At 71.7% G+C, this 113,339-nt stretch carries 106 protein-coding genes and 1 tRNA gene (2 of these 107 only partly in view); 42 read left to right on the plus strand and 65 right to left on the minus strand.

What is annotated here, in order from left to right; genetic code table 11:
• The 5 genes from BX283_RS11220 to BX283_RS11240 all read right to left on the minus strand — a co-directional run.
• A protein-coding gene (locus BX283_RS11220) for a DUF2510 domain-containing protein (RefSeq protein WP_101387478.1) crosses the window boundary here: on the minus strand, positions 1-257 show its start. The gene continues 685 nt to the left of window position 1, outside the view; the window shows 257 of its 942 coding nt (coding positions 1-257); the start codon lies at positions 255-257; the stop codon falls past the left edge of the window.
• Between the two features lie 22 nt (positions 258-279).
• Complete coding sequence (locus BX283_RS11225) at positions 280-1,548, minus strand: haloacid dehalogenase-like hydrolase (protein ID WP_101387479.1); 1,269 nt, start codon at positions 1,546-1,548, stop codon at positions 280-282.
• A 102-nt stretch (positions 1,549-1,650) separates the two neighbouring features.
• Entirely contained in the window at positions 1,651-2,433 is a 783-nt protein-coding gene (locus tag BX283_RS11230) for a 3-oxoacyl-ACP reductase (protein ID WP_101387480.1), read from the minus strand.
• Positions 2,434-2,438: 5 nt separating this feature from the next.
• Entirely contained in the window at positions 2,439-3,818 is a 1,380-nt protein-coding gene (locus BX283_RS11235) for an aldehyde dehydrogenase (RefSeq protein ID WP_101387481.1), read from the minus strand.
• Between the two features lie 8 nt (positions 3,819-3,826).
• Entirely contained in the window at positions 3,827-5,191 is a 1,365-nt protein-coding gene (locus BX283_RS11240; RefSeq protein WP_101387482.1) for a glutamine synthetase family protein, read from the minus strand.
• A 78-nt stretch (positions 5,192-5,269) separates the two neighbouring features.
• Here BX283_RS11240 and BX283_RS11245 point away from each other — a divergent pair, with 78 nt between their 5' ends.
• From BX283_RS11245 to BX283_RS11255, 3 genes are all read left to right on the plus strand, one after another.
• Positions 5,270-5,995 (plus strand): FadR/GntR family transcriptional regulator, encoded by a 726-nt coding sequence (locus BX283_RS11245; RefSeq protein WP_101387483.1) that lies wholly within the window; start codon positions 5,270-5,272, stop codon positions 5,993-5,995.
• Positions 5,996-6,251: 256 nt separating this feature from the next.
• Positions 6,252-7,706, plus strand: a complete 1,455-nt coding sequence (gene eat / locus BX283_RS11250; protein ID WP_101387484.1) for an ethanolamine permease — start codon at positions 6,252-6,254, stop codon at positions 7,704-7,706.
• 43 nt (positions 7,707-7,749) lie between these two features.
• Positions 7,750-8,454 (plus strand): gamma-glutamyl-gamma-aminobutyrate hydrolase family protein, encoded by a 705-nt coding sequence (locus BX283_RS11255; protein WP_101387485.1) that lies wholly within the window; start codon positions 7,750-7,752, stop codon positions 8,452-8,454.
• A 49-nt stretch (positions 8,455-8,503) separates the two neighbouring features.
• On the opposite strand, the gene BX283_RS11260 is transcribed toward BX283_RS11255, so the two are convergent.
• The gene (locus tag BX283_RS11260) at positions 8,504-9,463 is read right to left on the minus strand and encodes a LysR family transcriptional regulator (protein WP_257582550.1); all 960 of its coding nucleotides are present in this window, start codon (positions 9,461-9,463) and stop codon (positions 8,504-8,506) included.
• A 70-nt stretch (positions 9,464-9,533) separates the two neighbouring features.
• On the opposite strand from BX283_RS11260, the gene BX283_RS11265 reads away from it, so the two are divergent.
• Entirely contained in the window at positions 9,534-10,631 is a 1,098-nt protein-coding gene (locus tag BX283_RS11265) for a TDT family transporter (protein ID WP_101387486.1), read from the plus strand.
• On the opposite strand, the gene BX283_RS11270 is transcribed toward BX283_RS11265, so the two are convergent.
• The 4 genes from BX283_RS11270 to BX283_RS11285 all read right to left on the minus strand — a co-directional run bounded on the left by BX283_RS11270 (position 10,600) and on the right by BX283_RS11285 (position 14,954).
• Complete coding sequence (locus tag BX283_RS11270; RefSeq protein ID WP_101387487.1) at positions 10,600-11,337, minus strand: helical backbone metal receptor; 738 nt, start codon at positions 11,335-11,337, stop codon at positions 10,600-10,602. The two genes, BX283_RS11265 and BX283_RS11270, sit on opposite strands and share 32 nt — an antisense overlap.
• Entirely contained in the window at positions 11,337-11,888 is a 552-nt protein-coding gene (locus tag BX283_RS11275) for a helix-turn-helix domain-containing protein (protein ID WP_101387488.1), read from the minus strand. Before BX283_RS11275 ends, BX283_RS11270 begins: the two co-directional genes overlap by 1 nt.
• Positions 11,889-12,100: 212 nt before the next feature.
• The gene (locus BX283_RS11280) at positions 12,101-13,897 is read right to left on the minus strand and encodes an ABC transporter permease/substrate binding protein (protein WP_101387489.1); all 1,797 of its coding nucleotides are present in this window, start codon (positions 13,895-13,897) and stop codon (positions 12,101-12,103) included.
• Entirely contained in the window at positions 13,890-14,954 is a 1,065-nt protein-coding gene (locus BX283_RS11285; protein ID WP_257582552.1) for a glycine betaine/L-proline ABC transporter ATP-binding protein, read from the minus strand. The genes BX283_RS11280 and BX283_RS11285 overlap by 8 nt, the downstream gene beginning before the upstream one ends.
• 288 nt (positions 14,955-15,242) lie before the next feature.
• Here BX283_RS11285 and BX283_RS11290 point away from each other — a divergent pair, with 288 nt between their 5' ends.
• Positions 15,243-16,151: a 5'-3' exonuclease gene (locus BX283_RS11290; RefSeq protein WP_101387491.1), complete on the plus strand. Its 909-nt coding sequence runs from the start codon at positions 15,243-15,245 to the stop codon at positions 16,149-16,151.
• Positions 16,152-16,274: 123 nt separating this feature from the next.
• The gene (locus BX283_RS11295) at positions 16,275-17,117 is read left to right on the plus strand and encodes a siderophore-interacting protein (RefSeq protein ID WP_180357130.1); all 843 of its coding nucleotides are present in this window, start codon (positions 16,275-16,277) and stop codon (positions 17,115-17,117) included.
• A 165-nt stretch (positions 17,118-17,282) separates the two neighbouring features.
• Here BX283_RS11295 and BX283_RS11300 read toward each other — a convergent pair whose 3' ends face one another.
• From BX283_RS11300 to BX283_RS11350, 11 genes are all read right to left on the minus strand, one after another.
• A complete protein-coding gene (locus BX283_RS11300) occupies positions 17,283-20,114 on the minus strand; it encodes an RNA helicase (protein WP_101387493.1) in 2,832 nt (943 codons plus the stop codon).
• 139 nt (positions 20,115-20,253) lie between these two features.
• Complete coding sequence (gene tatC / locus BX283_RS11305) at positions 20,254-21,210, minus strand: twin-arginine translocase subunit TatC (protein ID WP_101387494.1); 957 nt, start codon at positions 21,208-21,210, stop codon at positions 20,254-20,256.
• Positions 21,211-21,272: 62 nt separating this feature from the next.
• The gene (tatA, locus tag BX283_RS11310) at positions 21,273-21,554 is read right to left on the minus strand and encodes a Sec-independent protein translocase subunit TatA (RefSeq protein WP_101387495.1); all 282 of its coding nucleotides are present in this window, start codon (positions 21,552-21,554) and stop codon (positions 21,273-21,275) included.
• A gap of 210 nt (positions 21,555-21,764) precedes the next feature.
• Positions 21,765-21,962, minus strand: a complete 198-nt coding sequence (locus BX283_RS11315) for a hypothetical protein (RefSeq protein WP_101387496.1) — start codon at positions 21,960-21,962, stop codon at positions 21,765-21,767.
• Between the two features lie 9 nt (positions 21,963-21,971).
• On the minus strand, positions 21,972-22,244 hold the full coding sequence (locus tag BX283_RS11320; protein ID WP_067154877.1) for a hypothetical protein: 273 nt from the start codon (positions 22,242-22,244) through the stop codon (positions 21,972-21,974).
• Between the two features lie 6 nt (positions 22,245-22,250).
• The gene (locus BX283_RS11325; RefSeq protein WP_101387497.1) at positions 22,251-23,237 is read right to left on the minus strand and encodes a YafY family protein; all 987 of its coding nucleotides are present in this window, start codon (positions 23,235-23,237) and stop codon (positions 22,251-22,253) included.
• A gap of 17 nt (positions 23,238-23,254) precedes the next feature.
• Entirely contained in the window at positions 23,255-24,205 is a 951-nt protein-coding gene (locus tag BX283_RS11330) for a YafY family protein (RefSeq protein ID WP_101387498.1), read from the minus strand.
• Positions 24,206-24,342: 137 nt separating this feature from the next.
• Positions 24,343-24,714, minus strand: a complete 372-nt coding sequence (locus BX283_RS11335) for an FKBP-type peptidyl-prolyl cis-trans isomerase (RefSeq protein WP_101387499.1) — start codon at positions 24,712-24,714, stop codon at positions 24,343-24,345.
• A gap of 57 nt (positions 24,715-24,771) precedes the next feature.
• Positions 24,772-25,725 carry an FKBP-type peptidyl-prolyl cis-trans isomerase gene (locus tag BX283_RS11340; RefSeq protein ID WP_101387500.1) on the minus strand — a complete coding sequence of 318 codons (954 nt, stop codon included), beginning with the start codon at positions 25,723-25,725 and terminating at the stop codon, positions 24,772-24,774.
• 115 nt (positions 25,726-25,840) lie between these two features.
• Positions 25,841-27,202, minus strand: a complete 1,362-nt coding sequence (gene pafA / locus BX283_RS11345) for a Pup--protein ligase (protein WP_101387501.1) — start codon at positions 27,200-27,202, stop codon at positions 25,841-25,843.
• A 24-nt stretch (positions 27,203-27,226) separates the two neighbouring features.
• Positions 27,227-28,471: an MFS transporter gene (locus BX283_RS11350; protein ID WP_101387502.1), complete on the minus strand. Its 1,245-nt coding sequence runs from the start codon at positions 28,469-28,471 to the stop codon at positions 27,227-27,229.
• 53 nt (positions 28,472-28,524) lie between these two features.
• Between BX283_RS11350 and BX283_RS11355 the strand changes: the two genes are divergently transcribed.
• Complete coding sequence (locus BX283_RS11355; RefSeq protein ID WP_101387503.1) at positions 28,525-29,598, plus strand: LacI family DNA-binding transcriptional regulator; 1,074 nt, start codon at positions 28,525-28,527, stop codon at positions 29,596-29,598.
• Between the two features lie 71 nt (positions 29,599-29,669).
• On the opposite strand, the gene prcA is transcribed toward BX283_RS11355, so the two are convergent.
• The 6 genes from prcA to arc all read right to left on the minus strand — a co-directional run bounded on the left by prcA (position 29,670) and on the right by arc (position 35,428).
• Positions 29,670-30,419 (minus strand): proteasome subunit alpha, encoded by a 750-nt coding sequence (prcA, locus tag BX283_RS11360; RefSeq protein ID WP_067156020.1) that lies wholly within the window; start codon positions 30,417-30,419, stop codon positions 29,670-29,672.
• Positions 30,420-30,476: 57 nt separating this feature from the next.
• Complete coding sequence (gene prcB, locus BX283_RS11365; protein WP_101387504.1) at positions 30,477-31,322, minus strand: proteasome subunit beta; 846 nt, start codon at positions 31,320-31,322, stop codon at positions 30,477-30,479.
• Positions 31,274-31,525: an endonuclease domain-containing protein gene (locus BX283_RS11370; RefSeq protein ID WP_373979159.1), complete on the minus strand. Its 252-nt coding sequence runs from the start codon at positions 31,523-31,525 to the stop codon at positions 31,274-31,276. The genes prcB and BX283_RS11370 overlap by 49 nt, the downstream gene beginning before the upstream one ends.
• Before the next feature lie 29 nt (positions 31,526-31,554).
• Positions 31,555-31,773: a ubiquitin-like protein Pup gene (locus BX283_RS11375; RefSeq protein ID WP_030608326.1), complete on the minus strand. Its 219-nt coding sequence runs from the start codon at positions 31,771-31,773 to the stop codon at positions 31,555-31,557.
• A 130-nt stretch (positions 31,774-31,903) separates the two neighbouring features.
• The gene (gene dop, locus BX283_RS11380) at positions 31,904-33,415 is read right to left on the minus strand and encodes a depupylase/deamidase Dop (RefSeq protein WP_373979160.1); all 1,512 of its coding nucleotides are present in this window, start codon (positions 33,413-33,415) and stop codon (positions 31,904-31,906) included.
• A gap of 246 nt (positions 33,416-33,661) precedes the next feature.
• Positions 33,662-35,428, minus strand: coding sequence for a proteasome ATPase (gene arc / locus BX283_RS11385; RefSeq protein WP_101387506.1), 1,767 nt, complete (start codon positions 35,426-35,428; stop codon positions 33,662-33,664).
• Between the two features lie 277 nt (positions 35,429-35,705).
• On the opposite strand from arc, the gene BX283_RS11395 reads away from it, so the two are divergent.
• Positions 35,706-35,984, plus strand: coding sequence for a ferredoxin (locus BX283_RS11395; protein ID WP_101387507.1), 279 nt, complete (start codon positions 35,706-35,708; stop codon positions 35,982-35,984).
• A gap of 37 nt (positions 35,985-36,021) precedes the next feature.
• On the opposite strand, the gene BX283_RS11400 is transcribed toward BX283_RS11395, so the two are convergent.
• The 3 genes from BX283_RS11400 to BX283_RS11410 all read right to left on the minus strand — a co-directional run bounded on the left by BX283_RS11400 (position 36,022) and on the right by BX283_RS11410 (position 39,026).
• Positions 36,022-36,594, minus strand: a complete 573-nt coding sequence (locus tag BX283_RS11400) for a hypothetical protein (RefSeq protein WP_101387508.1) — start codon at positions 36,592-36,594, stop codon at positions 36,022-36,024.
• A gap of 225 nt (positions 36,595-36,819) precedes the next feature.
• A complete protein-coding gene (locus BX283_RS11405) occupies positions 36,820-37,707 on the minus strand; it encodes a tRNA (adenine-N1)-methyltransferase (RefSeq protein ID WP_067156039.1) in 888 nt (295 codons plus the stop codon).
• A 68-nt stretch (positions 37,708-37,775) separates the two neighbouring features.
• Positions 37,776-39,026 carry a site-2 protease family protein gene (locus BX283_RS11410; protein WP_101387509.1) on the minus strand — a complete coding sequence of 417 codons (1,251 nt, stop codon included), beginning with the start codon at positions 39,024-39,026 and terminating at the stop codon, positions 37,776-37,778.
• Between the two features lie 103 nt (positions 39,027-39,129).
• Here BX283_RS11410 and BX283_RS11415 point away from each other — a divergent pair, with 103 nt between their 5' ends.
• On the plus strand, positions 39,130-39,987 hold the full coding sequence (locus BX283_RS11415) for a RecB family exonuclease (RefSeq protein WP_257582564.1): 858 nt from the start codon (positions 39,130-39,132) through the stop codon (positions 39,985-39,987).
• A 135-nt stretch (positions 39,988-40,122) separates the two neighbouring features.
• Positions 40,123-40,794 carry a response regulator transcription factor gene (locus tag BX283_RS11420; RefSeq protein ID WP_053723497.1) on the plus strand — a complete coding sequence of 224 codons (672 nt, stop codon included), beginning with the start codon at positions 40,123-40,125 and terminating at the stop codon, positions 40,792-40,794.
• Positions 40,795-40,874: 80 nt separating this feature from the next.
• On the opposite strand, the gene BX283_RS11425 is transcribed toward BX283_RS11420, so the two are convergent.
• The 4 genes from BX283_RS11425 to metH all read right to left on the minus strand — a co-directional run bounded on the left by BX283_RS11425 (position 40,875) and on the right by metH (position 49,030).
• Positions 40,875-42,461 (minus strand): ABC transporter substrate-binding protein, encoded by a 1,587-nt coding sequence (locus tag BX283_RS11425; protein ID WP_101392277.1) that lies wholly within the window; start codon positions 42,459-42,461, stop codon positions 40,875-40,877.
• Positions 42,462-42,572: 111 nt separating this feature from the next.
• Positions 42,573-44,174: an ABC transporter substrate-binding protein gene (locus tag BX283_RS11430; RefSeq protein ID WP_101387511.1), complete on the minus strand. Its 1,602-nt coding sequence runs from the start codon at positions 44,172-44,174 to the stop codon at positions 42,573-42,575.
• 516 nt (positions 44,175-44,690) lie between these two features.
• A complete protein-coding gene (locus BX283_RS11435; protein ID WP_101387512.1) occupies positions 44,691-45,392 on the minus strand; it encodes an HAD family phosphatase in 702 nt (233 codons plus the stop codon).
• Positions 45,393-45,517: 125 nt separating this feature from the next.
• Positions 45,518-49,030, minus strand: a complete 3,513-nt coding sequence (metH, locus tag BX283_RS11440; protein ID WP_101387513.1) for a methionine synthase — start codon at positions 49,028-49,030, stop codon at positions 45,518-45,520.
• A 280-nt stretch (positions 49,031-49,310) separates the two neighbouring features.
• Here metH and BX283_RS11445 point away from each other — a divergent pair, with 280 nt between their 5' ends.
• The 6 genes from BX283_RS11445 (at position 49,311) to BX283_RS11470 (ending at position 56,353) form a co-directional block, all read left to right on the plus strand.
• Positions 49,311-50,075: an IclR family transcriptional regulator gene (locus BX283_RS11445; RefSeq protein WP_101387514.1), complete on the plus strand. Its 765-nt coding sequence runs from the start codon at positions 49,311-49,313 to the stop codon at positions 50,073-50,075.
• A 358-nt stretch (positions 50,076-50,433) separates the two neighbouring features.
• Complete coding sequence (locus BX283_RS11450; protein WP_101387515.1) at positions 50,434-51,234, plus strand: MIP/aquaporin family protein; 801 nt, start codon at positions 50,434-50,436, stop codon at positions 51,232-51,234.
• A gap of 42 nt (positions 51,235-51,276) precedes the next feature.
• The gene (glpK, locus tag BX283_RS11455; RefSeq protein ID WP_101387516.1) at positions 51,277-52,818 is read left to right on the plus strand and encodes a glycerol kinase GlpK; all 1,542 of its coding nucleotides are present in this window, start codon (positions 51,277-51,279) and stop codon (positions 52,816-52,818) included.
• A gap of 5 nt (positions 52,819-52,823) precedes the next feature.
• A complete protein-coding gene (locus BX283_RS11460; RefSeq protein WP_101387517.1) occupies positions 52,824-54,434 on the plus strand; it encodes a glycerol-3-phosphate dehydrogenase/oxidase in 1,611 nt (536 codons plus the stop codon).
• A 139-nt stretch (positions 54,435-54,573) separates the two neighbouring features.
• The gene (locus BX283_RS11465; protein WP_101387518.1) at positions 54,574-55,635 is read left to right on the plus strand and encodes an LLM class flavin-dependent oxidoreductase; all 1,062 of its coding nucleotides are present in this window, start codon (positions 54,574-54,576) and stop codon (positions 55,633-55,635) included.
• Positions 55,636-55,681: 46 nt separating this feature from the next.
• Positions 55,682-56,353, plus strand: coding sequence for a FadR/GntR family transcriptional regulator (locus BX283_RS11470; protein WP_101387519.1), 672 nt, complete (start codon positions 55,682-55,684; stop codon positions 56,351-56,353).
• Between the two features lie 162 nt (positions 56,354-56,515).
• Here the strand turns inward: BX283_RS11470 and BX283_RS11475 are convergent, their stop codons facing one another.
• The 5 genes from BX283_RS11475 to BX283_RS11495 are packed head-to-tail and all read right to left on the minus strand — an operon-like array spanning position 56,516 to position 62,231.
• Positions 56,516-57,541, minus strand: coding sequence for an ABC transporter permease (locus tag BX283_RS11475; RefSeq protein WP_101387520.1), 1,026 nt, complete (start codon positions 57,539-57,541; stop codon positions 56,516-56,518).
• Positions 57,538-59,040 carry a sugar ABC transporter ATP-binding protein gene (locus BX283_RS11480; protein ID WP_373979161.1) on the minus strand — a complete coding sequence of 501 codons (1,503 nt, stop codon included), beginning with the start codon at positions 59,038-59,040 and terminating at the stop codon, positions 57,538-57,540. The genes BX283_RS11475 and BX283_RS11480 overlap by 4 nt, the downstream gene beginning before the upstream one ends.
• Before the next feature lie 2 nt (positions 59,041-59,042).
• Complete coding sequence (locus BX283_RS11485; RefSeq protein WP_101387521.1) at positions 59,043-60,080, minus strand: sugar ABC transporter substrate-binding protein; 1,038 nt, start codon at positions 60,078-60,080, stop codon at positions 59,043-59,045.
• A gap of 25 nt (positions 60,081-60,105) precedes the next feature.
• Positions 60,106-60,909, minus strand: coding sequence for an SDR family NAD(P)-dependent oxidoreductase (locus tag BX283_RS11490; protein WP_101387522.1), 804 nt, complete (start codon positions 60,907-60,909; stop codon positions 60,106-60,108).
• Positions 60,906-62,231: an enolase C-terminal domain-like protein gene (locus tag BX283_RS11495; protein WP_101387523.1), complete on the minus strand. Its 1,326-nt coding sequence runs from the start codon at positions 62,229-62,231 to the stop codon at positions 60,906-60,908. Before BX283_RS11495 ends, BX283_RS11490 begins: the two co-directional genes overlap by 4 nt.
• A 326-nt stretch (positions 62,232-62,557) precedes the next feature.
• Between BX283_RS11495 and BX283_RS11500 the strand changes: the two genes are divergently transcribed.
• The 3 genes from BX283_RS11500 to BX283_RS11510 all read left to right on the plus strand — a co-directional run bounded on the left by BX283_RS11500 (position 62,558) and on the right by BX283_RS11510 (position 66,020).
• Positions 62,558-63,547, plus strand: coding sequence for a PAC2 family protein (locus BX283_RS11500; protein ID WP_101387524.1), 990 nt, complete (start codon positions 62,558-62,560; stop codon positions 63,545-63,547).
• Positions 63,548-63,717: 170 nt separating this feature from the next.
• Complete coding sequence (locus tag BX283_RS11505; protein WP_101387525.1) at positions 63,718-65,376, plus strand: S8 family peptidase; 1,659 nt, start codon at positions 63,718-63,720, stop codon at positions 65,374-65,376.
• Between the two features lie 116 nt (positions 65,377-65,492).
• Complete coding sequence (locus BX283_RS11510) at positions 65,493-66,020, plus strand: hypothetical protein (RefSeq protein ID WP_101387526.1); 528 nt, start codon at positions 65,493-65,495, stop codon at positions 66,018-66,020.
• Between the two features lie 81 nt (positions 66,021-66,101).
• Here BX283_RS11510 and mshC read toward each other — a convergent pair whose 3' ends face one another.
• The 4 genes from mshC to BX283_RS11530 form a co-directional block, all read right to left on the minus strand.
• Positions 66,102-67,331, minus strand: a complete 1,230-nt coding sequence (gene mshC, locus BX283_RS11515; protein ID WP_101387527.1) for a cysteine--1-D-myo-inosityl 2-amino-2-deoxy-alpha-D-glucopyranoside ligase — start codon at positions 67,329-67,331, stop codon at positions 66,102-66,104.
• A gap of 132 nt (positions 67,332-67,463) precedes the next feature.
• Entirely contained in the window at positions 67,464-68,312 is an 849-nt protein-coding gene (locus BX283_RS11520; RefSeq protein WP_101387528.1) for an SCO1664 family protein, read from the minus strand.
• Positions 68,276-68,866: a DUF3090 domain-containing protein gene (locus BX283_RS11525; RefSeq protein ID WP_101387529.1), complete on the minus strand. Its 591-nt coding sequence runs from the start codon at positions 68,864-68,866 to the stop codon at positions 68,276-68,278. Before BX283_RS11525 ends, BX283_RS11520 begins: the two co-directional genes overlap by 37 nt.
• Before the next feature lie 95 nt (positions 68,867-68,961).
• Positions 68,962-69,666, minus strand: a complete 705-nt coding sequence (locus BX283_RS11530) for a histidine phosphatase family protein (protein ID WP_101387530.1) — start codon at positions 69,664-69,666, stop codon at positions 68,962-68,964.
• A 59-nt stretch (positions 69,667-69,725) separates the two neighbouring features.
• Between BX283_RS11530 and BX283_RS11535 the strand changes: the two genes are divergently transcribed.
• Positions 69,726-70,742, plus strand: a complete 1,017-nt coding sequence (locus BX283_RS11535; protein ID WP_101387531.1) for a magnesium and cobalt transport protein CorA — start codon at positions 69,726-69,728, stop codon at positions 70,740-70,742.
• A 10-nt stretch (positions 70,743-70,752) separates the two neighbouring features.
• Here the strand turns inward: BX283_RS11535 and BX283_RS11540 are convergent, their stop codons facing one another.
• Positions 70,753-71,541, minus strand: a complete 789-nt coding sequence (locus BX283_RS11540; RefSeq protein WP_101387532.1) for a ferritin-like domain-containing protein — start codon at positions 71,539-71,541, stop codon at positions 70,753-70,755.
• Positions 71,542-71,766: 225 nt separating this feature from the next.
• A complete protein-coding gene (locus BX283_RS11545) occupies positions 71,767-72,822 on the minus strand; it encodes an LLM class F420-dependent oxidoreductase (protein ID WP_101387533.1) in 1,056 nt (351 codons plus the stop codon).
• 138 nt (positions 72,823-72,960) lie between these two features.
• On the opposite strand from BX283_RS11545, the gene BX283_RS11550 reads away from it, so the two are divergent.
• Positions 72,961-73,944, plus strand: a complete 984-nt coding sequence (locus BX283_RS11550) for an aldo/keto reductase (protein WP_101387534.1) — start codon at positions 72,961-72,963, stop codon at positions 73,942-73,944.
• Entirely contained in the window at positions 73,941-76,301 is a 2,361-nt protein-coding gene (locus BX283_RS11555) for a helix-hairpin-helix domain-containing protein (protein WP_101387535.1), read from the plus strand. Before BX283_RS11550 ends, BX283_RS11555 begins: the two co-directional genes overlap by 4 nt.
• 202 nt (positions 76,302-76,503) lie before the next feature.
• Here BX283_RS11555 and BX283_RS11560 read toward each other — a convergent pair whose 3' ends face one another.
• On the minus strand, positions 76,504-77,169 hold the full coding sequence (locus BX283_RS11560) for a hypothetical protein (RefSeq protein ID WP_101387536.1): 666 nt from the start codon (positions 77,167-77,169) through the stop codon (positions 76,504-76,506).
• A 47-nt stretch (positions 77,170-77,216) separates the two neighbouring features.
• Between BX283_RS11560 and BX283_RS11565 the strand changes: the two genes are divergently transcribed.
• A complete protein-coding gene (locus tag BX283_RS11565; protein ID WP_101387537.1) occupies positions 77,217-77,405 on the plus strand; it encodes a DUF5703 family protein in 189 nt (62 codons plus the stop codon).
• A 122-nt stretch (positions 77,406-77,527) separates the two neighbouring features.
• On the opposite strand, the gene BX283_RS42140 is transcribed toward BX283_RS11565, so the two are convergent.
• The 3 genes from BX283_RS42140 to BX283_RS11580 form a co-directional block, all read right to left on the minus strand.
• Positions 77,528-78,373, minus strand: a complete 846-nt coding sequence (locus BX283_RS42140; RefSeq protein WP_101387538.1) for a chaplin — start codon at positions 78,371-78,373, stop codon at positions 77,528-77,530.
• Between the two features lie 137 nt (positions 78,374-78,510).
• Positions 78,511-78,744 (minus strand): chaplin ChpH, encoded by a 234-nt coding sequence (gene chpH, locus BX283_RS11575; RefSeq protein ID WP_101387539.1) that lies wholly within the window; start codon positions 78,742-78,744, stop codon positions 78,511-78,513.
• 212 nt (positions 78,745-78,956) lie between these two features.
• On the minus strand, positions 78,957-80,282 hold the full coding sequence (locus BX283_RS11580; protein WP_101387540.1) for a M20/M25/M40 family metallo-hydrolase: 1,326 nt from the start codon (positions 80,280-80,282) through the stop codon (positions 78,957-78,959).
• 192 nt (positions 80,283-80,474) lie between these two features.
• Here BX283_RS11580 and BX283_RS11585 point away from each other — a divergent pair.
• The 5 genes from BX283_RS11585 (at position 80,475) to BX283_RS11605 (ending at position 83,760) form a co-directional block, all read left to right on the plus strand.
• Positions 80,475-80,559: transfer RNA gene (locus BX283_RS11585), tRNA-Leu, on the plus strand.
• A gap of 40 nt (positions 80,560-80,599) precedes the next feature.
• The gene (locus tag BX283_RS11590) at positions 80,600-81,574 is read left to right on the plus strand and encodes an RluA family pseudouridine synthase (RefSeq protein WP_101387541.1); all 975 of its coding nucleotides are present in this window, start codon (positions 80,600-80,602) and stop codon (positions 81,572-81,574) included.
• A gap of 70 nt (positions 81,575-81,644) precedes the next feature.
• Entirely contained in the window at positions 81,645-82,592 is a 948-nt protein-coding gene (locus tag BX283_RS11595) for an aldo/keto reductase (protein ID WP_101387542.1), read from the plus strand.
• Positions 82,589-82,900 carry an L-rhamnose mutarotase gene (locus tag BX283_RS11600; RefSeq protein ID WP_101387543.1) on the plus strand — a complete coding sequence of 104 codons (312 nt, stop codon included), beginning with the start codon at positions 82,589-82,591 and terminating at the stop codon, positions 82,898-82,900. The genes BX283_RS11595 and BX283_RS11600 overlap by 4 nt, the downstream gene beginning before the upstream one ends.
• Positions 82,897-83,760: an amidohydrolase gene (locus BX283_RS11605; RefSeq protein ID WP_257582579.1), complete on the plus strand. Its 864-nt coding sequence runs from the start codon at positions 82,897-82,899 to the stop codon at positions 83,758-83,760. Before BX283_RS11600 ends, BX283_RS11605 begins: the two co-directional genes overlap by 4 nt.
• Here BX283_RS11605 and BX283_RS11610 read toward each other — a convergent pair.
• From BX283_RS11610 to BX283_RS11625, 4 genes are all read right to left on the minus strand, one after another.
• Positions 83,744-84,373 (minus strand): MBL fold metallo-hydrolase, encoded by a 630-nt coding sequence (locus BX283_RS11610; protein WP_101387544.1) that lies wholly within the window; start codon positions 84,371-84,373, stop codon positions 83,744-83,746. The two genes, BX283_RS11605 and BX283_RS11610, sit on opposite strands and share 17 nt — an antisense overlap.
• Positions 84,373-85,458 carry an S-(hydroxymethyl)mycothiol dehydrogenase gene (locus BX283_RS11615; RefSeq protein WP_101387545.1) on the minus strand — a complete coding sequence of 362 codons (1,086 nt, stop codon included), beginning with the start codon at positions 85,456-85,458 and terminating at the stop codon, positions 84,373-84,375. Before BX283_RS11615 ends, BX283_RS11610 begins: the two co-directional genes overlap by 1 nt.
• A gap of 147 nt (positions 85,459-85,605) precedes the next feature.
• Complete coding sequence (locus BX283_RS11620; protein ID WP_101387546.1) at positions 85,606-87,054, minus strand: amino acid permease; 1,449 nt, start codon at positions 87,052-87,054, stop codon at positions 85,606-85,608.
• Between the two features lie 213 nt (positions 87,055-87,267).
• Positions 87,268-87,969: a FadR/GntR family transcriptional regulator gene (locus BX283_RS11625; protein ID WP_101387547.1), complete on the minus strand. Its 702-nt coding sequence runs from the start codon at positions 87,967-87,969 to the stop codon at positions 87,268-87,270.
• A 193-nt stretch (positions 87,970-88,162) separates the two neighbouring features.
• Between BX283_RS11625 and BX283_RS11630 the strand changes: the two genes are divergently transcribed.
• The gene (locus BX283_RS11630) at positions 88,163-88,672 is read left to right on the plus strand and encodes a gluconokinase (RefSeq protein ID WP_101387548.1); all 510 of its coding nucleotides are present in this window, start codon (positions 88,163-88,165) and stop codon (positions 88,670-88,672) included.
• A 23-nt stretch (positions 88,673-88,695) separates the two neighbouring features.
• Complete coding sequence (locus BX283_RS11635; RefSeq protein WP_101387549.1) at positions 88,696-90,102, plus strand: gluconate:H+ symporter; 1,407 nt, start codon at positions 88,696-88,698, stop codon at positions 90,100-90,102.
• On the opposite strand, the gene BX283_RS11640 is transcribed toward BX283_RS11635, so the two are convergent.
• The 4 genes from BX283_RS11640 to BX283_RS11655 form a co-directional block, all read right to left on the minus strand.
• Positions 90,088-90,774, minus strand: a complete 687-nt coding sequence (locus BX283_RS11640) for a cytochrome b/b6 domain-containing protein (protein WP_101387550.1) — start codon at positions 90,772-90,774, stop codon at positions 90,088-90,090. The two genes, BX283_RS11635 and BX283_RS11640, sit on opposite strands and share 15 nt — an antisense overlap.
• Entirely contained in the window at positions 90,716-91,381 is a 666-nt protein-coding gene (locus BX283_RS11645; RefSeq protein ID WP_101392280.1) for a molybdopterin-dependent oxidoreductase, read from the minus strand. The genes BX283_RS11640 and BX283_RS11645 overlap by 59 nt, the downstream gene beginning before the upstream one ends.
• A 192-nt stretch (positions 91,382-91,573) precedes the next feature.
• The gene (locus tag BX283_RS11650; protein ID WP_101387551.1) at positions 91,574-93,103 is read right to left on the minus strand and encodes an APC family permease; all 1,530 of its coding nucleotides are present in this window, start codon (positions 93,101-93,103) and stop codon (positions 91,574-91,576) included.
• 70 nt (positions 93,104-93,173) lie between these two features.
• Positions 93,174-94,118, minus strand: coding sequence for a hypothetical protein (locus BX283_RS11655; protein ID WP_101387552.1), 945 nt, complete (start codon positions 94,116-94,118; stop codon positions 93,174-93,176).
• Positions 94,119-94,629: 511 nt separating this feature from the next.
• Between BX283_RS11655 and BX283_RS11660 the strand changes: the two genes are divergently transcribed.
• The 7 genes from BX283_RS11660 to BX283_RS11690 all read left to right on the plus strand — a co-directional run bounded on the left by BX283_RS11660 (position 94,630) and on the right by BX283_RS11690 (position 99,599).
• On the plus strand, positions 94,630-95,523 hold the full coding sequence (locus BX283_RS11660; protein ID WP_101387553.1) for a DMT family transporter: 894 nt from the start codon (positions 94,630-94,632) through the stop codon (positions 95,521-95,523).
• 23 nt (positions 95,524-95,546) lie between these two features.
• Positions 95,547-96,080: an NUDIX hydrolase gene (locus BX283_RS11665; RefSeq protein ID WP_101387554.1), complete on the plus strand. Its 534-nt coding sequence runs from the start codon at positions 95,547-95,549 to the stop codon at positions 96,078-96,080.
• 23 nt (positions 96,081-96,103) lie between these two features.
• A complete protein-coding gene (locus BX283_RS11670) occupies positions 96,104-96,496 on the plus strand; it encodes a YidH family protein (protein ID WP_101387555.1) in 393 nt (130 codons plus the stop codon).
• Positions 96,493-96,810: a DUF202 domain-containing protein gene (locus BX283_RS11675; protein WP_101387556.1), complete on the plus strand. Its 318-nt coding sequence runs from the start codon at positions 96,493-96,495 to the stop codon at positions 96,808-96,810. Before BX283_RS11670 ends, BX283_RS11675 begins: the two co-directional genes overlap by 4 nt.
• A 115-nt stretch (positions 96,811-96,925) precedes the next feature.
• Positions 96,926-97,225, plus strand: coding sequence for a hypothetical protein (locus BX283_RS11680; RefSeq protein ID WP_101392281.1), 300 nt, complete (start codon positions 96,926-96,928; stop codon positions 97,223-97,225).
• 112 nt (positions 97,226-97,337) lie between these two features.
• The gene (locus BX283_RS11685) at positions 97,338-98,375 is read left to right on the plus strand and encodes a phosphotransferase family protein (protein ID WP_101387557.1); all 1,038 of its coding nucleotides are present in this window, start codon (positions 97,338-97,340) and stop codon (positions 98,373-98,375) included.
• 9 nt (positions 98,376-98,384) lie between these two features.
• Positions 98,385-99,599: an acyl-CoA dehydrogenase family protein gene (locus BX283_RS11690; protein ID WP_101387558.1), complete on the plus strand. Its 1,215-nt coding sequence runs from the start codon at positions 98,385-98,387 to the stop codon at positions 99,597-99,599.
• 3 nt (positions 99,600-99,602) lie between these two features.
• Here the strand turns inward: BX283_RS11690 and BX283_RS11695 are convergent, their stop codons facing one another.
• Genes BX283_RS11695 through BX283_RS11705 form a run of 3 tightly spaced genes read right to left on the minus strand, consistent with a single transcriptional unit; the run spans position 99,603 to position 102,665 of the window.
• Positions 99,603-100,196, minus strand: a complete 594-nt coding sequence (locus BX283_RS11695) for a TetR/AcrR family transcriptional regulator (RefSeq protein WP_101387559.1) — start codon at positions 100,194-100,196, stop codon at positions 99,603-99,605.
• A gap of 46 nt (positions 100,197-100,242) precedes the next feature.
• Complete coding sequence (locus tag BX283_RS11700; protein WP_101392282.1) at positions 100,243-101,895, minus strand: AMP-binding protein; 1,653 nt, start codon at positions 101,893-101,895, stop codon at positions 100,243-100,245.
• A complete protein-coding gene (locus BX283_RS11705; RefSeq protein WP_101387560.1) occupies positions 101,892-102,665 on the minus strand; it encodes an SDR family oxidoreductase in 774 nt (257 codons plus the stop codon). Before BX283_RS11705 ends, BX283_RS11700 begins: the two co-directional genes overlap by 4 nt.
• 165 nt (positions 102,666-102,830) lie before the next feature.
• Here BX283_RS11705 and BX283_RS11710 point away from each other — a divergent pair, with 165 nt between their 5' ends.
• The 3 genes from BX283_RS11710 to BX283_RS11720 all read left to right on the plus strand — a co-directional run bounded on the left by BX283_RS11710 (position 102,831) and on the right by BX283_RS11720 (position 106,918).
• Positions 102,831-104,078, plus strand: a complete 1,248-nt coding sequence (locus BX283_RS11710) for an exo-beta-N-acetylmuramidase NamZ domain-containing protein (RefSeq protein ID WP_101387561.1) — start codon at positions 102,831-102,833, stop codon at positions 104,076-104,078.
• Positions 104,079-104,157: 79 nt separating this feature from the next.
• Positions 104,158-105,483 (plus strand): erythromycin esterase family protein, encoded by a 1,326-nt coding sequence (locus BX283_RS11715; protein WP_101387562.1) that lies wholly within the window; start codon positions 104,158-104,160, stop codon positions 105,481-105,483.
• A 118-nt stretch (positions 105,484-105,601) separates the two neighbouring features.
• Positions 105,602-106,918 carry a serine-threonine protein kinase gene (locus BX283_RS11720; protein WP_101387563.1) on the plus strand — a complete coding sequence of 439 codons (1,317 nt, stop codon included), beginning with the start codon at positions 105,602-105,604 and terminating at the stop codon, positions 106,916-106,918.
• A 108-nt stretch (positions 106,919-107,026) separates the two neighbouring features.
• Here the strand turns inward: BX283_RS11720 and BX283_RS11725 are convergent, their stop codons facing one another.
• On the minus strand, positions 107,027-109,804 hold the full coding sequence (locus tag BX283_RS11725; protein WP_101387564.1) for a penicillin acylase family protein: 2,778 nt from the start codon (positions 109,802-109,804) through the stop codon (positions 107,027-107,029).
• 283 nt (positions 109,805-110,087) lie between these two features.
• Between BX283_RS11725 and BX283_RS11730 the strand changes: the two genes are divergently transcribed.
• Positions 110,088-110,699 carry a hypothetical protein gene (locus BX283_RS11730; protein WP_101387565.1) on the plus strand — a complete coding sequence of 204 codons (612 nt, stop codon included), beginning with the start codon at positions 110,088-110,090 and terminating at the stop codon, positions 110,697-110,699.
• Between the two features lie 75 nt (positions 110,700-110,774).
• On the opposite strand, the gene soxR is transcribed toward BX283_RS11730, so the two are convergent.
• Positions 110,775-111,275 carry a redox-sensitive transcriptional activator SoxR gene (gene soxR / locus BX283_RS11735; RefSeq protein WP_101387566.1) on the minus strand — a complete coding sequence of 167 codons (501 nt, stop codon included), beginning with the start codon at positions 111,273-111,275 and terminating at the stop codon, positions 110,775-110,777.
• 128 nt (positions 111,276-111,403) lie between these two features.
• Between soxR and BX283_RS11740 the strand changes: the two genes are divergently transcribed.
• Positions 111,404-111,865 (plus strand): MaoC family dehydratase, encoded by a 462-nt coding sequence (locus BX283_RS11740; RefSeq protein ID WP_101387567.1) that lies wholly within the window; start codon positions 111,404-111,406, stop codon positions 111,863-111,865.
• Positions 111,866-111,923: 58 nt separating this feature from the next.
• Here BX283_RS11740 and BX283_RS11745 read toward each other — a convergent pair whose 3' ends face one another.
• The 3 genes from BX283_RS11745 to BX283_RS11755 form a co-directional block, all read right to left on the minus strand.
• Positions 111,924-112,553, minus strand: coding sequence for a TetR/AcrR family transcriptional regulator (locus BX283_RS11745; protein ID WP_101387568.1), 630 nt, complete (start codon positions 112,551-112,553; stop codon positions 111,924-111,926).
• 62 nt (positions 112,554-112,615) lie between these two features.
• On the minus strand, positions 112,616-112,903 hold the full coding sequence (locus BX283_RS11750) for a YiaA/YiaB family inner membrane protein (protein WP_101387569.1): 288 nt from the start codon (positions 112,901-112,903) through the stop codon (positions 112,616-112,618).
• An 89-nt stretch (positions 112,904-112,992) separates the two neighbouring features.
• Positions 112,993-113,339, minus strand: partial view of an acyl-CoA dehydrogenase family protein gene (locus BX283_RS11755; protein WP_101387570.1) — the end only. It continues 805 nt past the right edge of the window; 347 of the gene's 1,152 nt are visible here — the last part of the coding sequence; its start codon lies off the right edge, out of view; its stop codon occupies positions 112,993-112,995.

Here is a 113,339-nt window from a genome sequence, read left to right on the forward strand (position 1 = left end):
CCGTTCAGGACGATGACCCCGGCCACCAGTGCCGTGACGAGCACCGCGGCGGCAGCGGCCACGGCGACCACCGGGCCCCGGCCGCGCGGCCGGGGCCGCGGCGCGACGGGCCCCAGGGGAACGGTCGGCGGCGACGGCGGCACCGCCGGCTGACCGGCGGCCCTGGTGTGCCCGGTCCAGGCGGTGCCGTCCCACCAGCGCTCCAGCACGGGCGTGCCCGGATCCGGGTACCAGCCGGGCGGTGTCGTCATGCTCATCGGGCCACCCTAGAGCGACGGTTCAGCCGCCGTACACCGTGTCCTGCTGGTCGGGCACGACCGTGCCGTCGGACCGGCGGACCGGGGCGGCACCGCCGTCGTGGTCGGTGTACGCGGTGGTGGCGCACGGGTAGGCGCCGCTCTTGCGCCCCTTGGGCTGGATGAACATGGGGTTGACGATCCAGCGGCCGTCGCCGTTGTCGTACGCCCGGCACATCAGCTCGTTCTTGTTGCGGTTCAGGACGAGCCGCAGGCCGGTCGCGTCGCGCAGGAACGAGACGTCCGTGTCGGAGTCGCCGGCCGCGAAGACCTGGCGCCGCGCGGCGGGCTGCACCCGCTCGGCGGCGGCCCCGCGCACCCCGAACACCTCCTGGTTGATCCAGCACCGCTTGCCGTCGATGTACGTGATCATCGCGTCCTCGCCGTCCGCCACCGAGCCGCAGCCCTTGAGGTGCGGGGTGATCCGCCCGTGCGCGGTGACCGGGCGGATGCCGATGGTGTGGTCCGGCGCGATGCCGACGCCGCCAGCCCACACGTCGACGACCGGCTCGGGCGACGCCGAGGTGATCCAGACGTCGAACCCGGCCTTGCGGAGGGTACGGATCAGATCGCGCTGCTGGTCGTAGTAGCGCACCCAGCCCGTCACCTTCGCCGTGCCGACCTGCTGCTCGGCGCCGATCGGCGCGGCCAGGTTCTCGGCCCGGGCGGCCCGGGCGAAGGAGCGGACATCGGCGGTGCGCCAGCCGCTCATCAGCTGGGCGAGCCAGGCGTACTGCGGCTCGATCGTGCGCCGGTCCCAGCCCGCGAAAGCGGTGGCCCCGCCCGTCGTCTTCCCGTCCCCGTAGACCGTACGTATCTCGTCGGCGCAGCGTGTGTCGGTGGCGGTGGGCAGGGTGGTGGCGCCGGACGGGCAGGCGACGGCGAGTGCGGCGGCGGCCAGGTCGGTCAGATAGCGGCTGGTGGTGTGCCAGTCGCCGTGCGACGGGCGGCGGATCTTGGAGTGGCGCAGCATCCAGTACATCGTGGCGTCGCCGACGTCGTTCTTGACGACGGTGTTGTCCCAGTCGAAGACCGCGACGGGCTTGTGGCTCTTGGCCGCGCCCCGGCCGCAGCTCCCGTAGGTGTCGACGAGCTCCTGGAGGCGGGCCTTGTTCTGGCCGTACCAGCCCTGTGTCACGGTGAGTTGGGGGCACGCGCCGGTCCTCGCCTGGGCGGTGGGGGCGGCGGCGAAGGCGCTGCCCGCGATCGCCAGGGCGGCGGCCGCGGCCTGCCAACGACGTGCACTGCGCATGAACACTCCTGTCACGAACAAAAGATCACCGGGGACGGTAGACAGCACAGCCGGGCGTCGTGCGACGCCCGGCTGTCGGGTGGGTGGAGTACAGGTGAACGCCTAGAGCGGCGTCACGTACGCGCCCGAGATACCGCCGTCCACCAGGAAGTCGGTGGCGTTGACGAACGAGGAGTCGTCGCTGGCCAGGAAGGCCACGGCGGCGGCGATCTCGTCGGCCTCGGCGAACCGGCCGAGCGGGATGTGCACCAGGCGCCGCGCCGCCCGCTCCGGGTCCTTGGCGAACAGCTCCTGCAGCAGCGGGGTGTTGACCGGCCCCGGGCAGAGCGCGTTGACGCGGATTCCCTCGCGGGCGAACTGCACGCCCAGCTCGCGCGACATGGCGAGGACGCCGCCCTTGGACGCGGTGTAGGAGATCTGCGAGGTCGCCGCGCCCATCCGGGCCACGAAGGACGCGGTGTTGATGATCGAGCCCCGGCGCTGCTCGCGCATGTACGGGATGGCCGCCTTGCAGCACAGGTAGACCGAGGTCAGATTGACCTCCTGGACCCGCTTCCACGCCTCCAGGCCGGTCTCCAGGATGGAGTCGTCGTCGGGGGGCGAGATCCCGGCGTTGTTGAAGGCGATGTCGACGCTGCCGTAGGTGTCGTACGCGGCCTTGAAGAGCGCGTCGACCTGCTCGGCGTCGGTGACGTCGACGCGCACGGCGAGCCCGCCGACCTCGTCCGCGGCCTTCTTGGCGGCCGCCTCGTCGATGTCGCCGCAGACCACATGGGCGCCCTCGGAGGCGAGCCGGCGCGCGGCCGCCAGACCGATGCCGCTGCCGGCTCCGGTGATGACGGCGGTACGGCCGACCAGGCGGCGGCAAGTGATGTCGTCGGTCATGTTGCTCAGGCCTCCGTGCTGATGAAGACGTTCTTGGTTTCGGTGAAGGCGGCCAGCGCGTCCGGGCCGAGTTCACGGCCGAGGCCGGACTGCTTGTAGCCGCCGAAGGGGGTCCAGTAGCGCACGCTGGAGTGCGAGTTGACGGAGAGGTTGCCCGCCGCGACGGCGCCGGAGACGCGCAGCGCGCGCCCCACGTCACGGGTCCAGATCGAGCCGGACAGGCCGTACTCGGTCGCGTTGGCCAGCCGTACGGCGTCGGCCTCGTCGTCGAAGGGGAGGACGACCGCGACCGGCCCGAAGACCTCGTCGACCGCCACCGGGGCGTCGGGCGAGACGCCGGTGACGACGGTGGGCGCGAACCAGAAGCCGGGGCCCTCGGGGGCGGTGCCCCGGATGCCCGGCAGGTCGCCGGGGACGTAGCCGCGTACCCGCTCCAGCTGGGTCCGCGAGATCAGCGGGCCCATCTGGGTCTTCTCGTCGGCCGGGTCGCCGACGACCACGGACTCGATGCCGGGGGCGAGGAGCTCCAGGAAGCGGTCGTAGACCGGGCGCTGGACGAGGATGCGGGTGCGGGCGCAGCAGTCCTGGCCGCTGTTGTCGAGGAAGGACATGGGGGCGGCGGCCGCGGCGGCCTCGACGTCGGCGTCCGCGAAGACGATGTTGGCGCTCTTGCCGCCGAGTTCGAGGGTGACCCGCTTCACCCGCTGCGCGCACTTGGCCATGATCTGCTTGCCGACCCGGGTGGAGCCGGTGAACACGATCTTGGCGACGCCGGGGTGCTCGACCAGCGCGTCGCCCGCGACGGCGCCCGCGCCCGGCAGGACCTGGAAGAGGTGCTCGGGCAGGCCCGCCGCCAGAGCGAGTTCGGCCAGGCGCAGGGCGGTGAGCGGGGTGGTCTCGGCGGGCTTGAGGATCACCGCGTTGCCGGCCGCGAGCGCGGGGGCGGTGCCCCAGGCGGCGATCGGCATCGGGAAGTTCCAGGGCGCGATGACGCCGACGACGCCGAGCGGCTCCAGGATGGTGATGTCCAGGCCGCCCGCGACCGGGATCTGACGCCCGGTCAGGCGTTCCACTCCGCCGGCCGCGTAGTCGAGCAGATCACGGACGTTGCCCGCCTCCCAGCGGGCGTTGCCGACGGTGTGCCCGGCCTCGCGCACCTCCAGCTGGGCGAGTTCTTCGAGGTGTCCGTCGACGGCTGCGGCGAAGCGGCGCAGCAGCCGGGCGCGGTCGGCGGGGGCGAGCGCCGCCCACGTCACCTGCGCCCGGGCGGCCCGCACAACGGCGGCGTCCACATCGGCGGCGGTGGCGGCGGGGACGGTCGCGATGACCTCCTCCGTCGCCGGGTTGAGCACCTGGTGCTCGGTCGGGTCGTACGGATCGGACACAGCGGGCCTCACAGGCGTTCGAAGGAGCGGCGGAGCTCCCAGTCGGTCACCGCGGCGTCGAAGGCGTCCAGCTCGACGCGCGCCATGTTGCGGTAGTGCGCGACCACCTCGTCCCCGAAGGCGGCCTTGGCGATGGGGCTGTTCTCCCACAGCTCGGCGGCCTCGCGCAGGGTGGTCGGGACGTGCTCGTAGTCGCCGGTGTAGGCGTTGCCGGTACAGGCGTCCGGCAGCTCCAGCTCGTGCTCGACCCCGTACAGGCCCGCCGCGACCAGTCCGGCGACCGCGAGGTGCGGGTTGACGTCGCCGCCGGGCAGCCGGTTCTCGAACCGCGTCGAGCGGCCGTGGCCGACGACCCGCAGGGCGCAGGTGCGGTTGTCGTGGCCCCAGGCGACGGCGGTGGGCGCGAAGGAGCCGGGCTGGAAGCGCTTGTAGGAGTTGATGTTCGGCGCGTAAAGCAGCGAGAAGTCCCGCAGGGCGGCCAGCTGGCCCGCGAGGAAGTGCCGCATCAGGTCCGACATGCCCTCGGGCCCGTCGCCCTGCATGACGTTGCGGCCCTCCTCGTCGGTGAGCGAGAGGTGGATGTGGCAGGAGTTGCCCTCGCGCTCGTTGTACTTCGCCATGAAGGTGAGCGAGACGCCCTCCTGGGAGGCGATCTCCTTGGCGCCGGTCTTGTAGACGGCGTGCTGGTCGCAGGTGACCAGGGCCTCGTCGTAGCGGAAGACGATCTCGTGCTGGCCCGGGTTGCACTCGCCCTTGGCGGACTCGACGGTCAGGCCCGCGGCCGCCATCTCGTTGCGGATGCGGCGCAGCAGCGGCTCGATCCGGCCGGTGCCGAGCACCGAGTAGTCGATGTTGTACTGGTTGGCCGGGGTCAGGCCCCGGTAGTCCGCGTCCCAGGCCTCTTCGTAGCTGTCGCGGAAGACGATGAACTCCAGCTCGGTGCCGACCTGGGCGGTCAGACCGAGCTCGGCGAGCCGGTCGAGCTGGCGGCGCAGGATCTGGCGCGGGGCGGCCACGACGGGCGAGCCGTCGTTCCAGGCGAGGTCCGCGATCAGCAGTGCGGTGCCCTCGTTCCAGGGGACGCGGCGCAGGGTCGCGAGGTCGGGGTGCATGGCGAAGTCGCCGTATCCCCGCTCCCAGGACGACATCGCGTAGCCCTCGACGGTGTTCATCTCGGTGTCCACGGCGAGGAGGTAGTTGCAGCCCTCGGTGCCGTGGGCCGCGACCTCGTCGAGGAAGAATCGTGCGGCGAACCGCTTGCCCTGGAGCCGCCCTTGCATATCGGGGAACGCCAGGACCACAGTGTCGATCTCGCCGCTCTCTACGAGGGCGCGCAACGCCTCGATGTCGAGCGGGGGTGTGCGGTCTGCCACGGGAAAAGCCTCCTTCGGTCAGCCGAGAGCCCATAAGGTATTGCCGAGAACCATTGCTTGGGAAGGGGGTGCGGCCAGATGTCGCAACCGGATTCCTCGGACCGGCTCGCGCCGGTGCTGCGGACCGTACGGGCCGGCAACGGCTTCGAGGAGGCGCTGGAGCAGATCCTCCAGGTCGTACGCCTGGGTCTGGTGCCCGGCGGCGAACGGCTGCCGTCGGAGCGGGAGTTGGCCGAGCGGCTCGGCATCAGCCGGGTGACGCTGCGCGAGGTCCTGAAGGTGCTGACCGACCAGGGCCTGGTGGAGGCGCGGCGCGGGCGCTACGGCGGGACGTTCGTGCTGCCCAGGGCCCAGTCGCCCGGCGAGGACGAGCTGCGGCGCCGGGTGGCCGGGGTCGACGTGGAGGACGCGCTGCGCTTCCGGGAGGTCCTGGAGGTGGGCGCGGCCGGGCTGTGCGCGGCGCACGGGCTCACCGACGAGCAGGCCGACCGGCTGCGGGACGCGCTGGCCCGCACGCACGACGCGCCGCTGAGCGACTACCGCCGGCTGGACACCCTGCTGCATCTGACCCTCGCCGAGCTCTCCGGCTCACCGACGCTGACCGCGCAGTACGCCGCCGTGCGCGCGACCGTCAACGATCTGCTGGACTGCATCCCGCTGCTGGTCAGGAACTTGGAGCACTCCCAGCGCCAGCACACCGCGCTGGTCGAGGCGGTGCTCGACGGGGACGCGGACGGGGCGCGGGAGATGATGCGGGAGCACTGCGCGGGGACCGCTGCGCTGCTTCGGGGGTTCTTGACGTAGGCGGCCTTTCGTCCGCGGACCGTGGTGGGTTGCTCGCGCCCGCGCGGCGGAGCCGCACATGTCACAGCCCCGCGCCCCTGATCGGCGCCCGGTACCGCGAGGCACCTCCACCCCGTTTACCCCGACGTAACGCAAGGGGCTTGATTTCCGGCCGTCAACACCGCAAAGGTATGGCCCCAGTCCATTGAGCCCGCCGCTCTGCCCGGCGCCGCATCGCCGTGCCCTGCGTGCCACCGTCCAGTTCGGGAGCCGCGTCATGACCATCGAGTCCACGGAATCCGCCAAGCCCCCCGCCGCCGGACCGGCGGACGACTACCTGGAGCGCCGTACGCTCCGCCGCGGCAGCGCCGGCTGGCTGCTGCTGACCGGGCTCGGCGTGGCGTACGTCGTCTCCGGCGACTACTCCGGCTGGAACTTCGGCCTCGCCGAGGGCGGCTTCGGCGGCCTCGCGATCGCCATGGCCCTGATGGGCCTGATGTACGTCTGCATGGTCTTCTCGCTCGCCGAGCTCTCCTCCGTCCTGCCCACGGCGGGCGGCGGCTACGGCTTCGCCCGCCGCGCGCTCGGCCCCTGGGGCGGCTTCCTGACCGGCACGGCCATCCTCATCGAGTACGTGCTCGCCCCCGCCGCGATCTCCCTCTTCATCGGCGACTACGTGGAGTCCCTCGGGCTGTTCGGCCTCACCTCCGGCTGGCCGGTCTACCTCGCCTGCTTCGTCGTCTTCATCGGCATCCACCTGTGGGGCGTCGGCGAGGCGCTGCGGTTCAGCTTCGTCGTCACGGGCGTCGCGGTGGCGGCCCTGCTCGTCTTCGCGGTCGGCGCGTTCCTCGACTTCGACGCCTCCAAGCTGGACGACATCGCCGTCCACGAGGACGCGTTCGGCGCGAGCTCCTGGCTGCCGATGGGCGTGATGGGCATCTGGGCGGCGTTCCCGTTCGGCATGTGGTTCTTCCTCGGCGTGGAGGGCGTGCCGCTGGCCGCCGAGGAGACCCGCGACCCCGCCCGTACGCTCCCCAAGGCGATCCGCTGGTCCATGGGCATCCTGGTGGTGCTCGCCCTGCTGACCTTCTTCGCCTCGGCGGGCGCGCGCGGCTCGGCCGCCATCCAGGACGCGGGCAACCCGCTGGTGGAGGCGCTCCAGCCGGACGGCAAGGCCACGGCCCTCAGCCGGATCGTCAACTACGCGGGCCTGGCGGGCCTGGTGGCGTCGTTCTTCTCGCTGATCTACGCGGGCTCGCGCCAGCTCTTCGCCCTGTCCCGGGCGGGCTATCTGCCGCGCTTCCTGTCCCTGACCAGCCGCCGCAAGGCGCCCTATCTGGGCCTGCTCGTGCCCGGCGCGATCGCCTTCTCGCTGGCGGCCGCGACCGGCGACGGGGCACGGATGCTGAACGCCGCGGTCTTCGGCGCGACCGTGTCGTACGCACTGATGTCGCTCTCGCACATCGTGCTGCGCCGCCGCGAGCCGGACCTGGAGCGGCCGTACCGTACGCCGGGAGGAGCGCTGACCTCCTCGGTCGCGTTGGTCCTCGCGTGCGCGGCGCTGGTGGCCACGTTCCTGGTGGACGTGGTGGCGGCGCTGATCGCACTCGGGGTGTACGCGGTCGCCGTCGGGTACTTCGGCCTCTACAGCCGCAAGCACCTGGTCGCGCGGGCCCCCGAGGAGGAGTTCGCGGCGCTCGCGGCGGCGGAGGCCGAGCTGGAGCGCGAGTGAGGATCCGACCGAGGGTCCGACTGCCGAAGGAGAAGGAGCACACGTGGGACGGCCACTGATCGGTGTCAGTACGTATTGGGAGAGCTCGGTGCGCTGGGGGGTGTGGGACTGGCCCGCCGCCCTGCTGCCCGCGTACTACCCACGCCTGGTCAAGGCCGCGGGCGGGCTCACCGCGATGCTCCCGCCGGACGACCCGGAGACGGCCGCCCAGGTGGTGGCCCGGCTCGACGGCGTGGTGATCGCGGGCGGCCCGGACGTGGAGCCGGTACGGTACGGGGCCGCCCGCGACGCCAGGACCGGGCCGCCCGCGCCGGAGCGGGACGCCTGGGAAACCGCCCTGATCGAGGCCGCGTTGGCGTCCGGGACGCCGCTGCTCGGCATCTGCCGGGGGATGCAGCTCCTGAACGTGGCGCTCGGCGGCACGCTCGTCCAGCACCTGGACGGGCACACCGGCGGCCACGGCGTCGTCGGCCGCCACACCGTGCGCCCCGTGCCCGGTACGCGCTACGCGGGCATCGAGCCGGACGAGGCGTCCGTGCCGACCTACCACCACCAGGCGGTGGACCGTCTCGCCCAGGGCCTGGTGGTGTCGGCCCGCGCCGGGGACGGCACCGTCGAGGCGGTCGAACTGCCGGGCGAGGCCTGGGCGCTGGGCGTCCAGTGGCACCCCGAGCTGGGCGAGGACACCAAGGTGATGCGGGCGCTGGTGGCGGCCGCGGAGGCCCGGGCGGGGGTGCCGGTGTCCTGAGCCGCGCGGCCGCCACCGGCCTCGGGAGTCCTCAGCCCGCCGGGGCCCCTCAGCCCGACCCCGTCACCGCCCCCGCCCCCGGCCCCGACCGCGTCAGCGACAGCAGGTCGCGGGCCGGGCCGGTGGGGCGGTGGGCCGTGCGCCAGACCGCGCGCAGGTCGCGGCGCAGCCGCAGGCCCTCCAGGGGGACGCGGACCAGACGGCGGCCCGCCAGCTCCTCCCCCAGGGCGAGTTCGCTCAGGACCGAAGGGCCCGCGCCGCTCACCACCGCCGCCTTCACGGCCGTGGTGGAGGCGAGCTCCAGGAGCGGCCGGGCCACCCCGCCCTCGGCCGCGAGCGCCGCGTCCAGGACCTGCCGGGTGCCCGAGCCCTCCTCGCGCAGGATCAGCGGGGTCGCGGCCAGTTCGGCCGCGCCGAGCGGGGCGCGGCGCCGGGCCCACGGGTGGGAGGGCGCGGTGACCACCACCAGGCGGTCGTGGCCGATCACGGCCCCGTCGAGCCCGGCGGGTACGGCCAGGCCCTCCACGAACCCGAGGTCCGCCTCGTCGGAGAGCAGCCGCTCGGCCACGAACGCCGAGTTCCCGGCGAGCAACGAGACGGCGGTGCCCGGGCGTTCGCCGCGCAGCGCGATCAGCCAGCCGGGCAGCAGGTACTCGGCGATGGTCATGCTCGCGGCCACCCGCAGCCGGGAGTCGCGCCGCCCGCGCAGCGCCTGCGCGCCCGCGTCGAACGCCTCGGCCGCCTCCACCACCCGCCGCGCCCAGTCCGTCACCAGCGCGCCCTCGGCGGTGAGCTTGGACCCGCGCGGCGAGCGGTCGACGAGGGCGACGCCGAGGTGCCGCTCCATCGAGCGGATGCGGCTGCTCGCGGCGGGCTGGGTGATGCCCATGTCGCGCGCGGCGCGCCCCAGGCTGCCGTGCCGGGCGACCGCGATCAGCAGCTCCATCGCGCTCAGATCGGGCACCCGCCGCGACAGCGGACCGGTCTCCTCCGCACTGCTCATGCTCATAAGCCCAGGTTATGTCCTCATAGGAAGATCCGGTCTGGTGACCCCCTCGTACCGGCGCGAAGGTGGATACATGGTCACCGTCACCCACCCCCGCCCCCAGGCGCTCGCCGCGCCCTTCGCACCCCTGCGGCATCTCGGTCCCAACTGGTACGCCGCGGTCATGGGCACCGCGATCGTCGCCAACGCGGGCGCCGGGCTGCCGTTCCGCGTGCCGGGGCTGAGCGCGGTGTGGGTCCTGTCGCTGACCATGCTCACCGTCCTCGTCGCCGCCCGCGCCGCCCACTGGCGCCACCACCGCGACCAGGCCCGCGCCCACCTCATGGACCCCGGCGTGGCCCCCTTCTACGGCTGTATGTCGATGGCGTTCCTGGCCGTCGGCATCGGCACCCTCACCGTCGGCAAGGACGTCATCGGCGAGGGCGCGGCGGTCCCGCTGGCCTGGGTGCTGTACGGCGTGGGCACCGCGACCGGCCTCGTCGTCGCCGTGGGCATCCCGTATCTGATGGTGGTGCGCCACCAGGTCGCCCCCGGCACCGCCTCCCCGGTCTGGCTGCTGCCCGTGGTGGCCCCCATGGTCTCCGCCACCCTCGGCGCGCTCCTGGTCCCCCACCTGCCCGCCGGCCAGCCCCGTGAGGCGATGCTGCTCGCCTCGTACGCGATGTTCGGCATGAGCCTGCTCGCCGTCCTGGTGCTGCTGCCCCTGGTCTTCGCCCGGCTCGTCCACCTGGGCCCCCTGCCGCTGGTCCTGACCCCCGCCCTGTTCCTGGTGCTCGGCCCCCTCGGCCAGTCCACCACCGCCGTCAACAAGCTCGCCGACGTGGCCCCCGGCGCGATCGACACCACCTACGCGGGCGGTCTGAGCGCCTTCGCCGTCGTCTACGGCGTCCCCGTGATGGGCTTCGCCCTGATGTGGCTGGCGCTGGCCACCGCCATGGTGGTGCGCGCGGCCCGTTCCGGGATGCCCTTCGCGATGACCTGGTGGGCGTTCACCTTCCCCGTCGGCACCTGTGTCACCGGCGCCGAGGGCCTGGCCCACCACACCGGCCTGGACGCCTTCACCTGGCTCGCCTGCGGCCTGTACGCGCTGCTCGCCGCCGCCTGGCTGGTGGCGGGCGCCCACACCGTACGCGGCCTGGTCAGCGGCAGGCTGCTCGCAGCGCCCCGCTGAGTGCGGCGGGGGCCGCCGCGAGCGACGGCCCGTACCAGGTGAGCATGCGGCCGTCGACCAGCGCGGCCGGGAGGTGCGGGAAGGCCTCCGGGCCGTCGTCGGCGGTGAAGCGGTAGGGCTCGTCGGGGAGGACCACCAGGTCCGCCCCGGCGGCCCTCAACTCGTCCAGGGGGACGCGCGGATAGCGCTCGGCGTGCTCCGCGTACACATTGCGCACCCCGAGCCGGGCCAGCAGGTCGCCCGCGAAGGTGTCGCGGCCGAGCACCATCCAGGGGCGGCGCCACACCGGCACCACGGCGGCGACCGGCTCGGCCGGCGCCGCCACGTCGTCCCAGGCCTCGCGCGCCTCGTCGAGCCAGCGGGGCCGGGCCAGCCCGCAGGCGTCCACCAGGACCCGGGACAGCTCCGCGAACGCCTGGTCCAGGTCGCGGACCTCGGTGACCAGGACCTCCAGACCCGCCGCGCGCAGGGCGGCCAAGTCCGGCTCCCGGTTCTCCTCCTCGTTGGCGATCACCAGATCGGGGCGCAGCGCCGCGATCGCGGCCGTGTCGGGGTTCTTGGTGCCGCCGATCCGGGCCGCCGCGAGGTCCGGCGGGTGGGTGCACCAGTCGGTGGCGCCGACGAGGAGGCCGGGGGCCGTGGCCGCCACCGCCTCGGTGAGCGAGGGCACCAGCGAGACCACCCGTGGACCGGTGGGCGACACCATCAGTGGCGGGTCTCCTCGATCGCCTCGATGTGGTCGGCGACCGCCACGAGCAGGATCCGGGTGCCGGGCACGGCCGCGCGCCAGCGGTGGCGCACCCCACCGGACAGGCACAGCGTGTCGCCGCGTTCCAGGCGGTAGGCCCGGCCCTCCGCCTCGACCTCGGCGGCGCCGTCGGCCACGTACATCAACTCGTCGTTGCGGTGCTGGAACTCGCGCGCGGTGTCGTGCTCGCCGGTGAACTCCATGGCGTGCAGCTGGTGGTGGCCGCGCAGCAGCTGGCGCACCCCGCCGCCGTCGCTGTCGTCGGCGCGGGCGACCTCGACCGTACGCGCGGTGTCGGCGGCGTCGTACAGCTCGGGGACGGTGGTGCCCAGGGCGTCGGCCACGCGCGCGAGGGAGCGGGGGCTGGGGCGGGCCCGCTCGTTCTCGATCTGGCTCAGGAAGGGCACCGAGAGGCCGCTGCGCTGCGCGACCGCGGCGAGCGTCAGCCCCAGCTCGCGGCGGAGCCGCCGCACCGCCACTCCCACCCGAAGAGTTTCCTTGTCGTCCATCTCTCCGGCTCCCTCCCCGTCACCTGGACCACTGCGGCCGCCGCACTGCCTGCACCCTACGCAGCTTCGGGGCCCCGGGGCAGCATCGCGTGGAAGAAGAGTGCCCGCACGCCGCGCTGGGCATACCTGCACGGATGGGGCCCCGCCGGTGTCCGGCGGGGCCCCATCCGTGTGCGGGCGGCTGAAATCATTCGCCCGTTGTGCCTACGCGGCTAGCCGCCGACGGGCGTCCACTTGTCCGCGAGGCCCGGGTTGTCGTCCAGCCAGGCGCGGACCGCCTCCTGCTCCTTGCCCTTGCCGGTCGACTGGATCTTCGCTTCGAGACCGGTGAGCTGCTGCTCGCTCATCTTGAAGTTCTTCAGCCAGTCGCCCACCTTCGGGTTGTCGCCGGAGAAGCCCTTGCGGGCCAGGGTGTGCACCCCGTCGCCCTTGCCCCAGGTGCCCTTGGGGTCCTTGAGCTTCTTCAGGTCGTACGTGCTGTACGCCCAGTGCGGCGACCAGAGCGTGACCGCGATCGGCTCCTTCTTGGCGTACGCGCGCTTGAGCTCGGCGAGCATGGACGGCGTGGAGCCGTCGACGACCTTGTACTCGCCGTCCAGGCCGTACTCCTTCAGGACCTTGTCCTTGAGCAGGCCCATCATTCCGGCGCTCGGCTCGATGCCGATGATCCTGCCCTTGAACTGGCCGGACTTGCCCTTGAGGTCCTCCAGCGAGTCGATGCCCTTCATGTACGAGGGCACGCTCAGCTCCAGCGAGGTGGGGCCGTACCAGGAGCCGAGGTCCTCCAGCTTGTCGTGGTACTTCTGCCAGTAGGTGGCGTGGGTGACCGGGAGCCAGGAGTCCGTCTCGAAGTCGATCTGGCCGCCGGCCATACCGGTGTAGAGCGCGCCCGCCTCGTACTGCTTGGTGTCGACCTTGTAGCCGCGCCGCTCAAGGAGTTCCTTCCAGAGGAAGGTGGAGGCGATGCCCTCGTCCCAGGGGATGTAGCCCAGGGAGACCTTCTTGCCCTTGCCGACGTTCTCGGCGCCGGAGGCGGTGGCCGTGGACGAGGAGCCGAACATGCCCATGCCGCCGGCCACCAGCGCGAGGACGACCACGCCGACGACCGCGACGGCGGGCTGCGGGCGGTGGTTCCAGATCTTGGCGCCGGAGGTGCGGGCCTTGGCGAGCGCCCGGCGGCCGACCGGCGAGACCTGGCGGCCGAGGGCGCCGGTCATCCGGTCGAGGTACATGGCGAGGATGACGATGGAGACGCCCGCCTCGAAGCCCAGGCCGATGTCGACGTTGCCGATGGCCCGGTAGACGGCGCCGCCGAGGCCGCCGCCGCCGACCATGCCCGCGATGACGACCATGGACAGGCCCAGCATGATGACCTGGTTGACGCCCGCCATGATGGTGGGCAGCGCCAGCGGGAGCTGGACCCGCAGCAGCGTGTTGCGCGGGGTGGTGCCGAACGCCTCGGCCGCCTCGACCAGTTCGGGGTCGACCTGGCGGATGCCGAGCTCCGTCATCCGCACGCCCGGGGGCAGCGAGAAGACGATGGTGGCGATGATGCCGGGGACCACGCCGACGCCGAAGAAGATGATGCCGGGGATCAGATAGACCATGGCGGGCATGGTCTGCATGAAGTCCAGGATGGGGCGGCTGATCGCGCTCACGGTCTTGGACCGGGACGACCAGATGCCCAGCGGCACCGCGAGGACCAGCGTGACGACGGTCGCCACGAGGACCAGCGACAGCGTCGACATGGCCTCGTCCCACAGCTCGATCGAGTCGATCAGCGCGAACCCGCCGAAGGCGAGCACCCCGGCGACCAGGCCGCGCAGCCACCAGGCGACGACGGCGAGGATGCCCGCGAAGAGCAGCGGGTGGGGCGCGGACAGGACGGCGTCGATGCCGTCGTACATGCCGTTGACGACCTTGGTGATGGCGTCGAACAGCCAGGAGAGGTGGTTCTGGAGGAAGGTGACGGCGCTGTCCACCCACTCGCCGAGAGGGAGCCTAGGCACGGGCCACCTCCTGCATCGAGCAGGCGACCGGCCCGCGCTGGTCGTCCCCGAGGAAGGCGATCAGCCGCTCCTGCGGTACGACGCCGAGCAGCGAGCCGTCGGTGTCCTTGACGGCCACGGGGTGCGGCACGCGCGCGGCGACGGCGCACAGGTCCGCGACGCTGGTGTCGGCGCTCACGGTCTCGCAGTCGCACTGCCCGGCGTCGGGGCGGTGCGGCTCGGTCATCACCGACAGGGCGGTGAGCACCCGGGAGCGGTCGACGTCCTGGATGAACGAGGCCACGTAGTCGTTGGCGGGCGTCAGGAGGATGTCCTCGGCGCTGCCGAGCTGGACGATCCGCCCGTCGCGCATCACGGCGATGTTGTCGCCGAGCCGCATGGCCTCGTTGAGGTCGTGGGTGATGAACACGATGGTCTTCTTCAGGCGCTTCTGGAGTTCGAGGAGCTGGTCCTGCATGTCGCGCCGGATCAGCGGGTCGAGCGCGCTGAACGACTCGTCCATGAGGAGCAGGTCGGCGTCGGTGGCGAGGGCGCGGGCCAGGCCCACGCGCTGCTGCATGCCGCCGGAGAGCTCGTCCGGCCAGGAGTCGCCCCAGCCCGCGAGCCCGGTGAGCTCCAGGGCCTCGGCGGCGCGCTTCTCGCGCTCGGCGCGCGGCACGCCCTGGACCTCCAGGCCGTACGCGGCGTTCTCCAGGACACTGCGGTGCGGGAAGAGCGCGAAGTGCTGGAACACCATGCTGATCTTGGTGGAGCGGACGGCGCGCAGCTCGCGCGGGCTCAGGCCGGTCAGGTCCTGGCCGTCGTAGAGCACCCGTCCGGAGGTGGGTTCGAGGAGCCCGTTGAGCATCCGCAGCAGCGTGGACTTTCCGGACCCGGACAGACCCATGACGACGAAGATCTCGCCGGGCTCGACCGTGAACGACGCGTCGATCACCGCCGCGGTCGTCCCGTCGGCCCGCAGCTCGTCGCGGTCGGCGCCGCCCTCGAGCTTGCGCACCGCGTCGTCGGGTCGTCTGCCGAACACCTTGTAGAGCTGCTCGGCTTGCAGCGTGGACACATAAACCTCACGGATAGCACTGAGAACGGCCCGCATCCCCCGCGGGCGGGCCGTGGAGCGGCGCGGATTCGGTCCGTCGCCCTGCGTATGCGGTGCCGTAGTCGTTGAAACCGATACGAGGGTCCGCTCCGGCGCCGCGCCTGCCCGCCTTCACGCGGAGCAAACGCGAAGGTGATCCAGTTCACTGCCACGCACAGTGACCGGGCGGCGTTCGGCGGGGGCGGCGGCCGCCGCCGCGCGGTGACTGTCAGTGGGGTGCGGCATCATCGGGGTGTGACGCGACGCCTGATGCTCCTCGACACCGCTTCCCTGTACTTCCGGGCCTATTTCGGGGTCCCCGACACGGTCCGGGCCCCGGACGGCACCCCGGTCAACGCCGTGCGCGGCCTGCTGGACTTCATCACCCGCCTGGTCCAGGACCACCACCCGGACGACCTGGTCGCCTGCATGGACGCCGACTGGCGCCCGCACTGGCGCGTCGAGCTGATCCCGTCGTACAAGGCGCACCGGGTGGCGGTCGAGACGGCCGACGGCGTCCCGGACGAGGAGGAGGTCCCGGACACGCTGGCCCCGCAGGTCCCGGTGATCGAGGCGGTCCTGGACGCGCTGGGCATCGCCCGGGTCGGAGTCGCGGGGTACGAGGCGGACGACGTGATCGGCACCCTGGCCGCCGCGGCCCTGGGCCCGGTGGACATCGTCACGGGCGACCGCGACCTGTTCCAGCTGGTCGACGACAAGCGCGGTGTGCGGGTCCTCTACCCGCGCAAGGGCGTCGGCGACTGCGACGCGATCGACGAGGACCTGATCCGTACGAAGTACGGGGTCCGGGCCGATCAGTACGCGGACTTCGCGGCCCTGCGCGGCGACGCCAGCGACGGCCTGCCGGGCGTGAAGGGCATCGGCGAGAAGACGGCCGCGCAGCTGATCACCGAGTACGGCGATCTGGCCGGGGTGCGCACGGCGGCCGGGGACCGCACCTCCCGCCTCACCCCTGCCAAGCGCCGGGGCATCGTCGAGGCCGCCGCGTATCTCGACGTGGCTCCGAAGGTGGTCCGGGTGGCGCTCGACGTGCCGCTGCCCGCGTTCGACCCGGCGCTCCCGGCCGAGGCGCTGCACCCGGAGACGGTGGACGAACTGGCGCGGCGCTGGGGGCTCGGAAGCTCACTGACCCGCCTGCTCGCGACGCTGGGGCGCTAGCGTCTCGGGCCCGGTAAAGGGGTGATCCAGCAGGGCCGGGATGCTAACTTAGGTAAACCTAAGAAGAGCAGACGGTTCAGCGCGCCGGGCAGTCGGTCCGGCACACATCAGGGGAGAAACGCTGTGGCAGAACGACCGGCCCGCAAGGGGCCGCGGGCCCATGAGACGCGCGTGGTGCGTACGGAGTGGATCACCCCGCACATGGTCCGGCTGGTCCTGGGGGGCGCGGCGGCGAGCGGCTTCGCCGTCGGCGAGTACACCGACCACTATGTGAAGCTCCTCTTCCCGGCCCCCGGGGTGACCTACCCCGAGCCCTTCGACCTGGAGCGCGTCCGCACCGAGTTCCCGCGCGACCAGTGGCCGAGCAACCGGACGTACACGGTCCGGGCCTGGGACGCCGAGCGGGACGAGCTGACCATCGACTTCGTGGTCCACGGCGACGAGGGCCTGGCCGGGCCGTGGGCCGCCCGCGCCCAGGTCGGCGACGTCATCCGGCTCTCCGGCCCCGGCGGCGGCTACGCCCCGGACCCGGCCGCCGACTGGCACCTCCTGGTGGGCGACGAGAGCGCCCTCCCGGCGATCGCGGCCGCCCTGGAGCAGCTGCCCGAGGGCGCGGTGGTCCACGCGTTCGTGGAGGTCCCCGGCCCGGAGGAGGAGCAGAAGATCCTCGCTCCCGACGGGGTCGCGGTGACCTGGCTGCACCGCGGCGACGCCCCGGTGGGCGACGCGCTGATCACTGCGGTGCGGGAGCTGGCCTTCCCCGAGGGCGACGTCCACGCCTTCGTCCACGGCGAGGCGGCCTTCGTCAAGGAGCTCCGCCGCCATCTGCGCCTGGACCGGGAGATCCCCCGCGACCGCCTCTCCATCTCCGGCTACTGGCGTCTCGGCCAGAGCGACGAGGCCTGGCGCGCGGTCAAGCGCGAGTGGAACGAGCAGGTGGAGCGGGAGCAGGAGGCGGCGGCGTAAAGCCGAGGGGGCCTCGCCGGCCCCCTCCCCGGCTCCCCCCTTTTTTTTGTCTGCGGACCCTGGGTGGCTGGTCGCGCAGTTCCCCGCGCCCCTGGGTAGTTAGGGGCGCGGGGAACTGCGCGAGCAACCCAGCACGGTCCGCAGACGAAGACCCCCGAGGGCCCGTCAGCCGACCGAGCTGTACGCCACCACGCCCCTCAGCAGCGCGTCGACCGCCTTGCGGGCGTTCTTGGCAACCGTGCTCCCCCCGGCGGAGCCGGGCGCCGCCGCGATCTGGCCGAGTACGTCGATGACCTGCTTGCACCAGCGGACGAAGTCGCCCGCGGGCATCTCCGCCTCGCGCAGCACCTCGTCGAGGCCCTGGCCCGAGGCCCACTGGAAGGCCGCCCAGGCGAAGCCGAGGTCGGGCTCGCGCTGGCCGACGCCCTCCGCCTGGTTGATCTTGTGGTCCTCCTCCAGCGCGTCGAGCCGGCCCCAGATGCGGACCATCTCGCCGAGCGCCGCCTTGGCCGCGCCCGAGGGCAGCTTGGGCGCGACCGCGTCATCGGCCTGGCGCGCCTCGTACACCAGCGCCGAGACGCACGCGGCCAGTTCGGCCGGGCTCAGGCCCTCCCAGACGCCCGCGCGCAGGCACTCGCTGGCCAGCAGGTCCAGCTCGCCGTAGAGCCGGGCCAGGCGGCGGCCGTGCTCGGTGACCTCGTCGTCGCGCAGATAGTCCAGCTCGGTCAGGAGCGCCACAATCCGGTCGAAGGTGCGGGCGATCGTGTTGGTCCGCCCCTCGATACGGCGCTCCAGCTGCTGGGTGTCCCGCTTGAGCCGGTAGTACCGCTCGGCCCAGCGCGCGTGGTCCTCGCGCTCGTCGCAGCCGTGGCACGGGTGGGCGCGCAGCTCGGCGCGGAGCCGGGCGATCTCACGGTCGTCGGCGGCCTCGGCGCGGCCCCTGCGGTGCCGCTCGGGCACGATGTGGCCCGCCTTGGTGCGCAGCGCCGAGGCGAGGTCGCGACGGGACTGCGGCGAGCGCGCGTTGAAGGACTTGGGGATCCTCATCCGCTCGATCGCCTCCACCGGCACCGGGAAGTCGATCGAGGCGAGCCGCTTGACCTGCCGCTCGGCGGTGAGCACCAGCGGGCGCGGACCGTCGTGCTGGTCGAAGCCGCGGTGGCCGTTGGAGCGCCCGGCCGGGATGCCCGGGTCGAGCACGAGGGCGAGTCCGGCGAACTTCCCGGTCGGCACGTGGATCACGTCGCCCGGCTTGAGCTTCTCCAGGGACGCGGCCGCGGCGGCCCGCCGCTGGCTGGCGCCCTGCTTGGCGAGCTCCGTCTCGCGGTCCTTGAGGTCGCGGCGCAGTCGCGCGTACTCCTCGAAGTCCCCCAAGTGGCAGCTCATGCCCTCCTGGTAGCCCTCCAGGCCCTCCTCGTTGCGCTGCACCTGGCGGGAGATGCCCACGACGGACTTGTCCGCCTGGAACTGCGCGAAGGACGTCTCAAGCAGCTCGCGCGAGCGGTGCCGGCCGAACTGCTCGACCAGGTTCACGGCCATGTTGTACGAGGGCTTGAAGCTGGAGCGCAGCGGATACGTACGCGTGCCCGCCAGGCCCGCCAGCGCGCCCGGGTCCATGCCGCGCTGCCAGAGCACCACGGCGTGGCCCTCGACGTCGATGCCGCGGCGCCCGGCGCGGCCGGTCAGCTGGGTGTACTCACCGGGGGTGATGTCGGCGTGCTGTTCGCCGTTCCACTTCACCAGCTTCTCCAGGATCACCGTCCTGGCGGGCATGTTGATGCCCAGGGCGAGCGTCTCGGTGGCGAAGACCGCCTTCACCAGGCCGCGGACGAACAGCTCCTCCACGACCTCCTTGAAGGTCGGCAGCATGCCCGCGTGGTGGGCCGCGATGCCCCGCTCCAGGCCCTCCAGCCACTCGTAGTACCCCAGGACGTGCAGGTCCTCGCCGGGGATGGAGGCGGTGCGCTCCTCGACGATCTCGCGCACCTTCTGGCGCGCGTCCTCGTCGTTGAGGCGCAGCCCCGCGTACATGCACTGCTGGACGGCGGCCTCGCAGGCGGCCCGGCTGAAGATGAACGTGATGGCGGGCAACAGGCCCTCGGCGTCGAGCCGTTCGATGACCTCGGGGCGGCCCGGCGTCCAGATCCGGGAGCGCTGGCGGCGCTCGCGCTCGCGGTCGGCCTCGCGGACCATCTTGCCGCGCCTGCGCTCGCGCGGGTTGTACGTCTTCTGGTTCTCCATCCGGGCCATGCGCAGCAGGTCCGGATTGACCTCGCGGCGGGCGCCGCCGCGGCCGCCGTGGTCGGTGGACTCCTCGAAGAGGTCGTACATCCGCCGTCCGGCCAGCACGTGCTGCCAGAGCGGGACCGGGCGGTCCTCGGAGACGATCACTTCGGTGTCGCCGCGCACGGTGTCCAGCCAGTCGCCGAACTCCTCCGCGTTGGAGACGGTCGCCGACAGTGACACCAGCGTCACCGACTCGGGCAGGTGGATGATCACCTCTTCCCAGACGGCGCCCCGGAAGCGGTCGGAGAGGTAGTGCACCTCGTCCATGACCACGTAACCGAGGCCGAGGAGCGACTGGGAGCCCGCGTAGAGCATGTTGCGGAGCACCTCGGTGGTCATCACGACCACCGGCGCCTCGGAGTTGACGCTGTTGTCCCCGGTGAGCAGGCCGACCTTGTCCGCGCCGTAGCGTCTGACCAGGTCGGCGTACTTCTGGTTGGAGAGCGCCTTGATCGGCGTGGTGTAGAAGCACTTGCGGCCCTGCTGGAGGGCCAGGTGCACGGCGAACTCGCCGACGATCGTCTTGCCGGAGCCGGTCGGGGCGGCCACGAGCACACCCTTGCCGGCTTCGAGTGCCTGGCACGCCTCGATCTGGAAGGGGTCCAGAGCGAAGTCGTACAGGTCGCGGAAGGGTGCGAGCGCGGTGGCCTGCTCGGCGGCGCGGAGCCGGGCAGCTGCGTACGCTTCGGCTGGTGAGAGGTCCTCTGTCATCTTGTCTTCGAGCCTACCCGCCGCCTCTGACAGAGGTCGCGATCTTTATCGGGACGGGGGCCGGGGACGGAGTGCGGCGGGGTACGCAGAAGCGGCCGGGTGCGCGCCGTGCGCGCCCCGGCCGCTTCGCGGCGTGCGATCAGGTGACGTCGTCGTAGCCGTTGACCCGGCTGCCGGAGCGGCCGCCGTCGGCCTGCTCGGGCAGGGACGGCGTGGTGACCGGCTCGATCTCGCCGATGTCCGCGGGCGTGAGGTCCAGGTCGGAGGCCTCGTCGTCGGCGGGCTTGGCTTCCTCGCGCTGGCGGCGGCGCTTGTCGTTGAGCATGGCGATGCTGACGGCGATGAAGTAGAGCAGCACGATCGGGGCCGCGAGCGACAGCATCGACACCGGGTCGACGGTCGGCGTCGCGAAGGCCGCGAAGACCGTGACGCCCATGATCATGCCGCGCCACCAGCCGAGCATCCGGCGACCGGTGACCACTCCGCCGAAGTTGAGCATGATCAGGAAGAGCGGAAGCTCGAAGGAGAGACCGAAGACGACGATCATCCGCAGCACGAGGTCGATGAGCTCGCTCAGCGGGAGCAGGTTGAGCGCGCCCTCGGGGGTGAACTCCAGGAGGACCTTCGCCGCGGCGGGCAGCACATGGTACGAGAACCAGCCGCCGGCGACGAAGAGCGGGAAGCCCGCCGCGACGAAGCCCAGCGAGTACTTCTTCTCGTTCTTGTGCAGGCCCGGGGCCACGAACGCCCAGAGCTGGTAGAGCCAGACGGGGCTGGCCCCCACGACCCCCGCCACCAGGGACGTCTTGATCATCAAGGTGAACGGCGACATGAGGCCGGACATCGTGACTTGGCCGCAGTGGTCGTTGCCGTCCTTCTGGGCCAGCGTGTCGAAGGCTTCCTTGCAGCCGACCGACTCCTTGATCGGCTTGATGATCAGGTCGACGATGTCCTTGTAGTAGAACGCCGCCACCACGGCGCAGACAAGGATCGCGAGGACCGACTTCGCGAGCCGGTTGCGCAGCTCACGGAGATGGTCCGAGAGGGGCATCCGCCCCTCCGGGTCCTTCTGCTGATTGCGGGCAGACTTCAGCAACCCACGTCCTCATCTCGTGCGGCAGGGCGCCTTGGTGATCAGCGCCTGCTTCGGCCCAGGTGTCAGCGGGTGGAGTCGGTCGGCTCGGTGACGGGACGCGAGCTGCTGACGTCGCCGGGGGCCGACTGGATGGTGCGCTGCGCCGGCGGCTGCTCGCCCGGGTGCGGCGGGTCGGCGGGGGCGGTCTGCTGGCCCTCGGCCTTCATCGCCTTCGCCTCGCTCTTGAGGATGCGCGCGGACTTGCCGAGCGAGCGCGCCATGTCCGGAAGCTTCTTCGCGCCGAACAGCAGGACGATGACGACGAGGATGAGAATGATCTCGGGGGCGCCGAGCCTTCCGAACATAAGCTTTTACCTTCTCACCGAGGCGACGTGGGTGGGGCTGCGTGGTCCCGGCCGGACTGGTGTCCGACCGGTTGCGTGCAGCGATCGTAACGCGCAGGGGTGAACACCGGGCAATCCCCGTGCGTACTCCCCGGCACGGCCCACCGCCTCGCTTCGTGGTCCGCGCATTGAAGCGTACCTAAAGGGACGGACACACAGGAGTCCCCGCCGTCACCGCAAGGTCTCACCGGTGGCCGAGAGTTCGACGGCGGCCCGTTCGAGCTCCTCGGCGGCGTTGTTGATCTTCCTTGTGGTGTCGGCCACTTGGCGGCCGAGCCGCTGGGCCTCGACGAACACCTTGATCGCGAGGACACCGAGGACGGCGATTCCGAGGAACCCGAGGGCGATGGCGGTCATCGGCCAGAACATGAGCGGACCCTAGACGCTGGAGTGGAGGCGGAGGGTGCGGACCCCTCCGCCGGTGAGGAGTTCGACGATGCGCTCACCGGCCGGCTTGCGCACGGCGGAGCCGCACTCGGGGCAGGTGAAGGAGTAGAAGGTGGTACGGCGGCTGGCGCCGATGGCGAGGCGCAGCGCCCCCGCGGCCAGTTCGAAGCGGGCGCGGCAGTCGGGGCAGGCGGCCTTGAAGAGCACCGACTGGACCGCGGCCACCTGACGGGAAATACCGGGCATCACCGACATGTTCCGCATATCTCCTCAGCTCTGTCCGTCGTGCGCGCTCTGCTCTTCGTACGCCGCCAGCGCCGCCAGGGCCGCGCCGCGGGCACTTTCGGCCAGTTCGTCGGGGGCCACGATCCGGCCGTCACGGCCGAGACGCAGCGCGAGGCGGCGCAGCGAGGCGGGCTCCGGGGTGCGCAGGGTGATCCGCAGACCGCCGTCCGCCAGCTCCTCGGCGCTGTCATGCGGGTAGTACTCGGCGACCCAGCGCCCGCCGGGCCCCACCTCGACGATCACTTCCGGGTCCTCGGCGGCGGGCTGCACCAGGCCCTCGGACAGGTCCCGCAGCTCCAGCTCCGGCGGCGCGGCCGGCTCGTCGAGCAGCCGGATTTCGGCCACCCGGTCGAGGCGGAAGGTGCGCCGCGCCTCCGAGAGCCGGCACCACGCCTCCATATAGGTGTGGCCGACGGCGAAGAGCCGGATCGGGTCGACCTCGCGCTCGGTGAGCTCGTCGCGCGCGGGCGAGTAGTAGCGCACCCACAGCCGCCGCCGCTCCGAGATCGCCCGGTCGACGTCCGCGAAGACCCCGCCCTCCGACTCGAAGGTCACCGAGAGCCGGGAGCTGGCCCCGGCCGCCTCCCCGGCCGCCGCCTCCAGCTTGGCGGTGGCGCGCAGCAGCGCCTGGCGGTCGCCCTCGCGCAGGCCCGGCAGCGTCGCCACCGCGCGGGCCGCGACAAGGAGCGCGGTCGCCTCGTCGGCGGCGATCCGCAGCGGCTCGGCCGCCTCGGCGCCCAGCGCGTTCGGATTGCGCCACCAGATGCGGTCGCCGTCGGTGTCGATGTCGAGCAGGTCGCCGCCGCGGAAGCTGGTCCCGCACATGGGCAGCACGTCGAGGTCCGAGATCAGCTCGTCCTCGGTGATCCCGAAGGCGCGGGCGACGTCGGCGACGTGCGCCCCGGGCCGCTCGCGCAGATAGGTGACGAGGGAGAGCATCCGCCGCGTCTGGTCGATGGCGTTGGCAGCCATATGGTCGTCCGGTCCCCTCAGCCCTTGGCCACGGCGCGCAGCCGGTCCACCACGTCGGCCCGCAGGTCCGCGGGCTCCAGCACGACCACGTCGGGGCCGAACTCCACGAGCCAGGCGTCGAGCCCGTGCCCGTACGGAATCTCCAACTCGTCCCACCCGTCGCCGAGTTCCCGCGTCGAGGTGGCGCGCGAGCGCAGCGGATAGCCGGACCCGGCGCGCAGCCTGATCCGCGCGGAGCGGGTGGCGGTCTCCCCCGCCCAGCTCTCCACGGTCTCGCGCACGGTGACCACGTCGGGCACCGGCGCGGTGAAGGCCCCGGCCCGCGAGCGCACCTTGCCGGTGATCCGGGAGAGCCGGAAGACCCGCTCGGCGCCCCGGTCGCGGTCCCAGCCCGCGAGGTACCAGTGGCCGCGCCAGCACTCCAGGGTCCACGGCTCGACATGGCGGGTGCCGGGGCGGGCGGCGGTGGCCTTGCGGTACTCGAAGACGACCGGGCGGCGGTCGCGGCACGCCAGCATCAATGGCTCGAAAGCGGCCTCGTGCACCGGGATGCGTGGCTCGATCGCGCTGTGCTCGTACGGGTTGTCGGCTTCCGGCATTCCGGCGGCGCGCAGCTTCTGCAGTGCGCCGCTGGCCGCGCCCGCGAGCCGGGCCTGCTGCCAGACCCGGGCGGCGAGCCCGAGGGCCGCGGCCTCCTCGGCGTCCAGCTGGACCGGCGGCAGCCGGTTGGAGTCGCGGCGGGCCAGATAGCCCGTCTCGCCGTCCAGGTTCTCCACCGTCTCGATGACCAGGCCGAGTTCGCGCAGATCGTCCTTGTCGCGCTCGAACATCCGGTTGAAGGCGTCGTCGGATCCCGCCTCCAGATAGGCCTCGATGGAACCCCGCAGCTCGCGCTTGCTGAGCGGACGGCGCGTCCCCAGCAGACACAGCGCCAGGTTCATCAGCCGCTCGGCCTTGGCAATCGCCATCGACGCCCTTCGCCTCTCCTCGTCATGGGGGAGCGGCTCCGCTGCTCCCGACCGTTGACCGTACCGTCCCCGGGTCGCGCGGCAAAAGCCGAGGGCCCGTGCCGGACGGCACGGGCCCTCGGTGTGATCGGGTGTGATCAGACAGCGACCAGGTCGCAGACGAAGATAAGCGTCTCACCCGGCGCGATCCGGCCACCGGCGCCGCGGTCGCCGTAGGCGAGGTGCGCGGGGATGACCAGCTGGCGGCGGCCGCCGACCTTCATGCCCTGGATGCCCTTGTCCCAGCCCTGGATGACCTGACCGGCACCGAGCTGGAACTCCAGCGGGTTGCCGCGGTTCCACGACGCGTCGAACTCCTCGCCGGTGGAGAAGGCCACGCCCACGTAGTGGACCTTGACGTAGTCGCCGGCCTGGGCGACGGCGCCGTCGCCCTCCCAGATCTCCTTGATCTCAAGGTCCGCCGGCGGCTCGCCACCGGGGAAGTCGATCTCGGGCTTGTCGATGCTCACTGAACTGCTCCTCTTGAATACGTGCAGGGCAACCCGGACAGTCTTACATCTCCACCGTCACATCTTGGCCAGGATGTCGATCGAGAAGACCATGGTCGAGTTGGCCGGGATGCCCGACTGCTCCTTGTCGCCCAGGCCCTGGTCCGGCGGGATGACGACCAGGATGCGGCTGCCGACCTTCTTGCCGATCAGACCGGCCTTGAGGCCCTTGAGGGTCAGGTTCGGCAGCGCGAAGGTCTGCGTCTTGCCCTGGTCGTAGGTGCTGTCGAACTTCTTGCTGTCCTTCCACAGGAAGCCCTCGTACGCCAGGACCACGCTGTCGGTGTCCTTCACCACGTCGCCGTCGCCCTCGAGGACGTAGTCGGAGACGAGCTTCTTGGGGGCGTCGGTCTTGGGGATCGTCAGCGTCGGCGCCTTGCCGTCGGTGTTGGTGCCCACCTTCGGCAGGTCCTTGTCGTCCTGCGCGACCTCCTTGCCCTTGGCGGAGGCCGGGATGGTGGTCGCCTTCACGATGTCCACGACGAAGACCAGCGTGGCGTTGGGCTTGATGCTGTCGCCCTGGCCCTGCGCCCCGTAACCCAGCTCCGGCGGGATGCCCAGCTCGACGCGGCTGCCGACCTTCTGGCCCTCCAGGCCCTGGTCCCAGCCCTTGATGACCTGGCCGGCGCCGAGGGTCAGCGTGAACGGCTCCTTGCGGTCGAAGCTGTTGTCGAACGGCTTGTCCGAGTCCCAGGCCTGGCCGAGGTAGTTCACGGACACGGCGTCGTTCTTCTTGAGCGCCTCGCCCTTGCCCTCGCTGATGACGTTCACCTTGAGGGCCTTGGGCGGATTGCCCTCGCCCTTGGCGAGGGTCGGCTTCTCCCCGAACTTGGCGCCCGCGGTGATGGCGGGCAGGCCGTTCTTCATCGAGGCGGAGTCGGAGGTGGAGTCGGAGCCCTTGTCGTCGCTTCCGCAGGCGGCTGTGGCAACCAGCAGCAGCGGGACGGCGAGCAGGCCGGCAAGTCGGCGCACGTGTTCCTCAGATCTCAGACGGCACAGTAGTTTGCCCGCCACTCTAAGGCGTACTACGGGCCCCGTACGAGGAACGTACGGGGCCCGTGTTCAGGTCGCCGGTCTCGTCGTCCGGTCACATACCGGCGATCAGTTTCTCCACCCGGTCGTCCACGGAACGGAACGGGTCCTTGCACAGCACGGTGCGCTGCGCCTGGTCGTTGAGCTTGAGGTGCACCCAGTCGACGGTGAAGTCCCGCCGCTGCTCCTGCGCGCGGCGGATGAAGTCGCCGCGCAGCCGCGCCCGAGTGGTCTGCGGGGGCACCGACTTGCCCTCGAAGATCTTCAGGTCGTTGCAGATCCGGGCCGCCTGGCCCTTGCGCTCCAGCAGGTAGTACAGCCCCCGCTGGCGGTGGATGTCGTGGTACGCCAGGTCTATCTGGGCGACCCGCGGGTGCGACATGGTCATGTTGTTCTTCGCCCGGTACCGCTCGATCAGCTGGTACTTCATGACCCAGTCGATCTCGGTGCCGATCCGGTCCAGGTCCTCGGCCTCGATCGCGTCGAGCGTGCGGCCCCACAGCTCCAGGACCTGGTCGACGGTGCCGGTGCGGATGCCCCGGCGCTCCACGAAGTCGACGGCCTTCTCGTAGTACTCGCGCTGGACCTCCAGGGCGGAGGCCTCGCGCCCGCTGGCCAGGCGCACCTTGCGCTGGCCCGTGATGTCGTGCGAGACCTCGCGGATGGCCCGGATCGGGTTCTCCAGGGTCAGGTCGCGCATCACCGTGCCCGCCTCGATCATGCGCAGCACCAGGTCGGTGGCGCCGACCTTGAGCAGCATGGTCGTCTCGGACATGTTGGAGTCGCCCACGATCACATGCAGGCGCCGGTAGCGCTCGGCGTCCGCGTGCGGCTCGTCCCTGGTGTTGATGATCGGGCGCGAGCGGGTCGTCGCGGAGCTGACGCCCTCCCAGATGTGCTCGGCGCGCTGGCTGACGCAGTAGACCGCGCCGCGCGGGGTCTGGAGGACCTTGCCCGCCCCGCACAGGAGCTGACGGGTGACCAGGAACGGGATGAGGATGTCCGCGAGGCGGGAGAACTCGCCGTGCCGGGCGACGAGATAGTTCTCGTGGCACCCGTAGGAGTTTCCCGCGGAATCGGTGTTGTTCTTGAAGAGATAGACGTCGCCCGCGATTCCCTCCTCGTGCAGGCGGCGCTCGGCGTCGACGAGCAGACCCTCGAGAATGCGCTCGCCCGCCTTGTCGTGGGTGACGAGTTCGGTCACGTTGTCGCATTCGGGAGTTGCGTATTCCGGATGCGAACCCACGTCGAGGTAGAGGCGGGCGCCGTTCCGCAGGAAGACGTTGCTGCTGCGGCCCCATGACACAACACGGCGGAAGAGGTAGCGCGCCACTTCGTCAGGTGACAGTCGGCGCTGTCCCCTGAACGTGCACGTGACGCCGTACTCGTTCTCCAGCCCGAAAATGCGGCGGTCCATGACTGAACATTACGCCCGATGCCCTCAGCTGAAACCGGGTTCGGCAGCACGGGTTGGATCATTTTGGTCAACTCCCATGACACTTTCCGTACGCCCGGGAGCTGCGAGGACCCCTCGGGTGGCGAGCAGCACCACGAGCGCGGCCGCCCCGCCGCCGCCCGCGACGGCGAAGCTCGCCGCGCTGCCGCCGAGTTCGACGGCGGGCCCGGCGACGGCCGTGCCGAGCGCGGTGCCGACCCCGAACGCGGTCACCAGCCAGGAGAACGCCTCGGTCACGGTGCCGCGCGGGGCGTGCCGGTCGACCACGATGAACGCGCAGGCGATGCACGGCGCGAGGAAGAGCCCGGAGACCACGGCCAGTCCCGCCATGGGGACGACACCGGGCACGAGCATCAGCGGCAGATAGCCGACCGCGAGCAGCGCGACGAGCGAAATCAGCCGTTTCTCGGGAGTTCCGGCCCACTGGCGCGCCCCGTACACCAGACCGCCGAGGAGCGCCCCGAGGCCGTTGGCGGCCATCAGCCAGCCGTAGATCGCGTCCCGCCCGTGGTCGTCGGCGTAGGCCGACGCGGCCACAATGATCGCGCCCAGCGCGAGGCCGACGAAGAAGAACGCACCGAGGAGCGCGAGCAGGCCCGTGGAGCGCAGTGCGCCCAGCCAGTGCGCCTCGCGCGGGGCGGAGCGCCAGGCGCGCGAGGGCGCCGAGAGGACCACCGAGAGCGCGCCGAGCACCCCGAGCACGTTGATCACGACCAGGGCGGTGGCGGGCGACCACAGGGCGATGCCGAGGGTGACCAGGAGCGGGCCGACCGTGAACATCACCTCCTGGGCTATCGCGTCCATCGCGTACGCGGTGTGCACCTGGTCCTGGCGGGTCAGGACACTGGGCCACAGCGCCCGCAGCCCGCCCTCCAGCGGCGGTGTGCAGAACCCGGCGACGACCATGGCCGCGTACGCCACCGCGACCGGCTCGATGCCGGTATACGCGAGGACCGCCATTCCCAGCGCGCTGGCCACCGACGCCGGGAGCATCACCCGGGGCTGCCCGTACAGGTCGACGGCCCGGCCGAGCAGCGGCTGACCGGCCGCGGTGGCCAGGCCGTACACCGCGGTGAGCGCGCCCGCCAGCGAGTAGCTGCCGCCCTCCGCGCGGACGAACAGGACCACCGCGATGGCCGCGGTGGCGTTGGGCAGCCGCCCGGTCAGCGTGCCCGCCAGCAGTCGCGCGGCGTGCCGCGTCCGGAGGATCTCCAGATATCCCGCCGCCATGTCGCCCCTCGGTCGCATCAGTTTTACGTATAACGTTCGACGTCATACGTACCATGTCGACAACCCCCGGGTCCACTCCCGGAGCAGGGACAGCCAGCCCCCACACCCCGCCGGAGGACCCCGTGAAGACCCAGCCGACCAGCCGGGACGTCGCCCGCGCGGCCGGGGTCTCCCAGGCCACCGTCTCGCTCGTCCTCGGAGACAAGTGGCGCGGCCGCGTCTCCGAGCGGACCGCCGCCCTGGTCCGCGACGCCGCCCGCGAGCTCGGCTACCGGCCCAACCTCGCCGCCCGCAGCCTGCGCCTGGGCCGTACCCGCACGGCGCTGCTCGTCGTCCCCGCCCTCACCAACGAGTTCTTCGCCCGCGTCTACACCGGCGCCGCCCGCGTCGCCGCCGAGCACGGCTTCGGCGTCGTGCTCTACCCCTCCCCCGAGGGCGTCGGCCCGGCCCGCGACCCCTTCGACTCGGCCAGCGCCGCCCTCGACGGCGTCATCGCCTCCTCCATGGCCGCCGACGCCCTCGCCGGGATCCGGGGCACCGACCTGCCCCTCGTCATGCTCGACAGCGACCCCGCCGGGGCCGGCCCCGCCGCCCGCGTCAACCTCGACATCGCCGACGGCATACGGCAGGTGACGGAGCATCTGCTCGGCCTCGGCCACCGCAGATTCGCCCACCTCGCCTCGGCCGTGGACTCCTGGACCTTCCAGGTACGCGGCCGCGCCCTGGAGGAGGCACTGCGCCGGGTGCCCGACGCCGAGGTCCTGACCGTGCCCTCGGCGCTCACCGTGGACGCCGCCCGGCAGGCGGCCGAGCACGCCCTCACCCGCCCCGGCCCCCGGCCCACCGCGCTCATCTGCGACGACGACATCCTGGCGGCGGGAGCCTGCAAGGCCGCCCGGCGGCTCGGCCTGCGCATCCCCGACGACGTCTCGGTGGCCGGGTTCGACGACCTCGCCCTCGCCACCGCCCTCGAACCCGAACTCACCACCGTCCAACTGCCCGCCGAGCAGGTGGGCGAGCGCGGGATGGCCGCCCTGCTCGCCGTCCTGGACGGCCGCGAGCCCGAGACGGGCGACCTGCCCGTCGCCCTGGTCGTACGCGGCTCCACGGCCCCGCCCGCGGCCTGACGCGGTCCGGATACGGAAAGGCCCGTGCCCCGCCGTGAGGAACGGCGGGGCACGGGCCTTTGCGGCGACTTCTACTCGTCGTCGTTGTCCGACGGCACCTCGGTCGGCTCGGCGCTCGCCTCTTCCGTCTGCAGGAGACGGGAGAGCTGACGGCCGACGATCCGCTTGAACTTGCGCTGCTGCGGCCGCGTCCGGTCGAGCACCGCGACCTCCAGCCGCTCCGCGGGGATCTCCCGCTCGGCGCCGTTGGTCTGGTTCGACAGGGCCTGCACGGCCAGCTTCAGCGCCTCCGCCAGGGACATGCCGTCCTGGTGGCGCTGGTCGAGGAAGGTGCTGATCTGCTCCGCGTTGCCGCCGACCGCGACCGAGCCGTGCTCGTCCACGATCGAGCCGTCGTGCGGCAGCCGGTAGATCTGGTCCTCCTCCGGCGTCGCCCCGACCTCGGCGACCACCAGCTCCACCTCGTACGGCTTCTCGCCGACGCTGGAGAAGATGGTGCCCAGCGTCTGCGCGTACACGTTCGCCAGGCCACGGGCCGTCACATCGTCACGGTCGTAGGTGTATCCCCGCAGATCCGCGTAGCGCACTCCGCCGATGCGGAGGTTCTCGTACTCGTTGTACTTGCCGGCGGCCGCGAAGCCGATCCGGTCGTAGATCTCGCTGAACTTGTGCAGCGCACGGGACGGGTTCTCGCCGACGAAGACGATGCCGTCGGCGTACTGCAGCACGACCAGGCTGCGGCCGCGCGCGATGCCCTTGCGGGCGTACTCGGCGCGGTCGGCCATGGCCTGCTGGGGTGAGACATAGAACGGCGTCGACACCGGCTATCCGTCCCTTTCTGTCAGTGGCGGGGTCATCTCTGCGGCCTCTCCCCGGCCTCAGAGCAGCGCGGCACGCGGGCCGTCGGGCTGTTCCAGACGCCGCTCCAGGATCGAGCGCGCGATCTCGGAGGACTCCGCCTCGGTCAGCCGCCGGAAGCCCTCGTCGCTGATGACGGTGACGATCGGATAGATGCGGCGGGCGACATCGGGACCGCCGGTCGCCGAGTCGTCGTCCGCCGCGTCGTAGAGCGCCTGGACGACCAGGGTGGTGGTCTGCTGCTCGGTCAGGTCCTCGCGGTACAGCTTCTTCATCGAGCCGCGGGCGAAGATCGAACCCGAGCCGGTGGCCGCGTAGCCGTGCTCCTCGGAGCGGCCGCCGGTGACGTCGTACGAGAAGATGCGGCCCTTCTCGCGGTCCACGTCGTACCCCGCGAAGAGCGGGACCACGGCCAGGCCCTGCATGGCCATGCCGAGGTTGCCGCGGATCATGGTGGAGAGCCGGTTGGCCTTGCCCTCCAGCGAGAGGGTGGCGCCCTCGACCTTCTCGAAGTGCTCCAGCTCCAGTTGGAAGAGCTTGACCATCTCCACGGCGAGGCCCGCGGTACCGGCGATGCCCACCGCCGAGTACTCGTCCGCCGGGAAGACCTTCTCGATGTCGCGCTGGGCGATCATGTTGCCCATCGTCGCCCGCCGGTCACCGGCGAGCACCACGCCGCCGGGGAACGTCGCCGCCACGATGGTCGTGCCGTGCGGCGCCTCCACGTGCCCCTGCACGGGCGGCAGGACCCGCTTGCCCGGCAGCATTTCGGGCGAGTGCTCGGACAGGAAGTCCATGAACGAGGACGAGCCCGGCGTCAGGAAGGCAGCTGGTAGACGCCCTGTGCCACGAGTGTTGGCTTCCACGAGGTTCCCTCCAGGTAGGCGGCAGCCCGACGAACTGTGTCGGGATCGTCTCCCAACTTGCCGATGGCCGAATCGCAGTTGAAGCACCGTACGCCACGGACCTTACCCGTCTCGTGGCGGTGATCCACATGAACGGCGAGGGCGGAAGGGCGGGTTGGGCACACCGGGCGCCGCCCCGCCGCGGGGAGCCGTCGCTCCCTCACACACGCCCCCCGCCGTTCACATCCGTGGACTACTGTCCACCCTTCTGAACGAAGGAGCGCACGAAGTCCTCCGCGTTCTCTTCGAGGACATCGTCGATCTCGTCCAGCACCGAGTCGACGTCGTCCGAGAGCTTCTCGTGGCGCTCCTTGAGGTCCTCCGAAGCCTGCGCGTCCTGGGCCTGCTCCTCGACCTCCTCGGTGGAACGCGTGGCCTTCTGCTGTCCGCCGCCGGTGTCCTTGGTCGCCATCTACCTCACCCCGCTCGGTTCGATGTCCTTGATCAGACCCTACAAGCAGGGCCTGACATCGGCCCCGCACTTGATGGAACGTGCGGGGCCTACCTCTGTGTTTCCCACGCCGCCGACTTTTCAGCCCCGGTCAGCCGCCCGAGAGCACCCGGACCAGATCCTCGGCCGTACGGCAGCGGTCGAGCAGCTCCTTCACGTGATTACGCGTTCCGCGAAGCGGTTCCAGGGTTGGCACGCGCTGGAGCGAATCGCGGCCCGGCAGATCGAAGATCACCGAGTCCCAGGAGGCCGCCGCGACGTCGTCCGCGTACTGCTCCAGACAGCGGCCGCGGAAGTACGCCCTGGTGTCCTCCGGGGGCTTCGTCCGGGCCTCGGCGACCGCCGGCTCGTCGTGGAGCCGCTTCATCTTGCCCCGGGCCGCCAGCCGGTTGTAGAGGCCCTTCTCGGCCCGTACGTCGGCGTACTGGAGGTCCACCAGGTGCAGCCGGGCCGCGTCCCAGCCGAGGCCGTCACGGCGCCGGTAGCCCTCCATGAGCTCCCGCTTGGCGATCCAGTCGAGCTCGCCGGACAGGCTCATCGGGTCGTTCTCCAGCCGGTTGAGCACGTCCTCCCAGCGCCCGAGGACGTCCTTGGTCTGGTCGTCCGCGTCGACGCCGAACCGCTCCTCCACGTACTTGCGCGCGAGCTCGAAGTACTCCATCTGGAGTTGTACGGCGGTGAGGGTGCGGCCGCTGCGCAGGGTGACCAGGTGGCGCAGGTCAGGGTCGTGGGAGACCTGGTGGAGGGTGCGGACCGGCTGGTCGACGGCGAGGTCGACGTTGATGAACCCGTCCTCGATCATGGAGAGGACGAGGGCCGTGGTACCGAGCTTGAGGTAGGTGGAGATCTCGGAGAGGTTGGCGTCGCCGATGATGACGTGCAGCCGGCGGTACTTCTCCGCGTCCGCGTGCGGCTCGTCGCGCGTGTTGATGATGGGGCGCTTGAGGGTGGTCTCCAGACCGACCTCGACCTCGAAGTAGTCGGCGCGCTGGCTGATCTGGAAGCCGTGCTCGTGGCCGTCCTGGCCGATGCCGACGCGGCCCGCTCCCGTGATGACCTGGCGGGAGACGAAGAACGGGGTGAGGTGGCGCACGATGTCGCTGAACGGGGTCTCCCGCTTCATCAGGTAGTTCTCGTGCGTGCCGTAGGAGGCGCCCTTGTTGTCGGTGTTGTTCTTGTAGAGGTGGATGGGCTGGGCGCCGGGGAGCTGCGCCGCGCGCTCGGCCGCCTCGGCCATGATGCGCTCGCCCGCCTTGTCCCAGAGCACCGCGTCACGCGGGTTGGTGACTTCGGGCGAGCTGTACTCGGGGTGGGCGTGGTCGACGTAGAGCCGTGCCCCGTTGGTGAGGATGACGTTGGCGAGGCCGATGTCCTCGTCGGTGAGCTGGCTGGAGTCGGCGGCCTCGCGGGCGAGGTCGAAGCCGCGGGCGTCCCGCAGCGGGTTCTCCTCCTCGAAGTCCCAGCGGGCGCGGCGCGCCCGGTGCATCGCCGCGGCGTACGCGTTGACGATCTGGGACGAGGTGAGCATGGCATTGGCATTGGGGTGGCCGGGGACGGAGATGCCGTACTCCGTCTCGATGCCCATTACTCGCCGTACGGTCATGCGGCCCTCCTTGCCCGGCGGCGCTCCCCTCCGGGAGCGGCGCTCAAGTACCGCTGTTTCTCCGGTGCGTGTGCGGTGCCCGTCCCCGCACTGCGCGACTCGGCGGTACGGAAGAGCCTAGAACGCCTTTGCGCTGGTGGGGAGATCAATTCCGTCATTGCTCTTGGTCTGTCTGTGGCCTGTTTTTGGCCGGAAAAGCAGTCGGCTGCGGATGCCCCGGTCGGGCACCCGCAGCCGACCTGTGTGCTACAGGTACTGACCTGTGTTGGCCACGGTGTCGATGGAGCGTCCGGTGTCCGCGCCCTGCTTTCCGGTGACGAGGGTACGGATGAACACGATCCGCTCGCCCTTCTTTCCGGAGATACGGGCCCAGTCGTCGGGGTTGGTGGTGTTGGGCAGGTCCTCGTTCTCCTTGAACTCGTCCACGCAGGCCTGGAGGAGGTGGGAGACGCGGATGCCCTTCTGGTTGTGGTCGAGGAAGGCCTTGATGGCCATCTTCTTGGCCCGGTCCACGATGTTCTGGATCATGGCGCCGGAGTTGAAGTCCTTGAAGTACAGGACTTCCTTGTCGCCGTTGGCGTACGTGACCTCCAGGAAGCGGTTCTCCTCGGATTCCGCGTACATCTGCTCGACCACGGACTGGATCATCGCGTGTGCCGCGGCGTCCTTGGAACCGCTGTGTTCGGACAGGTCGTCCGAGTGCAGCGGCAGGGACGCCGTGAGGTACTTGGCGAAGATGTCCTTGGCCGCCTCCGCGTCCGGACGCTCGATCTTGATCTTGACGTCGAGCCGGCCGGGCCGCAGGATCGCGGGGTCGATCATGTCCTCGCGGTTGGAGGCGCCGATGACGATGACGTTCTCCAGGCCTTCCACCCCGTCGATCTCGGCGAGCAGCTGGGGGACGATGGTGTTCTCCACGTCCGAGCTGACGCCGGATCCGCGGGTGCGGAAGAGGGACTCCATCTCGTCGAAGAAGACGATGACGGGGGTGCCCTCGCTGGCCTTCTCCCGGGCTCGCTGGAAGACGAGGCGGATGTGCCGCTCGGTCTCTCCCACGTACTTGTTGAGGAGTTCGGGGCCCTTGATGTTGAGGAAGTAGCTCTTCCCCGCGGGCTGACCGGTGACCTCCGCCACCTTCTTGGCGAGCGAGTTGGCGACGGCCTTGGCGATGAGCGTCTTGCCGCAGCCGGGCGGGCCGTAGAGCAGGATGCCCTTGGGCGGCCGCAGTTCGTGTTCCTTGAAGAGGTCCGGGTAGAGGTACGGGAGCTCGACCGCGTCGCGGATCATCTCGATCTGGCCGCCGAGTCCGCCGATCTTGTCGTAGTCGACGTCCGGGACCTCTTCGAGGACCAGTTCCTCGACCTCGCTCTTGGGGACCACTTCGTACACGTAGCCGGAGCGGGGTTCGAGCAGCAGGGCGTCGCCGGGGCGGATGGTGATGTCCAGGAGCGGCTCGGCGAGCCTCACCACCCTTTCCTCGTCGGTGTGCCCGACCACCAGGGCGCGCTCGCCGTCCTCCAGGATCTCCTTGAGGGTGACGATGTCCCCGGCGCGCTCGAACTCCATGGCCTCGACCACGTTGAGCGCTTCGTTGAGCATGACTTCCTGGCCGCGCCGGAGCTCGTCGAGCTCGACGCTGGGGCTGACGTTCACCCGGAGCTTGCGGCCCCCGGTGAAGATGTCGGCCGTGCCGTCCTCGTTGGACTGCAGGAAGACACCGAAGCCGGCCGGCGGCTGTGCGAGCCGGTCGACCTCCTCCTTGAGGGCCACGATCTGGTCCCGGGCCTCGCGGAGCGTATTGGCGAGCCGCTCGTTCTGCGCGGACACGCCCGCCAGGTTGGTCTGCAGCTCGACGATCCGCTCTTCGAGAATCCTCGTATGACGCGGAGAGTCGGCGAGCTTGCGTCGCAGGACGGCGATTTCCTGCTCTAGATAGGCAACCTGGCCGGCTGGGTCCTCAGACCCCCGCCCGGGCCGGATGCCGCGGTTGATGTCGTCGTCGTGGGCTGCCACGGTCCTCACCTCCTCCAAGGGGAGCTGGACGCTTCCTGACCCTACCTGGGCGGGTGGTGATTGAAACCCCTAGATCACAAAGACTGCGGGGTGTGTCCGATCTTCACCCTTGCGCTCTCCCTCACGCCAGGGGAATACCCACCCATCAACATCGGAAAGCGGGCGGTTGTATCGTCGAGTCGGTCAACACCCGTCAGGACTGGTACCGATTGCTCGGCCACCCTGGCCGGTGGAGCACCCCGTACGAACACAGCACCGCGCACGAACGGCAGGCCATATGAACGACGCTCTTGAAGTCTGGATCGACCAGGAGCTCTGCACCGGCGACGGCATCTGTGTCCAGTACGCGCCCGAGGTCTTCGAGCTGGACATCGACGGTCTGGCGTACGTGAAGAGCGCCGAGGACGAGCTGCTGCAGTCGCCCGGCGCGGTGACGCCGGTCCCGCTGCCGCTGCTCCAGGACGTCGTCGACTCGGTGAAGGACTGCCCGGGCGACTGCATTCACGTACGACGGGTTTCGGACAGCGTCGAGGTCTACGGGCCGGACGCCGACTGAGACGGTACGTGACGAAGTCCGTACGCTGGGTGACGGATCAGGTACCCAGCGCCTGGGACCGGGTGCTCCGGACGAACTTCCCGCCCTGCCACCGCCACTTGGTGTCGCGCTCCTCGTCGGGGCAGCAGCGCGGCACGTCCGGTGAGGAGTAGCCGAGCAGGGTGGCCGTGACGGCTCCCTCGCGGACCGCGAGGTGGGAGACGCCGAGCCTCTCCCCCGGGTCGGCCAGGGTCGCCACCAGGCGCGGCGGGGCGCCCTTCACGGCGGGCCGGGTCAGCACGTAGATCCCGCTCGGCGGGGTGCCCGAGCCGGCCCGGCAGTGCACGACGGCCACGGTCTCGGGGCTGCCGTCGCCGTCGAGGTCCCCCTCGGCGCGGGCCGCGACCTGGGTGCCCACCGTGCCGCACTGGAGCGGGTAGGCGACGGCCGCCGCGTCGGGGGCCGGAGCGGCCGCCACCACGGCCCCCGGGGCCCCTTGGGAGGCCTTGGCGGTGTCGGGCTGCAGCCAGCCGGCCAGCGCCACGACACCGGCCATCGCGGCGGCCGTGGCCAGCCAGTGCACCGGGCGGGCGTGGGTGTGCGCGAGCTCGGGGACGGCGGCGGTCTGCACGCGGGAGGTCTCCTGTGAGGGATGGTGCGGGTGGTGGGAGTGGCCAGCATCGTGCCACACGTCACAGTCGGGCGGAACAGCGGGGTCCGGACGTTGTGCGCCCCCTTGGCGCCCCCGTGCCCCGAGGCGTCCGCCCGTACCTCCAACGGAAAAGCGCCGCCGCCGAGTTCCCGGACACTCCCGGGAACTCGGCGGCGGCGCCGGTGCGTTGAGCTGACGGGCTCGTCAGTCCTTGTTGGGGCCCTCGTAGTCGTCTCCGTACGCGCCCTTGGCGGGGCGGCGGCGGCGCAGCGGGGGCTCGACGCCGTCCGCGAGGCGGCGGGCGGTGACGAGGAAGCCGGTGTGGCCGATCATCCGGTGGTCCGGGCGGACGGCGAGGCCCTCCACGTGCCAGTTGCGGATCATCGACTCCCACGGCTGCGGCTCGGCGAAGCAGCCGATCTCGCGGATCGCCTCGACGGTGCGCGAGAGCTGGGTGGTGGTGGCCACGTAGCAGCAGAGGATGCCGCCGGGCACCAGCGCCTTGGAGACGGCGTCCAGGCACTCCCAGGGGGCGAGCATGTCGAGGATGACGCGGTCGACGTCGGTGTCCGACAGGTTGTCCTGGAGGTCGCCGACGGTGAGCTGCCAGGCGGGGTGCGGCTCGCCGAAGTAGCGCTCCACGTTCTGCTGGGCGATCTCGGCGAAGTCCGCGCGGCGCTCGTAGGAGTGGAGCATGCCGTGGTCGCCGATGGCGCGCAGCAGGAAGGCGCTGAGCGAGCCGGAGCCCACGCCCGCCTCGACGACGCGCGCGCCGGCGAAGATGTCGGCGAAGGCCAGGATCTGCCCCGCGTCCTTGGGGTAGACCACGGCGGCGCCGCGGGGCATGGACAGGACGTAGTCGGGGAGCAGCGGGCGCAGCGCGAGGTACGCGACGTTCCCGGTGGTACGGACAACACTGCCCTCGGGAGCGCCGATCAGCTCGTCGTGCGGGAAGGAACCCTTGTGGGTGTGGAAGTTCTTCCCGGCTTCGAGCGTGAACGTGTAGTGGCGTCCCTTGGGGTCGGTGAGCTGGACCTGGTCCCCGACCTTGAAGGGCCCGCGACGGCGGGCGGCACCGGTCGGTTCGGACATACGAACAGGGTACCGGCCCTGTTGACCCCGCAACGCCACGGCCTGCGCCGCTGGGGCCGGGGGCGGGGTTACGGGGTGGGCCGGGCCATCGCCGCCACGAAGGCCTTCTCGACGTCGGCCGCCGAGAGCACTCCGTAGATCTCGCCGGTCTCCTCGACCACCAGGTACTCGGTGGCGGGGGTGGCCCGGAGCTTGTCCAGGAGCGGTTCGCCGGCCAGCTCGGCCGGGACGCGCATGCCGTCGGTGAGGTCCTGGGCGAGCCCGCTGACCGCGACCCAGGGGCGGCGGTGCTCCGGCACGCCGACGATGGCGGCCTCCCGGACCAGGCCGGTGGGGTCGCCCTGCCCGTCGACGACGACCAGGGCGCGCGCGCCGGCCTCGTTGGCCCGGCGCAGCGCCTCGGAGAGCGGGGTGGCCGACTCGACGGGGACGGCCCGGCGGGTGAGGTTGCGGGCGCGCAGCTCCGGCAGGTGCTCGCGCAGCCGGGCCATGCGCAGGCTGTTGCCCGCGCCGGTCCAGATGATCGCGGCGAGGATCGCGGCGAGCAGCGCGTCGGTGACGGTGTCCATGCCGTCGACCTCTTCCGGCGCGTTGCCGAGCGCCCCGGTCTGGGTGAGCAGCGGGAGGCCGATGAGGACGGTGACGGCGAGGGCGCGGCCGACCCAGGCGGCGGCGACGGTGCCGCTCATGGGCCTGCCGGTGATCTTCCACACCACGGCGCGGAGCATCCGGCCGCCGTCCAGCGGCAGCCCGGGCAGCAGGTTGAAGCCCGCCACGATCAGGTTGGAGATCATCAGCCCGGCGAGCAGGACGCCGGGCACGGTGCCGGGCTCGACGGCCTGCATCCCGACGTAGAACAGCCCGGACAGGACGAGCGAGAGCAGCGGGCCGACGAAGGCGAGCACGAACTCGCGGCCCGGCGTCTCGGTCTCCTTCTCGATCTCGGAGACCCCGCCGAAGAACTGGAGCTGGATGCGGCGCACCGGGAGCTTGAAGCGCAGCGCGGCGACCGTGTGGGCCAGCTCGTGGACCAGCACCGAGGCGTAGAAGGCGACCGCGAAGAAGAGCGAGACGAGGTAGCGGGCGGCGCCGAGCTCGGGCAGCACGCGGTCGAGCTGGCCGCCGAAGACCCAGGTGATCAGGGCGGCGACCAGGAACCAGCTGGGTGCGACGTAGACCGGTACGCCGAAGGGGCGCCCCATGAGGATTCCGCCGCCCGGCTCACGTCCGCGGGGCGACTTGCCGTTGTCGGGCGCGGCGCCGGGACCGTCGTCCCCCGCGCCGGACTGCGGCCTTTTGCTGTCGCCGCTCTCGTCCACGGTGTCCCTTCGTCGGTGGTTCTGTCTCGATCATGCAGTGTGAGGGGGCTCGTCGTCGATGGTATTCCGCTCGCTGTCAGTGGCGGGTCGTAGGGTCTGTGTCATGGATACGAGCACCGGAGGGGCCGCGGCGGCCCAGCGCCCCGTGTCGTTGTCGCCGTCGCGGGCGAACGACTTCATGCAGTGCCCCTTGCTGTACCGGTTCCGGGTGATCGACAAGCTCCCCGAGAAGCCGAGCGAGGCGGCGACGCGCGGCACGCTGGTGCACGCGGTGCTGGAGCGCCTCTTCGACGACCCGGCGGCGGAGCGGACCGCGCCGCGCGCGAAGGCGATGATTCCCGGCCAGTGGGACCGGCTGCTCGAATCGAAGCCGGAGCTCACCGAGCTGTTCGCCGAGGACGCCGACGGCGAGCGGCTGGCCAAGTGGCTGGGCGAGGCCGAGCGGCTGGTGGAGCGGTGGTTCTCGCTGGAGGATCCGACGCGCCTGGAGCCGGTGGAGCGGGAGTTCTTCGTCGAGACGGAGCTGGAGTCGGGGCTGCGGCTGCGCGGAGTGATCGACCGGGTCGACGTGGCGCCGACCGGCGAGGTCCGGATCGTCGACTACAAGACGGGCAAGGCCCCGCGTCCGGAGTACGCGGAGGGCGCGCTGTTCCAGATGAAGTTCTACGCGCTGGTGGTCTGGCGGCTGAAGAACGTGCTGCCGCGCCGCCTCCAGCTGGTGTACCTGGGCAGCGGCGACGTGCTGACGTACGACCCGGTGGAGGCGGATCTGCAGCAGGTGGAGCGGAAGCTGCACGCCCTGTGGGAGGCGATCCGGCTGGCCACCGAGACCGGCGACTGGCGCCCGCGGCCGACCAAGCTGTGCGGCTGGTGCGACCACCAGGCGGTCTGTCCGGAATTCGGGGGGACTCCCCCGGTCTATCCGCTTCCTTTGATCCCGGCCGGGGATTCTCCAGGCTGAGGTGCGACGGCCCGCCCCGGGTCCGGGGGCCGCAACCCGGGCAGGCCCAGCCCGCTCCAGGCGCTCCCAGCCGGGGTGACGCAGGATGAGCAGGGCAGAATGGACCCGGTCCAGCAATCCTGATGAGGAGTTCCCGTGGCTATCCGCGTCCTACTGGTCGACGACCAGCCGCTGCTGCGCACCGGTTTCCGGATGATCCTGGAGGCCGAGCAGGACATCGCGGTGGTGGGCGAGGCCGGCGACGGTCTCCAGGCCCTCGACCAGGTGCGGGCGCTCCAGCCCGATGTGGTGCTGATGGACATCCGGATGCCCCGGATGGACGGGGTGGAGGCGACCCGGCAGATCAGCGGGCCGGGCAAGGACGGCCCGGCGAAGGTGCTGGTGCTGACCACGTTCGACCTCGACGAGTACGTGGTGGAGGCGCTCAAGGCGGGGGCCAGCGGCTTCCTGCTGAAGGACGCGCCCGCCAATGAGCTGGTCCAGGCGATCCGGGTGGTCGCGGCGGGCGAGGCGATGCTCGCCCCGTCGATCACCCGTCGGCTGCTCGACAAGTACGCGGACCATCTGCCCTCGGGCGAGGAGCCGGTCCCGGACACCCTGCACACGCTCACCGACCGCGAGGTCGAGGTCCTGAAGCTGGTGGCGCGCGGACTCTCCAACGCGGAGATCGCCGCGGACCTGTTCGTCAGCGAGACGACGGTGAAGACCCACGTCGGCCATGTGCTGACGAAGCTGGGGCTGCGCGACCGCGTCCAGGCGGCGGTGTACGCGTACGAGAGCGGGCTGGTCCGGCCGGGAGCGCAGTAAGCGCGGATAAAGCGGATAAAAAAAGGGGGGGTGCGGGGGCCGAGCCCCCGCACCCCCCTTTTTCAAGGGCCGCGCTCCCGCTAGTTCTTGCTGATCTCCCAGAACCGGAACACGGTCGACGGGTCCAGGGTCCACTCGAGGCCCGCCACGCCCTCGCGGGCCACCGCGTACTGCTTGCCCTGCCACAGCGGCAGGATCGGCAGGTCGTTGGCGACGATGTCCTGGAGGCGGGAGAACTCGGCCTCGGTGGCCGCGCGGTCCTCCGTGGCGGCCGTCGACGGGATGATCTCGCCCGTGATCGCCTTGTTGTCGTAGTGGTTGGACAGCACGTTGTCCTTGCCGAAGAACGGCGAGGTGAAGTTGTCGGGATCCGGGTAGTCGGGGATCCAGCCCTTCACGTACACACCGTACTTGCCGGCCTCGACGTCCTTCTCGTACTGCTTGAACTCGACGGACTTCACCTCGGCGTCGAACAGCCCGCTCGCGTTGAGCTGCTTGGCGATGGCGCGCATCTCGTCGTCGGTGCCCGGCCCGTAGCGGATCGGCGTGGACCACAGGGTGAGCTTCACCTTGCCGGTGAGGCCGGCCTTGTGCAGGACCTGCTTGGCCTTCGCGGGCTGCGGGCTGCCGCCGTACATGTCGAACAGCGAGGTGCTGTGCGCGGTGATGCCGGACGGGACGATCGAGTACAGCGGCGTCGCGGTCGACTTGTAGACATCGCGCACCAGCGCCTCGCGGTCGACGAGGTAGGCGATTGCCTTGCGGACGGCGGGCTTGCCGGCGACCGGGTCGTTCATGTTGAAGGCCAGGTGCTGGACCTCCGCGCCGGTGCCCTCGACGACCTTGATGCCCTTCTTGTCCGCCACACTGGCGGCCTGGAGGTCGGCGATGTCCTTGGCGGTGAGACCGCGGTAGGCGAGGTCGACGTCGCCGTTCTTCAGCGCGTCCGCCAGGTCCTTCTGGCGGCCGTGGAACAGCTTCATGGTCATGCCGGAGTTCTTGACCTTGGCCGTGCCCTTGTAGCTGGAGTTGACCGAGAAGCTCGCCTGCTTGTCGCCGAAGGCGTCGAGCTTGTAGACGCCCGAGCCGACCGCCTTGTCGTCGGTGCGCAGCTTGTCGGCCGGGTACACCTCGTGGTCGACGATCGAGCCGGCACCGGAGGCGATCTTGTTGGGGAAGGTGGCGTCCGGCACCTTGAGGTGGAAGACGACGGTCTGCGCGTCCGGGGTGTCGATCTTGCCCAGGGTGGACAGCAGCGGCGCGGGTCCGTTGGCGTCGTTGATCTTCAGCACCCGCTGGAACGAGAACTTGACGTCCTCGGAGGTCAGCGCGTGGCCGTTGCTGAACTTCAGGCCGGAGCGCAGGGTGCAGCGGAAGACCTGGGAGCCGCCCTTGTCGAACGAGCAGCGCTCGGCTGCCTCGGGCTGCGGGGTGGTGCTGCCCTTGGGGAAGCTGAGCAGCGACTGGAAGACGTTGTTGAACAGCAGCCAGGAGCCCGGGTCGTAGCCGGAGGCAGGGTCGGTCGCCAGGATGTCGTCCGACATCCCCATGACCACCGACTCGCCGTTCCCGGACGAGGATCCGTCCTCCGAGCCGCAGCCGCTGAGGAGACCGGCCGCCAGTCCCGCGGCGAGCGGGGCCGTCAGCCATCGGTTCCGTATCTTCACGTGCACGTGCCTCACAGTCGTTGCTCGGCCGGCGGCCCGGGGCTGTCCCCGGGCCGTGCGGCCTCACTGAAATTGCTTGCCGGCACGTGATGAACGCGGCCGGGTCCTGCGTTACTTCACGCCGCGGCCCAGCTCCCAGAGCTGGAGGTCGGCCGAGGAGTTGAGCGCCCACTCGGTGCCCGTGATCTCGCTGCGGGCGGCGACGTACTGCTTGCCCTGCCACAGCGGGAGTACGGGGACGTCGTTGGCGACGATGTCCTGGATCTTCTCGAACGGCTTGGAGGCCTGGTTGCGGTCGGCCGCCACGCGCGATTCGGGGATCAGGGTGTTGCGCACCTCGACGTTGGAGTACGGCGAGTTGAGGAAGTTGTCGCGGCCGAGGAAGGGCGCGACGTAGTTGTCCGGGTCCGGGAAGTCGGGGAACCAGCCGAGGCCGTAGACGGCGTACTCGCCGGCCTTCTGGGCCGGGCGGTACTTGGGCCAGTCGGTCGCCTTGAGCGTGGTGGCGAACAGGCCGGTGGCGTTCAGCTGGTCCCGCAGGATCGAGAACTCCTTGGCGGTACCCGGGCCGTAGTGGTCGCCCGTGTAGTTCAGCGTCAGCTTGACCGGGGTGGAGACACCGGCGGCCCGCAGGATGCCCGCGGCCTTCTGCTTGCTCGGCTCGCCGTACTTGTTGAAGAACGAGTTGGTGTGCCCGGCGATCGAGGTCGGGATGAGCGAGTAGAGCGGCTCGGCGGTCGCCCCGTACACCTTGGAGGCCAGTGCGCCGCGGTCGACGACGGCGGCCATCGCCTGGCGGACGGCCTTGTTCTTCACGGACGGGTCGTTGGTGTTGAAGCCCAGGTAGCGGATTTCCAGGCCGGGCATCTCGACCAGGTTGACGTTCTTGGGCGGGGTGACCGAGTACTTCTGGATCTGCTCCGGCGACATGGAGCGGGTCATCATGTCGATCTTGCCGGACTCCAGCTCGGCGCCCATCGCGTCGGCGTCGGCGAACGAGCGCAGCTCGACCTTGCTGTTGTTGACCTTCAAGTCCCCCTTGTAGTTGGGGTTCTTGCTGAAGACGGCCTTGACGACCTTGTCGCCGCTGTACTCGGCCTTGAGGGTGTACGGGCCGGAGCCGTCCACCTCGAAGCCGCCGCGCAGCTTCTTCGCCGGGTACTTGTCCTTCTGCACGATCGCGGCGGCGGGCGTCGCGAGCTTGTACGGGAAGGTGGCGTCCGGGGTCTTCAGATGGAAGACGATCTCGTCGTCGCCCTTGGTCTCCATCGTGTCGATGTTCTCCAGGAGGGCGATCGGGCCGTTGCCGTCCTTGATGTTCAGGACGCGCTGGATCGAGTAGTGGACGTCGGCGGCGGTCAGCTTGGAGCCGTCGGCGAACTTGAGGCCGCTGCGCAGCTTGCAGCGGTAGCTCTCGTTCTCCTTGTCGGTGAACGAGCAGCTGGAGGCCGCGTCCGGGACGGGCACGCCGCCGCCGCGCGGGACGTGGACCAGCATCTGCACGGTCTGTCGCAGCACGTTCCAGGCACCGGTGTCGTACGCGTAGGCCGGGTCGAAGGGAGCGGGTGCGTCCTTGGTGACCACGAACTGGTCCGTGGTGCCCACGACGATGGCCTTGCCGCCGTCGCCCCCACTTCCTGCCCCGCCACACGCGGCGAGTACGGGGGCGAGCAGGCCCACTACGGCCGGCAGCACCAAAGTCTTGCGGTTCATCCTGGACGTTCTCCCTATGTGTCCGGCACTGGGGTACAGCGAAGTACGCATCACTCCGCCGCGGCCGCCCGGTCGGGGCGGGGAGGCGATCGGGCCGGTACGTACGATCGGACCTGCGCGCCCGGCGGCTGGGTGGGTGCCGGGGCAGTTGAGGGTGCGGCGAAGTTCTCGCGACGAGATTAGTGGGCGGGCCGGGAAAGCCCGTACTGGGCCTGCTCCATTCACACGCCACGCAGTGGCCGGAAATAGCAGCCCGCCGATATCGCGGCGGCGGAATCTTTCGTACAGGAGATCACCAAACAGGACACAAGGGCACCTCCGGAGCGCCCGGAGAGGCCCTTGACACGGGTCACTGACGGCAGATCAGGTGACGAACGTCACCCACTTGACACGCATTGACCCGTCGTGAATTCAACCTTTGTGATGTTGTCGTGACGCCCTTGCAAGGTCACGGAAAATGTACGGCCGGATGCGATGAGTTTGCGCCGCATTCCGGCGGCACGCTGCGTGAACGGATCAGTTCATCCGGGTGATCAGGGTGCGCAGAAAAGCCAGGTCGACTTGTTCGAGGGAATCGACGACGACCCGGCCCGAGGCGGGCTCGATCGGCGCCACGGACGGCACCGCCACCACCCGGCAGCCGGCCGCCTCGGCGGCCGCCACACCGGTCGCGGTGTCCTCGACGACCGCGCATCTGGTCGGGTCCGCGCCCAGCCCGGCGGCGGCGAACAGATACGGCTCGGGGTGCGGCTTGGTGCGCCCGACCTCGTCCCCGGCGACGGTGAGCGCGAAGTGGCGCGAGCCCAGCGAATGCAGGACCCGGTCGATGATCCGCCGGTGCGAGGCCGAGACCAGGGCGGTCGGCACGGAGTGCTCGGCGAGCTCGCCGAGCAGCCGGGCGGCTCCCGGCATCAGCGGCACCCCGCGGCTGATGCGCGCCTCGAAACGGTCGTTGAGCAGCACGGTGAGCTCGGGGACGGTGATGTCGGCGCCGGTGGCCTCGATGAGGAACCCGGCGCTGCGGGTCATGGGCCCGCCCACCACGACGTCGCGCCAGCTCTCCTGGAGCGGATGGCCGAGCGCGGCGAAGACCTCCACCTCGGCGTCCCACCAGAAGCCCTCGGTGTCGACGAGCGTGCCGTCCATGTCCAGGAAGACGGCCTGGAGCGCCGAGCTGTCGGCCGTACGTGCTTCGGGCGCGGGAACCGTGGTGGTCATCCGGGCACACCTCCTGGAGGGACGAGAAGGCCGGTTCCCAGGGTGGGAACCGGCCTGCGCTGGACCGACAAGTGTACGTCCCGGCGGTCGGAAACGCTCGTGATAAACCTCGCGGCGACCAGCGCCTACCGTGCGTTGAAGTACTTCGCCTCGGGGTGGTGGATGACGATCGCGTCCGTGGACTGCTCGGGGTGGAGCTGGAACTCCTCCGAGAGGTGCACGCCGATCCGCTCGGGCCGGAGCAGCTCCGCGATCTTGGCGCGGTCCTCCAGGTCGGGGCAGGCCCCGTAACCCAGCGAGAAGCGCGCGCCGCGGTACTTGAGCGCGAACATGTCCTCCACCTCGGACGGGTCCTCGCCCGCGAAGCCGAGCTCGCTGCGCACGCGCGCGTGCCAGTACTCGGCCAGCGCCTCCGCCAACTGCACGGACAGGCCGTGCAGTTCGAGGTAGTCGCGGTAGGAGTTCGCCTCGAACAGCTCGGCCGTGGCCTCGCCGATCTTCGAGCCGACCGTGACCACCTGGAGCCCGACCACGTCCGTCTCGCCGGACTCCTCCGGGCGGAAGAAGTCCGCCAGGCACAGCCGGCGGCCGCGGCGCTGGCGCGGGAAGGTGAAGCGGGTGCGCTCCGAGCCGTCCTCGTTCAGGATGATCAGGTCGTCGCCCTTGGAGACGCACGGGAAGTAGCCGTGGACGACGGCCGCCTCCAGCAGGTTCCTGGTGTGCAGCTGCTCCAGCCAGCCGCGCAGCCGCGGGCGGCCCTCGGTCTCCACCAGCTCCTCGTAGCTCGGCCCGTCGCCGGCCCGGTTCTGCTTGAGGCCCCACTGGCCCTTGAAGAGCGCGCCCTCGTCGAGCCAGGACGCGTACTCCTTGAGGCCGATGCCCTTGATCACCCGGGTGCCCCAGAACGGCGGCTCGGGGATGCGGTTGTCGACGGCCACGTCCGAGCGGACCGAGCCCTCGGGCTCCTCCGCCTCATGCACGGCCGCCGCGCGCTTGGGCACCCGGCGCTGCTTGAGCTCGGGCAGGGTCGCGCCGGGCACCCCGCGCTTCACCGCGACCAGGGCGTCCATCAGGCGCAGGCCCTCGAACGCGTCGCGCGCGTAGCGGACTTCGCCCTCGTAGATCTCGTGCAGGTCCTGCTCGACGTACGCGCGCGTGAGGGCCGCGCCGCCGAGGATCACCGGGTAGTCGGCGGCCATCTTGCGCTGGTTGAGCTCCTCCAGGTTCTCCTTCATGATCACGGTCGACTTCACCAGGAGGCCGGACATGCCGATGACGTCCGCGCGGTGCTCCTCGGCGGCCTCCAGGATCGCGGAGACGGGCTGCTTGATGCCGAGGTTGACGACGTTGTAGCCGTTGTTGGAGAGGATGATGTCGACGAGGTTCTTGCCGATGTCGTGGACGTCGCCGCGCACGGTGGCCAGCACGATGGTGCCCTTGCCCTCCGCGTCGGACTTCTCCATGTGCGGCTCCAGATGGGCCACGGCCGTCTTCATGACCTCGGCGGACTGGAGGACGAACGGCAGCTGCATCTGGCCGGAGCCGAACAGCTCGCCGACGACCTTCATGCCCTCCAGGAGGGTGTCGTTGACGATGTCGAGGGCGGGGCGGGTCAGCAGCGCCTCGTCGAGGTCCGCGTCCAGGCCGTTCTTCTCGCCGTCGATGATCCGGCGCTTCAGGCGCTCGTCCAGCGGCAGCGCGAGGAGCTCCTCGGCCTTGCCCGCCTTCATCGACTTGGTGCTGACGCCCTCGAAGAGCTCCATCAGCCGCTGGAGCGGGTCGTACCCCTCGGCACGGCGGTCGTAGATGAGGTCGAGCGCGACCTTGACCTGCTCCTCCTCAAGCCGCGCGATCGGCAGGATCTTGGAGGCGTGCACGATGGCGGAGTCGAGGCCCGCCTTGACGCACTCGTCCAGGAACACCGAGTTGAGGACGACCCGGGCGGCCGGGTTGAGGCCGAAGGAGATGTTGGACAGGCCGAGCGTGGTCTGGACGTCCGGGCGCCGGCGCTTGAGCTCGCGGATCGCCTCGATGGTGGCGATGCCGTCCTTGCGCGACTCCTCCTGGCCGGTGCAGATGGTGAAGGTCAGCGCGTCGATGAGGATGTCGGACTCGCGCACGCCCCAGTTGCCGGTGAGGTCGTCGATGAGCCGCTCGGCGATGGCGACCTTGTTCTCGACGGTACGGGCCTGGCCCTCCTCGTCGATGGTCAGCGCGATCAGCGCCGCGCCGTGCTCCACGGCCAGCTGGGTGACCTTGGCGAACCGCGACTCGGGCCCGTCGCCGTCCTCGTAGTTGACGGAGTTGATGACCGCGCGCCCGCCGAGCTTCTCCAGACCGGCCTGGAGCACGTCGACCTCGGTGGAGTCGAGGACGATCGGCAGGGTGGAGGCGGTGGCGAAGCGGCCGGCCAGCTCCTCCATGTCGGCGACGCCGTCGCGGCCCACGTAGTCGACGCAGAGGTCGAGCATGTGGGCGCCCTCGCGGATCTGGTCGCGGGCCATCTCCACGCAGTCGTCCCAGCGGCCCTCCAGCATGGCCTCGCGGAACTTCTTGGAGCCGTTGGCGTTGGTGCGCTCGCCGATCGCCATGTACGAGGTGTCCTGGCGGAACGGCACGCTCTGGTAGAGCGAGGCGGCGCCGGGCTCGGGGCTCGGGTGGCGCTCGGTGGGCGCCAGGCCCCGGACCCGCTCGACGACCTGGCGCAGGTGCTCGGGCGTGGTGCCGCAGCAGCCGCCGACCAGGGAGAGGCCGTACTCGCGGACGAACGTCTCCTGGGCGTCGGCGAGCTCCGGCGCGGAGAGCGGGTAGTGCGCGCCGTCCTTGCCGAGGACGGGCAGTCCGGCGTTGGGCATGCAGGACAGCGGCACCCGGGAGTTGCGGGCCAGGTAGCGCAGGTGCTCGCTCATCTCGGCGGGGCCGGTGGCGCAGTTGAGGCCGATCATGTCGATGCCGAGCGGCTCAAGCGCGGTGAGCGCGGCGCCGATCTCGGAGCCGAGCAGCATGGTGCCGGTGGTCTCGACGGTGACCGAGCAGATGATCGGGACCCGGTGGCCCGCCGCGTCGAGGGCGCGCTGGGCGCCGAGGATGGCGGCCTTGGTCTGGAGCAGGTCCTGGGTGGTCTCCACCAGGAGCGCGTCGGCGCCGCCCGCGAGCATGCCCTCGGCGTTCTGCTGGTAGGCGTCGCGCAGCGTGGTGTACGGGGCGTGGCCGAGGGTGGGCAGCTTGGTGCCGGGACCCATGGAGCCGAGCACCCAGCGCTGCTGTCCGGTCGAGGCGGTGAACTCGTCGGCCACCTCGCGGGCGATCCGGGCGCCCGCCTCGGACAGCTCGTACACGCGCTCGGGGATGTCGTACTCACCGAGGGCGGAGAAGTTCGCGCCGAAGGTGTTGGTCTCGACGCAGTCGACGCCGACCGCGAAGTACTCCTGGTGCACCGAGCGCACGATGTCGGGCCGGGTGACGTTGAGGATCTCGTTGCAGCCCTCGAGGTCCTGGAAGTCCTCCAGGGTGGGGTCCTGGGCCTGGAGCATGGTGCCCATGGCTCCGTCGGCCACCACCACACGGGTGGCGAGCGCTTCGCGGAGCGCGTCGGCGCGGGTCCGGCTGTCAGCGGAAGGGGTAGGCAACGAGGCCATGGATGTGCTCCCTGGAGTGCGACGGCTGTCGGCTTTGCGGCGTCCTCGGGGAGGCCGCACCCGGTCAGGGTAACCGGGTGAGGGCCGGGTGGGCACAGGTGTCCCACGGGGCGGACTGCGCGGGGGGCCGCCCGGGCGACCGCCGGATGGCCGCGGTGCGTCTGTCATCTGAACTGGCCGGATGGCGGCGGGGGCCGTCCATCACGGTGACACGAGGTCGACAACGGCCGATACTGTTCAGCATTGTCGAACTCAACGTTCCGAAGTGGGAGGAAGCGCGATGGCGCGGAACATCCAGTCGCTCGAACGGGCGGCCGCCATGCTGCGGCTGCTCGCGGGCGGCGAGCGGCGGCTCGGCCTGTCCGAGGTGGCCTCCGCGCTCGGCCTGGCCAAGGGCACCGCGCACGGCATCCTGCGCACCCTCCAGGCGGAGGGGTTCGTCGAGCAGGACCCGGCCTCCGGCCGCTACCAGCTCGGCGCGGAGCTGCTGCGCCTGGGCAACAGCTATCTGGACGTCCACGAGCTGCGGGCCCGCGCCCTCGTATGGACGGACGACCTCGCGCGCTCCAGCGGCGAGAGCGTGTACGTGGGTGTGCTGCACCAGCAGGGCGTGCTGATCATGCACCACGTCTTCCGGCCCGACGACAGCCGTCAGGTCCTGGAGGTCGGGGCGATGCAGCCGCTGCACTCCACCGCGCTCGGCAAGGTCCTGTCCGCCTTCGACCCGGTGGCGCACACCGAGGCGGTGGACGGCGAGCGGACCGCGTTCACGCCTCGCACGGTGACCACCGCCGCGGGCTTCGAGGAGCTGCTCGACCTCGCGCGGGCGCGCGGCTGGGCCAGCGACATGGAGGAGACCTGGGACGGGGTGGCCTCGGTGGCCGCGCCCATCTTCGACCGGCGCCGTATGCCGGTGGGCGCGGTGGGGGTGACCGGGGCCGTGGAGCGCGTGTGCAAGGACGGCGAGGTCCGCTCCGAGCTGGTGGCGGCGGTGCGCGACTGCGCCCGCTCGGTCTCGCGCGATCTGGGCGCCGGCCGCTTCTGACCCGGCCGCGGGCCGTTCGCGGCCCGCCCGCCGACCCGTCGTACAGACCCTTGCGCAGGCCTGACCAGCCACTTCCGGGCCCGTTCTGATCGTTTCTGATCCTGGCCGGAAGTTTTCGATCAATGTGGCCGGAAGATACCTACTGGTAACGATCGGGATACCGGCCACAGAACCCTTGACGTCGACTTAACCCCGGAGCAACACTGCCGTTCATCGGTCGGCATTGTCGAACACCTAACGGCAATACGAGTTAGAGTGTGACAACGCCAAGGGCCGCCAAGCCCTCGACGTGAGGGCGCGGACCACCGGAGGGACCCGGGGTTCGCCTTCCCCTGGACGAAGGACAAAGGAGTCGCGGGTGTCCAGCTCCGACATCTTCACCGGCGAGATCATCGGTACCGCCGTTCTCATCCTGCTCGGCGGTGGCGTGTGCGCCGCCGTCACGCTGAAGAGCTCCAAGGCACGCAACGCGGGCTGGCTCGCCATCACCTTCGGGTGGGGCTTCGCGGTGCTCACCGGCGCTTACATCTCCGCCCCGCTCTCGGGTGCGCACCTCAATCCGGCGGTGACGCTCGGCCTCGCCATCGAGGGCGGCACCGAGTGGAGCGACGTGCCCACCTACCTCGCGGGACAGCTGCTCGGCGCGATGATCGGCGCCACGCTGGTCTGGCTGGCCTACTACGGGCAGTTCCAGGCGCATCTCACCGATCCGGAGATCGTCGGCAAGCCCGACGAAAACGCCGCCAAGGCGATCGAGGGCCCGCACAACGGCGCCTCCCACGCGGGCCCGGTGCTCGGCATCTTCTCGACCGGCCCCGAGATCCGCAACGCGATACAGAACCTCACCACCGAGATCATCGGTACGGCCGTGCTGGTCCTCGCGATCCTGACGCAGGGCCTGAACGGCGACGGCAAGGGCCTCGGCGTCATCGGCGTGCTGATCACCTCCCTGGTCGTGGTCGGCCTCGGCCTCTCGCTCGGCGGCCCCACGGGCTACGCCATCAACCCGTTCCGCGACCTGGGTCCGCGCATCGTGCACTCGCTGCTGCCGCTGCCCAACAAGGGCGGTTCGGACTGGGGCTACGCCTGGGTGCCGGTCGTCGGCCCGCTGGCCGGTGCCGCCCTCGCGGGCGGCCTGTACAACCTCGCCTTCGCCTGAGCCGTTGAGCCGTAGAGACCTTCCGACCTCCAGGAGAAACCCGTGAGCGACACCCACACCACCGCCTCGCACGGCCACGGCCCGTTCATCGCGGCCATCGACCAGGGCACCACCTCGTCCCGCTGCATCGTCTTCGACAAGGACGGCCGGATCGTCTCGGTCGACCAGAAAGAGCACGAGCAGATCTTCCCGAAGCCGGGCTGGGTCGAGCACGACGCCGCCGAGATCTGGACCAACGTCCAGGAAGTCGTGGCGGGCGCCATCGACAAGGCGGGCATCACCGCCGCCGACGTCAAGGCGATCGGCATCACCAACCAGCGCGAGACCACGCTGCTGTGGGACAAGAACACCGGCGAGCCCGTGCACAACGCGCTCGTCTGGCAGGACACCCGCACCGACGCGCTCTGCAAGGAGCTCGGCCGCAACGTGGGCCAGGACCGCTTCCGCCGCGAGACGGGCCTGCCCCTCGCGTCGTACTTCGCCGGCCCCAAGGTCCGCTGGCTGCTCGACAACGTCGAGGGGCTGCGCGAGCGCGCCGAGCGCGGCGACATCCTCTTCGGCACCATGGACTCCTGGGTCATCTGGAACCTGACCGGCGGTGTCGACGGCGGTGTGCACGTCACGGACGTCACCAACGCCTCGCGCACGCTGCTCATGAACCTCCACGAGATGGCGTGGGACGAGAAGATCCTCGCCTCCATGGAGATCCCGGCGGCCGTGCTGCCCGAGATCCGCTCCTCCGCCGAGGTCTACGGCCACGCCAAGGGCGGCGTCCTGGACGGCATCCCGGTCGCCTCCGCGCTCGGCGACCAGCAGGCGGCCCTGTTCGGCCAGACCTGCTTCTCCGAGGGCGAGGCCAAGTCCACGTACGGCACCGGCACCTTCATGCTGATGAACACCGGTGACAAGCCCGTCAACTCGTACAACGGCCTGCTGACCACCGTCGGCTACCAGATCGGCGACCAGAAGCCGGTCTACGCCCTTGAGGGCTCGATCGCCGTCACCGGCTCGCTCGTCCAGTGGATGCGCGACCAGATGGGCATGATCAAGACCGCGGCCGAGATCGAGACCCTGGCCTCCTCCGTCGAGGACAACGGCGGCGCCTACTTCGTGCCGGCCTTCTCCGGTCTGTTCGCCCCGTACTGGCGCTCCGACGCCCGCGGTGTGATCGCCGGTCTGACCCGGTACGTCACCAAGGCGCACATCGCGCGCGCCGTGCTGGAGGCCACCGCCTGGCAGACCCGCGAGATCACCGACGCCATGACGAAGGACTCGGGCGTCGAGCTGACCGCGCTCAAGGTCGACGGCGGCATGACCTCCAACAACCTGCTGATGCAGACCCTCTCGGACTTCCTGGACGCGCCGGTGGTGCGTCCGATGGTCGCCGAGACCACCTGCCTCGGCGCCGCCTACGCCGCCGGTCTGGCCGTCGGCTTCTGGCCGGACACCGACGCGCTGCGCGCCAACTGGCGCCGGGCGGCGGAATGGACCCCTCGCATGGACGCCGACCAGCGTGACAGCGAGTACAAGAACTGGCTCAAGGCCGTCGAGCGGACCATGGGCTGGATCGAGGACGAGGAGTAATCGAAATGACCACCCTGCAGAGCGTCCCTGCCCTTGGGACGCACCCGGCCTCCGGCTCCACCCAGAGCCGCGCCGAAACTCGGGAGCAGCTTTCCAAGGCGACGTACGACCTCCTGGTGATCGGCGGCGGCATCCTGGGCATCTCCACCGCCTGGCATGCCGCGCAGTCCGGGCTGCGGGTGGCCCTGGTGGACGCCGGCGACTTCGCCGGCGCCACCTCCTCGGCCTCCTCCAAGCTCCTCCACGGCGGTCTGCGCTACCTGCAGACCGGCGCGGTCAAGCTGGTGGCCGAGAACCACTTCGAGCGGCGTGCGGTGTCGCGTCAGGTGGCACCGCACCTCGCCAACCCGCTCACCTTCTACCTGCCCGTCTACAAGGGCGGTCCGCACGGCGCGGCCAAGCTCGGCGCGGGTGTCTTCGCCTACTCGGCGCTCTCCGCGTTCGGTGACGGCGTCGGCCACCTGCTGTCGCCCTCCAAGGCCGCGCAGGACGTGCCGGAGCTGCGGACGGACAACCTGAAGGCCGTGGCCGTGTACGGCGACGACCAGATGAACGACGCGCGCATGGCCCTGATGACGGTCCGCGCCGCCGTGGACGCGGGCGCGGCCGTGCTCAACCACGCCGAGGTCACCGGCCTGCGCTTCACCAAGGGCCGGGTCACCGGTGCCGATCTGCGCGACCGCCTCTCCGGCGACGAGTTCGGCGTCAACGCCCGTCTGGTGCTCAACGCGACCGGCCCGTGGGTCGACCACCTGCGCAAGATGGAGGACCCGGACGCGGCTCCCTCCATCCGCCTGTCCAAGGGCGCGCACCTGGTCCTCAAGCGCACCTCCCCCTGGAAGGCGGCGCTGGCGACCCCGATCGACAAGTACCGCATCACCTTCGCCCTGCCGTGGGAGGACATGCTCCTGCTCGGCACCACGGACGAGGAGTTCGAGGGCGACCCGGCGGATGTCGCGGTCACCGAGAAGGACACCGCCCAGATCCTGGACGAGGCCGCGTTCTCGATCCGCGACCAGCAGCTGTCGCGCGATCTGATCACGTACTCCTTCGCCGGTCTGCGGGTGCTGCCGGGCGGTCCCGGCGACACCTCCAAGGCCAAGCGCGAGACGGTCGTCACCGAGGGCCGCGGCGGCATGCTGTCGGTGGCCGGCGGCAAGTGGACGACCTTCCGCCACATCGGCCGTACGGTGATGCAGAAGCTGGAGCAGCTGCCGGGGCGTCCGCTCGGTGACGACTTCGAGCCGATCTCCTCGCTCCCCGGCAAGCTGCCGCTGCCCGGCATAGCCAACCCGCGCGCCGTCGCCCACCGCCTGATGGTGGACGGCCCGGCGCCCGGCCCGCGCATGGCGGCCGACACCGCCAAGCACCTCGCCACGCACTACGGCTCGCTCTCCTTCGACATCGCGCGCCTGGCCAACGAGGACGCGGCGCTGGCCGAGCGGATCCACCCGGACGCGCCGGAGATCTGGGCGCAGGTCGTCTACGCGCGCGACCACGAGTGGGCCGAGACGGCCGACGACGTGCTGCGCCGCCGCACCACGTTGACGATCCGGGGCCTGGCCACGGACGAGATCCGCGGCAAGGTCGACGACCTGCTCGGCAAGAAGAACTGACGTATAGTTAGTCCGGTCAGTCAGCCGGAAGGGGCGGTTCCCACGGGGGGATCCGCCCCTTCCGCATGCCCGGGCCCGTCCGGCGGGGCTGCCACACCCCGTACACGCGCGTGCAACAACCCGCGCGGACAGTGGATGTATGAGATTCCAGGTGCTCTCCCTTGCCGGTCACGCCCCGCACCCGCTGACCGGTGAACTCTCCTCCGCCGCCGACCGGTTGGAGGAGGTATTGAGCGTCGGTGAGGCCGCCGAGCGGCTGGGCTTCGACGCGTACGCGGTCGGCGAGCGGCACGCCGGTGCCTTCCTCTCGTCCAGCCCGACCGTCCTGCTCGCCGCGCTCGCGGCCCGTACCACCCGGATCAGGCTGCTCACCGGTGTCACGGTCGTCGCGATCCTGGACCCGGTCCGGGTCGCGGAGGACTACGCCACCCTCGACCAGATCTCCCGGGGCCGTATCGAGCTGGTCGTCGGCAAGGGCGCGGAGGCCGGCCACTTCGACCTCTTCGGCCTCGACGAGGCCCGCCAGTGGGACCTCCAGAAGGAGAAGTACGAGCTGCTGCGGCGGCTGTGGAGCGAGGAGGGCGTCGACTGGGAGGGCGAGTTCCGCCCGCCGCTGCGCGGGGTGACGACCGTGCCGCGCCCCTACGCCGGGGTGCCGCGCGTCTGGCACGGCTCGGCGACCAGCCTCAACTCCCCCGAGCTCGCCGCCAAGCACGGCGACCCTCTGTTCACGGCCAACGCCATCCAGCCCCGCGAGGCGTACGCGCGGCTGATCGCGCACTACCGGGAGAAGTTCGAGGAGTACGGGCACGACCCGGCGCGCGCGTATGTGGCGGCGGGCTCGGGCGGGCTGCTGATCGCGGACACCGACGAGGAGGCGGTCGCCCGCTACCGGGATGTGTACGAGGCACGGGTGCGGCAGACCTTCAAGCCGCATCTTGAGGGCAAGCCGGGCTACAACACGCCGTTCAGGACGATCGAGGACGCGATCGAGAACGGGCCGCAGCTCATCGGCTCGCCGCAGCGGATCATCGACAAGATCCTCGGCTACCACGAGGTGTACCGCCACGATCTCCAGTCGGTGAGTGTGGACGGCTTCGGTCTGTCGGCGGCCGAACAGGTCGACACGCTCCAGCGGTTCGCCGAGGAGATCGCCCCCGTCGTACGGAAGGAGGCGCCGACGCGGCTCTGGGACGCATAATGGGGGCCGATTCATCGGATGTATGCCCCTGTATGGAGGTCGCCCCATGGCAGTCACCGACGAGGCCATCGAGAAGATCAAGGAAATGATCGTCTCCGGTGCGCTGCGCCCGGGCGACCGGCTGCCCAAGGAGAGCGAACTCGCCGCCGAGCTCGGCCTGTCCAGGAACTCGCTGCGCGAGGCGGTCCGCGCGCTCTCCCTGATCCGCATCCTGGACGTGCGCCAGGGCGACGGCACCTACGTCACCAGCCTGGATCCCCAGCTCCTGCTGGAGGCGATGAGCTTCGTCGTGGACTTCCACCGGGACGACACGGTCCTGGAGTTCCTGGCGGTGCGGCGGATCCTGGAGCCCGCGGCCACGGCGATGGCGGCGGCCCGGATCGAGGACGCGGAACTGGACGCGCTGGCCGCCCAGTTGGACGCGCTGGGCCCGGACCCTTCGGTCGAGGAGCTGGTCGCCTGCGACCTGGAGTTCCACCGGGGGATCGTGCGGAGCGCCGGGAACTCGGTGCTCTGCTCCCTCCTGGACGGCCTCTCGGGCCCCACCACCCGGGCCCGGGTGTGGCGTGGCCTGACCCAGGAGGACGCGGTGGCCCGCACCCTCCACGAGCACCGCGCGATCCTCGCGGCCCTGCGGGCCCGCGACGCGGAGACTGCGAGGGCGTGGGCGACGGTGCACATCGCGAGCGTGGAGCAGTGGCTGAGGTCGACGCTGTAGGTGTTTTGGCTGCGGACCGTGCTGGGTTGCTCGCGCAGTTCCCCGCGCCCCTGAAAATGCCGCTGCGCGGCAATCCCCTGGGCGCCCCGCAGGGGCGCTTTTAGGGGCGCGGGGAACTGCGCGGGCAACCCACCACGGCCCGCAGACGAAGCACCACGCCCCCTAATCCTGTTTCTCCCCGCTCGCGAACCGCGAGATCACCAGTGCGACGATGATGATCGCCCCGTTCAGGAACTGGTTCCACAGGGCCGGGACGCCGCCCAACGTCATGACGTTGACCACCAGTTGCAGCGTCAGCACACCCGTGAGCGCGCCGAACAGCGTCCCCCGCCCACCCTTCAGGCTGATCCCCCCGATCACCGCCGCCGCGAACACCTGGAAGATCCAGCCGTTGCCCTGGGTCGCTGCGACCGAGCCGTAGTGGCCGGTGTAGAGGATCCCCGCGAACGCGGCGAGCAGGCCGCCGATCGCCAGGACCGCCCAGGTGATCCGGTCCACCCGGATCCCGGCCGCCCGCGCCGCCTCCGGGTTGCCCCCGATCGCGTACAGCGCCCGCCCGTGGCGCAGCCAGGCGAGCGCGGCGCCGCCGACGGCGAAGAGGGTGAGGCAGATCCACACGGCGGCCGGGGCGCCCAGCCAGTCGGTCTTGCCGAGGTAGCGGAAGGACTCCGGCACCTCGGTGATCGACTTGCCCTCGGTGATGCCGACGTGGAGGCCGCGCAGCATCGTCAGCATGCCCAGGGTGGCGATGAACCCGTTGACGTTCAGCTTCAGCATCAGGAAGCCGTTGACCGTACCGATCGCCACACCCACCAGGAGGCAGAGCGGGATCGCCGTCCAGGCCGGCAGCAGACCGAGCCCCGCGAACCGGCCGCCCTCCGACGGCAGCACCAGCCACATCGCGATCACCGGCGCGATGCCGATCGTGGACTCCAGGGAGAGGTCCATCCGGCCGCAGATGAGGATCAGCGCCTGGCCGAGCACCAGCAGGCTGAGCTCGGAGGACTGCTGGACCACGCTGATCAGGTTGTCCGAGGTGAGGAAGACCGGCGACACCACGAAGCCGATCACCATCAGCACCAGGATCACCGGGACCAGCGAGAAGTCGCTCCAGCGCACATGCGCGAGCCGCCGCCGCGCGCCCGCGTCCGCCACCCCGGCGGGCGCCGTGGTCACCGTCTCGGTCATGGCCGCTCCCCCACACCTTCCATGGCGGCGACCAGTTCCCGGTCACTCCACCCGCTGTCGTATTCGGCGACGACCCGCCCGTGGAACAGCGCGAGCACCCGGTCGCACACGCGCAGGTCGTCCAGCTCGTCGGAGACGATCACGGCGGCGTTCCCCTCGTCGGCGACCCGCCGCACCACCGCGAGCAGCGCCTCCTTGGACTTCACGTCGACCCCGGCCGTGGGACGCACCGCGACCAGCGCCACCGGCCTCCTGGCCAGCGCCCGCGCCACCACGACCTTCTGCTGGTTGCCGCCGGAGAGCCCGGAGACGGGCTGCCCCGGCCCCTGCGTCCTGATGTCGAGCGAGGCGATCATCGACCGCGCGAACTCCCTCGTACGGGACGGCAGTACGGTCCCCCACGGCCCGAGCTGGTCGGTGACCGTGAGCGTGGCGTTCTCCGCGACCGAGCGCTGGGGCACCAGGCCCTGGCGGTGGCGGTCCTCGGGGATGTAGCCGATGCCCGCGTCGAGCGCGTGCGGCACGCTGCCGGGCTTCACCGCCCTCCCCCGCACCGCGATCCGGCCCGCGCTCGCCCGGCGCATCCCGGCCAGGGTCTCGCCGAGCGCGGTGTTGCCGCTGGCGGCGGCCCCCGCGAGGCCCAGCACCTCGCCGGGGCGCACGGCGAGGTCGACCGGCTCGAACGCGCCGTCCAGGGCGAGCCCTTCCACCGTCAGGACCGGGGCCGCGTCCGGGGAGCGCGCCGCGCGGGCGCCCGCGTGCCAGGAGGCTCCCGCGCCCGCCTCGCCCGTCATCGCCGCCACCAGGTCGTCCTTGGCCAGCTCGGCCACCGGCGCGGTCAGCACATGGCGGGCGTCGCGGTAGACGGTGACGGCGGTGCACAGCTCGTACACCTCCTGGAGGTGGTGCGAGATGAACAGGAACGCCACCCCCTGGGCCTGGAGCTCGCGCAGCTTGGTGAACAGGCGCTCGATGCCGCGCGCGTCGAGCTGGGCGGTCGGCTCGTCCAGGACGATCAGCCGGGCGCCGAAGGAGAGGGCGCGGGCGATCTCGACGAACTGGCGCTGCTCCACGGTCAGTTCGCGGGCCCGTACGTCCGGGTCGACGTCCACCCCGTACTCCGCCAGCAGGTCCGCAGCGCGCCGCCGCAGCCGTCCCCAGCGGATCGGGCCGCCCTCGAAGCGGTTCAGGAAGAGGTTCTCGGCGACGGTGAGGTCCGGGACGACCATGGACCGCTGGTAGACGCACGCCACCTTGGCCTGCCAGGCCGCCCGGTCGCCGAAGCGGGGCGCGGGCACGCCGCCGAAGGCCACGGTGCCGGCGTCCTGGCGGTGCAGTCCGGTGACCACGCCGACCAGGGTGGACTTGCCCGCGCCGTTGCGGCCGACGAGCGCGTGGGACTCGCCGGGCCGCACGGTCAGCGCGACCGAGTCGAGCGCCAGGGTCGGCCCGAAGCGCTTGACGATCCCCCGGGCGTCCAGGGCGGGCGCGGCGCTCACGCTCAGCCCTTCCGCTGGAGCTGGTTGGCCCACAGTGCCGGGTCACCGGCGTTCGCCTTGGTCACCAGCGGCGCCGGGAGCTGGTCCTCGTATCCGCCGGGGATCTTGACGATGGTGGAGCCGTGGTCGGTCGGGCCCTCCGTGAAGGTCTTGCCGTCCAGGGCCGCCTTGGCGTAGTACAGCGCGTACTTGGCGTACAGGTCGGCGGGCTGCGACACGGTGGCGTCGATCTTCCCGGCCTTGATGGCGTCGAGCTCCTCGGGGATGCCGTCGTTGGAGACGATGGTGATGTGGCCGGGGCCGCCCGGCGGCTTCAGGAGGTGCTTCTGCTCCAGGAGGGCGAGGGTGGGCTGGAGGAAGACGCCGCCCGCCTGCATGTAGATGCCGTTCAGGTCGGGTTGGGCGGCGAGCGTCGACTGGAGCTTGGCCGAGGCGACGTCGCCCTTCCAGTCGGTGGCCAGCTCGAAGACCTGGATGCCGGGGAAGTCCTTGGCCATACAGGCCTTGAACGCCTGGGAGCGGTCGCGGCCGTTGATCGACGACAGGTCGCCCTGGAACTCGGCGACCTTGCCTTTCCCCTTCAGCTGCTCGCCCAGGAACCTGCAGGCCTTCTCGCCGTACGCCTTGTTGTCGGCCCGTACGACCATGTAGACGTCGCCCTTGTCGGGGCGGGTGTCGACGCTGACGACGGGGATCTTCCTGCTGTGCAGGGTTTCCAGCGTCGAGGCGACGGCGCCGGTGTCCTGCGGGGCCATGATCACGGCCTTGGCGCCGCGGTCCATGAAGGCGGTGACGTTGGCGACGAGCTTGCCGATGTCGTTCTGCGAGTTGGTGAGCGGCAGCGCGGAGACCTCGCCCGCCTTCGTGCCCTGCTGGATGTACCGCTGGTAGGAGTTCCAGAAGTCGCTGTCGCTGCGCGGCAGGTCGATGCCGACCTTCTTGTCCCCGGTGCCGCCGCCGGAGTCGCGGTTGCAGCCCGCCAGTGCCCCGGCCGCCAGAAGTACGCAGCAGGCGGCGGCAGTTGTCGTACGCACTCTCATGGTGGTGTCCTTCGCGGTTCGCGGCTCAGAGGGTGGGGCGCGGGCGCAGGCCCTGCATGCCGCCGTCGACGGCCAGGGCGGTACCGGTGACGCAGGAGGCGGCCGGGCTCGCCAGATACGCGATGGCGGCGGCCACCTCGTCGGCGGTGACCAGCCGGCCCATGGGCTGGCGGGCCCGCAGCGCCGCCCGCTCGGCCTGCGGGTCCTCGGCCCCGGCGAGCAGCCGGGCCACCCACGGGGTGTCCGCCGTGCCCGGGTTGACGCAGTTCACCCGGATCCCATCGGCCACGTGGTCGGCGGCCATGGCGAGGGTGAGGGAGAGCACGGCGCCCTTGGCGGCGCTGTACAGGGCGCGCTGCGGCAGACCCGCGGTGGCGGCGATCGAGCAGGTGTGGGTGATCGAGACATGGCCGGGCCGCTCCCGGGCCGCGCGCCGCAGATGCGGCAGCGCATGGCGGGCGGCCCGGACCATGCCGAGGACGTTGACGTCCAGGACCCGGTGCCACTCGGCGTCGTCGTTGTCCTCGACGGTGCCGGTGGCGCCGATCCCGGCGTTGGAGACGAGCGTGTGCAGCGCGCCGAACTCCCGCGCGGCCCGGGCCACCGCCTCCCGTACGGCCGCGTCGTCGGTGACGTCGGCCGCCAGGGCGAGGGTGCCGTGCGGGGCGCCCTTGACGTCCCGGTCGAGTACGGCGACGCGGGCGCCCCGGGCCATCAGCAGCCCGGCGGTGGCCGCGCCGATCCCGGAGGCGCCGCCGGTGACCAGTGCGGCAAGGCCGGTGAAGTCGCCGGGTGCGGCGGGCGGGGTGGACTCCCGCAGGGTGCTCATGAGATGACCTCCTGGGCCGGGCGGCGGGCCAGCCATACCGGTCCGTCCGGGTAGCGGTGGGCGGCGATCGACTCGGGGCGCATCCGGGCCGAGAAGCCCGGGGCGCGGGGCGCGCGGTAGCGGCCGCCCTCGACGACGGCCGGGTCGGTGAAGTGCTCGTGGAGGTGGTCGACGTACTCGATGACGCGGTCCTCGCGGGTGCCGGAGACGGCCACGTAGTCGAACATCGCCAGGTGCTGGACGAGTTCGCACAGGCCCACGCCGCCCGCGTGCGGACAGACCGGGACGCCGTACTTGGCGGCCAGCAGCAGGATCGCCAGGTTCTCGTTGACGCCGGACACCCGGGCCGCGTCGATCTGCACGAAGTCGACCGCGCCGGCCTGGAGGAGCTGTTTGAACACGACCCGGTTGGCGACGTGTTCGCCGGTGGCCACCTTCACGGGCTGCCCGGCGCGTACGGCGGCGTGGCCCAGGATGTCGTCCGGGCTGGTCGGCTCCTCGATCCAGTGCGGGGCGTACGGGGCGAGCGCGGCCATCCAGCGCAGCGCGTCCGGCACGTCCCAGCGCTGGTTGGCGTCGACGGCGATGCGGATGCCGGGGCCGACCGCCGCGCGGGCCAGCCGCAGCCGCCGTACGTCGTCGTCGAGGTCGGCGCCGACCTTCAGCTTGATCTGCGCGAAGCCGTCCGCGACCGCCTGCTTGGCGAGCCGGACCAGCTTGGCGTCGTCGTAGCCGAGCCAGCCGGGCGAGGTGGTGTAGGCGGGATAGCCCTCGGCGCGCAGCAGCCGGGCCCGCTCGGCGCGGCCCGGTTCGGCGGCGCGCAGCAGATCGAGCGCCTCCTGCCGGGTCAGCACGTCGGTGAGGTAGCGGAAGTCGACGAGGCCGACCAGCTCCTCGGGGCTCATCGCGGCCAGGAACTCCCAGACGGGCAGCCCGGCGGCGGTCGCGGCCAGGTCCCAGGCGGCGTTGACGACCGCGCCGGCCGCCATGTGCGTCACCCCCTTCTCCGGGCCGAGCCAGCGCAACTGCGAGTCATGGGTGAGGTCGTGGTGGAGCGCCGCGAGATCGGCGGCGCTCCGCGGGGCCGGGCGGCCCACCACGTACGGCCGCAGCGCCTCGATGGCGGCGGCGGTGACGTCGTTGCCCCGGCCGATGGTGAAGACGAAGCCGTGGCCCTCGGTGCGGGCCGGGCCGTCGGTGCGCAGCACCACATAGGCGGCCGAGTAGTCCGGGTCGGGGTTCATCGCGTCCGAGCCGTCGAGCCGCTCCGAGGTGGGGAAGCGGATGTCGTATACGTCGAACCCGGTGACACTCGGCCTCATGCATGCCCCCTGTGGCTGAGTCCTGTCTGAAGAACTCTTGCGACGAACTCCTGCTCGAACATCCGACCTCTCGCGGTCATCCGATGTATTCCGGATGTATAGCGCCGGTCGAGCGCCCCAGTCCAGGGCCGGGACAGAAACAGGGGAGAAATTTCCCGGCACAGCTCGGATGAATCAGGGGGGAGATCGCGCTCTGCCCCGGCTGCTGCCCGTTCATGCGGGGATCACTCCGGCGGGGAGCGTGCTGTGCACGGGGGCTGCGGCGGGGTAGTGCTGAAGCCGTAAGGTTGGGGCGTACGTATGAGGACTTCGGAGGGAGGCACTGGGTGATCGAGCTGGAGGGAGTTCCCGAGCTGGTCGACCCGGTCATGATCGCCGCGTTCGAGGGCTGGAACGACGCGGGCGACTCCGCCTCCTCAGCCGTCGCTCACCTGGAGCGCGAGTGGAAGGGCGAGGTGTTCGCCGCGCTCGACGCGGAGGACTACTACGACTTCCAGGTCAACCGGCCCACCGTGTTCCTGGAGGGCGGCGTCCGCCGGATCACCTGGCCCACCACCCGGCTCTCCGTCGTCCGGGTCGGCGGCGACAAGCCGCGCGACCTGGTCCTGGTGCGCGGGATCGAACCGTCGATGCGCTGGCGCTCGTTCTGCAACGAGATCCTCGGCTTCGCGCACGAGCTGGGCGTGGAGATGGTGGTGATCCTGGGCGCGCTGCTCGGGGACACCCCGCACACCCGCCCGGTGCCGGTCAGCGGGGTCACCTCCGACCCGGACCTGGCCCGCACGATGGACCTGGAGGAGACCCGGTACGAGGGCCCGACCGGCATCGTCGGCATCCTCCAGGAGGCGTGCACCCACGCGGGCGTCCCGGCGGTCAGCCTCTGGGCGGCCGTGCCGCACTACGTGTCGCAGCCCCCGAACCCGAAGGCGACGCTGGCCCTGCTCAACCGCCTCGAAGACCTCATCGACCTGCGCATCCCGCTCGGCGAACTGGCCGAGGACGCCCGGGCGTGGCAGCTCGGCGTGGACCAGCTGGCGGCCGAGGACAGCGAAGTGGCCGAGTACGTCCAGACGCTGGAGGAGGCGCGGGACACGGCGGACCTGCCGGAGGCGTCGGGCGAGGCGATCGCCCGCGAGTTCGAGCGGTATCTGCGGCGGCGTGACGGCGGGCCGGGGCCCGGCCATGCGACGGACGGGGGCGAGTCCACGTCGTATCTGCGCGATACGAGCAGTGGGCGGACCCGGCCGCCGAAGCCCTCGCGGGACGAGCCGGACGAGCCCGGGGAGGGCTCGGGTCCCGAGTCCTCGGAGGACTGAGCGGGGCATCTCGTTCCAGCCGAATTGCCCCCGTTGCCCAACCCGCTTTTGTTTCAAACCCAACTGCCCTTACGGGGTGGACGCATCGGCATCCTGGTAGCAGGGTGTGCCGGGTAGGGACGCGCGCGAACCCGATCCGAGATCGCCATCAGATGGGAGCGGGAGCGGCCATGACCGACCAGGCACTCCCGGGCCAGGGCCCCGGAACGGCGGGCCCCGGACCCGATGGAGCCGGATTCACCTACCAAGGCGCCGAGCCGGAGCTGATCGTCGTCGCCCGTCCGGATTCCGCGGCGGACACCACGGCGCTCACCATGTTCCTCGGCGACCAGCAGCTGGCGCTGGAGCCGCTCTTCGGCCGGGGCGCGCAGCCCGAACTGTCGCTCTTCCACCGCGTACGCGGCGCGGCGGACCGGGCCGAGGAGATCGCCGCCCGGCTGGCCGCGCTGCCCGGGATCGAGACTGCCTATGTGAAGCCGGGCGCGGTTCCGGCGGAGTACCCGGGCCTCGACGACGAGGTGGTGCGGCGGCTCAAAGAAGGTGCGCCCGTGACCCCCGACTTCACCGGCCGCCAGGGCTACTTGCGGGCCGCGCCCGAGGGCGTCGACGCGTACTGGGCCTGGCAGCGGCCGGGCGGCTCCGGCCGGGGCGTCACCGTCGTCGACGTCGAGGGCGCCTGGCAGCTGGGCCACGAGGACCTGGCGGACCGGCTCGCCGGGATCGTCGTCGGCACCCCGGTCCAGGACCTGGCGTGGCGCAACCACGGCACCGCGGTCCTCGGCGTGATCGGCGGCGACCGCGACGACAAGGGCATCACCGGGATCGCCCCGGAGGCGGTCACGGCGGCGGCCTCGTGCGCCTCCACCGGCACGGCCGCGGCGATCCACGCCGCCGCCGAACGGCTGGCGCCGGGCGACGTCGTCCTGGTCGCACTGCACCGGCCGGGGCCCCGGTTCGCCTATGAACACCGCGACGACCAGGCCGGTTTCCTCCCCCTTGAGTGGTGGCCGGACGACTTCGCGGCGATCCGGCGGGCGACCGCCAGGGGCGTCCTCGTGGTGGCGGCCGCCGGGAACGGCGGGGAGAGCCTGGACGACGCGCTGTACGAGCGGCGGCCCGAGCGGTTCCCGCGGACCTGGCGCAACCCCTTCAACCCCGCCAACCCGTCCTCCGGCGCGGTCCTGGTCGGCGCGGGCGCCCCGCCGCCCGGCACCCACGGGCGCGACCACGGCCCGGACCGCTCGCGGCTCGCGTTCTCCAACCACGGGGCGCGCGTCGACGCCCAGGGCTGGGGCCGGGAGATCACGACGACCGGCGGGTTCTGGGACCGGGCGGGTGAACTCCAGGGCGGCGCCGAGGAGATCGCCTGGTACACGGACGCGTTCTCCGGCACCTCGGCCGCCGCGCCCGTGGTGACCGGCGCCCTCGTCTGCCTCCAGGGGATCCTGAAGGCGGCGGACCTGGCGCCGATGACCCCCGAGCGGGCCCGCGAGATCCTGCGGACCACCGGCTCGCCGCAGCAGGACGCGCCGGGGCGGCCCGCCTCCCAGCGCATCGGCAGCCGCCCCGACATCAAGGCGGCGGTGACCCGGCTGATGCCCTCCACGGTCGGCACCGGCCAGGCCGAACGGTACTGGGACGAGCTCCTCCCGTACCCCCCTGAACTTGCCCCGAGGCTCCGGCTGTTCGTCGCCGGGGCGTGGCGCAACCTCAACGACCCGGCGCCGGAGCTGCGCAGGGCGGTGCACGCCGCCTTCGCCGGGGGACGGCCCGACGTGCGCGTCTGGTTCTCGGACGACGAGGTCGTCGGTCTCGTCGTCGCGGGCTGACCGCTCCGCTCACCCAGCCCCCAACCCCCAACACGCAACCCGCACACCCAACCCATCCCACCCGCACGTCGACCCATGACCGAACCACGCATCGACACAGGGAAGGTGACACCCGTATGAGCACCACCCCGCAGATGAGTCAGCAGCAGTACGGTCAGCCGCAGTACGGCCAGCAACAGGGCTTCCCGCAGGGCCAGCAGGGCCAGCAGGGCTTCCCGCAGCAGCAGGGGTTCCCGCAGGGCCAGTCCGGCCAGCAGCAGGGGCCGAACACCTCGCCGCCGCAGATCCAGCAGCAGCTCCAGCAGCTCGGCCAGCAGCAGCCCTTCCAGCAGCTGCTCCAGCAGATGGGCAGCGGCATGCACGCCCAGCAGCAGGGCCAGCAGCCGCTCGTGCTGCCGAGCGCGGTCGAGGCGGCCTCGGTGACCAGCGGCATCGCCACCAGGTTCTGGGACGTGGTGACCCCGCTGCCCGGCCAGCCGTCGATCCTGTACCTCTTCATCGACGGCACCTGGCATCCGCTGGCGAACCCGAGCCAGACCACGCATGACGCGGTCCAGCAGGCGTTCGCGTTCGGCCAGCAGGTCATCGGGTTCTTCGACACCAGGACGGGCGCGGTCCAGGCCGTCGTGGTGAACCGGCAGTAGCACCGGCACATACGCGAAAAGGCGCCGGGTGGGCAGTGCCCACCCGGCGCCGTGCTCTGGGCTCCGAGCCCTTGGAGGCCCTTAGAGGGCCACGCCGAGCAGCGCGTCGACGGCGCGCGAGACCACACCGGGCGCGCCCTCGTCCGTACCGCCCTCGGACTGCTGGAGTGCGGCCCAGCGGTCCACGGCCAGGAGCGCCGTCGGGGCGTCCAGGTCGTGCGAGAGGGCGTCGCGGATCTCCTCGACCAGCGCGTCCGCGGACGGCCCGTCGGGGCGGGAGACGGCCGCGCGCCAGCGGGCGAGCCGCTCCACGGCGTCCCGCAGGACCTGGTCGGTCCACTCCCAGTCGGCCCGGTAGTGGTGCGAGAGCAGCGCGAGCCGGATCGCCGCCGGGTCCACGCCGTCGCGGCGCAGCTTGGAGACGAAGACCAGGTTGCCCCGGGACTTCGACATCTTCTCGCCGTCGAGCGCGACCATGCCGGCGTGGACGTACGCCTTGGCCATCGGGAACTCGCCGGTGAGCGCCTGGGCGTGCGAGGCGCCCATCTCGTGGTGCGGGAAGGCGAGGTCGGAGCCGCCGCCCTGCACGTCGAAGCCCATGCCGAGGTGGTCGAGGGCGATGGCGACGCACTCGATGTGCCAGCCCGGCCGGCCGCGGCCCAGGCTCGCGCCGTCCCAGCTCGGCTCGCCCTCGCGGGCGGCCATCCAGAGCATCGGGTCGAGCGGGTTCTTCTTGCCGGGGCGCTCGGGGTCGCCGCCGCGCTCGGCGGAGAGCCGCCGCATCGCCTCGGCGTCCAGGTGGGAGACCTGTCCGAAGTGGGCGTCGCTCTCCACGGAGAAGTAGATGTCCCCGTCGAGTTCGTAGGCGGCGCCCGCGTCCCGCAGCCGCTCGACGAGCGGCACGATGCCGGGTATCGCCTCGACGGCTCCGATGTAGTGCTTCGGCGGAAGCATCCGCAGGGCGGTCATGTCCTCGCGGAAGAGCGCGGTCTCACGCTCGGCGAGCGCGGTCCAGTCGTGGCCGTCGCGGATGGCGCGCTCCAGGAGCGGGTCGTCGACGTCGGTGACGTTCTGGACGTAGTGGACCTGCCGCTTGGTGTCGAGCCACACGCGCTGAACGAGGTCGAACGCGTTGTAGGTCGCCGCGTGACCCATGTGGGTCGCGTCGTACGGGGTGATGCCGCAGACGTAGATACGGGCGACGGGACCGGGGTCGAGGGTGACAAGACCGCCGGTCGCGGTGGAGTGGATCCGGAGGTCGCGGCCCTTGCCGGGCAGGGCGGGGACCTCAGAAGCGGGCCAGGCATGCATGTCACGAGCGTAACCGGATGCACGCTCCATATTCGAACCGGATGTGCGCTCTTGGCCGAATACGGGGTCTTGCGCACACCCGGCCCGCCGTGCATGGATCCCGCTTGTCCCGTTACGTCACCGAGGTCGCCGCTACACCGGTGGCCAGGGAATCGGCGGCCACTCGCCCGACGGGCTGCGGTGCACCCCGTCCGACAGGAGGCCCGCCACCCGGCCCCGGAGCGCGTCGAGCTCGGCCGCAGTGATCAGCTCCGCCAGTCGGGTGGCCAGCGGCTCGCCGGGGGCCAGCGCGGCCGCGAGCCGGGTCAGCGCGCCTACCGCCTCCTCGGTCAGCGGCTCGCCCGCCCACCCCCACAGGAGCGTGCGCAGCTTGTCGTCGACGTTGAAGGTGACCCCGTGGTCGATGCCGTACAGGCGGCCGCCCTCGGTGGGCAGCAGATGGCCGCCCTTGCGGTCGCCGTTGTTGATCACGGCGTCTAGCACGGCGAGCCGCCGCAGCCGCTCGTCGTCGGCGTGCACCAGGAGCGCCGTCCGGCCCTCCCCCACGTCCGCGAGCCCGACCGCCTTCCAGCCCTCGCCCGGCTCCTCGCCGTCGACGAGCGCGAGCAGCCCGCCCGCTCCGGGGTCCTCGGCGTCCTCCGGACCCTCGTCGAGCGGCTCGATCCACAGCTGGACCATGCCCTCGCCGTACGGCCCGTCGCGCAGCACGGTCGGCGGTACCAGGTCCCAGCCGAGGGCCGCGCTGACCTCGTACGCGGCGACCTCGCGCTGGGCGAGCGTGCCGTCCGGGAAGTCCCACAGCGGGCGCTCCCCGGCCACCGGCTTGTAGACGCAGTGGGCGCTCTCGCCCTCGTGCGCGACGGTGCAGTACAGCACCGCGTTGGAGGCCTCGCGGATCCGGCCGCGCACGGTGAGCTCACCCTTGGCGAGCAGTTCCACCGCCGTCAGGCTCCCCGTCGGTATCCGTTCTGGCGCGGGCATACGTGTCCTTCCGGGTCGAGCGGCAGGCTGCACAGCGGGCACGGCGGGCGGCCCGCGTTGACCACGTCCAGGGCGCGCTTGGCGAAGGCGCGGGCCTGGGCGCCGGTGAGGCGCACCCGCAGCATCGGCGGGCCGTTCTCGTCGTCCTGGAGCAGCCGCTCCTCGGCCTCCGCGAGGTCCTCCTCGGAGTCGGCGTCGAGCTCGACCAGGGCCTGCGCCTCGATGACCATGCGCTGCTCCTCGCCGTCCCAGGCGAGCGCCATGGTGCCGACGCGGAACTCCTCCTCCACGGGGGAGTCGAGCGGCGCGGTGTCGGTGACGTCGGCGGGGGCGACGGCCGGGACGGGCGCGTTGCCCCCGGTACGCCGCACGACCTCGTCCAGGAGCTCGTCGATCCGCTCGGCGAGGGCGGCGACCTGGGTCTTCTCCAGGGCGACGCTGGTGGTACGGCTGCCCGCGGACGCCTGGAGGAAGAACGTACGGCGTCCGGGCAGCCCGACCGTACCGGCCACGAAGCGGTCCGGTGGGTCGTAGAAGAACACCTGACGGGACACGTCCTGGTCTCCCTATGTCGGATTGAGCGATGGGTGCGGGCCCGCCGGGGCGGAGCGCGGTGTTTTCGGCCCGTCCACCCTACTGCGCCTGACGATCACGGTGCTCCCGCGCCACCTCCCACGATGGCCTGCCCGTTACCGGACGGTTCCTTCTGCTCCCCCCGCTCGGCCGGGGCCAGCGACCTGAAGTCCCCGGTCTCTCCCAGGCGCATCAGGAACGGGCGCAGCCGGGTGTAGCGGATCGCGGTCAGGGAACACGGTTCCACCGAGATCCGCTGAAAGAGGTCCAGATGCATTCCGAGGGCGTCGGCCACGACCGACTTGATGATGTCCCCGTGCGAGCACATGACGAACACGGCGTCCGCGCCGTGCTCGGCCTCCACGCGCGCGTTCCACTCGCGCACCGCCTCGACCGCGCGCCGCTGCATGGCCGGCATCGACTCGCCGCCCGGGAAGGCCGCGGCCGACGGGTGCTGCTGCACCACCTCCATCAGCGGGTCCTCGGAGAGCTCGGCGAGCTTGCGGCCCGACCAGTCGCCGTAGTCGCACTCGCTGATGCGCTCGTCGGTGTGGAGCGCGAGCCCGGGCCGGGCGTCGAGCAGCGGCCGCAGGGTCTCCTGGCAGCGCTCCAGCGGGCTGGAGACGGCGGCGGCGATCGGCAGCCCGGCGAGCCGGGCGGGCAGCTCGGCGGCCTGGGCGGCGCCGCGCTCGTCGAGCAGCACACCGGGCGTACGCCCGGCCAGTACGCCCGAGGTGTTGGCGGTGGAGCGTCCGTGACGTACGAGGATCAGCGTGGCCATGTCCGCCAGCGTAGGCCGAGCGGCGCGAGCGGGTGCGGGCGGTACGGGTTCGCGGAAGAATGCGCGCCGTGATCGTCGACTGCGCCATCTACCGGGACGGCCGCCGCACCGAGGGCCCGCCGGACTACTCGGACGCGCTGGAGGAGGCCCGGGCGGCCGGGGACGCGTTCGTGTGGCTGGGCCTGTACGAGCCCACCGAGGACGAGTTCGACCTGGTCAGCAGCGAGTTCGGGCTGCACGCGCTGGCGGTCGAGGACGCGCTGACGGCCCATCAGCGGCCCAAGCTTGAGGTGTACGACGACTCGCTGTTCGTGGTGCTGAAGCCGGTGACGTACGAGCAGGAGAGCGACACCGTCAGCACCGGCGAGCTGATGCTGTTCATCGGCGACTCGTTCGTGGTGACGGTCCGGCACGGCGAGGGCTCGCCGCTGCACGCTGTGCGCATGCGGCTGGAGGCCGAGCCCGAACTGCTCAAGCACGGCCCGACGACCGTGCTGTACGCGGTGAGCGACGCCGTCGTCGACCACTACACGGAGGTGGCCGCGGAGCTCCAGACGGACCTGGAGGAGCTGGAGGCGGAGGTCTTCGCGCCGGTCGGCCGCGAGGGCAAGGGGCGCGCCCAGAGCAACGGGGCCACGGTCGCCTCCCGGATCTACACCTTCAAGCGGCAGGTCCTGGAGTTCCGCCGGGCGAGCGGCCCGCTGGCGGAGCCGATGCAGCGGCTCTCCGGGGCCGGGGTGCCGTTCGTGCACGACAAGGCGCAGCCGTTCTTCCGCGATGTGAGCGACCACCTCACCCGCGCCAACGAGGGCGTGGACGGCCTGGACCGGCTGCTCTCCGACATCCTCTCCGCCCATCTCGCGCAGATGGGCGTGCGGCAGAACGACGACATGCGCAAGATCTCGGCGTGGGCGGCGATGGCCGCGGTGCCGACGATGGTGGCGGGGGTCTACGGCATGAACTTCGAGCACATGCCGGAGCTGCGGTACGTCTGGGCGTATCCGGCGGTCCTGGTGCTGATGGCGGTGCTCGAAGTGGTGCTGTACCGCACGTTCAAGCGGCGCGGCTGGCTCTAGGGAGCGGTGGTCAGGCGAACTCGGGTGCGGGGGCGACCGGTCCGCCCAGGGCGTCGCGGTGCTCGGGCATCGAGAGGCTGACCATCCGCCGCCAGCCGCCGGCCCGCTCATAGGCGTACATGCCGTGGATCCCGGCCGTCAGCGCCGCCGACTTGGCCTTCGGCCAGCCGAGGATGCGGCCCATGTGCGCCATCACGGCGAGGCTGACGTCCCGGTAGACGCGGATCTCGGCGAGCGCGCACTCGCGCAGCACGCGCTGGATGGTGCGGCCGTGCCCGGCGTACGCCAGACGCAGCAGCTCCTCGTGGCAGTAGGCGAGGTGGTTGTCCTCGTCGTGGCTGATCATCCGGATCGCCCGGCCGACCTCGGGGTGGTCGCCGAAGTACCGCACCAGCATCACCATCTGGTCGGCGGCGCGCTGCTCGGTGACCCGGCTGTGCGAGAGGTAGGTGACGATGTCCTGCTCGGTGAGCGGCCGGTCCGCGCGCAGCCGTTCGTGGGCGAGGCCGATGCCGTGCCGCTCCAGGAGCATGGTGTAGTCGGTCTCGGCCGGCACCGGGACCGGGGTGAGGCCGCGCTTCTTGAGCAGCGCGTTGAAGATCCGCCCGTGCTTGTCCTCGTCGGCGCCGTGCCGGGCGATCTTGGGGGCGAGCTCGCGCTGCTCCGGCGGGACGAGGGCGGAGATACGGCCGTTCTCCCAGCCGCCCTGGGACTCGCCGCTGGCCGCGATCGAGCAGAAGAGCCGGAACGACTCGTCGTTGTCGAGGATCTCCTGGAACAGGCTCTTGGCCGAAAGCATCGCCGTACCTCCGCATGACTCCCGTACAGACATCTGCAAAGAGCAAGTCAATTGCGAAGGACAGAACGGGGCAACAGGGGTGCCTCCGTACTGGGCCGAACGAAGGAACCCACGGCGGCGTGTCCACCCGTAACCCACCCGGCGCACAGCGCGTTGTTCGGGGTGACGGCCGTGGCGGGGAAGACCCCCCGAGCCCCCACCACGGCCGCAGACCTCCCGTCGCGTTTACGCCAGACCGGCGTGCTCCAGCGCCTCGGTGCCCGCCCGCAGCGCCGCCACCCGCTCGTCGAGCGTGAAGCCGGCCGGGGCGAGGGTGAGCGTGGTGACCCCGGCGGCGGCGTAGGCCCGCATCCGGTCGGCGATGCGCTCCACCGAGCCGAGCAGCGTGGTCGAGTCGATGAGCTGCTGCGGGATGGCGGCGGCCGCGCCCGCCTTGTCGCCGGAGAGGTACTTGTCCTGGATCTCGGCGGCCTCCTTCTCGTACCCCATGCGCTGCGCGAGCTGGTTGTAGAAGTTCTGCTTGCGGCTGCCCATGCCGCCGACGTAGAGCGCGGTGTACGGGCGGAACATGTCGGCCAGCGCGGGCACGTCGGCGTCCGCGCCGAGCGCCAGCGGCAGGGTCGGGCAGACGTCGAACCCGTCGAGCGTCTTGCCCGCCTTCTCGCGGCCCGCCCGCAGATGGCGGATCGCGGTGTCCTCCAGGTGGTCGGCGGAGGGGAAAATCAGCAGGGCACCGTCGGCGATCTCGCCGGTCTGCTCCAGGTTCTTGGGGCCGATCGCGGCGATGTAGAGCGGGATGTGCTCGCGCTCGGGGTGGACGGTGAGCTTGAGGGCCTTGCCGGGGCCGTCAGGCAGCGGCAGCGTCCAGTGCTCGCCCTGGTAGGAGAGCCGCTCGCGGGTCATCGCCCGGCGCACGATCTCGACGTACTCGCGGGTGCGGGCGAGCGGCTTGTCGAACTTGACGCCGTACCAGCCCTCGGAGACCTGCGGGCCCGAGACGCCGAGGCCGAGGCGGAAGCGGCCGCCGGAGAGCGAGTCGAGGGTGGCGGCGGTCATCGCCGTCATCGCGGGCTGGCGGGCCGGGATCTGGAGGATCGCGGAGCCGACGTCGATGCGCTCGGTCTGGGCGGCGACCCAGGCCAGGACGGTGGGCGCGTCCGAGCCGTAGGCCTCGGCGGCCCAGCAGACGTCGTAGCCGAGCCGGTCGGCCTCCTGGGCGACGGCGAGGTTGTCGCCGTCCATTCCGGCGCCCCAGTAGCCGAGGTTGATCCCGAGCCGCATGACGGTCCCCTTACTGATCAGTAACGTCCCTGTTCCGGGGGACTCTAGCGCGCGGGCGGGCGGGGCGGCAGGGCTCCCGGAGCCGAGTTGTCCACAGGCCCTCACCGCATGGCGCCCCGGCCAGTAATCTCAGCGCCCATGGAGCAGAGGCACCTGGGCCGTACGGGCCTGCGCGTATCCCGGATCGGGCTCGGCACCCTCACCTGGGGCCGGGACACCGACGAGCACGACGCCGCCGATCTGTTGAAGGCGTTCTGGGAGGCCGGCGGCACGCTGGTCGACACGGCGGACGTGTACGGGGGCGGGGACGCCGAATACCTGCTCGGGCAGCTGGTGGAGCGGCTGGTGCCGCGCCGCGAGCTGGTCATCGCGACCAAGGCGGGCAGCGTGCCCGACCCGGACCGGCGCTTCGACGGCTCGCGCGGCCATCTGCTCGCCGCGCTCGACGAGTCGCTGGAACGTCTCGGCACGGACTACGTGGACATCTGGCAGGTCCACGCCTTCGATCCCGAGACCCCGCTCGACGAGACGCTCCAGGCCCTGGACATCGCGGTGAGCAGCGGCCGCGCGCGGTACGCGGGCGTGTCCAACTTCTGCGGCTGGCAGCTGGCGAAGGCGGCGACCTGGCAGCTGGCCGCGCCGGGCGTGCGGACCCGCCTCGCCAGTACGCAGATGGAGTACTCGCTGCTCCAGCGCGGGGTGGAGCGGGAGGTGCTGCCGGCCGCGCTCGACCTCGGGATCGGGCTGCTGCCGTCCTCGCCGCTGGGGCGCGGGGTGCTGACGGGGAAGTACCGCAACGGCACCCCGGCGGACTCGCGCGGCGCGTCCGAGGCGCTGGCGCCGTTCGTCGCGCCCTATCTGGACGAGGCGGCGAGCCGGATCGTCGACGCGGTGGCGATAGCGGCGGACGGCCTCGCGGCGACGCCGCTGCAAGTCGCGCTCGCGTGGGTGCGGGACCGGCCCGGAGTGGCCGCGCCGATCGTCGGCGCGCGCAACGCGCAGCAGCTCACGGCGGCATTGTCAGTGGAGGCGCTTAGTCTTCCAGACGAGATCTGCCGGGCGCTGGACGATGTGTCGGCGCCCGTGCACCGCTATCCCGACCAGGACTGGAGCACCTTGTGACCGCGCTTCCCCCGGGGACGGCCCCCGGAACCCCGGCCGAAGGCGTCGCCGACGCCGAAGGGGCCGGTGTGCCCGAAGAGGCCGAGGCGACCGTCGAGGCCGACGGCTCCGACGGCGCCGCCGACACGCCCGAGGGCGCGGGGGGCGCCGAAGACGCCGAGGGCGGGGACGGCGACTCGGCCGGGGCGGAAGGCTCGGCCGAGGACGGCGGTGGTCGCGGGGACGCGGACGAAGCGGCGCCCTCGGCCGAGGGCGCGGGCAGCCCTGCTCCCGCCGCCGAAGGCGACGAGGGTGGGGCAGGGGACGACGGCGCCGCAGCGGCCGGTGACGGCTCCGCCGCGTTGTCCGAGGCCCAGGCCGAGCTCGCCGCCCAGCGGGAGCTGCGGGCGCGGATCGAGGCGCGCAAGGCCGAGAAGGAGGGGCCCGTCGCGGCCGGGACCAAGCTCAGCGGGCAGGCCGCCGACCTCCTCGCGGCCGTCCGCGCGGTCGAGAGCGGCGAGAAGCCGGGGGCCTCGTTCTTCGCCTCCGCCCCGGCACCGCGCCGCCCCGCCCCGGTCCCCGACGCCCCCGCGCCCGTACGGACGCAGGCGCCGCAGCCCGCGCGCGTGGCCGCCGGGCCGGAGGCGCTGGCCGCGGTGCGGGCCGTGCTGAGCGGTGGCGGCGCGCCCGACTCGCTGGCCCCGCAGGTCACCGACGCCCTGGGCGAGCAGGCGGCCGACGTGCTGCGGACCGACCCCTGGCAGTTGCTCGCCGTGCCCGGCGTCCGCCCCGAGCAGGCCGACGGGTTCGCCCGGGCGCTGCTCGGCGCCGAGTGCGGCCCGGACGACCCGCGCCGGGCGGCCGCGCTGGTCGCCTGGACCCTGGAGCGCGCGTCGGTCCAGGGCCACACCGCGCTGCCGATCGCGGCGGTGAAGGCGGCCCTCGCCGAGCGCTCGGTGCCGGACGTGGACGAGGCCGTGCGGCACGCGATCACCGAGGGCGTGGTGCTGGTCTTCGAGGACGGCGTGGCCGCGCTCGACACCGAGCCGACCGGCGCCGAAGAGGACGCCCCCGAGGAGGAGGAAGAGGCCGCCCCCGTCGAGGTGCTGCTCGGCCTCGACCGGTTCGCGCTGGCGGAGGAGAGCCTCGCCGACGGGCTGGCCCGGCTCGCCAACGCCCCGGTGAAGGACGACGGTTCGGACTGGGCGCAGGCCGCCGCGGCCGCCCCCTCGCCGTCCGCCGCCGAGCTGATCAGAGCGGTGGCGGGCAACGGCCTGGTCACCCACTCCGGCGGCGAGGCGGCCCGCGCCGAGTCCGCGGCCGTGGTGAGCGCCGCACACGCCCTCGGCCTGCGGGCGGCCGCCGCCGCGCACACCCGGGACGGCCGGCGCCGGCTCGCCGCGGCGGTGGGGGCCGAGCGCGCCTTCACCGTGGCCGCGCTGCTCTCCGGGGCCGAGGGCCCCGGCCGGGACGAGGACGGGGCCCTCGCCCTGGACGTGCTGGTCGTGCAGGACGCCCCGCAGCTCGACGTGGAGGGCGCGGCGATGCTCGTCGAGTCCCTGCCGGACGGCTGCCGGCTGGTGCTCGGCGGGGACCCGGAGGTGCTGGGTTCGGCGGGCGCGGGCCGGGTGTTCGCCGATGTGCTGGCGGCCCGGGCGGTCCCGCACGTGGCGTCGCGCACCCCGGACCCCGGCCCGCTCGGCGAGCTGGTCTCGGGGATCGGCGCGGGTGAGCTCGGCCAGGTCGAGGCGCCCGGCAAGGAGGTCGTGATCGTCCCGGTGCGGGACGCGGGCGAGGCGGTGCACCGCTGCGTCCAGCTGGTCGCGGACTCGGTGCCGCGCGCGATCGGGGTGCCCACCGAGCAGACCCAGGTGATCACGGTCGGCCACGGCGGCTCGGCGGGGACCCGGGCGCTCAACGCGGCCCTGAAGCAGCGCCTCAACCCGGGCCCCGGCCGGTTCGCGGGCTTCGACCCGGGCGACCGCGTGGCGTACGCGGAGGCGCCCGGGCGCACCTCGGTGGGCGTGGTCGGCTCGGCGGGCCCGGACGGGCTGCACCTCGACTGCGGCGGTGAGCCGCTCGTCGTACCGAAGGAGCGGGTCGAGTCGGCGCTGCGGCACGGCTGGGCGCTGACCGCCCACCAGGCGGCCGGGATGCGCTGGCCCGCGGTGGTGGCGGTGCTGCCGGGGGACGCGGCGCAGGGGCTCAGCCGGTCGTGGGTCTACACGGCGTTCGGTCGCGCCGAGCGCCATCTGTCCGTGGTCCACGGCCTGGACCAGGCCCTCCCGCGCGCGGTGGCCGAGGTGCCCGCCCCGGCGCGTACGACGCGGCTCACGCCCCTTCTGACGGCCCTGCTGCGGACGCCCGAGGCGGAGTAGCCCCGGGCCCGCCCGCCGCGACACACGACAGCCTCCGTGCCCGTACGGGACACGGAGGCTGTCTGCGAGGCGCCAGCACCTCGAAGGTTGCAGAACCCCGAAGGTGTCAGAGCCCCGGGGTGTCAGAACCCCGGAGGCATCACGACACCCGTAGGAGTCACGCCGCCCGAGGTCACGCCGCCTGGGGTCAGGCCGCCCGGGGTCACGACGCCCCCGGCAGGTCGTCCTCGTCTCCCAGCTCGTCCTCGTCGAAGACCGCGCTGACGTCGAACCGGCACACCACCCGCTGCGGATCCGCGTGGTCGAACGGCGTGCTCAGCCACTCCCCCGGCTCCGGCAGCTCGTCCGCCGCCGACACCCACAGCGTGGAGTCGCCCTCCTCCAGGCCGAACTCCTTGTGCCGGGAGGCGATCTCGTCCGGTTCGTACTCCCCGAAGAGCACCCCGAGCGCCGCGTGCACGCTGGTGCCGACCACGGCGGCCGCCCGGTCGTCCGCGGCCGAGTCGTCGGCCTCCGGGTCCAGGTCCGCGATCCGCTGGGCCTGGGCGAGCAGCCGCTGGGGTTCCACCACCGCGTAGTCGCGGCGGATCAGCACGCTCAGCGCGTTCGGCTCCTCCGGTCCCGTGTAGGGCGGCAGGGAGTCGTCGGCGCCCGGGATCTCGAAGGGGGTGACCTCGTCGTACCGGTCGTAGAGCCGCTCGTCGTACGCCTCGGCAGCGGCCGCCAGGGCGTTGAACGCGTCGTACACGGCCGGATCGTCGTCCCCGGTGCGGCGTTCCACCGCCTCCAGGTGGCGGTCCAGCGCGGCTTTGACCGCGTCGGCGGCGGCACGTACCTCGGCAGCGGAGGGCTGCGCAGCATCAGACATAGTGCAGACGCTATCCGTACCGGGGCTCTGCCCGCACAATAGATGCGATGCCGGAATACGAATTTGTCGACGTGTACGTGCCGCGCGGGGTCTCCCGCAAGGACACCACACGCCTGCTGACCGACCACGCCGAGTACGGACACTGGGAGTTGGAGCGACTGAGCCTGCTGCGTGACGGCAGCCGCAGGGTGCGGCTGCGCAGGCGGATCATCCGCCAGCTGCGCGCCACGTGGTGACGGACATCGGGTGACGAAAACGGATCGGGCCCCGCGACTGCGGGGCCCGATCCGTTCTGTCTGGTTATCTCCGCTCTGGTGCACTCCGGTGCGCTCTGCTGCACCTGGTGCGCGGCTCCGCGTTACGCGCCGGAGCGGGCCCGGCGGTAGAGCGTGGCTCCGGCGAGCAGCAGACCCGCGCCGGCCGGGAGGGCGATGCCCGCCGCGTCCGCCCCGGTGTGCGCCAGCGTGCCGGCGGCCTGCGGGCCCGTCACGTTCTGGGTACCCGAGGTGCCCGAGACGCCCGAGGTGCCCGGGCCGTGCGGGGCGGCCGGGGTGCCCGGGGTGTGCGGGTGCTGGCCCGGCTTGGTCCGGTGGATCGGCTTGACCGAGTCACCGGGCTTGCCCGGGTGGTGCGGGGTGCCGGGGTGGTGGGTGCCCGGGTGCTCGCCCTCGCACGGCTCACCGGGCTTGCCGGGGTGGCCCGGCTTTCCCGGGTGGCCCGGGTGCCCCGGGTGCCCGGGCTTGCCGGGGTGGTGCGGGGTGCCGGGGTGGTGGCCGCCGCCGGACACGTTGGCGCAGTCGTTGCCGAAGACCGGGTTGAGGGCTCCGATCACGGTGACGCCGTTGCCGCAGGCGTTGACCGGGACGTCGACGGGCGCCTGGACGCTGTTGCCGGAGCCGACGCCGGGCGAGTCGCTCGCGTGGCCGTGGGCCGTGGCCCCGCCGCCGCCGTGGTGCGAACCACCCTTGTTGACACAGGTGTTGCCCATCGCCGGGTTGAGCAGCCCGATGATGTTGACGGTGTTGCCGCACGCGTTGACCGGCACATGGATCGGTGCCTGGACCGCGTTGCCGGACAGGACGCCCGGGGAGTCGGTCGCGGCGCCGTTCGCCTTCGAGTCGGCGTGTGCGTAGCCGCTGCCCATGGCGATGACGCCGGTGGCGGCGGCCATGGTGATCAGGCCTTTTCTGGTGACCTGTCGCATAGGTTGTTCCCTGCCTTCTACCTTCCGGATGCTCCCGGACACCGTTGCGCCCGGGAGTGGGTGCCTGGCGGCCCCGGAGTGCATGGCGCGCACTCCGGGGCCGCCGGGCTCAGACCCTCACGGGTTCAGGCTCGACGTCACTTGTTGACGCAGACGTTGCCGAAGGCGGGGTTCAGCAGCCCGATCACCGAGATCGTGTTGCCACAGACGTTCACCGGCACGTGCACGGGCACCTGGATGACGTTGCCCGAGGCGACACCGGGGGAGCCCACAGCGGCGCCCTGCGCACCCGCGTCGGCGACGGCGAGGCCCGCACCCGCGAGAACCAGACCACCAGTGACAGCCGCAGCAGCGACGACCTTCTTGATCATTACTTCCTCCTTGTTGGCAAAGGTGCGATCCCAGCCGCGGACCGCACACCCTGTAACGAGGGGGAAGTTATGGGGCTACGAGCTTATGAACGCATTCACTCTTTTCAGTCAACTACGCACGCGTGGGCGATTGTTGGTTTGTCGTTTCAGCAAAACGGGCTTCGTACGCGCCACGGGTGCCGCTGTGCCCCGGCACCCGTGGATTCCCCAGGTCAGGACGCGTCGATGAACCGGTCCAGGACCCGCACGCCGAACTTCAGACCGTCCACCGGCACCCGCTCGTCCACGCCGTGGAACATCCCGGCGAAGTCCAGCTCCGGCGGCAGCTTCAGCGGCGCGAAGCCGAAGCAGCGGATCCCGAGGTCCGCGAACGACTTGGCGTCGGTGCCCGCCGAGAGCATGTACGGCACGGCGCGCGCGATCGGGTCCTCGGCCACCAGGGCCGTCTGCATGGCGTCGACGAGCGCCCCGTCGAAGGTGGTCTCCAGCGCCTTGTCGGCGTGCACGTCCTCGCGCCTGACCCGGGGCCCCAGGATCCGGTCGAGGTCGGCGAGGAACTCCTCCTCGTACCCCGGCAGGAAGCGGCCGTCGACGTGCGCGGTCGCCTGCCCGGGAATCACGTTGACCTTGTAACCGGCGCCCAGCTGGGTCGGGTTGGCGGTGTTCTGGAGGGAGGCGCCGATGAGCTTGGCGATGCCGCCGAGCTTGGCCAGCGTCTCGTCCATGTTCTCCGGGTCGAGCTCGGTGCCCAGCGCGTCGCCGAGTTCGTCGAGGAAGTGCCGCAGCGTCTTGGTGACGCGCACCGGGAACTTGTGCCGCCCGAGCCGCCCGACCGCCTCGGAGAGCTCGGTGATGGCGTTGTCCTTGTGGATCATCGAACCGTGCCCGGCGCTGCCGTCCACGGTCAGCTTCATCCAGTGCATGCCCTTCTGGGCGGTCTCCACGAGGTAGAGCCGCAGGTTCTCGTTGACGGTGAACGAGAAGCCGCCGACCTCGCTGATCGCCTCCGTCACGCCCTCGAACAGGTCGGGGTGCTTGTCGACGAGGTAGCGGGCCCCGTAGGTGCCGCCCGCCTCCTCGTCGGCGAGGAAGGCCAGCACGATGTCGCGCGGGGGCTTGCGGCCGCTGCGCAGCCGGTCCCGTACGACCGCGAGGGTCATCGCGTCCATGTCCTTCATGTCGACCGCGCCGCGCCCCCACACGCAGCCGTCCGCGATCTCGCCCGAGAACGGGTGGTGCGTCCAGTCGTCGGCGTTGGCCGGGACGACGTCGGTGTGGCCGTGGATGAGCAGCGCGGGCCGCGACGGGTCCTCGCCCTGGATCCGGGCCACGGTGGAGGCCCGTCCGGTGTGCGACTCGAAGATCTTCGGTTCGAGTCCGACCTCCGCGAGCTTCTCGGCCACGTACTCGGCCGCCGCCCGTTCGCCCGGACCGGAGTGGTCCCCGTAGTTGCTGGTGTCCATCCTGATCAGCTCGCGACAGAGGTCGACGACCTCGTCCTCGCCGGTCACGCCCCGCGCCGCCTTCGACTCGCTCACGCTGCTTCCTCCCGCTGCCGCTGCCGCATCTTCAGAGTCCCCCTCATCCTCCCCCGCGCCCCCCGCCCGCCCAAGGGCGGCTTCCCGTCGACATACGACGTTCACGCAGGCCACGGGGGTGATCGAGCACCCCCAGATGTTTGCTATTGTTTTCCACGTCGGAACGGGCACGGCCCGCGAGACAGACACCTTGTCCGGGTGGCGGAATGGCAGACGCGCTAGCTTGAGGTGCTAGTGCCCTTTATCGGGCGTGGGGGTTCAAGTCCCCCCTCGGACACTACTTGAAAACCCCAGCTGAGCTGGGGTTTTCTTGTTTTGTGAGACGTAGATCCAAGGCCCCGGCCGCCCCCCTCCCCCAACGCGACGGCATCGACCCCGCGCGGCTGCGGCTGCCCGTCGATGCGGATGGGGCCTGGGGCACGGTCCGGGAGTATCTGGTCGAGCGGTTCGGCGGGGCGATCGGGGCCGGGCGCGTCGAGGCGATGGTGCGTGGTGGGCGGTTCGTGACCGTCGACGGGCCCGTGGACGACGCGCTGACGTACCGGCCGGGGATGTACGTGTGGTTCCACCGGGACTTCGCCCCCGAGGTGCCCGTGCCGTTCGGGATCGGGATCGTCCACCGCGACGAGCGGATCGTGGTCGCGGACAAGCCGCACTTCCTGGCCACCACGCCCCGGGGGCGGCACATCACCGAGACCGCCGTCGCCCGGCTGCGGCGAGACCTCGCGCTTCCCGGGCTCCAGCCCGCGCACCGCCTCGACCGGCTGACCGCCGGCCTCGCCCTGTTCGTGGTGCGCCCGCAGGACCGGGGCGCGTACCAGGGCCTGTTCGCCGAGCGGCGGGTGCGCAAGGAGTACGAGGCGGTCGCCCCGTACGACGCGGGCGTGGCGCTGCCGGTGACCGTGCGCAGCCGGATCGTCAAGGAGCGCGGGGTGATCGCCGCGCGCGAGGAGGCGGGCGAGCCGAACGCCGAGAGCCGGATCGAGCTGGTCGAGCACCGGGGCGCGCTCGGCCGCTACCGGCTGCTCCCGGCGACCGGGCGCACCCATCAGCTGCGGGTCCACATGAACGGCCTCGGGCTGCCCATCCTCGGCGACCCGGTGTATCCGGTCGTGACCGAGGAGCCTGCCCCGGACGACTTCAGCCACCCGCTGCAACTGCTGGCGAAGGTGCTGGAGTTCACGGATCCGGTGGACGGGCGGGAGCGGCGGTTCGAGAGCGGGCTGCGGCTGGCCGCCTGGCCGCGAGCCGAGGCCGAGCGCGAGCGCGAGGGTGATTCATCGGACCAATAGCGGTCTACCGAACGGAAATTGGGGTCTCAGGGGTGTCTGGTGCCCCGATACATCTGATAAATATGCGGGCATGCGCCTCACCGAGTTGGGCGGCAGCGGCTGCCTCGTCAGCGCGCTGTCCTTCGGGGCGGCGGGGCTCGGCAACCTCCTGGGCGAGGTCGACGACGCCACCGCGCGGGAGGCGGTCGACGCCGCCTGGGACGCGGGCGTCCGCTACTTCGACACCGCGCCGCACTACGGCCTCGGCCTCTCCGAGCGCCGGATCGGGGAGGCGCTGCGGGACCGGCCCCGGGACGCGTACACCGTGTCCACCAAGGTCGGCCGCGTCCTGGAGCCGCTGGCCGAGCCGGCCGGTGACGATCGCGCCGAGGGGTTCGCCGTGCCCGCCACCCACCGCCGCCGCTGGGACTTCAGCGCGGACGGGGTGCGGCGGAGCATCGAGGACAGCCTCGGGCGGCTCGGCCTCGACCGGATCGACATCGCCCTCCTGCACGACCCCGACGACCACGCCGAACAGGCCCTGGCCGAGGCCTATCCGGCCCTTGAGCGGCTGCGCGCGGAAGGTGTCGTACGGGCCATAGGGGCCGGGATGAACCACGCGGGGCCGCTGGCCCGGTTCGTGCGGGAGACGGACGTGGACGCGGTGCTGTGCGCCGGGCGGTACTCGCTGCTCGACCAGCGGGCGGCGGAGGAGCTGCTGCCGGAGGCGGCCGCGCGCGGCAAGAGCGTGGTCGTCGGCGGGGTCTTCAACTCGGGGCTGCTCGCCGATCCCCGGCCGGGCGCCCCCTACGACTACGCCGCCGCGCCCCCGGCCCTCCTGGAGCGGGCGCTGCGGATCAAGGCGGTCTGCGAGCGCCACGGGGTGCCGCTGCGGGCCGCCGCGCTCGCCTTCCCGCTGCGGCACCCGGCGGTGGCGAGCGTGCTGGTGGGGGCGCGCTCGGCGGCCGAGGTCCGGGACGCGGCCGAGCAGTTCGGGCGGCCGGTGCCGCAGGCGCTGTGGGAGGAGCTGGGCGTATGAGGGTCGCACTGCACACCAGGGTCCGGAGCGACCGGATCGAGGCGTACGAGGCCGCGCACCGGGAGGTCCCGGCGGAGCTGGCGGCGGCGATCCGGGCCGCCGGGGTCACCGGGTGGACGATCTGGCGCAGCGGCACCGAGCTGTTCCATGTGATCGAGTGCGCCGACTACGCGCGGCTGCTCGCCGAGTTGGAGCGGCTGCCCGTCAACGTCGCCTGGCAGGCGCGGATGGCCGAGCTGCTCGACGTCGTCCACGACTACTCCGGCGCGGGGGCGGACGCCGGGCTGCCGGTGGTGTGGGAGCTGTGACGTCCGACGCCGCTATCCGTGTCGTCGACGCGCACCACCACGTGTGGGACCTCTCCGTCCGCGACCAGGAGTGGCTCGCCGGGCCCGGACTCGCCCCGCTGCGGCGCACCTTCACGCTCGACGAGCTGCGGGCGCAGGCCTCCGGTGTGGCGGCCACCGTGCTCGTGCAGACGGTGACCGTGGCCGAGGAGACCCCGGAGTTCCTGGCGCTCGCCGAGGACGACCCTCTCGTACGCGGTGTCGTCGGCTGGACCGATCTCACCGCGCCCGGGGTCGCCGACGAGCTGGCCCGGCTGCGCGAACTGCCGGGCGGTGAACGCCTTGTGGGGATCCGCCACCAGGTGCAGGGCGAGCGCGACCCCGAGTGGCTGCTGCGGCCGGACGTGGCCCGGGGGCTGGCGGCGGTCGCGCACGCGGGGCTGGCGTACGACCTGGTGGTCCTCCCCCGCCAGCTGCCCGCCTGTGTGCGGGCCGCCGAGCTGCACCCCGGCCTCGTCCTCGTCCTCGACCACCTGGGCAAGCCGCCGATCGCCTCGGGCGGGACCGAACCCTGGGGCTCGGCGGTCCGCGCGCTCGCCGCGCTGCCGAACACCGTCTGCAAGCTGTCGGGCCTGGTCACCGAGGCGGGTCCGGGCTGGAGCGCGGCGAGTCTGCGGCCGTACGCGGACACGGCTCTGGAGGCGTTCGGACCCGGGCGGCTGATGTACGGCTCGGACTGGCCGGTGTGTCTGCTCGCCGCCTCGTACGGCGAGGTCCTGGACGCGGCACGGGCGCTGACCGGGGACCTGGGCCCGCACGAGCGGGCCCAGGTCTTCGGCGGCACGGCCGACCGCGTCTACGGGCTCAGTGGCCGCGCTTGATCCACTCGTCCAGCTGGGGCGCCTCGGCGCCGACCGTGGTCGAGTCGCCGTGGCCGGTCCGTACCACCGTCTCGGGCGGCAGGGTGAGCAGCCGCTCGCGGATCGAGTCGACGATCGTCGGGAAGTCGGAGAAGGACCTCCCGGTCGCTCCCGGGCCGCCGGCGAACAGGGTGTCGCCGGTGAAGACCGTGCCCAGCTCCGGGGCGTACAGGCACACCGCGCCCGGGGCGTGGCCCGGGGTGTGCAGCACGGTCAGATCGGTGCCCGCGACCGTGACGGTCTGGCCGTCGGCCAGTTCGCCGTCGGGGGCACGGTCCGGGTGGGTGAGCTTCCACAGCGGCAGGTCGTCGGGGTGCAGGAGCACCGGCGCCCCGGTGGCCTCGGCGAGCTCCGGGGCGGCGTCGATGTGGTCGTTGTGGGCGTGGGTGCAGACGATCGCGCGCAGGGTGCGGCCGCCGAGCGCGGCCAGGATCGCCTGGGCGTCGTGGGCGGCGTCGACGACGACCGCCTCCTCGTCGTCGCCGACGATCCACACGTTGTTGTCGACGTCCCAGACGCCGCCGTCCAGCGCGAAGGTGCCGGAGGTGACCAGGTGCTCGATGCGGGCCGCCATCAGAACGCCACCACCGAGCGCAGCACGTCGCCCTGGTGCATGCGCTCGAAGGCCTTCTCGACCTCGTCGAGCGCGATGGTCTCGGTGACGAAGGCGGCCAGGTCGATCCGGCCCTGCTGGTGCAGGTCGATCAGCATCGGGAAGTCCCGGGAGGGCAGGCAGTCGCCGTACCAGGAGGACTTGAGCGCGCCGCCGCGCCCGAAGACGTCGATCAGCGGCAGCTCCAGCTTCATGTCCGGGGTGGGCACGCCGACCAGGACCACGGTTCCGGCCAGGTCGCGGGCGTAGAACGCCTGCTTGTACGTCTCGGGGCGGCCGACCGCCTCGATGACCACGTCGGCGCCGAAGCCGCCGGTCAGCGCGCGGATTGCCTCGACGGCGTCCTCGGTGCGCGAGTTGACGGTGTGGGTGGCGCCCATGGTCCTCGCGGTGGCCAGCTTGCGGTCGTCGATGTCCACGGCGACGATCTTCGCCGCGCCCGCGAGCCGGGCGCCCACGATCGCCGCGTCCCCGACCCCGCCGCAGCCGATGACGGCGACCGAGTCGCCGCGGCCCACGTTGCCGGTGTTGAGGGCGGCGCCGATGCCCGCCATGACGCCGCAGCCGAGGAGCCCGGCGACGGCCGGGGAGACCGACGGGTCGACCTTGGTGCACTGCCCGGCGGCGACCAGCGTCTTCTCGGCGAACGCGCCGATGCCGAGCGCGGGCGACAGCTCGGTGCCGTCCAGCAGCGTCATCCTCTGCTTGGCGTTGTGGGTGTCGAAGCAGTACTGGGGGCGGCCGCGCAGACAGGAGCGGCACTGGCCGCACACCGCGCGCCAGTTGAGGATCACGAAGTCGCCGGGCGCCACGTCGGTGACCCCGGCGCCGACCGACTCGACGACACCGGCGGCCTCGTGGCCGAGCAGGAAGGGGAAGTCGTCGTTGATCCCGCCCTGCTTGTAGTGCAGGTCGGTGTGGCAGACGCCGCACGCCTGGACCTTCACCACGGCCTCGCCGGGCCCCGGGTCCGGCACCACGATCGTCTCCACCCGTACGGGCTCGTCCTTGCCCGGCGCGATGACCCCTCGGACCTGCTGCGGCATGCGTGAACTTCCTTTCTGGCACCGCCGGTACGCGCGGACGCGTACGGGCGGAAATGTGGACGGGCCCGACCTCCGCACGTTACCTGCACCATGCCGAAGGGCGGCACCCCGCGCCCGGGATGCCGCCCTTCTCGTACGTACGCGGTGCTACTTGGCCGCGATCTCCGCGACGCGCTTGCGGACCAGGTACCAGCCGCCGACCAGCATGCCCACGATCACGGGCAGGCAGTAGACGGTGGTGCGGCCGACGCCGCCGCCGTACCACATCAGGTACAGGACGGTGGCGAGGAAGACCAGCGTCACGATCTGGGTGTACGGGGCCCAGGGCAGCCGGTAGGAGGGACGGGTGAGCTTGCCCTCCTGGGCGCGGCGCCAGAACAGCAGCGAGCAGATCATGATCATCGCCCAGGTGCCGAGGATGCCGATGGAGGCGAAGTTCAGCACGATCTCGAAGGCGTCGTCGGGCATCAGCTTGTTCAGGGCGACACCGGCGGCGCCGAACGCGGCGGTCAGCAGCACACCGCCGTAGGGCACCTGGCCCTTGTTCATCCGGGCGGTGAACTTGGGCGCGGAGCCCGCGACGGCCATCGAGCGCAGGATGCGGCCGGTGGAGTACAGACCCGAGTTGAGGCTGGAGAGCGCGGCGGTCAGGACCACCAGGTTCATCACGCCGGCCGCGCCCGGCACACCGAGCTTGTCGAGGACGGTGACGAAGGGGCTCTGGTCGCCCGAGTACGCGGTGTACGGCAGGATCAGCGCGAGCAGGACGACCGAGCCGACGTAGAAGATGCCGACGCGCCACATGATCGAGTTGATCGCCTTGGGCAGGATCTTCTGCGGGTTCTCGGTCTCGCCCGCCGCGACACCGCAGAGCTCGACCGAGGCGTACGCGAAGACGACGCCCTGGACGACCAGGAGCATCGGCAGCATGCCCATCGGGAAGATGCCGCCGTGGTCGGTGATGTTGGCCAGGCCCGGGGTGTTGCCGTCGACGCTGTGCTGGGTGGCGACCAGGTAGATGCCGACCAGCATGAAGGCGACCAGGGCCGCGACCTTGACGATCGCGAACCAGAACTCCATCTCGCCGAAGTACTTCACCGAGATCAGGTTGGCGGTGAGGACCACGGCCAGGGCGATCAGGGCGAGCACCCACTGCGGGATGTCGCTGAACATGGCCCAGAAGTGGGCGTAGGTGGCGGCGGCCGTGATGTCGGCCACGGCGGTGGTCGACCAGTTCAGGAAGTACAGCCAGCCCGCCGTGTAGGCGCCCTTCTCGCCCATGAACTCACGGGCGTACGAGACGAAGGCACCGGAGGAGGGCCGGTAGAGCACGAGCTCGCCGAGGGCTCTGACGACGAAGAACGCGAAGACGCCGCAGACCGCGTAGGCGATCGCGAGCGAGGGGCCCGCGCCCGCCATCCGGCCGCCGGCACCGAGGAACAGGCCGGTGCCTATCGCGCCGCCGATGGCGATCATGTTGATGTGGCGGGACTTGAGGTCCTTGCTGTAACCGGCGTCACCGGCGTCGATGTGGGGGGTGCCCTGCGCCGGCGCGGGCGCCGACGTCTCGGCCGCAGGCATGGTGCGGTCACTCATGTAGCTGTATCGCCTTCGTGAGGGGTCATGCGGTCGTGCGATACCGGGCTGTGCCGGTGCCGTCCCGGCGGTGGCCGGTGATGCGGGGTGAGCTCTGTGGGGTCACCCGCGGCGTGGCTGATTCGGGACATGGTCGCGGCTCGACGGGGCATTTGGCAGTGGCCAATGTCACGTACGGGCAGATCTGTGATGAATCTGAGGTAAATCTGAGCTTTACGGAGCGAGTACGTCCAATTCCTTCAGGGCGCCGAGGGCGATCTCGCGGGTGAGTCTCTCGGCCCGTTCCGCGTCCCGCTCCCGGACCGCCTCGGCCACCTGGACGTGCAGGGTGACGGCCGCCGGATCGGGGTCCTCGAACATCACCTGGTGCTGGGTTCTGCCGGTCAGCACCTCGGCGACGACATCGCCGAGTCGCGCGAACATCTCGTTGCCGGAGGCGTTCAGGACGATCCGGTGGAAGGCGACGTCGTGGACGAGGTAGCCCTCCAGCTGGCGCCCGCGCGAGGTGGCGACCATGCCGAGCGCCTGCTCGGTGAGGGCGGCGCACTGCTCGGGGGTGGCGTGGTGGGCGGCGAGCCCGGCGGCGACCGGCTCGACGGCCGAGCGCAGCACGGTCAGTGAACGCAGCTGGCGCGGCCGATCGGATCCGGCCAGCCGCCAGCGGATGACCTGGGGGTCGTACACGTTCCACTGCTCGGTGGCCCGGACCGTCACCCCGACCCGGCGCCGGGACTCGACCAGCTGCATGGACTCCAGGACCCGGATCGCCTCGCGGATCACGGTGCGCGAGACGTCGAAGCGCTGGGCGAGCTCGTCGCCGCGCAGCACGCTGCCGGGCGGATATTCGCCTGCGGTGATCGCGCGGCCGAGGGTGTCGAGCACCTGCGCGTGCAGTCCCTGGGCCTGTGTGGTCATGGGCAAAGCGTACGGGGAGGTGCGGACCGGGCCGTACGGGCGCGCGGGGCCGCCACCGGAAAAGTATTACTTATTCATCACAGGGTCTTGAATACGTCGCACCTTTTGGGTTTCAGTAGCGCGACGGACGGATGGCCGGAAACGGCCGCCGCCCGGAACACATCGATGTCGACGAAGACAGCGAGGCACCGCTATGAGCACCCCCCACGTCGTCGTGGTGATGGGCGTGGCCGGCACCGGCAAGACCACGATCGGCCCGCTGGTCGCCGAGGCCCTGGGCGTTCCGTACGCCGAGGGCGACGACTTCCACCCGGCGGCCAACGTCGCCAAGATGTCGGCCGGCGTCCCGCTGGACGACGACGACCGGTGGCCCTGGCTCGACGCGATCGGGCGGTGGGCGCACGGCCGGGCGGGCCTGGGCGGGGTGGTGAGCAGCTCCGCGCTCAAGCGGGCCTACCGCGACCGGCTGCGGGCGGCCGCCCCCGGCCTGGTCTTCCTCCACCTCACCGGCGACCGGGAGCTCATCGAGCACCGGATGGGCGAGCGCAAGGGCCACTTCATGCCCACCGCCCTGCTCGACTCGCAGTTCGCCACGCTCCAGCCGCTGGAGGCGGACGAGGCCGGTGTGGCCGTCGACGTCGCCGGCACCCCCGAAGAGATCACCGACCGGGCCGTCGCCGCGCTGCGCCGACTCGCCCCCTGATCCACCAGCTAAGGACCACCACCGTGACCAGTCTCAGCGTCGAGATCCTGGCAGCGGGCGCGGCCGAGCCGATCACCTCGGCGGGCAACGCCCGGCTGGGGATCGCCGTACTCGCCGGCATCGCCGTCATCGTCCTGCTCATCACCAAGTTCAAGCTGCACGCGTTCCTCGCCCTGACCATCGGCTCGCTGGCGCTCGGCGCCTTCGCGGGGGCGCCGCTGGACAAGGCGATCACCAGCTTCACCACCGGTCTGGGCAACACCGTCGCCGGTGTCGGGGTGCTCATCGCCCTGGGCGCGATCCTCGGCAAACTGCTCGCCGACTCGGGGGGCGCGGACCAGATCGTCGACACGATCCTGGCGAAGGCCGGGAAGGCCGGCGGGCGCGCGATGCCGTGGGCGATGGTGGTCATCGCCTCGATCATCGGGCTGCCGCTGTTCTTCGAGGTCGGGATCGTGCTGCTGATCCCGGTGGTGCTGCTGGTCGCCAAGCGCGGCAACTACTCGCTGATGCGGATCGGCATCCCGGCGCTCGCCGGTCTCTCGGTGATGCACGGGCTGATCCCGCCGCACCCGGGCCCGCTGGTCGCCATCGACGCGGTCGGCGCCAATCTGGGTGTCACGCTCGCCCTCGGTGTGCTGGTGGCCATCCCCACGGTGATCATCGCCGGGCCGGTCTTCTCCCGGTACGCGGCGCGCTGGGTCGACATCCCGGCACCGGACCGCATGATTCCGGCCCGCCCGTCGGAGGACCTGGAGACCCGGCCGAGCTTTGGCGCGACCGTGTCGACCGTGCTCCTGCCGGTCGTGCTGATGCTGGTGAAGGCGCTGGTCGACATCGTGGTCGACGACCCCGAGAACCACGTCCAGCGGGTCACCGACGTGATCGGCTCGCCGCTGATCGCGCTGCTCGCGGCCGTGCTCGTCGCGATCTTCACGCTGGGCCGGGCCGCCGGGTTCAGCAAGGAGCGGATCTCCACCACGGTCGAGAAGTCGCTCGCCCCGATCGCGGGCATCCTGATGATCGTCGGCGCGGGCGGCGGCTTCAAGCAGACGCTGATCGACGTGGGCGTCGGGCAGATGATCCTGGATGTCTCCAAGGACTGGTCCATCCCCGCGCTGCTGCTGGCCTGGCTGATCGCGGTCGCGATCCGGCTCGCGACCGGCTCGGCCACGGTGGCGACGATCTCCGCCGCCGGTCTGGTGGCCCCGCTGGCCGCCGACATGTCGACCGGGCACACGGCCCTGCTGGTCCTCGCCGTCGGCGCGGGCTCGCTCTTCTTCAGCCATGTCAACGACGCGGGGTTCTGGCTGGTGAAGGAGTACTTCGGGATGGACGTCGGCCAGACGGTCAAGACGTGGTCGGTGATGGAGACGATCATCTCGGTGGTGGCGCTGGGCTTCGTACTCCTGCTGTCACTGGTGATCTAGCGGAGCACGCTCCTTCTCCAACTCGTCCAGCCACAGCCCGTGTTCCCTGCGGGCCCAGTGGCGCCCCACCGACCCGGTGCGCATGCCACGGCGTGCCTCCGGGTCGAGGAGCGCCATGGTCACATGGCCGCTCAGGACGATCCCGACGGCCAGCGCCAGCCAGTCGTGGACGAAGGTCGAGCCGATCCGCACCGCCAGCGGCGCCAGATGCGTGAACCACATGAACAGGCCGGTGCCCATCAGCACGAGCGCGGCCCCGGTGATCCACCCCGCGTAGACCTTCTGCCCGGCGTTGAACTTGCCCGCCGTACGCGGGTGTTCGTCCCGGGTGAGCGCCGAGCGCAGCCAGCGCCGGTCGTGCGGCCCGAACCGGTTGAGGCGGCGCAGATCGGCGCGGAAGGCCCGCGAGAGCAGCCCCGCCAGGACCGGTACGGGCAGCAGCGCCCCCGAGATCTCGTGCACGGTGACCACCAGCTCGCGGCGGCCCACGGCCTCGGCGAGCTGCGGCAGATAGAGCACCGCGGCCGACAGCGCGCACACGCCGAACACCAGGGCGTTGGCGCGGTGCACCCAGCGCTCGGCCCGGGTGAACCGCCGGACCCGCGTGGCCGGTTCAGCTCGTGGGGTGGTCGTCGCGTCCGTTGGACCGGCCGACCCAGGCATCCGTGTCATAGCCCCGCTCCTCCCAGAATCCCCGCCGCACCTTGCTCGTCACGGTGATCCCGGAGAGCCATTTCGCCGACTTGTAGAAGTACATGGGCGCCACATAGAGGCGGACCGGTCCGCCGTGCGAGTGGGAGACCGGCTTGTCCTGCATGCTCAGGGCGACCAGCACGTCGTCGCGGCGGGCCTGTTCGAGCGTGAGGCTCTCGGTGTACGTGCCGTCGAAGCAGGTGAAGCGGACCGCCCCGGCTCCTGGGCGCACCCCCGCGGCGTCCAGGAGCCGGGACAGCCGCACCCCCGCGAACGGGGTGGCGGGCACCCGCCAGCCCGTCACGCACTGCACGTCCCGGACCAGCCGGGTCTGCGGCAGCGCCCGCAGCGCGTCCAGGGTGTAGGTGGCCGGGCGGTCGACGAGGCCGTCGACGGTGAGCCGGTAGTCGGCGGCGCCCTTGTGCGGTACGGAGGCGGCGACCGAGTAGTAGCGGAAGCCGCCGCCGTTGGGCAGCAGGCCGGTCAGGCCGGTGGGGTCCTTCCCGGCGGCGGCGCCGAGGAACGACTCCAGGCCGCGCTGGAGGACCGGGGCGGCGGCGACCCCGGCGGCGCCGAGGCCGAGCATGCCCAGCACGATCCGGCGGCCGACCGGGGCGCTCTCGGCGGGCGGTGGTTCAGGGTTCACCCCCTGATTCGAGCACCGGCGGCCCCCGGACACCAGGGGCCCCGGCACACCGTCACCGTTTGGTCAGATCCGCTTGATCAGATCCGTTTGGTCGGATCCGCTAGGTCAGATTCCGCTTGTTCGGATCCGCGCCTACACCCTGGTGGCGCCCGCCGCCCGCTCCAGCTTCTCCAGCTGGAAGGCCTCGTTGCCCTGGCCGATCCGGGCGTGCGCCTCGGGCCGTACCGCCCGTACGACCAGGCCGTACGCCACACCCCCCGCCAGGGCGAGCGCGATGATCGAGGGGAGGATCCAGCTGAGCGAGGAGTCCGGTCCGGCGCCGACGAGGACGTCGAAGTCCTTGACCGTGTAGACCGCGATGACGAGGAGCGCGACCCCCGCGATGCCGGAGGCGAGCAGCCGCCACAGCTGGGCCGCGGCCGCTCCCCGGCGGACGAAGAAGGCGATGACCGCGAAGGAGGCGGCGGCCATCAGCACGATCACGCCGAGCGCGCCCACGTTGCCCATCCAGGTGAACAGGTGCAGTACGGCGGCGGTCGGGTCGCCGGTGGGCTTGTCGTCGGCGACGGCGAAGGCGATCACCACGACGGCCGAGATCACGGTCTGGAGCAGCGAGCCGCTGCCGGGGGCGCCGCTGGTGTGGTTGGTCCGGCCGAAGGCCGCGGGCAGCAGTCCCTCGCGGCCCATGGCGAAGACGTACCGGGCGACGACGTTGTGGAAGCTGAGCAGCGCGGCGAACATGCCGGTGACGAAGAGGACGTGCAGCACATCGGTGAAGGTGGTGCCGAGCCGGTCCTCGGTGAGCCCGAACAGCAGCCCCGGGCCGTTCTTCTGCGACGCCTCGACGATGCCGGCGGGGCCGGTGGCCACGGTGAGCACCCAGGAGCTGAGCGCGAAGAACACGGCGGTGAAGCCGACGGCCAGGAACATCACGCGCGAGACGACCAGATGCGGGCGGCTGGTCTCCTCCGCGTACACCGGTGCCTGCTCGAAGCCGGTGAACGCGGCGATGCAGAAGCACAGGGCGGTGCCGATGCCCGCGCCGGAGAGCGTGGACGGGTTGAACGCGTGCAGCGACAGGCCCTCCTTGGCGGGGTCGGCGACAGCGGCGAAGTCGAAGACGACGACCAGGGCGACCTCGATGACCAGCAGCACGCCGAGCACCTTGGCGTTGAGGTCGATCTTCAGCCAGGCGAGCACACCGACCAGCGCGACGGCGGCCAGCGCCGGGATCCACCAGGCGATCTCGGTGTCGAGGTAGGTGGCGCAGAGGCTGGAGACCTCGAAGCCGAACATGCCGTAGATGCCGACCTGGAGGGCGCTGTAGGCGACGAGCGCCACGAAGGCGGCGCCGGAACCGGCGGTCGGGCCCAGGCCCCTGGCTATGTACGCGTAGAACGCGCCGGCGTTGTGGACGTGGCGGCTCATCTCGGCGTATCCGAAGCTGAACAGGACCAGGACGGCGCCGAGGATGAGGAAGAGCAGGGGCTGGCCGACGATGCCCATCACGCCGTACGTGGTGGGCATGACACCCGCGACCACCATCAGCGGGGCGCTCGCGGCGAGCACCGAGAGCAGCAGGCCCGGAGTGCCGAGCCGGTCGGCGCGCAGGGCTCTCTCCTGACCCTTGTACGTACGGATCTCATCGGTGTCGCTCGACATGGCGGGGGTGCCCTTTCGGTGGGACGCGGGGGGGGTGGTGCCGAGGGGGTACGGGAGATGCGGGGTGTGGCTAGGCGGTGCCGAGTGCGGCGCTGCGGGCGGCCTGGAAGGCGCGGTACGGGTCCCGGTCCGGGTACGACCAGGGGGCGGGGGTGAAGTGCCGGCCGATGCGGTGGAAGAGCGCCGCGGCCTCGGCGGGGCGGCCCTCGCAGTGCTTGGCGTGGGCGAGGAAGTTGAGGTCGACGCCGGCCCGGGGGTGGTCCTCGCGCTCCCACTCCAGCCACCAGTCGAACGCGGACTTGATCACCTGGCGGGCGCGGCGGCCGGTCCAGTGCTCCGAGTCGACGGGGTCGCCGGGGGCCGCGCCCCGGGCCGCGAGCACCCGGTACCGCTCGGCGTGGGCGACCAGCGGGAGCAGGGCGAGCGGGGAGTCGGCGGGGGCGCGGGCGACGGAGGCGGCGGCGAAGGCGTACACCTCGTGCAGGGGGTCGGCGCCGTCGCCCGGGCGGCGCTCGGCGAGCCGGGCGGCCATCAGGTGGTGTGCGTGGTGGTGGTCCGGGTGCCGGGAGCACACCTCGGCGAATATCTGCTCGGTCTCGTTGTCCGAGCCGAGGCTGCGGGAGAGGGCGAGCAGGGCGAGCCAGGGGGTGGGGTCGGCGGGGGCGAGGCGGGCGGCCTCCAGGCAGGCGTCGCGGGCGGCGTCCTTGTCCCCCTTGCCGGCCAGGCACCGGGAGACCAGGGCGCAGGCGTGGAGGGCGGCCGCGTCGGCGCTCTCCGGCTCGGCGAGCAGCCACTCGCGGGCCCAGGCGGCGGAGGTGGCGGGCTCGCCCAGGACGGTGAGGCGGTGGCCTCGCCGGTCCCAGTCGTCGCCGGTCGCGACCAGCAGCGAACGGACCCTGGTCCACCGGCCCTGCGCCAACTGGGCGCGGACGGCGACGAGTTCGGCGTCGTCGAGCGCCGGGTCGAAGGCTCGTCCGCCGCGCTTGCGGGGGCGGCCTAGCGGGGGCGGGGGCATCCGCGTACTTCCCGGGGGGTGGTTGGTGTGGTGCGGGGGTGGTGGGTGGGGCTTCTGTGTTCGGTGACAGGGTGATCGCGGACAGCAAAGCGGTACCCAATGCTCCACGTCAAGGTCGGGCGGGGGTCCTTCGGGGTTCAACTTGGGGGTGCGGTCCGTGGGTTGCCCTGGGGTTGACCCCCACCCTGCTTCGGGGCTTCGCCCTGGGCCCTGTTTCGTCTGCGGGTCCGCTGTGGCTGGTCGCGCAGTTCCCCGCGCCCCTGAAGTGCTCGGCTTCGCCCTCGCGTACCCCCTGGGGGCGCGGGGAACTGCGCGAGCAACCCACCACAACCCGCAGACGAACCCCGGGCCGCAAACCCACCACCACCCGCAGACGGACCAGCGGGCCCGGGACGGGGCGACCAAAAGGGGGCCAGTCGTCCGGACGGTGGGTGGTCGGGAGGCGTCGGGGCGCTCGGGGCGCTATCGTCGAGCAAGTTCACAACCCCCGGCCGCACTTGAAGGGCCCCCCGTGTCGGTTCTCGTCCTCGCTCTCGCCGTGGGCGCGGCCTGCTGTCTGGGCTTCGGGTTCGTGCTCCAGCAGAACGCCGCCCAGCACGCCCCGCTGAGCGACTTCCTGTCGCCGCGGCTGCTGCTCGACCTCGTCCGGGTGCCCCGCTGGCTCGCCGGGATGGGGCTGATGATCGCGGGCATGGTGCTCGGCGCGCTGGCGCTGGGCCAGGGCGAGGTCTCCCAGGTGGAGCCGCTGCTCGCCACCAACCTCTTCTTCGCCATGGCCCTGTCCCGCTGGCAGACCAAGCAGTCCCTGGGCCGCCAGGGCTGGGCGGGGCTCACCCTCCTCGCGGGCGGGGTGACCGCCTTCATGGTGGCGGGCCAGCCCCGTGGCGGCAACGACGTCGCAGGCCCCCTGCGGCACTGGCTGATCGTCGGGATCGTCGTGGGGATCGCGCTCGTCCTCACCGTGTACGCCAAGCGGTCCCGCCTGAGCGCCGGACCCACCCTCCTCGCCACCGCCGCCGGTTTCCTCTACGGCCTCCAGGACGCCCTGACCCGCGTCAGCGGCGAACGGTTCCGGGCCGACGGCTTCGCCCATCTGCTGACGGGCTGGCAGCCGTACGGCGTGCTGGCGCTCGGCGTGACCGGCCTGATCCTCGTCCAGAGCGCCTTCGAGACCGCCCCGCTGCGGATGTCGCTGCCCGCCCTCACCGCCGCCCAGCCGCTCGCCGGGATCGCCTGCGGCGTCGGCTTCCTGGGCGACCAGCTCCGTACCGACGCGGCGGCGCTCGCCTGGGAGGTCTGCGGACTCGCCGCCATCGTCGCCGGGATCATCCTGCTCGGGCTGCATCCGGCGATGCCGTCGGGGACAGGGGCGAAGGAGCCGATCCACGACCTTCAGCCGCACTAGGGCCTGGTGATTGGATGGGTCCCATGAGCTCATCCGCGCCCTCCCCCGCCGACGAGATCCTCGACATCGTCGACGAGCACGACCGCGTCGTCGGCCAGGCACCGCGCGGCGAGGCGTACGCCCGGGGGCTGCGCCACCGGTGCGTCTTCGTCCTCGCCCGGGACACCGAGGACCGGATCTTCGTCCACCGGCGCACCCCCACCAAGCTGGTCTTCCCCTCGCTGTACGACATGTTCGTCGGCGGTGTCGTCGGCGCGGGCGAGAGCTACGACGACGCCGCGCTGCGCGAGGCCGAGGAGGAGCTGGGGGTGTCCGGGCTGCCCCGGCCCGTACCGGTGTTCAAGTTCCTCTACGAGGGCGGGGCGAACGGGCGGCAGACGTGGTGGTCGGCCGTGTACGAGGTGCGCTGCACGCTGCCGGTGCGGCCGCAGGTCGAGGAGGTCGCCTGGCACGACTTCCTGCCCGAGGCCGAGGTGGAGCGGCGCCTGGGCACCTGGGAGTGGGTGCCCGACGGGCTCGACGCGTACCGGAGGCTGCGCGCGCACCGGGCCGGGTGATCGCCTGCGGGTAGTGTGCAAAGGTGATCAGCTTCACGCAGACCCTGCGGCTGTGGTTCGCGCCCGAGCGCATCGGCGAGGAGGGCGAGACGCCGGACTACCGGTTCTCTCTCGCCAACGAGCGGACGTTCCTGGCCTGGATCCGGACGTCGCTCGCCCTGGTCGGCGGCGGGTTCGCGGTCGACCAGTTCCTGCCGGACCTGCGCTGGGGCGTACGGGTCGGGCTCGCCCTGGCGCTGCTGGTGGCCGGGGTGCTGTGCGCGCTGCGGGCCGTGAACCACTGGGTGCGGTGCGAGCGGGCGATGCGGCGCGGCGAGGACCTGCCCGTGTCGCGCTTCCCCACCCTGCTGAGCGTGGCGGTGGCGGCGGTCGCCGTCGTCATGGTGGTGGTCGTCGTCTTCGGCTGGGCCGGGTGACGGGCGCGCCCGACCGGGATCCCGGCCTCCAGCCCGAGCGGACCCGGCTCGCCTGGCGCCGTACGACCCTGTCCTGCACGGTGGCCGCAGTCCTCGCGGCCAAGCAGGCCCTGCACGGCGGCAGGACGCCGGTCGGACTGGTCGCCGTGGCCCTGAGCGGCCTGGTCTGGCTGGGCTTCCTGGCCGTGGCCCACCGCCGCATCCAGTCCCTGACCCGCTCGGCCCGCCCCGGCGTGCTGCGGCCCCGCGAGGCGGTCGCGGCACTGGCGTGCGTGGCGGCGCTGGCACTGTTCGCGGTGGCGATGCTGCTCTGAGGGCCCGCCCGCTCCCCGACGCCCGGCACGCACACCCACGGCGCGGCAGCGGAAGCGGAGCCGCACCCCGCGCACTAGCCTGAGGAGTGGGGGGCGATCTTGAGGGATGGACGCCATGACCGTAGGCCACGAGGAACACCCCACCACGCACGAGCATGTGCACGGCCCCACCTGCGGGCACCGGGCCGTGCCGCACGGGGACCACACGGACTACGCCCACGACGGGCACATGCACCGCGAGCACTCCGGCCACTGGGACGAGTGCGAGCCCGCCGGGCACGTCGCCCACGACGGGCACGCGCACGAGCACGGCGTCGGCTGCGGCCACCAGTCCGTGGAGCACGGCGACCATCTCGACTACGTCCACGACGGGCACCGGCACGCCGAGCACGAGGGCCACTGGGACGACCACTGACGGCCTGATCCCTTACGGCGGGCCGCATCCGGGCGGGGCAGCATCTGGACGACATACCGACTGGTCGGTAGCGTGTCTGTGACACGATCGCCGTTCCCGGAGGTAGCCCGTCATGAGCACAGTCCCGCCAGGTCTCGATCCGGAGCGGCTGCGCGCCCATCTCGACCGCGAGCGGCCGGGACTCGTCAGCGGACCGCTCAGTGCCCGGATCGTCGAGGGCGGCCGGTCGAACCTCACGTACATCGTGACCGACGGGACGGGCCAGTGGGTGGTCCGGCGGCCGCCGTTGGGTCATGTTCTGGCCACCGCGCACGACATGAAGCGCGAGCACCGGGTGATCAGCGCCCTGCACCCGACGTCGGTCCCGGTGCCGGAGCCGCTGCTCCTGTGCGAGGACGAGTCGGTCCTCGGCGCGCCGTTCTATGTGATGGAGTACGTGGCCGGGACCCCGTACCGCACGGCGGAGCAGCTGGCTCCGCTGGGGCCTGAGCGGACCCGGGCCGCGCTGCTCGGCCTGGTGGACACGCTGGTCGAGCTGCACGCGGTGGACCCCGAGGCGGTCGGCCTCGGGGACTTCGGGCGCCCGGAGGGCTTCCTCGACCGCCAGTTGCGGCGCTGGGGCAAGCAGCTCGACGCCTCCCGCAACCGCGAGCTGCCCGGGATCGACGAGCTGCACGCGGCGCTCGGCCGTGAGCTGCCCGTCTCCCCCGCCGCCACGGTCATCCACGGCGACTACCGGCTCGACAACGTCCTGGTCGGGGACGACGACGAGATCAAGGCCGTCCTCGACTGGGAGATGTCGACCCTCGGCGACCCGCTGACCGACCTCGGGCTGCTGGTGATGTACAGCGCCCCGCTGGAGGTGCGGAACTCCCCCGTCTCCACCACCGCCGGGGCCGCCGGGCACCCCACCCCCGCCGAGCTGATCGAGCGGTACGCCGCCCGCTCGGGCCGGGACACCTCGGCCATCTCCTGGTACACGGCGTTCGCCTGGTTCAAGCTCGCCGTGATCCTGGAGGGCATCCACTACCGCTACACCCTGGGCCAGACCGTCGGCGCGGGCTTCGACCGCATCGGGGACCTGGTGCCCGTCTTCATCGGCCACGGCCTCACCACCCTCCAGTCCTCGCAGTCACCGCAGGAAGGCTGAACTCCCGCCATGGACTTCGCATTCGACGCACGGACCCAAGAGCTGCGCGCCAAGCTGCTCACCTTCATGGAGCAGTACGTCTACCCGGCCGAGACCACTGCGCACGAGCAGCGGCTGCGGCTGGCGTCGCCGTGGGACACGCCCGCCGTGGTGGCCGAGCTGAAGGCCGAGGCCCGCAGCCAGGGCCTGTGGAACCTCTTCCTGCCGGACGCCGAACACGGCGCCGGGCTCACCAACCTCCAGTACGCGCCGCTCGCCGAGATCACCGGCCGCTCCCCGCACCTGGCTCCCACCGCCCTCAACTGCGCGGCGCCGGACACCGGGAACATGGAGGTGCTCGCCCAGTTCGGCTCGGACGAGCAGCAGAAGCGGTGGCTGGAGCCGCTGCTGGCCGGGGAGATCCGCTCCGCGTTCGCGATGACCGAGCCGGAGGTGGCCTCCTCGGACGCCACCAACATCGAGACCCGGATCGCCAAGGAGGGTGACGAGTACGTCATCACCGGCCGCAAGTGGTACATCTCCGGGGCGATGAACCCCGACTGCAAGATCTTCATCGTGATGGGCAAGACCGACCCGGAGAACCAGGACGTCCGCCGCCAGCAGTCGATGGTGCTGGTGCCGCGTGACACCCCGGGCGTCGAGGTCCGCCGCGCCATGCAGGTGTACGGGTACGAGGACCACTCCCACGGCGGCCACGCCGAGGTCGTCTTCCACGGGGCGCGGGTGCCCGCGGAGAACCTGGTGGGCGAGGAGGGCGGCGGCTTCGCCATCGCCCAGGCCCGCCTCGGGCCCGGCCGGATCCACCACTGCATGCGGCTGATCGGCATGGCCGAGCGGGCGATCGAGCTGATGTGCCGGCGCGCGGCGGCGCGTACCGCCTTCGGCAAGCCGATCGCCCAGCAGGGCGTGGTGCAGGAGTGGATCGCTGACGCGCGCGTGGCGGTGGAGCAGTTGCGGCTGCTCGTCCTGAAGACCGCCTGGCTGATGGACACCGTGGGCAACCGCGGTGCCCACACCGAGATCCAGGCCATCAAGATCGCCACGCCCCGGACGGTCCTCGACATCATCGACAAGGCCGTCCAGGTCCACGGCGCGGGCGGGGTGAGCCAGGACTTCCCGCTCGCCGAGCTGTGGGCGGCGGCGCGCACCCTGCGCATCGCGGACGGCCCCGACGAGGTCCACCAGCGCTCGCTGGCCCGCCGGGAGCTAAAGAAGTACCTGTAGGTCCTACGGGCGCAGGGCCCGCAGCAGCAGGTCGGCGAGGTGGTCGGCGACCTGCTGCGGGGTGAGCGGGCCGTCCGGCCGGTACCAGGTGGACAGGTGGTGGACCGACCCGAAGTGGTAGTCCACCACCAGGTCCGCCGGGGTGGCCGTGGAGAACACCCCGGCCGCCTGGCCCTCTTCGATCAGGGCCCGGAACCGCTCGTGGTAGCGCCGCCGCTCGACCCGTACCTGCTTGTTCTTCTCCGGGCTGAGGTGGTGCATCGAGCGGAAGAAGATGGCCGCGTCGTCGAGGTTCTCGATGGTGGTGACCACCACGTCGGCGGCCGCGTCGCGCAGCCGCCGCTCCACGGGCTCGTCCGCGTCCGCGAAGGCGTCGAGGCGCTCCTGCTGGAGGCGCAGCACGCGCGCGTAGACCTCCTGGAGCAGGTCCTCCTTGGAGCCGAAGTAGTGGTAGAGCGCCCCCTTGGTGACGCCCGCCGCCTCGACGATCTCCTGGACGGAGGTCCTGTCGTACCCGTTCTCGGCGAAGAGGCGGGTGGCGGCGGCCAGCAGCCTCTGGGGGACGGGAATGCCGCTCCCGTCCGTCGTCCTGGCCATGCCGTTGCCGCCTCTCTCCTGGTCCACCCGTTGGTTTCACGCCGTTCTAGTGGCGAGAACGCAGTTCCCGCCTGAGGATCTTCCCACTCGCCGTCTTGGGAAGCTCCGCGAGTACCTCGACCTGCCGGGGATATTTGTACGCCGCCAGCCGCTCCTCGCAGTACGCGGAGAGCTCGCCGGGGGTGGCCTCGGCGCCGGGGCGCAGACTCACGTACGCCTTGACGTTCTCGCCCCGGTACGGGTCGGGGACGCCGACGACGGCCGCCTCGCGCACCGCCGGGTGACCGTAGAGCACGTCCTCGACCTCGCGCGGCCAGACCTTGAAGCCGGACGCGTTGATCATGTCCTTCTTGCGGTCGACGACGTAGAGCCAGCCGTCCCGGTCCATGAACCCGATGTCGCCGGTGCGCAGTTCGCCGTCCGGGAAGGTCTCGGCGGTGGCCTCGGGGCGGCGCCAGTATCCGGGCACGACCTGCGGGCCGCGCACCACGATCTCGCCCTGCTCGCCCAGCGGCACCTCCTCGCCCTCCTCGTCGACGATCCGTACGACCGTGTCGGGGCCGGGCAGCCCGACCGAGAGGGTGCCCGAGACCGGGTCGACCGGGGCCTCCCGCTCCGGCGGCACCGAGGCGCAGGGGGCGGTGCACTCGGTGAGCCCGTAGCCGTTGCGCAGATACGGGCCGAACGCCGCCCGGAACTTCTCCACGAGCGCGGGCGGCACCGGTGCGCCGCCCGAGGAGATCACCCGGAAGGAGTCGAAGTGGTCGCGGGTGACGCCGGGCGCGGCCGCCAGCGCCATGAAGGCGGTGGAGGGGCCCACGGTGTAGGCCGGGCGGTGCTCGGCGAAGGCGTCGAGGACCACACCGGGGTGGAAGCGGTAGGCGAGGATCAGCGTGCCCGCGTTGGCGACGCACGCGGCGAGCTGGCAGACCATGCCGGTGATGTGGAAGAGCGGGGCCAGCGCGAAGTAGCCCGCGCCCTCGGCTATCGGGTGGCCGGTGCGCTGGCGCTCGGCGTTGTAGGTGATGCCCGCGTGGGTGTTCATGGCGCCCTTGGGGGTGCCGCTGGTCCCCGAGGTGTAGCTGATCAGCGCCGTGGCGTCCGGGGCGGGTTCGCGCCCGCCCGGGGCGGGCAGGCCCTGCCGGGCGACGGCCAGCAGATCGTCGGTGTCGGCGGGGCGCGGCAGCCGCTCGAAGGCGAGCACGCGCGCGTCGTCGCGGCTCTGCAGGTCGAGCTCGCAGGCGGTCAGCGCGATCCGGACGGGCGAGGCGGCGGCGGTGTCCCGCAGATACGCCTCCCACGCCCGGTCGGAGCAGATCAATGCGGCGGCTTCGGAGTCGCCGAGCACGTGCCCGACCTCGGCCGACTTGTACATCGGGTTGAGCGGGACGACGACAGCGCCCGCCTTCCAGGCGCCGAGCAGCGCGATCACGAAGTGCGGGGTGTTCTGGAGCATGATCGCGACCCGGTCGCCGGGCTGGATGCCCCGGGCCGCGAGGTGGCCGGCCACCGAGTCGGAGAGCGCGTCGGTCTCGCGGTAGCCGAGCCGGCCGTCGAAGTAGGCGAGCGCGGTGCGGTCGGGGGCGCGCAGGACGGCGGCGCGGAAGGCGTGCACCACGCTCGCGGGCGGGCTGACCGGCGCCCGCTGGGCCTCGGTGAGCTGCCCGAGCCAGGGCTTGGCCGCGTACGGAGAGGTCATGCGCCGCCCGCCTCCCACTTCTGCTGGAGGTGGTTCATGGAGGTGAGCCAGCGGTCCGGATCCCCGGCCCGCGCCCCGTAGAAGCCGGCGACCTCCGGGTGCGGCAGCACCAGGAACCGCTCCTCGGCCATCGCCGCGAACAGCGCGTCGGCGACGGCCGCCGGCTCGATCGCGGTCGGCGCGAGCACCAGGTCCCCGGCCGAGCCGGTGGCGGCCAGCATGTCGGTGCGCACGCCCTGCGGGCAGATCGCGTGGACCCGCACGCCCCGGTGGCGGTAGGTGAGCGAGAGCCACTCGGCGAAGGCGAGGGCGCCGTGCTTGGTGACGCTGTACGGGGCCGCGCCGATCATGGTGAGCAGCCCGGCCGCCGACACGGTCGACACGAACCGGCCGCCGCCGCGCTCCAGCCACTCGGGCAGCAGCTCGCGGGCGGCGCGGACGTGGGCCATCACGTTGACGTCCCAGGCGGCCTCCCAGACGTCCTCGGGCGCGGCCTCCGAACCGCCCGAGCCCAGGCCCGCGTTGGCGCAGTAGACGTCGATGGTCCCGCCCAGCGCCTCGCGGGCGAGCGGGACGACGCCGGAGGCGTCGCCGGGGACGGCGATCGCGCCGATCTCCTCGGCGGTCCTGCGGGCCTTGGCCTCGTCGAGGTCGTTGACGACCACCCGGGCGCCCTCCGCCGCGAATCTGCGCGCGAGCGCGGCGCCGATGCCGCCGCCCGCCCCGGTGACCACCACTGCCGCGCCCTGGACGCCCTGGACCGAACCCATCGAGAATCCGCCTCTCCGCATGCCGACTGGTGTGCAGACTAACCAGTCGGTATGTACGGACGGAAGGGGCCGTCGCGAACCGTCCCGTGCGGCTCGTTCCCGGCCGCCCGCCCGCGCGCTAGCGTGCGTGGCCATGACACCGCGAGCGGCCGTGGAGGTACGCCGATGAGCCTGTCCAGACGGGGCCTGCTGGCCGGAACGGGAACAGCGGCGGCGGGCGCGGTGGTCGCGGGCGCGGCTCCCGCCCGGGCCCGCCACCGCCCCGGGCCCGTGCGGACCGGCTTCGACCGGCTGGCCGCCGGCGGCTACCGGGCGCTGGCGGGCCGCAAGGTGGGCGTGGTCACCAACCCGACCGGCGTGACGGCGGACGTCCGGCACATCGTGGACGTCATGCACGCCGACCCGCGCGTGGACCTGGTCGCGGTGTTCGGGCCCGAGCACGGCTTCCGGGGCACCGCGCAGGCGGGCGGCTCCGAGGGCCGCTACGACGACCCGGCGACCGGGCTGCCGGTGTACGACACGTACGGCGTCAGCGGTCAGGCGCTCGCCGCCGTGTTCACCGCGTCGGGCGTGGACACGGTCGTCTTCGACATCCAGGACGTGGGCGCGCGCTTCTACACGTACATCTGGACGCTCTACGACTGCATGGAGGCGGCCGCGCTCGCCGGGAAGCGGTTCGTGGTCCTGGACCGGCCGAACCCGGTGACCGGGCGGGCGGCGAGCGGGCCCGTGCTCGACAAGGCGTTCGCGACCTTCGTCGGGCGCGAGCCGATCGCGCAGGCGCACGGGATGACGGTGGGCGAGCTGGCGGGGCTCTTCGACACCGAGTTCCTTGGCGGGCGCGTACGGGTGGAGACCGTACGGATGACGGGCTGGCGGCGCGAGGGTTTCTTCGACTCCACCGGACTGCCCTGGGTCCCGCCGAGCCCCAATATGCCGACCCCCGACACGGCGCTCGTCTACGCGGGCACCTGCATGTTCGAGGGCACCAACCTCTCCGAGGGGCGCGGCACCACCCGGCCCTTCGAGTTGCTCGGCGCGGAGGGCGTCGACGGGCGCTGGGCGGCGGCCGTGAACGCCCTGGAGCTGCCGGGGGTGCGCTTCCGAGAGGCGTACTTCACGCCCAGCTTCTCCAAGTTCCAGGGAAAGACGGTCGGCGGCGTCCAACTGCACGTCCACGACCGCGAGTCGTACGACCCGGTGCGCACCGGCGTAGCGCTCCTGGTGACGGCGAAGAAGGTGTGGAGCGGCTTCGCGTGGCGGCCGGACCACTGGATCGACAAGCTCACCGGGTCGGCCACCGTCCGCACCCTGATCGACGCGGGCGCGGGCACCGACGAGGTGGTGGGCGCCTGGCAGACCGGACTCACGGCGTTCCGCGCGACCCGGGCGCGGTATCTGCTCTACCGGTGAGGGCCCGGGGGGAAACCCCCGGGGCGGACGGTGGCTGGCGGGATGGGCCCGGCGCCCGCCCGGCCGACAGGCTGGGACCATGCATCTGTTCCACGACACCCACCACCGCCCGCGCCAGGCCTTACTGCTGCTGCTCGGCCTGACGCTCAGCGTCTTCACGGCGGCCGTCCCGGCGGCCCGGGCGGCCGAACCCCCCACCCCGGAACGGCAGTTGGCGCAGTCGGCCCAGCCCCTGGACGACCTGCGGCCGCTCGGCCGGATGGTCGGCTCGGCCGACATCGTGGGACTCGGCGAGGCGACGCACAACTCGCACGAGTTCTTCGCGGCCAAGCGGCGCGTGTTCCAGTACCTCGTCGAGAAGAAGGGCTTCACCACCTTCGCCCTGGAGACGGCCTGGTCCTCGGGGATGCGCGTCAACGCCTATGTGCTGCGCGGCGAGGGCGACCCCGAGCGGATCGTGCGCGAGGAGTTCCAGAGCTCGTACGCGATGTGGCGGACCCGGGAGTACCTCGACCTGATCCGCTGGATGCGCGGCTACAACCTGCACCACGACCGCAAGGTCCAGTTCATGGGCGACGACGTGGGGTACGCGGGCCCCCGGCTCTTCGACGAGGTGAGCGCGTACACCGCGAAGCGCTACCCCGCGCTGCTGCCCCGGCTCACCGCCCTCTACAAGGACTCGCGGCCCACGGCGGGCGTCGACGACACCATGAACGGCAGGCTCAAGCGCCCGCTCGCCGAACGCAGGCGGCAGGCCGACGAGGTGCGCCGGGCCTACGAACTGCTCGCGGCCCAGCGCCCCGGACCCGACCGGGCCGAGCACGCCTGGATCCTCCAGTACGCCCGCACCATCGCGCAGACCGGCGCCATGTGGTCATTCGACTTCTTCGACGACGGCCAGCTGCGCGAGTCGCGGCTCTACCGGGACCGGATCATGGCCGAGAACACCGTGTGGTGGCAGCGCCAGACCGGGCACAGGATGCTGCTCTCCGCGCACAACGGCCATGTCGGGTACGCCCCGACGCTCAGCGCCGAGTACCCGAAGGTGCAGGGCGCCTTCATCCGGGAGGCGGTCGGCGCCGCGTACATGAACATCGGATTCACCTTCGGACAGGGCTCGTTCAACGCCCTGGACCTGAACGACCCGGCCGAGCCGATCCGCGAGTTCACCGTAGGGCCGCCCGAGCCGGGCAGCAACGAGGAGGTCCTCGAACGCGTCTCACCGCGCGACTACTACCTCGATCTGCGCAAGGTGGCGAACCCGGCCAAGGACTGGCTGGGCGCTTTCCGGCCGACGCGGTCCATCGGGAACTCCTGGCCGCAGGACGCCGACCGGACGCGGCTCGGCCCTTCGTTCGACGTACTGGTGCACCTCCACCGGATAACCGCGGCGCACCGGCTCTGACCTCCCCCATCGCGGACTTTCTCCCCTGTCCGGCGTATGGTCAGCCCTCCGGTCCGGCGGGACGATGTGAGGCCTCAGCCTCGCCCCATCGTCAGCGAACGGACCGGAGGGCAACCCCATGCCGGACATCGGAGTCGAGCCATATCGGGAGATCACCTTCGACGCGGACGGCGACGCCTCCCCGGCGGAGCGCGCGGCCCTCGCGGAGCTGGACGTCACCGATCTGGTGATGTTCTCGCACGGCTGGAACAACACCCCGTCGGTCGCGACGGCCCTGTACCGCCACTTCTTCGCCCCCTTCCCCGGCCTGCTGGCCGAGGCGGGCCCGGCCGGGGCGCGGGTGCGCCTCGGGTACGCCGGAATCGTGTGGCCCTCCATCCGCTTCGCCGACGAGCAGATCCCCAACTTCCCGCACAACGCGCTGGCCGTGGAGCCGGGCGCGGGCCTGGACCCGGCGACCGTGGACGCGCTCAAGCGGGCGTTCCCCGAGCACGGGGTGACCGTCGACGCGCTGGCCCGGCTGCTCGACGAACAGCCGGACTCGGAGGAGGCATTCCGCCAATTCGGCATCCTGGCCCGTGAGTTGGTGGCGGATGACGTGGAATCGTCTGGCTTCGCCGCCGACACCGTGGGCGAGGGCGCGGGCGCGGCGGCGCTCCTCACGGACGACACGCTCGGGCTGTGCCGGGAGTACACGCTCGCCCTGTCCGACACCGGTATGCGGGTCGAACCGGGCCCGCCCGGCCCCTCGTTCTCGCTCGGCAACTCGCTCAAGCACCTGTGGCACGGCGCCAAGGAGGTGCTGCGGCAGACCACGTACTACGAGATGAAGCGCCGGTCGGGCAAGGTCGGCCAGCTCGGGCTCGGGCCGCTGCTCGGCGAGCTCGCCCGGACCAGACCCGCGATGCGGATCCATCTGGTCGGGCACAGCCAGGGCGGGCGGCTGGTCGCGTTCGCGCTGAAGGGGCTGCCGGAGGGGGCGCGCACCGTCAAGTCGGTGACCCTGCTCGAAGGGGCCTTCTCGCACTACGCGTTCGCCGAGCGGCTGCCGTCGGGGCTCGACGGGGCGGGCGCGCTCGCGGCGCTGCACCGACGGGTCGACGGCCCGGTGGTCTCCTGCTACTCGCGCTTCGACACCGCCCTCGGGGTGATATACCCGCTGGCGTCGAAGCTCGCCGGGGACTACCAGGGCCTGCTGGCACTCGACCGCCGCTGGTGGGCGATCGGCCACGACGGCATCCAGTCGGTGTCCCCGTGCACCGAACTCACCCTGGCGGAGGTGCTGCGGGACGGGGTGCCCGACTCGGGCTGTGTGAGCGTCAACGCCGAGTCGGTGGTCCGAGCGGGCGGCCCGCCCTCGGGCGCCCACTCGGACATCTGCCACCCGGAACTGGCGAGGGTGGTACTGGCGGCGGGCCGGATCGCCTGTACCTGACGCGAATCCCCGCGCCCCGTTCCTGTGAGGGGCGCGGGGCTGTGTCGTTGTGCGGCTCCGCCGCGTGGGCGCGACCAGCCGCACACGGCCCGCAGCCGAAGAACAGCCCTACCGGTGCGAAGCGAACTCCACGACCTGCTGATACGTAGGCCGGTTCTGCCAGTTGATCGCGTTCTGCGAAATCCCGCCCAGCGGCCGCTGCACGATCGAGTCGGCACACCACTGGTTGCCGGCGGCGCACCCCGCGTCACCGGGATACACCTGCGCGGGCGTCTTGGCGGCCGCCTGCTTCAGCGTGGCCAGGAGGGCGTCACGGCAGGCGGAGAGGCTCCCGTCGCCGCAGTACTTCCGGGCCAGCGCCCCCTGCACGGGCTCGCCGAGCACCGACCGCAGATCCTTGTCCGCGTAGCTCCACCAGCCGTACTGGAAGGCGGATCCGGCGTGCGCCCCGGTCGGGCCGTGCCCGGCCGACGGTGCCTCGTCCGTGGACAGGTTCGAGGTGAGCGCCGAGTACAGCCCGTCCCCGAGCCCCGGCCGGAACTCGGCCTCGACCAGTAGCGGCCACCACGCGTCCATCAGCCGCACGGCGTCCGGGTGGGTGTAGGTGTGCGAGCCCTGCGCGGTCTCCCGGCGCTGGGTCCCGTCCGCCTTCCACGACTCCAACTGCCCCACAGCCGTGGCCAGTTGCGGATCGTTGACGGGCGCGCTGCGGATGACCTTCAGGAGCTCGGGCAGCACGTCCTCGCCGCGCAGATCGGTGACGGCGGCCTGCGCCATCGCCCGGGTGAGCGCGGCCCGGGTCACCCCGCCCTGCGCGACCAGCGCCTTGACCCGGTCGTCGAGGAGGTTGCCCCGGTGCACCGAGCCGTTGCCGAACCCGGCGGACGTGTAGTCCTTGGCCTGCTTGTTGTTCCAGGAGATGTAGTAGTCCTGCCCCACGGACTGCGGGTGCTGGGCGGGCGGGGTGTAGTCGGCGGTGTTGTAGGCCGGGTCGAAGCCCTGCCACTCATAGGCGCGGTCGGCCGCGATCGGCAGCGACGGGTCGACGTCCGGGTTGCGGACCGGGTTCTTGCCGCTGTTGTAGTACGCGGCGGTGCGGGAGTCCGCGTAGAACCAGTTGAAGGCGTAGTCGACGTGCTGGGCGGCTTGCTGGAAGGTGGCCGCGTCCTTGACGTACGTCGGGTCGTTGAACATCTGGAAGCCGATGATCGAGTCGGCCTCGTGGCGGTAGGTCGAGCGCAGCGAGGTGTACGCGACCTGCTTGCCGCCGACCGTGGCGCGGGCGGTGACGATGCCGTAGTTGGTGCGCCAGACCTGCATCCGGTAGGAGCCGGCGGCCGTGTTGTCGGCGGTGGTCGGCTTCCAGGCGTTGGTCTTCTCCAGCTTCTCCATCGGGGTGCACACGCCCCGGTAGAGGTAGTGGGCCGCGTCCTGGCAGAGCTCGACGGTGTAGGTGTCGGTGATGTCCTGCCCGGCGGAGGTGGCCGACCAGGCGTAGTCCTGGCCCCGGCCGAGCTGCACATACATGCCGACGCCCGCGAAGGAGGCGCCGCGGGCGCTGATGCCCGGGCCCTGGATCTCCTGGAGCATCAGCAGCTGCGGGGCGAAGTAGCCGGTCTGCGGGCCGAAGACGGCGACCGGGTTGCCGCTGGCGGTGCGGCTGCCGGAGACGAGCAGCGCGTTGGACATCCCGCGCGGCTTGCCGATGTCGAAGCCGGGCAGGGCGCCGCTGTTGAAAATGCCCTTGAGCGGCTTGAGCCGCTCGGGTACGCGTACGTCGGCCTTGGCCTTGGTGAGCGCCGAGCCGGTGCGGTCGTAGACGAGCTGTTCGGGCACGACCGTGCCGGGGTCGGGCAGTGCGGTGCCGCGCGCGTTGGCGGGCTTGGTGGCGTACGGGAAGCTGGTGCCGTCGTGGACGGTGAGCGCGGCCTCGGGGTCGTTGCGCTCGCGGAAGGACTCCCAGACCTTGGTGCCCTCGGCGACGCCGTACTTGGCCTGCGCGGCCTGGAGCGAGAGCGCGGCCTGCACCTCGCCGCCGCCTCCCCCGCCGAAAAGCCCGCCGACGACGGAGGCGAGCGCGATCAGGTCGGTGACCTTGAACGGCTGGATCTCCCCGATGTTGGTGATGGCGTCGATCTTGCCGGTGAGGACGTACTCGCCGGGGAAGTACCGGCCGTCCTTGGACTGCTTGGCGTAGGCGTTGATGCCGTCCACATACGCCTGCGCGTCCGCCATGGCCTGCTCGCCGCGCGGGCCGTTGACGGTGCGGATCCGGTCGACCTGGGCCTGGAGGTCGGCCTCGGTGTACGGGGCCTGCGGCCAGAACTCCTGCTCCAGGCCCTGGTTGGCGAGCGCGCCGCCCGCGAACGAGGTGAGCTCGCCGCGCCCGATGTGCCGGAACAGGTCCATCAGCCAGAGCCGGTCCTGGCCGGCCGCGTACCCGGCGCCGTACTCGGTTCCGTAACGGGTGGTGCCCTTGATGTGCGGGACGCCGGTGGCCTTGTCGCGGGTGATGGTGACGTCGGGGCGCGGGGAGCTGGTGGAGGCCACCTGGCCGCCGGGCACCCCGAAGGAGGCGTCGTTGAAGAAGGAGTTGAGCTTGTCGTCGGTGAGCGAGGACTGGCCCGCGACGAGCGCGTCGTACTTGCCGAGCTGGTCGTCGCTGTGCGCGGGATGGGTGCCGAAGGCCTTGTTGCCGAGGATCTCGACAAGGGTGGCGTTGCCGTTCTCGCCGGGCGGCAGGATGTCGCCGCACCGCCCCAGGCAGTAGTCGCTGTTGGGGGGTTCGGCGGCGCCGGCCTGGCCGAGAGGGGCGAGCAGGGCGGCCGCGAGGGCGATCACGGTGGCGGCGGTGGCGGTTCTGAGCCGTGCGGTGGGTCGTCGCATGCGTGCTCCTAGTGAGGACCGATGCGGCGGAGGTTACTGAGGGGTACCGCAGGAGGGAAGATGAACACACGTCACCTTTCCCGAACGTGCGTGACCTTCCCGGAATCACCACAGGGTGACCGGGTGGGGCGCCCGGAGCATACGGGGGGCGTGCGACGGATTCCGGTCAGCGCCGCCTGATGGGGCCCATCGGATTTTCGATGGAGCCGGATCGGGTAGCCGTACGTCCATTCCTCGACGCCGAGCATTCGCCGAAGTAGTGAGCGACGGAGGTGGCAGGGCCATGGCTGGTTTCCGCAGCCTTGCGAGACAGGTGCGCGACCCAGGGAACGATCTCGCACTGCGCCGGTATTCGCTGCGCAAGTGCCTTGAGCGGTTCGCCCCTTATGGACACCGGGCGACCTGGGACCATCTGTGTGTGAGGCATGGCATCGGGCCCGAGGACCGGGCACCCGATCCGGCGCGGCTGGTGGCCGCGCTCGACGAGCTGGAGGCGGCGCGGGCCGTCTGGCTCGGATACGAAGCGGAGTTCGCGGCCCGCAGGAAGCGTGAGAAGCACGCCGGCCTGCGGATCCCGGGCTCCTTCGACGACTGGCACCGGCGCACCTGGGGCGGTTTCGGGGTGGCCTGGTGCGACGACCCGTCGGTGCATCCCGTCCAGCCGCTGGCCGAGGTGCTCGGCCGGATCATCGCGGCCCTGCGGACGGTGCCGGGCGCGGGCTGCCCGGTGTGCGGCGGGCGGGCGCTGGTGTGGCAGCGGGACCTGGCCCACGATCCGTGGTGCGGGCCGGTCTGCACGGGCTGCGGAATCCTGGTGCCGCAGCCGGTGCTCACCGCCGAGGCGCTGGTGCGCGCCAAGTCGGTACGGCGCGAGGCGCTGGCATCGGTGGCATGAGACACGCGGGGGCGGATGCGGCCGAGGGCCGCGGGGGCCGCCCCCGCGATGTCGGCGGGAGCACGTCCCGTACGGCTAACAGGTCTCGCACGACGGGGCCTCGGCCGCGGCCCGCTTCTTCTTGCGCTCGGGCAGCAGCCGCGAGCCGGTGAGGCGGTCGCCGGAGATGTCGTCCGGGTTGGACAGGACACAGGTCTCCAGGGACAGGCATCCGCAGCCGATGCAGTCGGTGAGGTGGTCGCGGAGGCGGCTCAACTGCTTGATGCGCTCGTCGAGTTCGGAGCGCCAGGTCTCGGAGAGCCGCGCCCAGTCCTCACGGGTCGGGGTGCGCTCCTCGGGGAGTTCGGCGAGGGCGTCCCGGATGGTGGCGAGCGGGATGCCCACGCGCTGGGCGGCCCGCACGAAGGCGACCCGGCGCAGCACGTCACGGCCGTAACGGCGCTGGTTGCCCGAGGTGCGGCGGCTGCTGATCAGACCCTTGGACTCGTAGAAATGCAGGGCGGAAACGGCGGCCCCGCTTCGGGCGGACAGCTGGCCGACCGTGAGCTCATGGACCTTCTCTGGAATCTGCGGCACCCCTCGAACCCTACTGCGCGGGTGAGATCACCGTTGACAGCGGGCACCGCCCCCAGCATGCTGAGCAAGCGCTTGGACAGTGGAGGCGCAAAGGCAGCCGAAGCATGCGAGAGAGGCAGGAACCGGGCATGGCAGAGCCGAGGATCTTCACCTCCGCCGACGAGCTGAAGGCCGGAGTGGGCGAGCCGCTCGGGTACAGCGACTGGCTGGAGATCGACCAGCACCGCATCGACCTCTTCGCCGACGCCACCGGCGACCACCAGTGGATCCACGTCGACCCGGCGCGCGCCGCGGCGGGCCCGTTCGGGACGACGATCGCGCACGGCTATCTGACGCTCTCGCTCCTGCCGGCCCTGGTGCCGCAGGTGCTGCGCGTCGAGGGCATGAAGATGGGCATCAACTACGGCACGGAGAAGGTCCGCTTCCCCGCCCCGGTCCCGGTCGGCTCCCGTCTGCGCGCGACCGCCGTGCTCACGAACGTCGAGGAGGCGGGCGGCGGCGTCCAGGTGACCGCGAAGGTCACGGTGGAGCGGGAGGGCGGCGAGAAGCCGGTGTGCGTGGCGGAGTCGGTGTCGCGGTACTTCTTCTGAGCGGCGCCTGCCGAGCAGCCCCTTCCGAGCGGGCTCTTCCGAGCCGCCTCGCGAGCCGCTACTTGGGCTGCGCCCCCACCATCCGCAGCACCAGGTCCGCGTAGAGCGCGCCGACCTCGTCCGGGGTGCGGCGGCCCTCCGTGTTGAACCAGCGGGCCACGTCGATGCAGAGCGACAGGACCGCGAGCGTGGTGCCGGGGACGTCCGGGACGTCGAACTCGCCCGCCGCCACGCCGTCGTTGAGGATGCGCCGCACGGCGGCGTCGCTGCGGCGGCGCAGGCCCACGATCTCGGTGCGGTGCTCGGCGCCGAGCGCGTCGAGCTCGTACTGCACCACGCGGGCGGTCATATGGTGCCCGGCGTGCCACCGTACGAAGGAGCGGACGGCGCCGTCGAGCCGGTCGGCGGCGGTGCCGGGAGCGGCCGCCGCCGTCTCCAGGATCTCCAGGGCCTTGTCGTGGCCGATCCTGCTGATCCGGTGGAGCAGCTCTTCCTTGGTCTTGTAGTGGATGTAGAGCGCGGCCGGGCTCATCCCGGCGCGGCCCGCGATGTCACGGGTCGTCGTGGCGTGGTAGCCGCGCTCCGCGAACGCCTCCACGGCGGCGACCAGCAGCCTCCGGGCGGCCTCGGGCGTGACCTCGCCCCACGGCTTGTCCTCGCCGCCCACCGTCTGCTCAGCCGCGTCCATCGCTGCCCCTTCCTTCGGACGAACACCATACCCCGAAGGTGAGCAAGCGCTTAGAGCGTGCCCTACAGCTTCTGGAACGGGTCGTGCTCAGCGAGCAGCTTCTCCAGGCGGGCCTGGTCGACCCGGCTGACGATCTGCCCGGCCTCCTGGCGGTCGCGGACCACCTTGGCGAGCGTGAAGGCGGAGGTGACGAGGTAGAGGACGGCTATCCCGAGGAACGCGCGCACCCAGGCGTCGGCCTGGAGCCGGGCGATGCCGATGGCGGTGGCGCTGATGGCGACGGCGAAGGACGCGACGGCCTGTCCGTAGTACGCGGCCGTGTTCTGCTGCTTGACCGGTGTCTCACTCATGGGCACAGCATGCGGCGGATGTGGCCGGGGCCACATCCGCTCGCGTACTCAGGACGTACTCATAACGCCGGGAGCCAGAACGCGGGGCCTCAGAACGCCGAGACGCCCGTCTCCGCCCTGCCGATGATCAGCTTCTGGATCTGGCTGGTGCCCTCGTACAGCGTCATCACGCGCGCGTCGCGCAGCAGCTTGCCGACCGGGTACTCGTCGATGTAGCCGTAACCGCCGTACACCTGAAGGGCGTTGTTGGCCGCGCGCACCGCCGCCTCGGAGGCGAACAGCTTCGCCTTGGAGGCGGCGGTGGCGAACTCCTCGCCCCGGTCGATGAGATCGGCCACCCGCCAGGTCAGCAGCCGGGCCGCGTCCACGTCCACGGAGATGTCGCTGATCAGCTCCTGGACCAGCTGGTAGTGCGCGATGGACCGGCCGAACTGCT

This window comes from Streptomyces sp. TLI_146 (assembly GCF_002846415.1).
In the GTDB taxonomy this organism is placed as follows: Bacteria; Actinomycetota; Actinomycetes; order Streptomycetales; family Streptomycetaceae; genus Streptomyces.

Coding starts and splice junctions, on each gene's coding strand:
- BX283_RS11225 (WP_101387479.1), bottom strand. CDS start 1,548: ATGCGCAGTGCACGTCGTTGGCAGGCCGCGGCCGCCGCCCTGGCGATC.
- BX283_RS11230 (WP_101387480.1), bottom strand. CDS start 2,433: ATGACCGACGACATCACTTGCCGCCGCCTGGTCGGCCGTACCGCCGTC.
- BX283_RS11245 (WP_101387483.1), top strand. CDS start 5,270: ATGTCGCAACCGGATTCCTCGGACCGGCTCGCGCCGGTGCTGCGGACC.
- eat (WP_101387484.1), top strand. CDS start 6,252: ATGACCATCGAGTCCACGGAATCCGCCAAGCCCCCCGCCGCCGGACCG.
- BX283_RS11260 (WP_257582550.1), bottom strand. CDS start 9,463: ATGAGCATGAGCAGTGCGGAGGAGACCGGTCCGCTGTCGCGGCGGGTG.
- BX283_RS11265 (WP_101387486.1), top strand. CDS start 9,534: ATGGTCACCGTCACCCACCCCCGCCCCCAGGCGCTCGCCGCGCCCTTC.
- BX283_RS11270 (WP_101387487.1), bottom strand. CDS start 11,337: ATGGTGTCGCCCACCGGTCCACGGGTGGTCTCGCTGGTGCCCTCGCTC.
- BX283_RS11275 (WP_101387488.1), bottom strand. CDS start 11,888: ATGGACGACAAGGAAACTCTTCGGGTGGGAGTGGCGGTGCGGCGGCTC.
- BX283_RS11290 (WP_101387491.1), top strand. CDS start 15,243: ATGCTCCTCGACACCGCTTCCCTGTACTTCCGGGCCTATTTCGGGGTC.
- BX283_RS11300 (WP_101387493.1), bottom strand. CDS start 20,114: ATGACAGAGGACCTCTCACCAGCCGAAGCGTACGCAGCTGCCCGGCTC.
- tatA (WP_101387495.1), bottom strand. CDS start 21,554: ATGTTCGGAAGGCTCGGCGCCCCCGAGATCATTCTCATCCTCGTCGTC.
- BX283_RS11315 (WP_101387496.1), bottom strand. CDS start 21,962: ATGTTCTGGCCGATGACCGCCATCGCCCTCGGGTTCCTCGGAATCGCC.
- BX283_RS11320 (WP_067154877.1), bottom strand. CDS start 22,244: ATGCGGAACATGTCGGTGATGCCCGGTATTTCCCGTCAGGTGGCCGCG.
- BX283_RS11325 (WP_101387497.1), bottom strand. CDS start 23,237: ATGGCTGCCAACGCCATCGACCAGACGCGGCGGATGCTCTCCCTCGTC.
- BX283_RS11330 (WP_101387498.1), bottom strand. CDS start 24,205: ATGGCGATTGCCAAGGCCGAGCGGCTGATGAACCTGGCGCTGTGTCTG.
- pafA (WP_101387501.1), bottom strand. CDS start 27,202: ATGGACCGCCGCATTTTCGGGCTGGAGAACGAGTACGGCGTCACGTGC.
- BX283_RS11350 (WP_101387502.1), bottom strand. CDS start 28,471: ATGGCGGCGGGATATCTGGAGATCCTCCGGACGCGGCACGCCGCGCGA.
- BX283_RS11355 (WP_101387503.1), top strand. CDS start 28,525: ATGTCGACAACCCCCGGGTCCACTCCCGGAGCAGGGACAGCCAGCCCC.
- BX283_RS11375 (WP_030608326.1), bottom strand. CDS start 31,773: ATGGCGACCAAGGACACCGGCGGCGGACAGCAGAAGGCCACGCGTTCC.
- dop (WP_373979160.1), bottom strand. CDS start 33,415: ATGACCGTACGGCGAGTAATGGGCATCGAGACGGAGTACGGCATCTCC.
- BX283_RS11395 (WP_101387507.1), top strand. CDS start 35,706: ATGAACGACGCTCTTGAAGTCTGGATCGACCAGGAGCTCTGCACCGGC.
- BX283_RS11405 (WP_067156039.1), bottom strand. CDS start 37,707: ATGTCCGAACCGACCGGTGCCGCCCGCCGTCGCGGGCCCTTCAAGGTC.
- BX283_RS11415 (WP_257582564.1), top strand. CDS start 39,130: ATGGATACGAGCACCGGAGGGGCCGCGGCGGCCCAGCGCCCCGTGTCG.
- BX283_RS11430 (WP_101387511.1), bottom strand. CDS start 44,174: ATGAACCGCAAGACTTTGGTGCTGCCGGCCGTAGTGGGCCTGCTCGCC.
- BX283_RS11435 (WP_101387512.1), bottom strand. CDS start 45,392: ATGACCACCACGGTTCCCGCGCCCGAAGCACGTACGGCCGACAGCTCG.
- metH (WP_101387513.1), bottom strand. CDS start 49,030: ATGGCCTCGTTGCCTACCCCTTCCGCTGACAGCCGGACCCGCGCCGAC.
- BX283_RS11445 (WP_101387514.1), top strand. CDS start 49,311: ATGGCGCGGAACATCCAGTCGCTCGAACGGGCGGCCGCCATGCTGCGG.
- BX283_RS11460 (WP_101387517.1), top strand. CDS start 52,824: ATGACCACCCTGCAGAGCGTCCCTGCCCTTGGGACGCACCCGGCCTCC.
- BX283_RS11465 (WP_101387518.1), top strand. CDS start 54,574: ATGAGATTCCAGGTGCTCTCCCTTGCCGGTCACGCCCCGCACCCGCTG.
- BX283_RS11470 (WP_101387519.1), top strand. CDS start 55,682: ATGGCAGTCACCGACGAGGCCATCGAGAAGATCAAGGAAATGATCGTC.
- BX283_RS11475 (WP_101387520.1), bottom strand. CDS start 57,541: ATGACCGAGACGGTGACCACGGCGCCCGCCGGGGTGGCGGACGCGGGC.
- BX283_RS11485 (WP_101387521.1), bottom strand. CDS start 60,080: ATGAGAGTGCGTACGACAACTGCCGCCGCCTGCTGCGTACTTCTGGCG.
- BX283_RS11490 (WP_101387522.1), bottom strand. CDS start 60,909: ATGAGCACCCTGCGGGAGTCCACCCCGCCCGCCGCACCCGGCGACTTC.
- BX283_RS11495 (WP_101387523.1), bottom strand. CDS start 62,231: ATGAGGCCGAGTGTCACCGGGTTCGACGTATACGACATCCGCTTCCCC.
- BX283_RS11505 (WP_101387525.1), top strand. CDS start 63,718: ATGACCGACCAGGCACTCCCGGGCCAGGGCCCCGGAACGGCGGGCCCC.
- BX283_RS11510 (WP_101387526.1), top strand. CDS start 65,493: ATGAGCACCACCCCGCAGATGAGTCAGCAGCAGTACGGTCAGCCGCAG.
- mshC (WP_101387527.1), bottom strand. CDS start 67,331: ATGCATGCCTGGCCCGCTTCTGAGGTCCCCGCCCTGCCCGGCAAGGGC.
- BX283_RS11520 (WP_101387528.1), bottom strand. CDS start 68,312: ATGCCCGCGCCAGAACGGATACCGACGGGGAGCCTGACGGCGGTGGAA.
- BX283_RS11530 (WP_101387530.1), bottom strand. CDS start 69,666: ATGGCCACGCTGATCCTCGTACGTCACGGACGCTCCACCGCCAACACC.
- BX283_RS11535 (WP_101387531.1), top strand. CDS start 69,726: ATGCGCGCCGTGATCGTCGACTGCGCCATCTACCGGGACGGCCGCCGC.
- BX283_RS11540 (WP_101387532.1), bottom strand. CDS start 71,541: ATGCTTTCGGCCAAGAGCCTGTTCCAGGAGATCCTCGACAACGACGAG.
- BX283_RS11545 (WP_101387533.1), bottom strand. CDS start 72,822: ATGCGGCTCGGGATCAACCTCGGCTACTGGGGCGCCGGAATGGACGGC.
- BX283_RS11550 (WP_101387534.1), top strand. CDS start 72,961: ATGGAGCAGAGGCACCTGGGCCGTACGGGCCTGCGCGTATCCCGGATC.
- BX283_RS11560 (WP_101387536.1), bottom strand. CDS start 77,169: ATGTCTGATGCTGCGCAGCCCTCCGCTGCCGAGGTACGTGCCGCCGCC.
- BX283_RS11565 (WP_101387537.1), top strand. CDS start 77,217: ATGCCGGAATACGAATTTGTCGACGTGTACGTGCCGCGCGGGGTCTCC.
- BX283_RS42140 (WP_101387538.1), bottom strand. CDS start 78,373: ATGCGACAGGTCACCAGAAAAGGCCTGATCACCATGGCCGCCGCCACC.
- chpH (WP_101387539.1), bottom strand. CDS start 78,744: ATGATCAAGAAGGTCGTCGCTGCTGCGGCTGTCACTGGTGGTCTGGTT.
- BX283_RS11595 (WP_101387542.1), top strand. CDS start 81,645: ATGCGCCTCACCGAGTTGGGCGGCAGCGGCTGCCTCGTCAGCGCGCTG.
- BX283_RS11600 (WP_101387543.1), top strand. CDS start 82,589: ATGAGGGTCGCACTGCACACCAGGGTCCGGAGCGACCGGATCGAGGCG.
- BX283_RS11610 (WP_101387544.1), bottom strand. CDS start 84,373: ATGGCGGCCCGCATCGAGCACCTGGTCACCTCCGGCACCTTCGCGCTG.
- BX283_RS11615 (WP_101387545.1), bottom strand. CDS start 85,458: ATGCCGCAGCAGGTCCGAGGGGTCATCGCGCCGGGCAAGGACGAGCCC.
- BX283_RS11620 (WP_101387546.1), bottom strand. CDS start 87,054: ATGAGTGACCGCACCATGCCTGCGGCCGAGACGTCGGCGCCCGCGCCG.
- BX283_RS11625 (WP_101387547.1), bottom strand. CDS start 87,969: ATGACCACACAGGCCCAGGGACTGCACGCGCAGGTGCTCGACACCCTC.
- BX283_RS11630 (WP_101387548.1), top strand. CDS start 88,163: ATGAGCACCCCCCACGTCGTCGTGGTGATGGGCGTGGCCGGCACCGGC.
- BX283_RS11640 (WP_101387550.1), bottom strand. CDS start 90,774: ATGACACGGATGCCTGGGTCGGCCGGTCCAACGGACGCGACGACCACC.
- BX283_RS11645 (WP_101392280.1), bottom strand. CDS start 91,381: ATGCTCGGCCTCGGCGCCGCCGGGGTCGCCGCCGCCCCGGTCCTCCAG.
- BX283_RS11650 (WP_101387551.1), bottom strand. CDS start 93,103: ATGTCGAGCGACACCGATGAGATCCGTACGTACAAGGGTCAGGAGAGA.
- BX283_RS11655 (WP_101387552.1), bottom strand. CDS start 94,118: ATGCCCCCGCCCCCGCTAGGCCGCCCCCGCAAGCGCGGCGGACGAGCC.
- BX283_RS11665 (WP_101387554.1), top strand. CDS start 95,547: ATGAGCTCATCCGCGCCCTCCCCCGCCGACGAGATCCTCGACATCGTC.
- BX283_RS11680 (WP_101392281.1), top strand. CDS start 96,926: ATGACCGTAGGCCACGAGGAACACCCCACCACGCACGAGCATGTGCAC.
- BX283_RS11685 (WP_101387557.1), top strand. CDS start 97,338: ATGAGCACAGTCCCGCCAGGTCTCGATCCGGAGCGGCTGCGCGCCCAT.
- BX283_RS11690 (WP_101387558.1), top strand. CDS start 98,385: ATGGACTTCGCATTCGACGCACGGACCCAAGAGCTGCGCGCCAAGCTG.
- BX283_RS11695 (WP_101387559.1), bottom strand. CDS start 100,196: ATGGCCAGGACGACGGACGGGAGCGGCATTCCCGTCCCCCAGAGGCTG.
- BX283_RS11700 (WP_101392282.1), bottom strand. CDS start 101,895: ATGACCTCTCCGTACGCGGCCAAGCCCTGGCTCGGGCAGCTCACCGAG.
- BX283_RS11705 (WP_101387560.1), bottom strand. CDS start 102,665: ATGGGTTCGGTCCAGGGCGTCCAGGGCGCGGCAGTGGTGGTCACCGGG.
- BX283_RS11710 (WP_101387561.1), top strand. CDS start 102,831: ATGAGCCTGTCCAGACGGGGCCTGCTGGCCGGAACGGGAACAGCGGCG.
- BX283_RS11715 (WP_101387562.1), top strand. CDS start 104,158: ATGCATCTGTTCCACGACACCCACCACCGCCCGCGCCAGGCCTTACTG.
- BX283_RS11720 (WP_101387563.1), top strand. CDS start 105,602: ATGCCGGACATCGGAGTCGAGCCATATCGGGAGATCACCTTCGACGCG.
- BX283_RS11725 (WP_101387564.1), bottom strand. CDS start 109,804: ATGCGACGACCCACCGCACGGCTCAGAACCGCCACCGCCGCCACCGTG.
- BX283_RS11730 (WP_101387565.1), top strand. CDS start 110,088: ATGGCTGGTTTCCGCAGCCTTGCGAGACAGGTGCGCGACCCAGGGAAC.
- BX283_RS11740 (WP_101387567.1), top strand. CDS start 111,404: ATGGCAGAGCCGAGGATCTTCACCTCCGCCGACGAGCTGAAGGCCGGA.
- BX283_RS11745 (WP_101387568.1), bottom strand. CDS start 112,553: ATGGACGCGGCTGAGCAGACGGTGGGCGGCGAGGACAAGCCGTGGGGC.
- BX283_RS11750 (WP_101387569.1), bottom strand. CDS start 112,903: ATGAGTGAGACACCGGTCAAGCAGCAGAACACGGCCGCGTACTACGGA.